Source organism: Bradyrhizobium sp. HKCCYLRH3097, from assembly GCF_051167875.1.
In the GTDB taxonomy this organism is placed as follows: domain Bacteria; phylum Pseudomonadota; class Alphaproteobacteria; order Rhizobiales; family Xanthobacteraceae; genus Bradyrhizobium.
Genome location: NZ_JBNPTX010000001.1, coordinates 1,135,811 through 1,251,153, shown reverse-complemented (window position 1 = coordinate 1,251,153; position 115,343 = coordinate 1,135,811). Strand labels below are relative to the sequence as shown.

At 66.3% G+C, this 115,343-nt stretch carries 97 protein-coding genes, 1 other RNA gene and 1 pseudogene (1 of these 99 cut by a window edge); 51 read left to right on the top strand and 48 right to left on the bottom strand.

The window, feature by feature from the left end; translation table 11 throughout:
* Positions 1-9: 9 nt before the first annotated feature.
* From ACQR0U_RS05605 to ACQR0U_RS05595, 3 genes are all read right to left on the bottom strand, one after another.
* Complete coding sequence (locus ACQR0U_RS05605; RefSeq protein WP_434842693.1) at positions 10-1,155, bottom strand: M48 family metallopeptidase; 1,146 nt, start codon at positions 1,153-1,155, stop codon at positions 10-12.
* Positions 1,130-2,263, bottom strand: coding sequence for a DUF898 family protein (locus ACQR0U_RS05600; protein ID WP_315714374.1), 1,134 nt, complete (start codon positions 2,261-2,263; stop codon positions 1,130-1,132). Before ACQR0U_RS05600 ends, ACQR0U_RS05605 begins: the two co-directional genes overlap by 26 nt.
* A gap of 207 nt (positions 2,264-2,470) precedes the next feature.
* Complete coding sequence (locus ACQR0U_RS05595; protein WP_315713993.1) at positions 2,471-3,643, bottom strand: isovaleryl-CoA dehydrogenase; 1,173 nt, start codon at positions 3,641-3,643, stop codon at positions 2,471-2,473.
* Positions 3,644-3,860: 217 nt separating this feature from the next.
* Between ACQR0U_RS05595 and ACQR0U_RS05590 the strand changes: the two genes are divergently transcribed.
* The 10 genes from ACQR0U_RS05590 (at position 3,861) to ACQR0U_RS05545 (ending at position 15,203) form a co-directional block, all read left to right on the top strand.
* The gene (locus ACQR0U_RS05590; RefSeq protein WP_315767816.1) at positions 3,861-5,156 is read left to right on the top strand and encodes a cytochrome P450; all 1,296 of its coding nucleotides are present in this window, start codon (positions 3,861-3,863) and stop codon (positions 5,154-5,156) included.
* Positions 5,157-5,339: 183 nt separating this feature from the next.
* Entirely contained in the window at positions 5,340-6,611 is a 1,272-nt protein-coding gene (locus tag ACQR0U_RS05585) for a cytochrome P450 (RefSeq protein ID WP_315713991.1), read from the top strand.
* Between the two features lie 276 nt (positions 6,612-6,887).
* Entirely contained in the window at positions 6,888-7,427 is a 540-nt protein-coding gene (locus tag ACQR0U_RS05580; RefSeq protein ID WP_315752662.1) for a thiamine pyrophosphate-binding protein, read from the top strand.
* Positions 7,427-8,008: a thiamine pyrophosphate-dependent enzyme gene (locus tag ACQR0U_RS05575; RefSeq protein WP_315713989.1), complete on the top strand. Its 582-nt coding sequence runs from the start codon at positions 7,427-7,429 to the stop codon at positions 8,006-8,008. The genes ACQR0U_RS05580 and ACQR0U_RS05575 overlap by 1 nt, the downstream gene beginning before the upstream one ends.
* Before the next feature lie 162 nt (positions 8,009-8,170).
* Positions 8,171-9,337, top strand: a complete 1,167-nt coding sequence (locus ACQR0U_RS05570; protein WP_315713988.1) for an acyl-CoA dehydrogenase family protein — start codon at positions 8,171-8,173, stop codon at positions 9,335-9,337.
* 9 nt (positions 9,338-9,346) lie between these two features.
* Entirely contained in the window at positions 9,347-10,459 is a 1,113-nt protein-coding gene (locus tag ACQR0U_RS05565) for a CaiB/BaiF CoA transferase family protein (protein WP_315713987.1), read from the top strand.
* A 2-nt stretch (positions 10,460-10,461) separates the two neighbouring features.
* Entirely contained in the window at positions 10,462-11,310 is an 849-nt protein-coding gene (locus tag ACQR0U_RS05560) for an FAS1-like dehydratase domain-containing protein (protein ID WP_315713986.1), read from the top strand.
* A gap of 174 nt (positions 11,311-11,484) precedes the next feature.
* A complete protein-coding gene (gene mdlC, locus ACQR0U_RS05555) occupies positions 11,485-13,107 on the top strand; it encodes a benzoylformate decarboxylase (protein WP_434842692.1) in 1,623 nt (540 codons plus the stop codon).
* Positions 13,108-13,150: 43 nt separating this feature from the next.
* Positions 13,151-13,426 (top strand): hypothetical protein, encoded by a 276-nt coding sequence (locus tag ACQR0U_RS05550; protein ID WP_315713984.1) that lies wholly within the window; start codon positions 13,151-13,153, stop codon positions 13,424-13,426.
* A gap of 4 nt (positions 13,427-13,430) precedes the next feature.
* A complete protein-coding gene (locus ACQR0U_RS05545; protein WP_434842691.1) occupies positions 13,431-15,203 on the top strand; it encodes a hypothetical protein in 1,773 nt (590 codons plus the stop codon).
* Between the two features lie 396 nt (positions 15,204-15,599).
* Here the strand turns inward: ACQR0U_RS05545 and ACQR0U_RS05540 are convergent, their stop codons facing one another.
* Positions 15,600-17,297, bottom strand: coding sequence for an outer membrane beta-barrel protein (locus tag ACQR0U_RS05540; protein WP_434842690.1), 1,698 nt, complete (start codon positions 17,295-17,297; stop codon positions 15,600-15,602).
* 510 nt (positions 17,298-17,807) lie between these two features.
* Here ACQR0U_RS05540 and ACQR0U_RS05535 point away from each other — a divergent pair.
* Positions 17,808-18,119 carry a MarR family winged helix-turn-helix transcriptional regulator gene (locus ACQR0U_RS05535; protein ID WP_409977923.1) on the top strand — a complete coding sequence of 104 codons (312 nt, stop codon included), beginning with the start codon at positions 17,808-17,810 and terminating at the stop codon, positions 18,117-18,119.
* 765 nt (positions 18,120-18,884) lie between these two features.
* Here ACQR0U_RS05535 and ACQR0U_RS05530 read toward each other — a convergent pair.
* Entirely contained in the window at positions 18,885-19,679 is a 795-nt protein-coding gene (locus ACQR0U_RS05530) for an SDR family oxidoreductase (protein WP_315752654.1), read from the bottom strand.
* A gap of 24 nt (positions 19,680-19,703) precedes the next feature.
* On the bottom strand, positions 19,704-20,399 hold the full coding sequence (trhA, locus tag ACQR0U_RS05525; protein WP_315826059.1) for a PAQR family membrane homeostasis protein TrhA: 696 nt from the start codon (positions 20,397-20,399) through the stop codon (positions 19,704-19,706).
* A gap of 191 nt (positions 20,400-20,590) precedes the next feature.
* On the opposite strand from trhA, the gene ACQR0U_RS05520 reads away from it, so the two are divergent.
* Positions 20,591-22,054 carry a YcjX family protein gene (locus ACQR0U_RS05520; protein ID WP_315826058.1) on the top strand — a complete coding sequence of 488 codons (1,464 nt, stop codon included), beginning with the start codon at positions 20,591-20,593 and terminating at the stop codon, positions 22,052-22,054.
* The gene (locus tag ACQR0U_RS05515; RefSeq protein ID WP_315752651.1) at positions 22,051-23,076 is read left to right on the top strand and encodes a YcjF family protein; all 1,026 of its coding nucleotides are present in this window, start codon (positions 22,051-22,053) and stop codon (positions 23,074-23,076) included. The genes ACQR0U_RS05520 and ACQR0U_RS05515 overlap by 4 nt, the downstream gene beginning before the upstream one ends.
* A 6-nt stretch (positions 23,077-23,082) precedes the next feature.
* Here ACQR0U_RS05515 and ACQR0U_RS05510 read toward each other — a convergent pair whose 3' ends face one another.
* Positions 23,083-24,588, bottom strand: a complete 1,506-nt coding sequence (locus ACQR0U_RS05510) for a glycosyltransferase family 39 protein (RefSeq protein WP_316201392.1) — start codon at positions 24,586-24,588, stop codon at positions 23,083-23,085.
* 224 nt (positions 24,589-24,812) lie between these two features.
* On the opposite strand from ACQR0U_RS05510, the gene ACQR0U_RS05505 reads away from it, so the two are divergent.
* The 3 genes from ACQR0U_RS05505 to ACQR0U_RS05495 all read left to right on the top strand — a co-directional run bounded on the left by ACQR0U_RS05505 (position 24,813) and on the right by ACQR0U_RS05495 (position 28,454).
* Positions 24,813-26,540: an adenylate/guanylate cyclase domain-containing protein gene (locus ACQR0U_RS05505; RefSeq protein WP_434842689.1), complete on the top strand. Its 1,728-nt coding sequence runs from the start codon at positions 24,813-24,815 to the stop codon at positions 26,538-26,540.
* Between the two features lie 252 nt (positions 26,541-26,792).
* Positions 26,793-26,993 (top strand): cold-shock protein, encoded by a 201-nt coding sequence (locus tag ACQR0U_RS05500; protein WP_315713975.1) that lies wholly within the window; start codon positions 26,793-26,795, stop codon positions 26,991-26,993.
* A 252-nt stretch (positions 26,994-27,245) separates the two neighbouring features.
* Complete coding sequence (locus ACQR0U_RS05495; protein ID WP_315713974.1) at positions 27,246-28,454, top strand: CaiB/BaiF CoA transferase family protein; 1,209 nt, start codon at positions 27,246-27,248, stop codon at positions 28,452-28,454.
* A gap of 1 nt (position 28,455) precedes the next feature.
* Here ACQR0U_RS05495 and ACQR0U_RS05490 read toward each other — a convergent pair whose 3' ends face one another.
* Positions 28,456-30,030 carry a hypothetical protein gene (locus ACQR0U_RS05490; protein ID WP_434842688.1) on the bottom strand — a complete coding sequence of 525 codons (1,575 nt, stop codon included), beginning with the start codon at positions 30,028-30,030 and terminating at the stop codon, positions 28,456-28,458.
* A 128-nt stretch (positions 30,031-30,158) separates the two neighbouring features.
* Positions 30,159-30,338: pseudogene (locus tag ACQR0U_RS05485) on the bottom strand (hypothetical protein); the annotation flags it as partial.
* A gap of 2,767 nt (positions 30,339-33,105) precedes the next feature.
* Between ACQR0U_RS05485 and ACQR0U_RS05480 the strand changes: the two are divergent.
* Positions 33,106-33,966 (top strand): hypothetical protein, encoded by an 861-nt coding sequence (locus ACQR0U_RS05480; protein ID WP_315826053.1) that lies wholly within the window; start codon positions 33,106-33,108, stop codon positions 33,964-33,966.
* A gap of 117 nt (positions 33,967-34,083) precedes the next feature.
* Here the strand turns inward: ACQR0U_RS05480 and ACQR0U_RS05475 are convergent, their stop codons facing one another.
* Positions 34,084-34,728 (bottom strand): glutathione S-transferase family protein, encoded by a 645-nt coding sequence (locus ACQR0U_RS05475; protein WP_434842687.1) that lies wholly within the window; start codon positions 34,726-34,728, stop codon positions 34,084-34,086.
* An 86-nt stretch (positions 34,729-34,814) separates the two neighbouring features.
* Between ACQR0U_RS05475 and ACQR0U_RS05470 the strand changes: the two genes are divergently transcribed.
* Entirely contained in the window at positions 34,815-35,783 is a 969-nt protein-coding gene (locus ACQR0U_RS05470) for a helix-turn-helix transcriptional regulator (protein WP_434842686.1), read from the top strand.
* Positions 35,784-35,903: 120 nt separating this feature from the next.
* Here ACQR0U_RS05470 and ACQR0U_RS05465 read toward each other — a convergent pair whose 3' ends face one another.
* From ACQR0U_RS05465 to ACQR0U_RS05440, 6 genes are all read right to left on the bottom strand, one after another.
* Positions 35,904-36,401 (bottom strand): TPM domain-containing protein, encoded by a 498-nt coding sequence (locus ACQR0U_RS05465; RefSeq protein WP_315713968.1) that lies wholly within the window; start codon positions 36,399-36,401, stop codon positions 35,904-35,906.
* A 17-nt stretch (positions 36,402-36,418) separates the two neighbouring features.
* On the bottom strand, positions 36,419-37,321 hold the full coding sequence (locus tag ACQR0U_RS05460) for a TPM domain-containing protein (protein WP_315713967.1): 903 nt from the start codon (positions 37,319-37,321) through the stop codon (positions 36,419-36,421).
* A 15-nt stretch (positions 37,322-37,336) separates the two neighbouring features.
* Complete coding sequence (locus ACQR0U_RS05455; protein ID WP_315713966.1) at positions 37,337-37,948, bottom strand: LemA family protein; 612 nt, start codon at positions 37,946-37,948, stop codon at positions 37,337-37,339.
* A gap of 289 nt (positions 37,949-38,237) precedes the next feature.
* Positions 38,238-39,254, bottom strand: a complete 1,017-nt coding sequence (locus ACQR0U_RS05450) for an ABC transporter substrate-binding protein (RefSeq protein ID WP_315713965.1) — start codon at positions 39,252-39,254, stop codon at positions 38,238-38,240.
* A gap of 40 nt (positions 39,255-39,294) precedes the next feature.
* Positions 39,295-40,161, bottom strand: coding sequence for an ABC transporter permease (locus ACQR0U_RS05445; protein WP_315713964.1), 867 nt, complete (start codon positions 40,159-40,161; stop codon positions 39,295-39,297).
* Positions 40,162-40,177: 16 nt separating this feature from the next.
* Entirely contained in the window at positions 40,178-40,957 is a 780-nt protein-coding gene (locus ACQR0U_RS05440; protein ID WP_315713963.1) for an ABC transporter ATP-binding protein, read from the bottom strand.
* A gap of 119 nt (positions 40,958-41,076) precedes the next feature.
* Between ACQR0U_RS05440 and ACQR0U_RS05435 the strand changes: the two genes are divergently transcribed.
* The 3 genes from ACQR0U_RS05435 to ACQR0U_RS05425 all read left to right on the top strand — a co-directional run bounded on the left by ACQR0U_RS05435 (position 41,077) and on the right by ACQR0U_RS05425 (position 46,816).
* Positions 41,077-41,742, top strand: a complete 666-nt coding sequence (locus ACQR0U_RS05435; RefSeq protein ID WP_315713962.1) for a response regulator transcription factor — start codon at positions 41,077-41,079, stop codon at positions 41,740-41,742.
* Positions 41,717-43,141: a sensor histidine kinase gene (locus ACQR0U_RS05430; protein ID WP_316165733.1), complete on the top strand. Its 1,425-nt coding sequence runs from the start codon at positions 41,717-41,719 to the stop codon at positions 43,139-43,141. The genes ACQR0U_RS05435 and ACQR0U_RS05430 overlap by 26 nt, the downstream gene beginning before the upstream one ends.
* Before the next feature lie 1,239 nt (positions 43,142-44,380).
* Positions 44,381-46,816: a hypothetical protein gene (locus tag ACQR0U_RS05425; RefSeq protein WP_316165734.1), complete on the top strand. Its 2,436-nt coding sequence runs from the start codon at positions 44,381-44,383 to the stop codon at positions 46,814-46,816.
* 422 nt (positions 46,817-47,238) lie between these two features.
* Here the strand turns inward: ACQR0U_RS05425 and ACQR0U_RS05420 are convergent, their stop codons facing one another.
* The 4 genes from ACQR0U_RS05420 to ACQR0U_RS05405 form a co-directional block, all read right to left on the bottom strand.
* Positions 47,239-48,267 (bottom strand): linear amide C-N hydrolase, encoded by a 1,029-nt coding sequence (locus tag ACQR0U_RS05420; RefSeq protein ID WP_316175438.1) that lies wholly within the window; start codon positions 48,265-48,267, stop codon positions 47,239-47,241.
* Positions 48,268-48,686: 419 nt separating this feature from the next.
* Positions 48,687-51,026 carry a xanthine dehydrogenase family protein molybdopterin-binding subunit gene (locus tag ACQR0U_RS05415; RefSeq protein WP_434842685.1) on the bottom strand — a complete coding sequence of 780 codons (2,340 nt, stop codon included), beginning with the start codon at positions 51,024-51,026 and terminating at the stop codon, positions 48,687-48,689.
* Positions 51,027-51,305: 279 nt separating this feature from the next.
* Positions 51,306-52,181: a dihydrodipicolinate synthase family protein gene (locus tag ACQR0U_RS05410; RefSeq protein WP_315713956.1), complete on the bottom strand. Its 876-nt coding sequence runs from the start codon at positions 52,179-52,181 to the stop codon at positions 51,306-51,308.
* 194 nt (positions 52,182-52,375) lie between these two features.
* Complete coding sequence (locus ACQR0U_RS05405; RefSeq protein ID WP_316165740.1) at positions 52,376-52,543, bottom strand: hypothetical protein; 168 nt, start codon at positions 52,541-52,543, stop codon at positions 52,376-52,378.
* Positions 52,544-52,672: 129 nt separating this feature from the next.
* Between ACQR0U_RS05405 and ACQR0U_RS05400 the strand changes: the two genes are divergently transcribed.
* Together ACQR0U_RS05400 and ACQR0U_RS05395 are read left to right on the top strand one after the other, a co-directional pair.
* The gene (locus tag ACQR0U_RS05400; RefSeq protein ID WP_434842684.1) at positions 52,673-53,743 is read left to right on the top strand and encodes a DnaJ domain-containing protein; all 1,071 of its coding nucleotides are present in this window, start codon (positions 52,673-52,675) and stop codon (positions 53,741-53,743) included.
* 93 nt (positions 53,744-53,836) lie between these two features.
* Complete coding sequence (locus ACQR0U_RS05395) at positions 53,837-54,973, top strand: GGDEF domain-containing protein (protein ID WP_315713953.1); 1,137 nt, start codon at positions 53,837-53,839, stop codon at positions 54,971-54,973.
* Between the two features lie 16 nt (positions 54,974-54,989).
* Here ACQR0U_RS05395 and ACQR0U_RS05390 read toward each other — a convergent pair whose 3' ends face one another.
* Positions 54,990-55,919: a CobW family GTP-binding protein gene (locus tag ACQR0U_RS05390; protein ID WP_315752636.1), complete on the bottom strand. Its 930-nt coding sequence runs from the start codon at positions 55,917-55,919 to the stop codon at positions 54,990-54,992.
* Positions 55,916-57,409, bottom strand: a complete 1,494-nt coding sequence (locus ACQR0U_RS05385) for an amidohydrolase family protein (protein ID WP_315826045.1) — start codon at positions 57,407-57,409, stop codon at positions 55,916-55,918. The genes ACQR0U_RS05390 and ACQR0U_RS05385 overlap by 4 nt, the downstream gene beginning before the upstream one ends.
* 216 nt (positions 57,410-57,625) lie before the next feature.
* Here ACQR0U_RS05385 and ggt point away from each other — a divergent pair, with 216 nt between their 5' ends.
* On the top strand, positions 57,626-59,299 hold the full coding sequence (gene ggt, locus ACQR0U_RS05380) for a gamma-glutamyltransferase (protein ID WP_316169455.1): 1,674 nt from the start codon (positions 57,626-57,628) through the stop codon (positions 59,297-59,299).
* A 3-nt stretch (positions 59,300-59,302) separates the two neighbouring features.
* Here ggt and ACQR0U_RS05375 read toward each other — a convergent pair whose 3' ends face one another.
* The 4 genes from ACQR0U_RS05375 to ACQR0U_RS05360 form a co-directional block, all read right to left on the bottom strand.
* A complete protein-coding gene (locus ACQR0U_RS05375) occupies positions 59,303-60,853 on the bottom strand; it encodes a GMC family oxidoreductase (protein WP_434842683.1) in 1,551 nt (516 codons plus the stop codon).
* Between the two features lie 86 nt (positions 60,854-60,939).
* Positions 60,940-62,274: an acyclic terpene utilization AtuA family protein gene (locus ACQR0U_RS05370; protein ID WP_316185849.1), complete on the bottom strand. Its 1,335-nt coding sequence runs from the start codon at positions 62,272-62,274 to the stop codon at positions 60,940-60,942.
* 113 nt (positions 62,275-62,387) lie between these two features.
* Complete coding sequence (locus tag ACQR0U_RS05365) at positions 62,388-63,512, bottom strand: diguanylate cyclase domain-containing protein (protein ID WP_434842682.1); 1,125 nt, start codon at positions 63,510-63,512, stop codon at positions 62,388-62,390.
* Between the two features lie 186 nt (positions 63,513-63,698).
* Positions 63,699-64,532, bottom strand: a complete 834-nt coding sequence (locus ACQR0U_RS05360) for a glucose 1-dehydrogenase (RefSeq protein ID WP_315713946.1) — start codon at positions 64,530-64,532, stop codon at positions 63,699-63,701.
* 128 nt (positions 64,533-64,660) lie between these two features.
* Between ACQR0U_RS05360 and xylB the strand changes: the two genes are divergently transcribed.
* The 5 genes from xylB to ACQR0U_RS05335 all read left to right on the top strand — a co-directional run bounded on the left by xylB (position 64,661) and on the right by ACQR0U_RS05335 (position 70,633).
* Positions 64,661-66,106 (top strand): xylulokinase, encoded by a 1,446-nt coding sequence (gene xylB, locus ACQR0U_RS05355; protein WP_315752631.1) that lies wholly within the window; start codon positions 64,661-64,663, stop codon positions 66,104-66,106.
* Positions 66,107-66,254: 148 nt separating this feature from the next.
* A complete protein-coding gene (locus ACQR0U_RS05350) occupies positions 66,255-67,778 on the top strand; it encodes a sugar ABC transporter ATP-binding protein (protein WP_315713944.1) in 1,524 nt (507 codons plus the stop codon).
* A complete protein-coding gene (locus ACQR0U_RS05345) occupies positions 67,771-68,811 on the top strand; it encodes an ABC transporter permease subunit (protein WP_315713943.1) in 1,041 nt (346 codons plus the stop codon). Before ACQR0U_RS05350 ends, ACQR0U_RS05345 begins: the two co-directional genes overlap by 8 nt.
* A 100-nt stretch (positions 68,812-68,911) precedes the next feature.
* Positions 68,912-69,859: an ABC transporter substrate-binding protein gene (locus ACQR0U_RS05340; protein WP_315713942.1), complete on the top strand. Its 948-nt coding sequence runs from the start codon at positions 68,912-68,914 to the stop codon at positions 69,857-69,859.
* Between the two features lie 435 nt (positions 69,860-70,294).
* Entirely contained in the window at positions 70,295-70,633 is a 339-nt protein-coding gene (locus tag ACQR0U_RS05335; RefSeq protein WP_315713941.1) for a Rieske 2Fe-2S domain-containing protein, read from the top strand.
* Positions 70,634-70,701: 68 nt separating this feature from the next.
* Here the strand turns inward: ACQR0U_RS05335 and ACQR0U_RS05330 are convergent, their stop codons facing one another.
* From ACQR0U_RS05330 to ACQR0U_RS05315, 4 genes are all read right to left on the bottom strand, one after another.
* On the bottom strand, positions 70,702-72,012 hold the full coding sequence (locus ACQR0U_RS05330; protein ID WP_434862678.1) for a methyl-accepting chemotaxis protein: 1,311 nt from the start codon (positions 72,010-72,012) through the stop codon (positions 70,702-70,704).
* On the bottom strand, positions 71,990-72,511 hold the full coding sequence (locus tag ACQR0U_RS05325; RefSeq protein WP_434862677.1) for a PAS domain-containing protein: 522 nt from the start codon (positions 72,509-72,511) through the stop codon (positions 71,990-71,992). Before ACQR0U_RS05325 ends, ACQR0U_RS05330 begins: the two co-directional genes overlap by 23 nt.
* A gap of 444 nt (positions 72,512-72,955) precedes the next feature.
* Positions 72,956-74,473, bottom strand: coding sequence for an aldehyde dehydrogenase (gene adh / locus ACQR0U_RS05320; protein WP_315713938.1), 1,518 nt, complete (start codon positions 74,471-74,473; stop codon positions 72,956-72,958).
* A 147-nt stretch (positions 74,474-74,620) separates the two neighbouring features.
* Positions 74,621-75,622 carry a helix-turn-helix domain-containing protein gene (locus ACQR0U_RS05315; RefSeq protein ID WP_315713937.1) on the bottom strand — a complete coding sequence of 334 codons (1,002 nt, stop codon included), beginning with the start codon at positions 75,620-75,622 and terminating at the stop codon, positions 74,621-74,623.
* Between the two features lie 328 nt (positions 75,623-75,950).
* On the opposite strand from ACQR0U_RS05315, the gene ACQR0U_RS05310 reads away from it, so the two are divergent.
* Positions 75,951-78,140, top strand: coding sequence for a methyl-accepting chemotaxis protein (locus ACQR0U_RS05310; RefSeq protein ID WP_316201426.1), 2,190 nt, complete (start codon positions 75,951-75,953; stop codon positions 78,138-78,140).
* Positions 78,141-78,224: 84 nt separating this feature from the next.
* On the opposite strand, the gene ACQR0U_RS05305 is transcribed toward ACQR0U_RS05310, so the two are convergent.
* The gene (locus ACQR0U_RS05305) at positions 78,225-79,706 is read right to left on the bottom strand and encodes an outer membrane protein (protein ID WP_434862676.1); all 1,482 of its coding nucleotides are present in this window, start codon (positions 79,704-79,706) and stop codon (positions 78,225-78,227) included.
* A gap of 885 nt (positions 79,707-80,591) precedes the next feature.
* Between ACQR0U_RS05305 and ACQR0U_RS05300 the strand changes: the two genes are divergently transcribed.
* The gene (locus tag ACQR0U_RS05300; protein ID WP_315713934.1) at positions 80,592-80,735 is read left to right on the top strand and encodes a hypothetical protein; all 144 of its coding nucleotides are present in this window, start codon (positions 80,592-80,594) and stop codon (positions 80,733-80,735) included.
* An 80-nt stretch (positions 80,736-80,815) separates the two neighbouring features.
* Here ACQR0U_RS05300 and ACQR0U_RS05295 read toward each other — a convergent pair whose 3' ends face one another.
* Positions 80,816-81,796 carry a catalase family peroxidase gene (locus ACQR0U_RS05295; protein WP_434841707.1) on the bottom strand — a complete coding sequence of 327 codons (981 nt, stop codon included), beginning with the start codon at positions 81,794-81,796 and terminating at the stop codon, positions 80,816-80,818.
* Positions 81,797-82,080: 284 nt separating this feature from the next.
* Here ACQR0U_RS05295 and ACQR0U_RS05290 point away from each other — a divergent pair, with 284 nt between their 5' ends.
* The 4 genes from ACQR0U_RS05290 to ACQR0U_RS05275 all read left to right on the top strand — a co-directional run bounded on the left by ACQR0U_RS05290 (position 82,081) and on the right by ACQR0U_RS05275 (position 85,744).
* A complete protein-coding gene (locus ACQR0U_RS05290; RefSeq protein ID WP_434841708.1) occupies positions 82,081-82,608 on the top strand; it encodes a ParB N-terminal domain-containing protein in 528 nt (175 codons plus the stop codon).
* Positions 82,609-82,742: 134 nt separating this feature from the next.
* Complete coding sequence (locus tag ACQR0U_RS05285) at positions 82,743-82,991, top strand: DUF4396 domain-containing protein (RefSeq protein ID WP_410052249.1); 249 nt, start codon at positions 82,743-82,745, stop codon at positions 82,989-82,991.
* A 258-nt stretch (positions 82,992-83,249) separates the two neighbouring features.
* Positions 83,250-83,612 (top strand): hypothetical protein, encoded by a 363-nt coding sequence (locus ACQR0U_RS05280; protein ID WP_315752625.1) that lies wholly within the window; start codon positions 83,250-83,252, stop codon positions 83,610-83,612.
* A 257-nt stretch (positions 83,613-83,869) separates the two neighbouring features.
* Positions 83,870-85,744: a pyrroloquinoline quinone-dependent dehydrogenase gene (locus ACQR0U_RS05275; RefSeq protein WP_315713929.1), complete on the top strand. Its 1,875-nt coding sequence runs from the start codon at positions 83,870-83,872 to the stop codon at positions 85,742-85,744.
* A gap of 182 nt (positions 85,745-85,926) precedes the next feature.
* Here ACQR0U_RS05275 and ybgC read toward each other — a convergent pair whose 3' ends face one another.
* The 8 genes from ybgC to ACQR0U_RS05235 form a co-directional block, all read right to left on the bottom strand.
* Positions 85,927-86,376, bottom strand: a complete 450-nt coding sequence (gene ybgC, locus ACQR0U_RS05270) for a tol-pal system-associated acyl-CoA thioesterase (protein WP_315713928.1) — start codon at positions 86,374-86,376, stop codon at positions 85,927-85,929.
* Between the two features lie 80 nt (positions 86,377-86,456).
* Positions 86,457-87,377, bottom strand: a complete 921-nt coding sequence (locus ACQR0U_RS05265) for a metallophosphoesterase (protein WP_315713927.1) — start codon at positions 87,375-87,377, stop codon at positions 86,457-86,459.
* An 84-nt stretch (positions 87,378-87,461) separates the two neighbouring features.
* On the bottom strand, positions 87,462-88,511 hold the full coding sequence (gene ruvB, locus ACQR0U_RS05260) for a Holliday junction branch migration DNA helicase RuvB (protein WP_434872099.1): 1,050 nt from the start codon (positions 88,509-88,511) through the stop codon (positions 87,462-87,464).
* Positions 88,511-88,960 (bottom strand): hypothetical protein, encoded by a 450-nt coding sequence (locus ACQR0U_RS05255; RefSeq protein WP_315752621.1) that lies wholly within the window; start codon positions 88,958-88,960, stop codon positions 88,511-88,513. Before ACQR0U_RS05255 ends, ruvB begins: the two co-directional genes overlap by 1 nt.
* Positions 88,961-89,051: 91 nt before the next feature.
* On the bottom strand, positions 89,052-89,471 hold the full coding sequence (locus ACQR0U_RS05250; protein ID WP_315713925.1) for a cytidine deaminase: 420 nt from the start codon (positions 89,469-89,471) through the stop codon (positions 89,052-89,054).
* 46 nt (positions 89,472-89,517) lie between these two features.
* Entirely contained in the window at positions 89,518-90,135 is a 618-nt protein-coding gene (gene ruvA / locus ACQR0U_RS05245) for a Holliday junction branch migration protein RuvA (RefSeq protein ID WP_434872095.1), read from the bottom strand.
* A complete protein-coding gene (ruvC, locus tag ACQR0U_RS05240) occupies positions 90,132-90,659 on the bottom strand; it encodes a crossover junction endodeoxyribonuclease RuvC (protein WP_434872094.1) in 528 nt (175 codons plus the stop codon). The genes ruvA and ruvC overlap by 4 nt, the downstream gene beginning before the upstream one ends.
* A 73-nt stretch (positions 90,660-90,732) precedes the next feature.
* Positions 90,733-91,479 (bottom strand): YebC/PmpR family DNA-binding transcriptional regulator, encoded by a 747-nt coding sequence (locus ACQR0U_RS05235; protein WP_434872093.1) that lies wholly within the window; start codon positions 91,477-91,479, stop codon positions 90,733-90,735.
* Between the two features lie 222 nt (positions 91,480-91,701).
* On the opposite strand from ACQR0U_RS05235, the gene ACQR0U_RS05230 reads away from it, so the two are divergent.
* Positions 91,702-93,450: a methyl-accepting chemotaxis protein gene (locus ACQR0U_RS05230; RefSeq protein WP_434872092.1), complete on the top strand. Its 1,749-nt coding sequence runs from the start codon at positions 91,702-91,704 to the stop codon at positions 93,448-93,450.
* Positions 93,451-93,495: 45 nt separating this feature from the next.
* The gene (locus ACQR0U_RS05225; protein WP_315713921.1) at positions 93,496-94,926 is read left to right on the top strand and encodes a methyl-accepting chemotaxis protein; all 1,431 of its coding nucleotides are present in this window, start codon (positions 93,496-93,498) and stop codon (positions 94,924-94,926) included.
* 9 nt (positions 94,927-94,935) lie between these two features.
* Here the strand turns inward: ACQR0U_RS05225 and ACQR0U_RS05220 are convergent, their stop codons facing one another.
* The 4 genes from ACQR0U_RS05220 to ACQR0U_RS05205 form a co-directional block, all read right to left on the bottom strand.
* Positions 94,936-95,760: a TIGR00282 family metallophosphoesterase gene (locus ACQR0U_RS05220; RefSeq protein ID WP_315713920.1), complete on the bottom strand. Its 825-nt coding sequence runs from the start codon at positions 95,758-95,760 to the stop codon at positions 94,936-94,938.
* A 1-nt stretch (position 95,761) separates the two neighbouring features.
* A complete protein-coding gene (locus ACQR0U_RS05215) occupies positions 95,762-96,343 on the bottom strand; it encodes a 5-formyltetrahydrofolate cyclo-ligase (RefSeq protein ID WP_315714372.1) in 582 nt (193 codons plus the stop codon).
* A 109-nt stretch (positions 96,344-96,452) separates the two neighbouring features.
* Positions 96,453-96,614, bottom strand: a non-coding RNA gene (ssrS, locus tag ACQR0U_RS05210) — 6S RNA.
* Positions 96,615-97,017: 403 nt separating this feature from the next.
* Positions 97,018-98,394: an IS30 family transposase gene (locus tag ACQR0U_RS05205; protein WP_315715219.1), complete on the bottom strand. Its 1,377-nt coding sequence runs from the start codon at positions 98,392-98,394 to the stop codon at positions 97,018-97,020.
* A gap of 709 nt (positions 98,395-99,103) precedes the next feature.
* On the opposite strand from ACQR0U_RS05205, the gene ACQR0U_RS05200 reads away from it, so the two are divergent.
* Positions 99,104-99,559, top strand: coding sequence for a DsrE family protein (locus ACQR0U_RS05200; protein WP_315713919.1), 456 nt, complete (start codon positions 99,104-99,106; stop codon positions 99,557-99,559).
* 116 nt (positions 99,560-99,675) lie between these two features.
* Complete coding sequence (locus ACQR0U_RS05195) at positions 99,676-100,923, top strand: TAXI family TRAP transporter solute-binding subunit (protein WP_315713918.1); 1,248 nt, start codon at positions 99,676-99,678, stop codon at positions 100,921-100,923.
* 318 nt (positions 100,924-101,241) lie between these two features.
* Here ACQR0U_RS05195 and ACQR0U_RS05190 read toward each other — a convergent pair whose 3' ends face one another.
* Positions 101,242-101,883 carry a glutathione S-transferase family protein gene (locus ACQR0U_RS05190; protein ID WP_316169466.1) on the bottom strand — a complete coding sequence of 214 codons (642 nt, stop codon included), beginning with the start codon at positions 101,881-101,883 and terminating at the stop codon, positions 101,242-101,244.
* Between the two features lie 3 nt (positions 101,884-101,886).
* Entirely contained in the window at positions 101,887-103,155 is a 1,269-nt protein-coding gene (locus ACQR0U_RS05185; protein ID WP_434842676.1) for a serine hydrolase domain-containing protein, read from the bottom strand.
* Between the two features lie 210 nt (positions 103,156-103,365).
* Here ACQR0U_RS05185 and ACQR0U_RS05180 point away from each other — a divergent pair, with 210 nt between their 5' ends.
* Both ACQR0U_RS05180 and ACQR0U_RS05175 read left to right on the top strand, forming a co-directional pair.
* Positions 103,366-103,569 (top strand): hypothetical protein, encoded by a 204-nt coding sequence (locus ACQR0U_RS05180; protein ID WP_315713915.1) that lies wholly within the window; start codon positions 103,366-103,368, stop codon positions 103,567-103,569.
* A 161-nt stretch (positions 103,570-103,730) separates the two neighbouring features.
* The gene (locus ACQR0U_RS05175) at positions 103,731-104,117 is read left to right on the top strand and encodes an ester cyclase (RefSeq protein ID WP_315713914.1); all 387 of its coding nucleotides are present in this window, start codon (positions 103,731-103,733) and stop codon (positions 104,115-104,117) included.
* Between the two features lie 138 nt (positions 104,118-104,255).
* On the opposite strand, the gene ACQR0U_RS05170 is transcribed toward ACQR0U_RS05175, so the two are convergent.
* Both ACQR0U_RS05170 and ACQR0U_RS05165 read right to left on the bottom strand, forming a co-directional pair.
* Positions 104,256-104,639 carry a cell division protein ZapA gene (locus tag ACQR0U_RS05170; protein WP_284423241.1) on the bottom strand — a complete coding sequence of 128 codons (384 nt, stop codon included), beginning with the start codon at positions 104,637-104,639 and terminating at the stop codon, positions 104,256-104,258.
* Positions 104,636-104,986 carry a DUF4164 domain-containing protein gene (locus tag ACQR0U_RS05165; protein WP_315713913.1) on the bottom strand — a complete coding sequence of 117 codons (351 nt, stop codon included), beginning with the start codon at positions 104,984-104,986 and terminating at the stop codon, positions 104,636-104,638. The genes ACQR0U_RS05170 and ACQR0U_RS05165 overlap by 4 nt, the downstream gene beginning before the upstream one ends.
* Before the next feature lie 268 nt (positions 104,987-105,254).
* Here ACQR0U_RS05165 and tkt point away from each other — a divergent pair, with 268 nt between their 5' ends.
* The 10 genes from tkt to ACQR0U_RS05115 form a co-directional block, all read left to right on the top strand.
* Entirely contained in the window at positions 105,255-107,240 is a 1,986-nt protein-coding gene (tkt, locus tag ACQR0U_RS05160) for a transketolase (RefSeq protein WP_316201445.1), read from the top strand.
* 213 nt (positions 107,241-107,453) lie between these two features.
* Entirely contained in the window at positions 107,454-108,461 is a 1,008-nt protein-coding gene (gene gap, locus ACQR0U_RS05155) for a type I glyceraldehyde-3-phosphate dehydrogenase (protein WP_316201447.1), read from the top strand.
* 104 nt (positions 108,462-108,565) lie between these two features.
* The gene (locus tag ACQR0U_RS05150) at positions 108,566-108,709 is read left to right on the top strand and encodes a hypothetical protein (protein ID WP_315713910.1); all 144 of its coding nucleotides are present in this window, start codon (positions 108,566-108,568) and stop codon (positions 108,707-108,709) included.
* 26 nt (positions 108,710-108,735) lie between these two features.
* Positions 108,736-109,926, top strand: a complete 1,191-nt coding sequence (locus ACQR0U_RS05145; RefSeq protein ID WP_315752611.1) for a phosphoglycerate kinase — start codon at positions 108,736-108,738, stop codon at positions 109,924-109,926.
* Positions 109,927-109,972: 46 nt separating this feature from the next.
* A complete protein-coding gene (locus ACQR0U_RS05140) occupies positions 109,973-110,224 on the top strand; it encodes a hypothetical protein (protein ID WP_315752610.1) in 252 nt (83 codons plus the stop codon).
* A 196-nt stretch (positions 110,225-110,420) separates the two neighbouring features.
* Positions 110,421-111,488, top strand: a complete 1,068-nt coding sequence (gene fba / locus ACQR0U_RS05135; RefSeq protein ID WP_434872091.1) for a class II fructose-bisphosphate aldolase — start codon at positions 110,421-110,423, stop codon at positions 111,486-111,488.
* 374 nt (positions 111,489-111,862) lie between these two features.
* On the top strand, positions 111,863-112,885 hold the full coding sequence (locus ACQR0U_RS05130) for a class I fructose-bisphosphate aldolase (RefSeq protein WP_315826025.1): 1,023 nt from the start codon (positions 111,863-111,865) through the stop codon (positions 112,883-112,885).
* Entirely contained in the window at positions 112,885-113,562 is a 678-nt protein-coding gene (locus tag ACQR0U_RS05125; protein ID WP_434842670.1) for a thiamine phosphate synthase, read from the top strand. The genes ACQR0U_RS05130 and ACQR0U_RS05125 overlap by 1 nt, the downstream gene beginning before the upstream one ends.
* Positions 113,563-113,572: 10 nt before the next feature.
* Positions 113,573-114,655: a tetratricopeptide repeat protein gene (locus ACQR0U_RS05120; RefSeq protein ID WP_316165772.1), complete on the top strand. Its 1,083-nt coding sequence runs from the start codon at positions 113,573-113,575 to the stop codon at positions 114,653-114,655.
* Positions 114,656-114,784: 129 nt separating this feature from the next.
* Positions 114,785-115,343: the 5' portion of an inositol monophosphatase family protein gene (locus ACQR0U_RS05115; RefSeq protein ID WP_315713903.1), read on the top strand. 233 nt of this gene lie beyond the right edge of the window; only the first 559 of its 792 coding nucleotides appear in the window; its start codon is at positions 114,785-114,787; the stop codon falls past the right edge of the window.

Here is a 115,343-nt window from a genome sequence, read left to right as displayed (position 1 = left end):
TCCCAATGCCTAGCGACAAATCCCCTTCAGCGCCTTCCACTCCTCCGCACTGAGCAGCGGCGGGCCGCTCGGCGGCCGGTCCTCGGCGCGCATGCGGGCGAGACGGTCCTCGCTGAGCGGATGGCTGGCCCACAGCGACGGGCGCTTGCCGTCCTCCTTGCCGGTGATGCGGAACAGCAATTCGCCCATCGGGCGCGTCGGCCGTCCGAGCTTCTGCATCACCTCGATGGCGAAGCCGTCCGCGGCCGCCTCCGCCTCGCGCGAATAGGACGCGTTGATCATGGCCCGCGAGGCGAAGATCGCCGCACCCGCGCCGGTGACGTCGCCGAACAGCAGGCCGATCAGGAACGAGCTGCCGCCATTGTGGATCAGCTGCCTCAGGTTGTCGCGGTGCTTGAGGTGGCCGAGCTCATGCGCCAGCACGCCGGCGACCTCGTCGGGGTCATTGGCCTTGTCGAGCAGCCCCCTGAACAGGAAGAATCGCCCGCCCGGCAGCGCGAAGGCGTTGGGGATCGGCGTGTCCAGCACCTGCGACGCGATGCTGTCGTCGAGGCCGGCGGGGCGGCGCAGCGCCGTCACCAGCTTGGCGAACGCGGCCTGCCCCGCCGCCTCGCTGCAGAGCTTGTCGCCGAACACGGTCTGGATCTGCACCACGGCGGCCTCGCCGAGATGCCGCTCCATGGTCGGCGGCACCAGGGGCGTCAGCCGGTCGGAGGCGAACGGAATCACCACCAGCACGACGGCGACGATCGAGGCGGCGGCGGCCAGCGACCAGCCGACGATGCGCGTGATGGCGCCGCGGGTCATCCTGTTCTGGTCGATGTGGCTGCAGCGCGCGATCAGCTCGGCCGACAGCGCTGCGTCGCGGATCTCCAGCCGCGCCAGCGGCGACGCCGACAGGCAGCTCACGCGCAGCGTGCCGCTCGGCCCATCGACGCGGCGGATGTCGGCATAGGGCCAGGAGACGAAATTGTCGGCGCTGCGCATCACGAGCTGATTGGCGAAGCCGATCGTGACCACCTGCCGCCGGTTGGACAGGCCGTCGAAATAGACCGCAGGGCCGCCGAGCGGAGCGGCAGGCTCGACCGGCGAGGCGGCGGCCGGCGCAGCAGCGCCCGCGGGCCCGGGATCAGAATCCGGCGACGTCGAGTCCATCGGCAAACCCTTCGCCGAGCGCGCTGGCCAGATCGCCCTTGGCGGCGACATTGGCCATGGCCTCGATGCCATGCACTTGAACCGACTGCAGCACGGTCGCCCACATGTCGCGCACCAGATAGAGCCGCATCACGACGTTGAGCGCCAGGATCCAGGCGACGTAGCCCAATCCGACCAGCACCAGCATCGGTATGTTGTCAGACAGCGCCTGCACCTGAGGCAGGCCGTCGCTTCCCGGCCCCAGCAGTTTGATCATCAGCGCGGCGACGCCACTGAAATAGGCGCCGGAGGCGACCGACAGCAGAAACCACCAGCCGATCACCTTCCAATACAGACCATAGAACGCGTTGCCGGGCAGGTCCGATTCCAGACGCACGCCGCCGAAGCGGATGCCCGACAGCCACCAGCGCCACTCGATCGCTTTGAACTGCGCATAGACGAACGGAAACAACGGAAACAGAAGCAGCGCAAACGGCGCGATGACCCACAGATACCAGGCGCGCTTGAAGAACTCCCAGCCGCGTCCCTCGAAGTCGCCGCTGAGATCGCCATAGTGCGAATGCCGCATCTTGTAGCGCTCGAGCGCGGCGGCGCGCCACGGCCAGGCCAGCCCCAGCGTGACCACCGTCAACAAGGTCCACAGCATGGCGCGCCCGGCATAGGCCCAGCCCGAGCCGGTCATCCAGAATCGGATGCCGCGCCAGACCGTGCGCGTCAGGCGGTAGCGGCGCGCGCGGAAGATCGCGAACTGGCCGAAGGCGTAGAAGGCGATCACCAGCGGCACGCTGGCGAAGGCCTTGAAGCGCTCGGCCTCGACGCCGACGAGGAAGTAGGCAAGGTAGATCGGGACCAGGATCGCCATCGCGAACAGGAAGCCAATCAGGAGCTCCTTGCCGCGGCCGGTATATTCGGCGGCATCACCGTCGACGGCCGTGTTGACCCAGAGATGACGGCGGATGTCGGTCGCGAGCCAGAACCGGTAGAAGCCCAGCGTGATCAGTTCGATGGCCGCCCCGCGGCTGACCAGCCGGAAGAACTCGCCACGCGCACCTGAGAAGGTGGCGGTGAGAGGCGGAAGCGGCGGCGGCTGCTCCGGAACGTAGCTCATCTGGTTCACGGCTCAAGCCTCCGACACCCGCAAAAGATCTACAATATACCTCGATGGTTCGTCGCCGGGACGACTTCGAGGTTCGACGTATTTTCTACGCAAGTCGGCCGGAAAAAAACACCGGCCTCGACGAGGATGACTAAAATATCTGCATCCGGCCGGTTGGCGAACGCATGTCCCGCATACGCCAACCGCTTGGTCTGCGCCTCAAGACGTCTTCTCGAACAATTCCCGCCCGATCAGCATGCGGCGGATCTCGCTGGTGCCGGCGCCGATCTCGTAGAGCTTGGCGTCGCGCAGCAGCCGCCCGGTCGCATAGTCGTTGATATAGCCGTTGCCGCCGAGCAGCTGGATCGCATCGAGCGCACATTGCGTCGCCTTTTCGGCGGCGAACAGAATCGCGCCGGCGGCGTCCTCACGCGTCGTCTCGCCCCGATCGCAGGCCTTGGCCACGGCATAGACATAGGCGCGCGCGGCATTCATCGTCGTGTACATGTCGGCAACCTTGCCCTGCACGAGCTGGAAGGTGCCGATCGGCTGGCCGAACTGCTTGCGCTCGTGCACGTAGGGTAGCACCGCGTCCATGCAGGCCTGCATGATGCCGAGCGGACCTGCCGCGAGCACCGCGCGCTCGTAATCGAGGCCACTCATCAGCACGTTGACGCCGCGGCCGACCTGCCCCAGCACGTTCTCCTCCGGGACCTCGCAATCCTCGAACACCAGCTCACAGGTGTCGGAGCCGCGCATGCCGAGCTTGTCGAGCTTCTGCGCGGTCGAGAAGCCCTTCATGCCCTTCTCGATGATGAACGCGGTGATGCCGCGCGGGCCTCCTTGCGGATCGGTCTTGGCATAGACCACCAGCGTCTCGGCGATCGGACCATTGGTGATCCACATCTTGTTGCCGTTGAGGACGAAGCGGTCTCCCTTCTTGTCGGCGCGGGTCTTCATCGACACCACGTCGGAGCCGGCCTGCGGCTCGGACATCGCCAGCGAGCCGACATGCTCGCCCGAGATCAGCTTCGGCAGATATTTGCGCTTCTGCGCCTCGTTGCCGTTGCGGCGGATCTGGTTGACGCAGAGGTTGGAGTGGGCGCCGTAGGACAGGCCCACCGAGGCCGAGGCGCGCGAGATCTCTTCCATGGCGATGCAGTGCTCGAGATAGCCGAGGCCGGCACCGCCATACTCTTCCTCCACCGTGATGCCGTGCAGACCGAGCTCGCCGATCCTGGGCCAGAGATCGCGCGGAAACTGGTTGGAGCGGTCGATCTCGGCAGCGCGCGGCGCGATCTGCTCTTGCGAAAAGCTCGCCACCGTCTCGCGAATCGCGTCTGCGGTCTCGCCGAGATCGAAATTGAACATGCGCTGCGCGTTGGCGATCATGGGGCGGCCTCCTGCTAGTCTTCTGCTTTGCAACAATCGCCCAAAGCCATATTCCGTGACGTGGCGCTTGTCACGCCCGACGTCCGGACAAATACCAGCGTTGCGACGCAAGACCGGCCCGGCGGCCCCACTCCGCGCTTGCCCCGCGCTCCCGGGCAGGATGTAATCGCACCCAACATCGCCGGACAGCTCAAATCCGGCCATCAGGGAGACGTCCATGCACGGGACCACCACGACGGCCGAGGCACAGCGACACGCCGCAGCAGGCGAGCGCGTCGACGACACGGCCGCCAGCCGCGCCGCATCGTTGCCGCTCGCCGAATTCGACCCCGGTCATCCGGAGTTGTTCCGTACCGACACGCACTGGCCCTATTTCGACCGGCTGCGTCGCGAGGATCCGGTGCACTACTGCAAGGAGTCGATGTTCGGTCCCTACTGGTCGATCACCCGATACGACGACATCATGGAGATCGAGACAAACCACGCGGTGTTCTCCTCGGCGTCCGCGCTCGGCGGCATCACCATTCGCGACGTCGATCCTGACCTGCGCCGCGAGAGCTTCATCGCGATGGATCCGCCGCGCCATGCCGCGCAGCGCAAGACCGTGGCACCGATGTTCACGCCGACACATCTCGACGAGCTCGCGATCAACATCCGCAAGCGCTCCGCCGAATGCCTGGACAATCTGCCTGTCGGCGAGGTGTTCGACTGGGTCGATCGCGTCTCGATCGAGCTGACCACGCAGATGCTGGCGGTGCTGTTCGACTTCCCCTGGGAAGACCGCCGCAAGCTGACGCGCTGGTCGGATATCGCGACCACGATCCCCGGCCCCGATGGGCTTGTCGCGACCGAGGACGAACGGCAGGCCGAACTGATGGACTGTGCGCGCTATTTCGCCCGGCTCTGGCAGGAGCGCGTCAACCAGCCGCCGAAGAGCGACCTGCTGTCGATGATGGCCCACAGCGAGGCGACCCGGAACATGGACCCGAAGAACTTCCTCGGCAATCTCGTGCTCCTGATCGTCGGCGGCAACGACACCACGCGCAATACCATGTCCGGCAGCATCTATGCGCTCAGTCAGAACCCTGATCAGTACCGCAAGCTCAAGGACAACCCCGCGCTGATCGACAGCTTCGTCCCCGAGGTCATCCGCTGGCAGACCCCGCTCGCCCACATGCGCCGTACCGCGCTGGAAGACATCGAGTTCCGCGGCAAGCAGATCAAGAAAGGCGACAAGGTCGTGATGTGGTACGTCTCGGGCAACCGCGACGAGGCCGCCATCGAGCGTCCCTACGACTTCATCATCGACCGTGTCAGGCCGCGCCAGCATCTGTCATTTGGCTTCGGCATCCACCGCTGTGTCGGCTTGCGATTGGCCGAACTGCAACTCAAGATCATCTGGGAGGAGATCCTGAAACGATTCGATCATATCGACGTGATGGACGAGCCGAAGCGGGTCTATTCGAGCTTCGTGAAGGGATATGAGACGTTGCCGGTACGGATTGCAGTGTGAACTGATCGCGGTGCAGATCAACTTTGCCGTCATGCCCCGCGCAGGCGGGGCATCCCGTATTCCGGAGAACGATATTGCAATATGATTGACGTCTCGACGTACTGGATCGTCCGCCTTTGCGGAGGATGACGTGAGTACGATCGGTACGGCAGCAAGAAACAGCAGCAAGAAAAGGACCACCCCATGACCGTCCAGGCCGCGCTTCGCTCCGATAAGGCCGATCTGCTGCGCGACGCGCGCCTCGAGGCCTACTCGACGCCGATCGAGGACTTCCATCCCGGCGCGCCCCGGCTGTTCCAGAACGACACGATCTGGCCGTGGTTCGAGCGGCTGCGCAAGGAGGCGCCCGTGCACTACTGCACCAAGGCGCCGATCGAGCCCTATTGGTCGGTGACGCGCTATCACGACATCATGCATGTCGATACCAACCACGCGGTCTTCTCGTCGGACGTCAGCAATGGCGGAATCATGATCCGCGACGTGCCGCCGGGCTATGAGTGGCCGAGCTTCATCGCGATGGACGAGCCCCGCCATGGCGAGCAGCGCAAGACCGTGCAGCCGATGTTCACGCCGGACCATCTCGACGAGATGGCGGTGCTGATCCGGCAGCGCTCGGCCAAGGTGCTGGATTCGCTGCCGCGCAACGAGACCTTCAACTGGGTCGAGAAGGTCTCGATCGAGCTGACGACACAGATGCTGGCGACCCTGTTCGACTTCCCGTTCGAGGAGCGCCGCAAGCTGACGCGCTGGTCGGATGTCTCCACCGCCCTGCCCAAGAGCGGCATCGTTTCGTCGGAGGAGGAGCGCCGCCGCGAGCTCGGCGAATGCGCCGAGACCTTCGGCCGGATGTGGAAGGCGCGTCAGGCCGAGCCCGGCCGCGACCTGATCTCGATGATGGCGCACAGCGAGGCGACGCGGCACATGACGCCGGACAATCTGATGGGCAACCTGATCCTGCTCATCGTCGGCGGCAACGACACCACCCGCAATACGATGACGGCATCGGTGCTGGCGTTGAACGAGAACCCGGCCGAGTATCAGAAGCTGCGCGACAATCCGGCGCTGATCGAGACCATGGTGCCCGAGGTGATCCGCTGGCAGACGCCGCTCGCCCACATGCGCCGCACCGCGCTGGTCGATACCGAGCTCGGCGGGAAGACGATCAAGAAGGGGGACCGCGTCGTGATGTGGTACGTCTCGGGCAACCGCGACGGGGAGGTGATCGAGAACCCCGACGCCTTCATCATCGACCGCAAGCGGCCGCGCATTCATCTCTCATTCGGCTTCGGCATCCACCGCTGCGTCGGCATGCGACTCGCCGAGTTGCAGCTGCGCATCGTCTGGCAAGAGATCCTCAAGCGCTTCGACCGCATCGAGGTCGTGGGCGAGCCGAAGCGGGTCTATTCCAGCTTCGTCCGCGGCTATGAATCGCTGCCGGTGCGGATCCCGGGGTGAGTTCCTGTTGCTCCCGCCACTCCACATGACGATCGCGTGGTCGGCCGCATGGGGCCTCATGGTTCGAGACGCGCCGCGAGCGGCGCTCCTCACCATGAGGGTGAGGAGCCGCGCACCGGCGTCTCGAACCATGAGGCCTCCCCAGCCGGACCACGAGGCCCTAGGCTGCCTATGAGAATCCGGCATGGCGGGTTGAACGAGATTCAATGGGCTTCGACGGTCGTTTCTGGCTAAATCATCCGCTGCACCATCGGTGCTCATGAACCTCAGGACGCCATGGCCGCTTCCGACACGCCCACCACCGACTGGCCGCTCGCCATCTACGAGGCGCTGAAGGCGGCCGACGTCCGTCAGCTGTGCTACGTCCCCGACGCCGGCCATTCCCGCCTGATCGGCCTCGCCCATGACGATCCCGCGATCGCCACCACGGTCCTGACCACCGAAGAGGAAGGTGTCGCGCTCTCCGCCGGCGCCTGGCTCGGCGGGCAGCGCGCAGTGCTGCTGATGCAGTCGAGCGGCGTCGGCAATTGCGTCAACATGCTGTCGTTGCTTCAGAGCTGCCGCTTCCCGTTCCTCGCCTTCGTGACGATGCGCGGCGAGTGGGCCGAGTTCAATCCGTGGCAGGTGCCGATGGGCAAGGCGACGCAGGCGGCCTTCGAGATCATGGGCGTCACGGTGTTCCGGCTGGAACGTCCCGAAGACGCCGGCGAGATGGCGGCCGCTGCAGCGAGGCTCGCGTTCGACAGCGATCAGCCGATCGCGGTGCTGATCTCCCAGCGCATGATCGGCGCCAAGAAGTGGACGGAGGCGAAGTGATGGGAGCACCGCTCGACCGCCGCACCGCCGTCAAGGCGCTGCTGCAGAACCGTGGCGACCTGCTGGTCGTCAGCGGCCTCGGCTCATCGTCCTACGACGTGTTCGCCGCGGGCGATCACGACGCCAACTTCTATCTCTGGGGCGCGATGGGCGGCGCGGCCATGATCGGCCTGGGTCTCGCACTGGCGCAGCCATCGCGCCCGGTCGTCGTCATCACCGGCGACGGCGAACAACTGATGGGGCTCGGCAGCCTCGCGACTGCAGCCGCGAAGAAGCCCAAGAATCTCTCGATCGTCGTGCTCGACAACGCCCATTTCGGCGAGACCGGGATGCAGATGAGCCATTCCGGGCTCGGCGCAAATCTCGAGCTGATCGCGACCGGAGCCGGCTTTCCCTCCGTCAGCACGCTCGAGGACAGCGCGGCGCTCGACGCCTTCCGGCCAAAGCTGCACGCGTTCTCCGGGCCGCACTTCGCCCGCGTCGCGATCTCGACCGATCACGTTGACCGCGCGCTGCCCGCACGCGACGGTGTCTTCCTCAAAAACCGTTTCCGCGGTCATCTCGGATTTCCCGTCAGCTAGAACGTCGCCGCAGGCGGCCTGCTCTGTCGCTCCGGCAAGGCTGCTCGGCTGCAACGCTGGCATTCCAAGCTTGCCAAGCGTGACCCGCTTGGTCATAGGCTATCAGGAAACAAGTCCAGGGAGAGAGCCCAGGCCGCGTCACGGCGGCCGGCGGAGCAACACATGACAGACCAGCATCAGCACGACGATTACGCCGATATCCGCGACGCGGTGGCCAAGCTGTGCGCGCAGTTCCCTGGTGAATATTGGCGCAAGCTCGATCGCGAGATGGCCTATCCCTCGGCCTTCGTCGATGCGCTGACCGAGGCGGGCTATCTCTCCGTGCTGATTCCCGAGGAATATGGCGGCGCGGGATTGAAGCTGTCGGCCGCTGCGGCGATCCTCGAGGAGATCCAGCGTGCCGGCTGCAATGGCGGCGGCTGTCACGCCCAGATGTACACGATGGGCACGGTGCTGCGCCACGGCTCCGCCGAGCAGAAGGCGAAGTGGCTGCCTAAGGTCGCCAGCGGCGAGTTGCGGCTGCAGGCTTTCGGCGTCACCGAACCCACTTCGGGCACCGACACGACGTCGCTGAAGACGGTCGCGAAGCGCGACGGCGACAGCTATGTCGTCAACGGCCAGAAGATCTGGACCAGCCGCGCGGAGCATTCCGACCTGATGATCCTGCTCGCGCGCACCACGCCGAAAGAGCAGGCGCAGAAGCGCACCGATGGTCTCTCCGTCTTCATCGTCGACATGCGCGAGGCCAAGAAGGCCGGCCTCACCATTCGTCCCATCCGGACGATGATGAACCACGCCACGACGGAAGTGTTCTTCACCGACATGCGGGTGCCGGCGGAGAACCTGATCGGCGAGGAAGGCAAGGGCTTCCGCTATATCCTCTCCGGCATGAACGCCGAGCGCATCCTGATCGCGGCCGAATGCGTCGGCGACGCCAAATGGTTCATCGCGAAAGCCACCGCCTATGCCAAGGAGCGCGTCGTGTTCGGCCGCCCGATCGGCCAGAACCAAGGCATCCAGTTCCCGATCGCCAAGGCCTATGCGTCGATGCGGGCCGCGGAGCTGATGGTCAAGGAGGCCACGCGCAAATACGAGGCCGGGCTCGACTGCGGCGCCGAGGCCAATATGGCCAAGATGCTCGCGGCCGATGCGTCGTTCGAGGCGGCCAATGCCTGCATCCAGACCCATGGCGGCTTCGGCTTCGCCGAGGAATACGACGTGGAGCGCAAATTCCGCGAGACGCGGCTGTATCAGGTGGCGCCGATCTCGACCAACCTCATTCTCTCCTACGTCGCCGAGCACGTGCTCGGCATGCCGCGCTCGTATTGAGGTCGGGCCATGCTGCCGCTTGAAGGGATCATTGTCGTCGCCGTCGAGCAGGCGGTGGCCGCGCCGTTCTGCTCGTCGCGTCTCGCCGATGCCGGCGCTCACGTGATCAAGATCGAGCGGCCCGAGGGCGATTTCGCCCGCGGCTACGACGCCGCCGCCAAGGGTCAGAGCAGCTATTTCGTGTGGCTCAACCGCGGCAAGGATTCCGTCGTCGTCGACCTTTCAAGACCGGAAGGTCGCGCCGAGCTGGAGAAGCTGATCGCCGGCGCCGACGTGCTGCTGCAGAACCTGAAGCCCGGCTCGATGGACAGAATGGGCTTTGCCCGCGAGCGGCTGCGCAAGGACTATCCGAAGCTGATCTGCTGCACCATCACCGGCTATGGCGACTCCGGTCCCTACGCCGATCGCAAGGCTTATGACCTGTTGATCCAGGCCGAGAGCGGGCTGGCCTCGATCACCGGCGGGCCGGACGGCCCCTCCCGCGTCGGCATGTCGATCGTCGACGTCGCGACCGGCGCGACGGCGCATGCCGCGATCCTGGAGGCGCTGATCAGGCGCGGCCGCACTGGCGAAGGCGCCGACATCAGGATCTCGATGTTCGACGTGATGGCCGACTGGCTCACCGTGCCGCTGCTCAACGCGGAAGCCGGCAATGCGCCGAAGCGCATCGGCCTCGCCCACCCCTCGATCGCGCCCTATGGCGTGTTCACCTCGAAGGACGGCAAGGACATCCTGATCTCGATCCAGAGCGAGCGCGAGTGGAAGACGCTGTGCGCCAAGGTGCTGGACCAGCCCACATTGCCGGACGATCCGCGCTTCGCCAACATGGTCGAGCGCGTGCGCAACCGTGCGCTGACCGACGGCATCGTCGCGGAGCGCTTCGCGGCGCTGTCGCGCGATGAGCTGCTGGGCAAGCTCGCGAGCGCCGACATCGCCTTTGCCGAGGTCAACAGCATGGCCGACCTCGCGGTTCATCCGCATCTGCGGCGGATCGAGGTGAACACGCCGAACGGCGTCGTCAGCTATCCCGCGCCGGCGGCGATCGTGGTCGGCGACGACAGGTGTTACGGCGCCGTGCCCGCGATCGGCGAGGCGGCCTCGCCGCATCAGCGAAAGGGATGATCATGACGGACACGCTCGATCTCGATCACCTCCGGCAATGGGTCGGCCGCAGCGCCGAGGCCACCGACCTCGTCACCCCGCAGCTCACCAAGGGGCTGCGCGCGACGCTGTTCCAGGAGATCGGCGAACCGACAACCGGCGACATCGCGCCCTACACCGTGCACTGGTGTTTGGGCCAGCCGGTGTTTCCACACGATCAGCTCGGCCCCGACGGCCATCCGACCCGCGGCGGCTTCCTGCCGCCGGTACCCTTGCCGCGCCGCATGTGGGCGGGCGGCGAGGTGCAGTTCATCGATCCCTTGCGCGTCGGCGATGTCGCGACGCGCGTGTCGACCATCACCGACGTCGCGCTGAAGAGCGGCTCGACCGGCCAGCTCTGCTTCGTGTCGGTGGAACATGTCGTATCGACGTCGCGCGGGGTCGCGATCCGCGAGCGCCAGGACATCGTCTATCGCGACATGGGTGGCGCCCAGGCTGCGCCGGCGAAGGCGCCGCCGCCTCCGCCGGTCGCGCAGCACAGCGAGACGCGCGTCTCCGATGCCGTGCTGTTGTTTCGCTATTCCGCCCTGACCTTCAACGGCCATCGCATCCATTACGACCGCGACTACGTCACCAGGGTCGAAGGCTATCCGGGCCTGATCTTCCACGGACCTTTGCAGGCCGCGCTGCTGGTCGAGTTCGCCGCCAGACTTAAGGGCAAACCGCCGGCCAAGTTCGCCTATCGCGGCGTGCAGCCCTTGTTCGAGGGCAGCGCGTTCTCGGTGAATGCGAATGACAAGGATGGCGGCCTGGAGCTGTGGACCGCCAACGCCGAGCGACAGCCGACGATGAAGGGCACCGCGAGTTGGTGACGTAGACTCTGTCGTTCCGGGGCGGTGCGTCGCGACAGAATGGCGAAGCCATTTTGGCGCAGAGCACCGAACCCGGAACCTCGAGGTGAGGGAGAAGAACCGCTCGAGATTCCGGGTTCGATGCTTCGCATCGCCCCGGAATGACGACCCACAAAAGCACCCGAGGGAACGCCTTTGGCCAAAACAACGAAAACAACAACCAAACCCGTCACCGTCAAGCAGGCCACCTTCGAGCTGCTGCGCGCCTTCGGCATCAAAAAGGTGTTCGGCAATCCCGGCTCGACCGAGCTGCCGTTCCTCAGCGACTGGCCCGAGGACATCGACTACGTGCTCGGCCTGCAGGAGGCTTCCGTCGTCGGCATGGCCGACGGCTATGCCCAGGCGACGCGCAATGCCGGCTTCGTCAACCTGCATTCGGCGGCCGGCGTCGGCAACGCGCTCGGCAACATCTACACCGCGCACCGCAACCAGACGCCGCTGGTCATCACCGCCGGCCAGCAGGCGCGCTCGATCCTGCCGCTGCAGGCCTTTCTCTATGCCGAACGCCCGTCCGAATTCCCGCGCCCTTACGTCAAATACAGCGTCGAGCCGGCGCGGCCCGAGGACGTGCCGGGCGCGATCGCCCGCGCCTACTACAGCGCGATGCAGCCGCCTTGCGGGCCGACCTTCGTCTCGATCCCGATCGACGACTGGATGCATCCGGCGCAGCCGATCACCGCGCGCAAGGTGAGCCGCGAGCTCGGCCCCGATCGCGCCGCCATGGACGAACTGGTGAGCGCACTTGCCGCCGCGAAGAATCCCGCGCTCGTGGTCGGCCCCGGCATCGACCGCGCCGGCTGCGTCGAACTGATGGTCGAGGTCGCCGAGAAGGCCAAGGCCGCGGTCTGGGTCAGCCCGTTCTCGGCGCGCTGCTCGTTTCCCGAGCGCCATCCGCAATTCCAGGGCTTTCTGCACGCCTCGCCCGGACAATTGTCCGACGCCCTGAAACCGCACGACCTCGTCGTCGTGATCGGCGCGCCGGTGTTCACCTTCCATGTCGAGGGCCACGCCGCGATCTTCGACGGCGCCACCACGCTTTATCAGATCACCGACGACGCCGAAGGCGCCGCGGTGCCGCCGGTCGGCACCAGCATCATCGCCACGATGCGGCCGGCGCTGTCGCTGCTGCTGGAGCTGCTGCCGGAGACCAGGCGCGCGGCGCCGAAGGGCCGCGTGCTACCCGATGCACCGAAGCCATCCGATCCGATTCCGGTCGACTATCTCCTGCACACGCTGGCGCAGGCGCTGCCGGCGGGCAGCGCCGTGGTCGAGGAGATCCCCTCGCACCGGCCGGTGATGCACAAGTACATGCCAATGCCCGGCGCGGAGTCGTTCTACACGATGGCGAGCGGCGGGCTCGGCTACAGCCTGCCGGCGGCGGTCGGCATGGCGCTGGGCCGTCGCACCGGCCGCACGGTGTGCCTGATCGGCGACGGCTCGGCGATGTATTCGCTGCAGGCGCTGTGGACCGCCACGCAGCGCAGGCTGCCGCTGACGGTCGTCGTCATCAACAATTCCGGCTATGGCGCGATGCGCTCGTTCAGCCAGGTCATGCAGGTGCGCAACGTGCCCGGGCTCGAGCTGCCCGGCCTCGATTTCGTCAAGCTCGCGGACGGCATGGGCTGCGACGCAGTGCGCGTGAACCATGCCGCCGATCTCGCCGGTGCGCTGACGCGAGCCCTCGCCCATGCCGGCACGAGCCTCGTCGAGGTGATGGTCGACGCCGCTGTCCCGCTGCTCTACGCCCAGAAGGGCTGAGCCGCCGTTCGCACAGCGGACGACTTTCACGGCATATGCGACAATGCGTCGCATCTTCAATGGCGGCGGCATGGCTCGCCGCGAAATGCTCATCGGCCCGCCGCAACCGTGCAACCGGCGTTCCGACTGCAACCGTTTGTTTCAAAAGCTTTCTGTTCCCCTGCGCCATCTCGTCGCGGCCGGCTTGCCGCAAACATCGCGAAATCCTGCCGTCAGCTTGCAGGCAGACGCCTTGCTGCTTGCAAGGTCCGACCATTCTGCAAGCCAAAATCATTTTCAAAAGGTTCCATCATCCAATCCAGCGTACCAAGGGAGTTGAGCTGATGGCGGATAAGAAGAATCTTCAAACCGCGGCGTCGAGGACCGATCTCTATCGCCATGTCAGCGTGCTGGCCCTAATGTCCGCTCTGGCGGTGACGGCGCTGCCGCATCAGGCGGCCAATGCGCAGGCCATGACCACCGCCCTTGCCACTTCGGCCACCACCAACGCCGCCGCGAAGGCGGCGCAGGAGGCGGCGGCGAAGGCCGCGGCCCAGGCAGCCGCCAAGGCGGCCCAGGATGCCGCTGCCAAGGCTGCAGCCGCTGCCGCCGCCAAGGCCGCGCAGGACGCCGCCGCCAAGGCTGCGGCAAACGCTGCCGCCAAGGCTGCAGCGAATGCTGCCGCGAAGGCGGCGACCGACGCGGCAGCGAAGGCCGCAGCCAGCGCCGCTGCGAAGGCCGCGGCCGGCGCCGCCGCCAAGGCTGCGAACACCGCTGCGACCACGGCCGCCACCACCGCCGCGGCGACCGCGGCGAGCACCGCCGCCAAGACGGCGGCCGTAACGACCGGCACGGCTGCGGCCAAGCCCGTCGCTGCCGTCGCCACGACCGCCGCCAAGCCCGCCGCTGCCGCCACCGCCGCAACGACGACGACCGGTATGGCCAAGACCGCAGCCGCGACCAGCACCACGACGAGCGCGGCGAAGCCGGCCGCCGCGGCAGCGACCACCACCGTCGCGGTCGCCAAGGCCACCGCGACACCCGCAGCCGCAGCGACGCCGGCCAAGGCGGCTGCCGCGGCGTCGAGCAGCACCGATGCCGTCGCCAAGGCCAACGCAGCGGCCGCGGCCGCCGCGCAGACCGCCGCCGCCGCCGAGGCGCAGGTCGCTGCCGACCGCAAGGCTATCGACGTCGCCCGTCAGGCCGAGCAGAACGCACGCGGCGCCGCGATCGAGGCCCAGGAGCAGGCCGAGAAGAACCCGACCGCCGCCAACCAGGCCGCGGCGACCGCGAACGCTGCGAAGCTGACGGCAGCCTCGGCCGCGCTGCAGGCCGCGTTCCAGAAGCTCGACAAGGACATCGACGTCTCCAACGAGGCCAAGGAAGCCGCCAACGCCGCCAAGGACACCGCGCGCGAGACGGCCGAGGCCGCCGGCAAGGCGGCCCAGCAGGCCGGCCAGGCGGCCGGCAACGCCAACAATGGCGGCAATGCCAACAATGGCGGAGCGGCGGCCGGCAACGGCAACAACAACAATAACAACAACCAGCAGAACCAGGCGGCCCAGGAAGCCGCCGAGCAGGCCGCGCTGCAGGCGGCGTTGAAGACCGGCGAGCAGGCACGCGCGGTCGCCCAGCAGAAGACCCAGGCCGCGCAGGCGGCTGCGACCCAGAACCAGAAGACGGTCGAGGCCGCGCTGAACCAGAAGATCGGCACGATCGATGCGACGGTGGAAGCGGCCGAGCAGAAGGTGAACGCCGACCGGCAGGCGCTGGAGCAGGCGCGTCAGGCCGCGCAGCAGGCCAAGCAGGACGCACAGGAGGCCGCCGAGGTCCTCGAACGCGCCAACAATGCGGCCAACCAGGCCGCACTGGCGGCGGCCCAGGCCAAGGCGCAGACCACCGCCAACGCCTTCAACCAGGTCAATGCGACGCTGAATGCCGACAATCAGGCCCTGACCCAGGCCCGCGAGACCGGCGAGCAGCAGGAGCAGGCGCTGCGGGCCGCGGCTCAGCAGCAGATCCAGGCCGGCTACACCGCCGCCCAGCAGGCCACCCAGGCTGCCTGGGCCGAGGCGCAGCAGATCGGCAACGCTGCGCTGGCCGCGCTCGAACAGTGAGACCGCTGCGCTCCGCGCCGCCTGTCGGCTTACGCCGGGCGGCGCGGACACGGATAACGATAACAAGACCATCACCAGCCGCATGCCGAACCAATCCGGGACGACCCACGCGTCGGCGACCTGACCTCATCCCGCCGCGTGAGACGCCCGGGTCCCCCCCACCCGACCGGCATGCATTGCCTTCAAGCCCCGTCCCCTGCGGGGCTTTTCTTTTGCGCGCGACAGACCAGCCGGTTCTGGTCGATGCAGACCAGCCGCGTCGTTCGCAATCCGGTCAGACATCCGTCGCGGCGTCTGGGTCCCCGTCGGCGTCGCACCCGCGCTGTCGCGCGGCTTGCCCGGGACGACGGCGGAGATGCAGGGCGGCGAAGGTGCGCCACCGGACCCGGCCGCTGCTCAATATTGGAATCGCACGCCGACGACGCCGACCACCGTCATGAAGTTGTTGAGCGCGATGTTGGAGCGGGTCCATTCGGTGCGGACCTCGCTCTTGAGCTGAACGTTGCGGTTCATCTTGTAGGTGCCGCCGGCGGCGACGAACATGCGCTGGTCGACGCGGCCGATGCCGACGAACTGATCCTGGCCGTAGCCGCCGCGCAGCGTGGCGATCAGCCACGGCTCGAACTGATGGTCCATCTGCAGGATCACGTCGCGCGACAGGATGCCCGAGACGTTCATCGCCGGCGTCTCCGAGGCCTGCGAGCGCGCCACCAGCACGAAGGTCGTGGCGTCGGTCGCGGCCCAAGCGAGCGTCGCATCCGCGATCACGCCGTTGATGTTCGGCATCAGCGGCGAGTCCATGCGGCGCGAGAGATAGCCGACCGAGGCCTCGCCGGTCAGCGATCCCATGTTGACGACGGCGCCGCCGCGCGCGGTGATGCCGCTGGAATCGCGGCGCTGGCCGTTGAAGTCGACCTGCAGATCGTGGTTGCGCCGATCGAAGCTCATGTCGACGAACGGCGAGATGTTCGGCGTGAGCACATAGGTGACGCGGACCTGCGCGCCCGGCTGGGTGTAGTTGCGATCCTGCGTCCGCAACGGCACGTTGGCCAAGATCAGCGCGTCGTTGAACATGACGCGGTCGGCCGATCCCTTGAATGCGATCTCGGCGGGACCGATCTTCTGCAGCACGCCGGCGCTGCCGCCGAACGTCGTGGCGCGCGGCAGCTTGAGCGCGCCCGGAAGCGCCAATGCATCGTTGACGAAACGCGCCTCGCCGGTGATCGCGGTGCCCTCGGTGACGTCGTAGCGCCCTTGCGCCCGCGCCTCGAACGTCGGATGGCTGAGCGAGCGGACGTTGCTGTCCTCGGTGTAGGCGCCGCGGAAATCGGCGTTGAGCTGATGCCGCTCCCATTGCGAGCGGACCGCGACCTCCGTCGCCACGATGGCGACCGGTGAGCCCTGCCCGCCGTTGCGCCGCGTGGGATTGGTGTCATAGCCGGCCTGGATCTCGACGGCCGGTTTCACCAGGAACGACCCGACCGTCACGCCCGTCGGATCATAGGGCTTCGCGTCGGCGGTCACCGGCTGCGGCTTCACCGTATTCAGGTTGCGATCGGGAAGAACGTCGCGGTTGCGCAGCACGGCCGCGGGCTGAACGGCTGCCACGGTCTCGTCTGGCTTGGCCGGCGGCGCCTCGGCGGCTGCTGCGGGCTTTGCCGCGATCTGCCGTGCGGCCGGTTGCGGCGCGGCGCGTTGAGCGTCTCCCGCCGGCTCGGCCGTGGCCATGCGCGCGCCACGGGCGGGCTGAAACGCGGAGAATCCGAAGCTGCCGACCGGCGCGCCGGGCCTGCCCGGCGCGGCCAGCGACGGCGCACCGGCCTCGCGCACCGGACGCAGCAATGCGCTCACGCCACGCGGGTCCTGGCGCATCATCAGCGTCCGGCTGTCGTTGGTGATCCGCGGAACGTTGTAGTAGATGCTGCGCGCCGTCACGTGACGAAAGAACAGCCGGTCGGCGCGTCCCGGGACGACGTCCGTCGGCTTGGCCTTGATGGTCTGCTGCGCGGACGCGCCGTCCACCACTACCATCACGGTCAGCAGCAGCACCTCGACGAGCGCGAGCGTGACCCCGCGGTGGGATCGCGTCACCATGAGCCGCTTGGTCCGCACCGCGAACGCGCCGGTCTTGCGTGGTGAATGAGCCTGCAAAGCAAATGCCGGGGTATGCCAATATCACGCGACGAGGTCGGGTCAGGGCGCCGTCGCGATGAATACGCAGCGCATGCACGCGACGAAGCCCCTTGCCTTGGAGATAGCCGGCAAACGTCGGCGGAAGTTTTGCCGAGCTGGGAACATTTCAGGCGAGATTGAGAGCTGTTCGCAACGAGCCGCCGCGGAGCGGCGCCGAAGCATCTTCGCGTTCGTAGAAAGCACTAATTAGTTGAAACGGTGACGATCGCTGCGCGGCTTCGCGGAAGCTGGCGAAATTCCGACTTCAGCATGAAGCTGTTTCGACCACGATCGCTCGCGTCCGAGACCGCTCGGCGATCGCGGGCCTTGCGCCATCGGCGACAGCCGACGCCTTTCAGATTCAGACCGCGAGGAAGCCGCCGTCGGCCGCCAGGACGTGGCCGACGACGTAGCACGACGCGTCTCACCGCGATGCAGCTCGGCGCGGTCCTGCACCTGGAAAAATCCGGCGTCAGCCGCATGGTCCGCAAGCTGATCGACAGCGGCGAGTTGCAGGAGACAATCGATTCCGGCGACGCCCGCATCAAGCCGCTCTGCCTCACCGCGAAGGGACGGAAGAGGGTGGCCACGCTGCACGCCTTCGGCCGCCAGCAGGTCCGCGGCGCCCTGTCGGCCCTGTCGAAGACCGAGCGGCGCACGGTGCGCGAGGGCCTGTTGCTGTACGCCCGCGCGCTCGAAGCCTGGCGCGCGGCAGAGCAGGACATGCAACCGTCGGAGCCATGAGGGCGCCCGACGGGCAGATTGCGCATACACACCATGACGAAACTGCCCGTCGTGTTGAAATGCCGCAGCATGCGGCCTTGCGCCGTCGGGCAAATCAGGACGATCTTTCCGCGCATCCCGCCTCACCACGGAGGGGCGTTGCGCGCGATCGTCACGACACGCGAGGCGGGATGCGATGGCCGTGGCCATGCCGCAGCGTAGCTTGCTACGCGGACGAACGGCGTGGCCGCGGACGTGAAGTCGCAGCGTCCTGACACCCCGATGCTGGTGTTACGTTCGCGATGGCGCTGATGCACCGCGCGGACAATGGTGGCCAACAGCCCGGCGCACCAGGGAGACTGCGTATAAGCGTGAAGACCATCGCGCAGGGAATGCCGGTGATCGGCTGCACCTGTGGTACCTGCCGCCTGCATTTTTTGCTGCAGGCGGGCCATGGGTGAGGCCTTCACCCGGCATTCCCTGCGCCCTTCGAATCTTGAAGGGACAAGTCAACTGTACAGCTCGGGCATGATGTGCCGCGAGAAGGCGCAATGATGTCTATCGATGTCGGATCAAGTCCGCTGCCCATGATGTCCGCACGATCTCTCCTTAGCGTCATTCCGGCGAACGCCGGATCCATACGCCGCGGTCGAAAACCTCGGGCGAGATGGTCGACGCGCGTGGCTCGAACTGCACCCTGGGACTATGGGTCTCCGTGGTCGCGGGGACGACCGCGGAGGGCGTTGAGGCCGGGCGCCGTCACGTCGACCGACGATGGTCGCAGACCTACTTCCCGAACTCCTCGCGCATCTTTGCCTGGATCTTCGCCATGCCGCCGAGCCAGCGGTCGTAATTCTCGGTCTTCTTGCGCATGTAGCCGAGGACCTGCGGATGCGGCAGGATCAGGAAGCTCTCCTCGGCAAGGCCTTTCAGCACGTCCTGCGCGACCTGCTCCGGTGTCAGATCGCCGTCGCCGGATTGCGGGCCCTTCGGAATCGATCGCAGCATGTCGGTGTCGACGCCCTGCGGACACAGGATCGAGACCTTGATGTTGTCGGCCTTGTGCGAGATCGCGAGATTCTCCGCAAATCCCACCGCGGCATGCTTGGTGGTGGAGTAAGGCGCGCTGCCGACCTGCGACAGCAGGCCGGCCGCCGAGATCGTGTTGAGGAAATAGCCGCCGCCGCGCGCCTTGTAGCGCGGGATCAGATGCCGCGCCGCGTAGACATGCGCCATCACGTGAATGGCCCAACTGCGCGCCCACGGCTCGTCGGAGGTGCCGCCGACATTGACCGACAGCGGGTCAAAGCCGCCGCCGATGCCGGCATTGGAGCAGAACAGCGCAATGGGCCCGAACTGCCGCTCGGTTTCCTCGATCACGTGCCGGATGTCGGCTTCCTGGGAGACGTCGCATCTGAAGGCGGCGCCGCCGATGCCATCAGCGACGGCCTTGGCGCCGGCTTCGTCGAGATCGGCTACGATCACCTTGGCCGCACCGGCGGCCGCGAAGGCCTCGCACAGCGCCTTGCCGATGCCGCGGGCTCCGCCGGTGACCACAACAATCTTGCCGGTCACCTGCATGCAAAGCCCTCCTCGTGGAATTTTCTAGGTCAAGACCAGGTCGAGCACTGCGGTATAATGAAAGCCGGCGCCCAGCAACACGAAACCATGCCAGATCGCGTTCTGGAAGCGCAAGCGCCGCCACGAGTGGAAGATGACGCCGAGGCTGTAGAGGATGCCGCCTGTGAGCACGCAGGCCAGGACCGAGGGCGGCATCACCGAGATCACCCGGTCGTACATCATGACGCCGCTCCAGCCGAGCGCGAGATACAGCCCGATCGAGAGCGCGTCGAAGCGGCCCGGCCAGCGCAGCTTCAGCACGATGCCGAAGATGGCGACGCCCCAGACCCCGAGCAGCAGCGCGGCCGAGAACACCGTATCCTTCAGGGCGGCGATGAACGGCGTATAGGTGGCTGCGATCAGCACGTAGATGGCGGAGTGGTCGAAGCGGCGCAGCACCCATTTGGTCGGCGACACCGGCCACAGATTATAGGTTGCCGACAGCGTCAGCATCGAGAGCAGTCCCGCGACGTAGATCGACACCACCACGATGTCGACGGCGCTGGCATAGATCGAGGTCAGCACGACGAGCACGGTTGCGGCGACCAGGCCGGCGGCGATGCCGACGACGTGGACGACGCCGTCCGCGATCATCTCGACCTTGTCGTAGTTCCAACGCATCGCGCCGGTGGCGGCATGGACGGAGGTCGAGGCGAACTGCTTCAGTTGAAATACGGTCATGTCAGAACCTGGTGCCGGTTTTCCGGGACAATTGTGCCGGAAGGATTATGGTTTCCAGTGGTCAACGTTCCGTTCAAAGTCTGGTTCTATCCGGAAACGGGCCGGAATTGTGAGCTTGAATCCGGCGTTTTGCATCGCCACCTGTCAAAAATCGCTCACGCCCTTTTCAACTGGCGAATTCCCCTCCTCCCATGGTGACCTTTTCCGAACTCGTCGAGGAAGCGCGGCTGTCGGCCCGTGCCCTGCTCGATTATGGCGAGAGCTTCCTCAACCCGACCGTCCGCCTTGGCGTCACCGGGCTGTCGCGGGCCGGTAAGACCGTGTTCATCACGGCGCTGATCCACGACCTCGTTCGCGGCGGGCGCATGCCGGTGTTCGAGGCCTTGGCATCGGGCCGCATCGCCCGCGCATATCTGACGCCGCAACCCGACGACGGCGTGCCGCGCTTTGCCTATGAGAGCCATATGCGGGCGCTGGTCACCGAGCGACGCTGGCCGAGCTCGACCGTCGACATCAGCGAGCTCAGACTGGTGATCGAATTCCAGCGCGCCAATGGCGCCGAGCGGACGCTCACGCTCGACATCGTCGACTATCCCGGCGAATGGCTGCTCGACCTGCCGCTGCTGAACAAGAGCTATGAGCAGTGGGCGCGGGAAAGCCTCGCGCTGTCGCGCAGCGAGCCGCGCGCGCATGTCGCCAAGGACTGGCACGCGCATCTGGCGACGCTCGCCCCCGAAGGCCGCGAGGACGAGTCGGCGACACTTGAGGCCGCACGGCTGTTCACCGACTACTTGCGTGCCTGCCGCGACGAGCGCTTCGCCATGAGCCTGCTGCCGCCCGGCCGCTTCCTGATGCCGGGGAATCTCGCGGGCTCGCCGGCGCTGACCTTCGCGCCGCTCGATGTCCCGGCCGACGGCCAGGCGCCGGCCGGCTCGCTATGGGCGATGATGGCGCGCCGCTACGAGTCCTACAAGGACATCGTTGTCAGGCCGTTCTTTCGCGACCATTTCGCCCGGCTCGATCGCCAGATCGTGCTGGTCGACGCGCTGGCGGCGTTCAATGCGGGCCCCGAGGCGCTGCACGATCTCGAGGCCGCGCTGACCGGCATTCTCGATTGCTTCCGCGTCGGACGCGGAAACATGCTGACGGCGCTGTTTCGGCCGCGCATCGACCGCATCCTGTTCGCGGCGACCAAGGCCGACCATCTGCATCACACCAGCCACGACCGGCTCGAAGCTGTGCTGCGGCGCGCGGTCAACCGCGCGGTGGCCCGAGCCGAGAGCACGGGCGCCGCAATCGACGTGGTGGCGCTGGCCGCCGTCAGGGCGACGCGCGAGGCGCTGGTCGCCCGCGGCCGCGACAAGCTGCCGTCGCTGCTTGGCACGCCGGCGGCCGGCGAAAGCGCCAATGGCGAGATCTTCGACGGCGACACCGAGGTGGCAACCTTTCCGGGCGAGCTGCCGGCCGATGCGGAGGAGCTGTTCAAGGGCGGCGCCTATCGCGGCCTGTCGAGCGCCGCCGCCGACGGCACCGACTTCCGCTTTCTTCGCTTCCGTCCGCCTTTGCTGGCCCCCGATCCTGGCGGCGAGCCCGCTTTGCCCCATATCCGCATGGACCGCGCCCTTCAGTTCCTGATCGGAGACCGGCTGCAATGAGCGAACGCGCCAAGCATCGTCGTCCCCAGACCTTCCGGCTCGATGATCCCGACGTCGTCGTGGTCGATGCCGAAGAGGCCGCCCGGCCGGGCCGCGGCACCATCCAGGTCACGCCAGAGGCTGATCCGGCGCAATTGCCGGTGCCGGTCGAGACCGTCCTGCCGGCGCGGCGCAGCTTCGGCTGGGGCGCACTTTTCTGGGGCTCGGTCGCAGGCCTCGTCCTGCTCGGCCTCGGCCTCGGCGTCGTCAGACTGATCGAGGATCTGTTCGCACGCAGCGAGGCCCTCGGCTATGTCGGCGCGGGGTTCGCGGCCGCAGCCGCGATCGCATTGGCGGCCGTCATTGCCCGAGAGACTTACGGGCTGGTGCGTCTCGCCACCATCGAGAAGCTGCACCAGCGCGCGGCCGCGGTGCTGCTGTCCGACGATCGCGCCGAGAGCCGCGAAGTGGTCGCCGAGCTGTTGCGGATCGCACATGCCAATCCCCGCCTGGCGCGTCCGCGTGCCGCGCTCGCCGGCCACGCCGACGACATCATCGACGGCGGCGACATGATCAAGCTTGCCGAGCGCGAGCTGATGGCGCCGCTCGACAGCGAGGCGCGGCGTCTGGTGTCGGTTGCGGCGCAACGGGTTTCCGTGGTCACGGCCGTGAGCCCGCGCGCGCTGATCGACGTGCTGTTCGTCTTCGTGGCAAGCTTGCGGATGATCCGGCAGCTCGCGCGGCTCTATGGCGGCCGTCCCGGCGCGCTTGGCATGATCAGCCTGTTGCGCCACGTCGTCGCGCATCTCGCCATCACCGGCGGCATGGCCGCGAGCGACAGCCTGATCCAGCAGGTGCTGGGCCATGGCATCGCGGCAAAACTGTCGCAGCGGCTCGGCGAAGGCGTGCTCAACGGACTGCTCACGGCGCGGCTCGGCCTCGCGGCCATCGACGTGACGCGGCCGATGCCGTTCGCCGCGCTGCCGCGGCCGGCGCTGGCGGATCTCGCCAAGGATCTGCTGCGCAAGCAGGACGACCAGTAATGAGGCTCAGGCCCGCGGCGTGGAATCGAGGGCGCCGGCGAGCCAGCGCCATTGGTACAATGGCGAGTCCGGTGGCGGCGCCAGTTCGGGAGTCCAGCCCGTCAGCCTGCCGAACGCGTAACTGTCCATGACGCGGCCGCGCCAGCTCCGCTCGACGTGTCCGAGCGGCTCGCGGTGCGCGGTCGTGTCCGCCAGCAGCGGGCCGGTATTGTCCGGCTCGCGCACGACATAGAGGCCGGCATGTCCTGCGATCAGGTCCATGCCAGGATCACGGAAGCCGATGAAGCGGGCCCGCTCGTTGATCTGGAGCACCGGCACGCGGCCGCGAAAGAACCACCGCATCATCGCATAGGTGCGATAGTCGGAGGTCGCGATCCAGGTCGCGCCGGTCTTTTGCAGCTCCTGCTCGACCCGCGCCGCCACCTGCTGATAGCCCGCCTCGGCGCCGATCGGATCGGCCCGCCCGAGAAAATTCCACGGCGCAACGACGTAGTAGAGAAAGATCAGGACCACCATGGCAATGCCGCTGACGACGGCGATCCGCGCCCAGCGCACGGTCGATCGGACGAACCAGGCGGACGCGCCGTCCTGCGGCAGCTTGACGATGTTGATCGCGACCGCCGCAAACCCGATCGGCCACATGAACATCGGCCAGGTGTCGCCGATCCGCAAGGTGAACGATTTCCAGAGGAAGTAGAGAAACGGCACCAGCACCGCCGTCGACAGCAGGATGGCGACCGGCTCACGCGTGCGGTAGCCGCGCCAGGCCGTGAAACTCAGCGCCGACAATGTGACCGGCAGCACGACGAAGCCGACCTGTCCGAACTGCAATCCGAGATAATCGCCAAGCGTCCGCAACGAAAACTCATGCGGCGCGGTGGCGCGAACGAACTGGAAGCGGAACGAGGCCCAGTCGTGCTGTACGTTCCAGATCAGCACCGGCGAGAACACCGCCAGCGCAATCAGTGCTCCGCACCATGGATAGGGACTGAGAAGCCAGCGGCTGCGCCAGGCCGGAACGAGCAGGAACGCCGCCACGCCCGGCAGCAGCATGACCACCGTGAATTTGGACAACAGCGCCAGTCCGCCGAACAGTCCGGCGGCGAGCCACCAGCGTTCATCGCCGCTCTCAGCGAGACGCACCAGCGCCCAGATCACCGCGAGTGCAAACGGGATCGCCGCGACGTCCGGCGCCACCTTGGCCATCAGCAGGCCATAGTAGAGCGCGGCCTCGGGCAGCAGCACCGCGAGGATCACGGCCCGCATATCGTGAGTGGTACGGCGAACGATGTCGGCGAGCAGGAGCTGCGTCACCCCCATCGCGAGGATGCCGGCAAAGCGAACGCCGAGATTGGTATCGCCGAACAGGGCAGTGCCCAGCCGGATGAACCAGGCGATCATGGGCGGATGATCGAGGAAGCAGAGCTGCAGCTCCTTCGACCAGGTCCAGTAATAGGCCTCGTCGGTGCGCAGATCGAGCGTCCCGGCATAGACGATGCGGATGATCGTCATGCTTGCGATCACGGCCGCAGCCATCAGCCACGCAGCGCGCGTGGATCGAGACTTTGGGCTGTCGATGCCTGGGGAAATGGCCGTCACGCGGTGCTTTTCCCCGACTCCACCGGGCGAGTCAACGTTCCCGCGCAGCTCGCGCCGCCGGATGACCGCCGCCACCAGCCCTCTAGGACAACAGGGAATAAATCTCTAGCATTGCGGCTCCAGATCATACGGGCCACATGACCATTTCGATTTACCATCGTTTGCGGTCGACCTGTCGCGGCATCGGTGTGCGGCAGGTGCGGCTGATCTGCGGCTTCATACTCTTCAGCTACCTGCTCAGTCATTTTCTCAACCATGCGCTCGGCAACATCTCGCTGCAGGCGCTCGCCGAGGGCGTGTCCTATCATGTGGCGTTCTGGCAGTTTCTTCCGATCGCCGTGCTGTTCTATGCGGCCGCTCTTACCCATGGCGGGCTCGGCGTGTGGGCGCTTTATCAGCGCCGGCAATTCAGCCGCCACACGATGGAGCCGCTGCAACTGCTGCTCGGCCTAAGCATTCCGGCGCTGATCTTCAGCCACATCGCCGGCGTCCGCTTCGGACAGACCCTGTACGGACAGGAGAAGCTGTACCCGCAGGTCCTGTACTCGTATTGGACCGGCCCGTCCTGGCGGATCTGGTTGATGTCGGCAGCCCTGCTGACGTCATGGACGCATGGCTGCATCGGGCTGCACTTCTGGCTGCGGCTCAAGCCGTTCTACAAGCGCGCGGCGCCGTGGCTGCTCGCCTGCGCCGTGCTGCTCCCGGCGCTAGCGCTGCTCGGCTTCTATCGTGGGGGCCGAGACGTCATCGCCGCCAACGCAACACCGCAGTGGCGCGCCGAAAATCTTTCGTTGAGGCAGACCGGCACGCCATCTGAACAGGCGGTGCTGGAGACCATCATGAACGGCTTCCTGATCGGCTATGGCGGCCTGATCGGCTTGGCGCTCGCCGCGCGCGGCGTGCGAGCAGTCCATGAGCGACGTGGCGGCATGGTCACGCTGTCCTACAACAATGGCCGCTCCATCCGGGTGCCAAAGGGTTTGTCCGTGCTTGAGGCCAGTCTGCGCAACAACGTACCGCATGCCAGCATGTGTGGCGGCCGCGCGCGCTGCTCGACCTGCCGCATCAGGGTGATCGGAGATCCCGGCGCGCTGCCGCCGCCCTCGCCTCGCGAGGCCTTCGTGCTCGCGCAGATCGGCGCGGCGGACCCGTCGGTCAGGCTGGCCTGCCAGTTGCGCCCCACCGGCGATCTTTCATTCTTCCAACTGTTCATGCCGAACCCGACACCCGGCGAGCGCGGCAGCTCGCGCGCCGGAATCGGGCAGGAGCGCTACCTCGTCAGCCTGTTCGTCGACATGCGTGGATCGACCGGCCTCGCTGAGAAACGGCTGCCGTTCGACGTGGTGTTCATCGTCAACCGCTTCCTCAGCGCCGTCTCCCAGGCCGTGCTGGCGAATGGCGGGCAGCCCAATCAGTTCGTCGGTGACGGTATGCTCGCGCTGTTCGGACTAGCCACCGATTCACATGTCGCCTGCGGCCAGGCGATCCAGGCGGCGCGTGACATCGCGGCCAACATCGCCGAGCTGAACGCGTTCCTCAGCCATGATCTGCATGACCCGATCCGCTTCGGCATCGGCATTCACGGCGGCGAGGTGATCGTGGGCGAGATCGGCTATCGGGACCACATGGTGTTCACCGCGCTGGGCGACGCCGTCAACGTCGCGTCACGACTGCAGGACATGACGAAGACCCTCGGCTGCCAGGTCATCATCTCGGACGAGGTCTACGCGCGGGCGCGACTCGGCTCCGACGTGCTGCCGCAGCGCGAGGTCGAGATTCGCGGCCGCGCCGAGCCGATGCGCGTCAGGACGGCCATGGACGCCGCTGAACTCGCGATGCTCTCGGACGAGGGGACGGCTGCGTGACAAGTTGCGTTGAACCTGTTTGCAGCCTGCGCTGTCATACCGAGAACGGTTGCAGCGGGTCCGCGGTGACTGGCGGAACGGTGGCACTGCGGTCAAAAGCCGCAAAGTCGCCACGATATCGATCATTTCGGGCCAGAACCGCCCGCTGTTTGCGCTATCACGCCTGTCACAACCGCAGTAGTCTCGAATTCCGGGCCTGACGGTTTGCGGGGACCGCGGCTCGTACTCGGATTGGTCCCGCGGAGGCGACGTATGGCTAAAGGTACGGTCAAGTGGTTCAACCCGACCAAGGGCTATGGCTTCATCCAGCCCGCGGCCGGGGGCAAGGACATTTTCGTTCACATCTCCGCAGTGCAGAAGGCCGGGCTGGCGACCCTCAACGAGGGCCAGACCATCGAGTACGACGAGATTGCCAACCGCGGCAGGAGTTCGGCCGAGAACCTGAAAGTGTAGCGGATCAATTGGCGCGCCATTCCGCCTCGCGGCTATTCGGCGCGATCGTTTCCCTCACCAAGCCAGCATGATTGTCGACACGTCGAAATAGACAGGAGCGGTGCCCGCTCCTGATCACATCTTTGCGTTTGTTTGTAGTTTCAGCTCCCTCCCCGCCATTGCCTCGCCCGCCCGACCCGGGTCAAATGCGCCTCGAACCGCGCCGGCAACGTAATTCCAGCGCGCGGAAACAAGCGACGGGAGCGACGCAACATGGACGACAAGGGCATTTTCCATGGCCTGAAGGTGCTGGACTGCGCGAGCTTCATCGCGGCCCCCGCAGCCGCCACCGTTCTTTCCGACTTCGGCGCTGACGTCATCAAGATCGAGCCGCCCGGCGCCGGCGATCCCTACCGCAACCTGCCGAACCTGCCGGGCTATCCGCGCAGCGAGCATAACTACGCGTGGTATCTCGAAGCCCGCAACAAGCGCAGCCTCGCACTCGACCTGTCGAAGCCGGAAGCGCAGACCGTGCTGCAACGGCTGGTAAGTGAAGCCGATGTCTTCATCACCAATTTCCCGCCGTCGGTCCGCGCCAAGCTCGGCCTCACCCACGAAAAGCTGGCGCCGCTCAATCCGCGGCTGATCTATGCGTCGTTTACCGGGTATGGCGAGAAAGGCGAGGAAGCCGACAAACCCGGCTTCGACAGCAATGCCTATTGGGCGCGCTCTGGACTGATGGACCTGGTCCGTGCCGACGAGAGCACGACACCCGCCCGCTCCGTGGCCGGCATGGGCGACCACCCCTGCGCAATGGCGTTCTATGGCGCGATCGTCACGGCGCTTTACCAGCGCGAGAAGACCGGCAAGGGCTGCCATGTGGCCTCCAACCTGATGGCCAACGGGGTCTGGGCCGCCTCCGTGCTTGCTCAGGCCAAGCTTTGCGGCGCGACCTTCGTCGAGCGGCGGCCGCGCGAACGCGCGCTGAACGCAGTCGCCAATCACTACAAATGCCAGGACGGCCGCTGGATCATGCTCTCGCTCCTCAATGAGGAGAAGCAGTGGCCGATCCTCGCCCGCTGCCTTGGCCGAGAGGAGCTGATCGACGATCCGCGCTTCGTCACCAAGGCCGATCGCCACGCCCGCTCGGTCGAACTGATCCACGAGTTCGACGCGGTGTTCGCGACCAGGCCGCTGGCCGAATGGCGCCGGATCCTCGACGGCAGCGGGCTCGTGTTCGGGGTGGTCGGGATTCTCGACGACATTCCAAACGACAGGCAGATGATCGAGAACGAGGTGCTGGTGCCGTTCGAGAACGACACCATGCTGACGGTCAACAGCCCGATCTTCATCGACGGCCAGCGCAAGGTCACCCCGCGCAAGCCGCCCGGCATAGGCCAGCACAGCGACGAGATCCTGCGCAGCGCCGGCTTCGACGACGAGGCCATCCGCGACCTGCGCGCGCGCGGTGCGGTGGCCTGAGCTAGCGCGTCGCGATGAAGCACATGCCGAACCGCGTCGCCGGGCCGGTCTGACAGGACAGGTTCGCGGCGCAGGTCCAGGTCGAGAAGCTCTTGTCGTTGTCCGCGGCCGCGGCGTGGCTCGCGTAGCAATGCCCGCCCCAGCCGTCATTGTAGACCGTGCCGGCGAGCTCATCGCTGCCGCGCAATTGCGGGCGGCTGGCGAAGCCGCGCGAGAAATCCGGAGTCCGCCCCTCGGCAAAGGCGGTGAGGATGTCGCGCCGGCGGACCTGGTCGCCGAAGAAGTGCGGCGAGCCCGGCACCACGACGGTGTTGGACGGCTTCTCCGCCATCCAGTCGACGCCGGGAAAGTGAAAGCCGCCGATGCCGCGGGTCTGATGGCAGCCGCCGCAGCTCGAATCGTTGAGGCGTCGCTCGAAGCCCGCGACCGACCGGATGTTCTGCAGCACGATGCCCTGCGCGGCCGCCTTCTCCAGCGCACCGACCACGTCGGCCTCGGTGAACACCGCGCCCTGCCCGGCCGCGCTCCCCTGCACCAGCCCGTAGGCCGGCAGCAGATCGGAATTGACGAATCCGACCGGGGTCGGCGCCACCGCAACCTTGGCCAGGAACTGCTCGGGGATCACCGCGGTGCCGCGGTCGAGCTCACCGAGATGGACGGGGTCGAGCAGCCAGGCCTTGAACTCGCGCGCCAGCGCGGCATCCGCCAGCAGCCGGTCGCGATCGACCTGATCCTCCAGCACCGCCTCCTCGAACGTCCCGCTCGCGGCCTGATAGTCGAACACCTTCATCATGTAGTCGGTGCGGAAATCGCGGATCGCCGATTTCGGCGCATGCGCGATCTGCAGGTTGGTCTCGATGCGATGGATGTTCTCCGACCTGATCAGCGCCAGCGGGCCGTCCGGCGCCGTCAGCTTCGCGGCAAGCTCAGGCCCGGTCAGTTGCAGATCGGACGTCGCCAGCCACCGCTTGGCGATCTCGGCACAACTCGGCGAATTGCTCTTGGCCTCCGCATCGCTGCGCGCCTTGAGCACGATGTTGAGCGTCATCGGCAGCCGCGGCGAGGCGACCTCGCCATCTTTGGCCTCGGGCGGCGTGGTCCGCGTCAGGCGGTACAGCAGCCGCACCTCGCCGCAATGATCGGGATCGACGAAGGCGCGATCCATGCGATTGACGACGCCGGCCAGCACGAAGCGGGCATCGGGCGAATCGAGCACGGTGCGGTCGAACAGCTGGAACGCGTAGGACGTACCGACGCCGATGCTCTCGTTCGGCAACGTCGTCTTGTGCTTGTCGACGTAGCGGTCGAACTCCGTGTCGAGCGCCTTGCGTACGGGCATCATCGACGGCAGCGCAAACAACGCCGCGTCGGTCAGCGGCGCATCACTGGCGTGCGCAAGCATCTTCCCGAGGCCGAACGCGCCGTTGTCGAGCTCACGCAGCGCGAACGGCTCGAGGATGGCGGCGCCGCGCTCGACCGGCGGGCTCTCGTCCGCATGAGCGAGCGGGCCGCAGCACAGCATGACAAGGCCGAATACCGACAGTCGCAAGACGCGCCTCCTCACTTCCACGAACATGCAATTGAGGGCCTGCTAGTCCTCGAAGATAGCCGAAAGGCGGGCGGCTTCGGACAATTGTGCGACGAGGCGCCTCACGTCGCGGTGAGGCGCCTCGTCCAGATTCGTCTCCAAAAACAGATGGTCCGTCAGCGTGCGACGACAAGCCCCTTGGTGGTGACGACCACCCAGCGACCGTCCTGCTTGCGAATCGCGTCGACCTTGCCGAGGCCCGGCACGGGATCGCCGGCATAGACCTCGTAGAGGCCACCGCGGCCCTCGATCAGCGCGCCGCCACGACCGACGTCGCGCAGCACCCAGCCCTCGACGACCTTGGGCTTGGTGGCCTCCGTGCGGTTCGGCTCGGGGCGAGCGGTCTCCGCCCTGGCCGGCTCGGCCCGGCTCGCCTCGGTACGGACTGCCTCCGTCCTGGCTGCCTCAGTGGTCCTGGCCGCGTCGGCCCGGCTCGCCACGCCCGCGGGCGGCGCCGCCGCATTGATCGCACCCACCGCCTGCGGCGCGGACGCGGCGCTGTCACGCGCGGGGGCCTGCGCGGTCGCGGACGCCTGCGCGGCGCGCAGCCGGTCCACGGCCTCGCTCAGACGCTGCAACTCGCTCGGCTTGGCCGACGATTTCGTCGACAGGTCACCCAGGATCTTCTCGAGCCGGTCGAGACGCTCCGCGGACTTGTTGAGCTCGACGAGGCTCGTCTGATTGGTCTGGTCGAGGCTCGCCTTCAGCGCGGCGACATCATTGTCGATTCGCGCCACGGTCGCGCCAAGCGTGGAATCCGCAGCCTCGCCGGCCGTCGCATCGGCCGCGTCGCCGCCGCCGGAGCGCGTGACGAATTTGGCCGTGACCAGACCACCGGCAACGCCGCCGACGACCATCGACAGCAGCAGGATCGCAGCCATGGCCGGTAGGCCGAGCCTGCCGTTCACGGCATGCGGCGGCGGGGTCTGGCCCGGCTGCGGAGGTGGCAGCGTCGCTCCCGCAGCGGCCGTGCTGGCCGCCGTTGTGGCAGCGGCCGCCGGCTTGGACGCCGCATTGAACTTGAAGGGCTCGGTCTTGAACTTCGCTTTGGCCCAGGCCGCGGCCTTATCGACCGCGGCAAAAGCACCCGCCCTGGTCGCCGGTCCGGCATCCGCCTGGACTGGCGTGACCGGGCGCGTCGCGGACGCCCCGGGTTTGGCCGCGGATGCCTGCTTGGCAACGGGCTCCGACTTGGCATCCGGTTTGGCATCCGACTTGGCAACAGTCTCCGGCTTGGCAGCCGGCTCAGGCCGAACGACGGCTTCTGTCTTGGTGGCAGCCACCGACTTGATCGGCGCGTCCGGCTTGATGGCCGTCTCCGGCTTCGGCGCGGCCGCTGCCATCGGGCCGACTTTCGGCGCATTGGCCGCGAGCATCGACAGCTTTGGTGTCTCGACCTTGAGGAGCTCACCGGCCGCAGCCGTCTTGATCGGGTCCGACTTGACCGGCTCCGTCCTGATCAGATCCAGGATCGTCGAGGGAGGTTTCGCAGCACTCGAGGCCACTGCAGCTTCGACTTTGCCCGGCGCCGCAACGTTGCCCCCCACCGCCTGGGGCTTGGTCAGCTCCGGCTTGACCTTGTCGGATTTGCCCTTGTCGGACTTGACCAGGTCGAGCCGCGCGGGCTCGGGTTTGGCTCGCTCCGGCTTCACCGCTTCGATCTTGGAGGGCTCGATTTTTTTCTGCTCGGCCGTGAGGGTTTCGACCTTGACCTGCTCGGGCTTGACCGGCTCGACCTTGGTCGTCCCGATCTCGGTGTCGGCCATCACCTCGGTCTTGATCTCGGACTGGCTGGCCTCCGGCTGTGGCCCGGGCGCGGTCACCGCTTCCACGATCTTCGCCTTCGGGTCGATGCCCGGACGGTCAGCCGCCGGCGCTTCGTGATCCGGCGCGATCATGGGCGGGGCGACGGTCGCGATCGCAGGCACGGCCAGGTCGACTGCATCGGGGACTGCGGATGTCTTCGGCATCGGGTCGACACTCGCACTGGCCGCGCCAGTCGTACCGGCCACGCCAAGGCTGGCCCGCTCGGGCTTTTGGTCGCTCACGTTCAGAGTCTCCGCATGACGTTGAGCACTTGGTAACCTTAGTTAGCGTTCGATTGATTGCCAAAATCTTACTTTTGCAGGGCTTACCTGAGTTTTAGGGATTCATACCGGGCGGATTTGCGCCGACAAAGTGGAGCAGATGTGGCGAGCGGTGCCCGAATATTCAGCTCTGGGGGCCCCATCCGGCGGCAGCAGGCACGATCGGCACGCGGCACAGCGTGGTCGACGCAGAGTCAAACGCGGAGTCAAACAGAGCCGCTCTCGCGGCGCGATTGCACCCGAGCTTTGACCATCATTCCCTCCGGATCGGTCGGAGGGTGCAGGGAAGGCCGGGTGCCGACTGGCACCCGTGGCCCCCGTGCGGAAAGATTGCACGGGGCAGGAACCACAGGTTCAGCCGGAACGACCCGGCCCTCCCTGCGCGATGGCGTTACGGCTGCTTCGTAGTCTCCCCGGTGCGCCGGGCTTTCTGGTCACCGTCATCCGCACGAGGCGAAGCCTGCATGCGAACTTGGCATCGGCGTCGGGATGCCAGGACCCTACGACTTGACCGTCCGTACCTCGCTTGCTCGCCGGCCCGCTCGCGCAGAGCCCCAAGCCTGATACGGCCACCGCTCCCCGCTGCTACGCCTCGTGACGATCGGCCGAGCCGTCCCTCCTCATCGCGAACGGGATGGCCGGGATCATCGTCGTGATTTGCCCGACGCTGCAAGGCGGCGCACATGCGACAAACTGGCTCGACGGGCAGTTGGCGCATGGACGGATTGCCGGAATTGCCCGTCGGGTGGGTGGGCGATGGGCGACTGCAGGCTCGCGAATGTTGTAGTCCTGCAATGCAATCGACAGATGGAAGGCGTGCACCGTCAGCGAAATCACCTCCGGCCGAAGCGGCAACCACCGATTGCATAATGTCCCGTACAGCCCGCCGTTTTCGATGAACGCTCTGGTTGCTTTCGTAGACTAATACTCTGCGTTCGGGCTATTTTTCATTTCCAGCATTTCAAGGGGAGCGCTCATGCGAAAGCTCATTTCTTCGATCGGATTTTTGTGCGCCGCGTTTTTGATCCTTGCCTCGCCAGAGGCTCACGCGCAGGCGACGCGGACCTGGGTGTCCGGCGTCGGCGACGACGTCAACCCGTGCAGCCGCACGGCGCCCTGCAAGACCTTCGCCGGAGCGATCTCGAAGACCGCCGCGGGCGGTGAGATCGACGTGCTCGATCCCGGCGGCTACGGCGCCGTCACGATCACCAAATCGATCACGATCGACGGCGGGGGGACGATGGCCTCGATCCTGGCATCGGCGACCAACGGCATCAACGTGAATGCCGGCGCCAACGACGTCATCATCCTGCGCAATTTGAGCATCAACGGCGCCGGCACGACCCTCGGCCTCAATGGCGTCAATTTCCTGGCCGGCCGAAAGCTCGTCGTCGAGAACTGTACCTTCGAGAACTTCTCGCAAAGCGCGATCTCGGTCGCGCCGACCGGTGCGGCCCAGGTGGTGATCGCGGACTCCTCGCTCAAGGCGTCCGCGTTCGGCGTCACGGTCTCGACCGCGAATTCGAGCAGCGCGATCAGCGTGCTCGTCTCTAACACCAAGGCCATCGAAAATGGCAATGCCGGGATATCCGCCACGGTCCCGGCCGGAAAGCCGGGGATGGGCGTGTTTCTCGACCGGCTGACCTCCGAGTTCAACAACACCGGCGTTCTGGCGAGCGGCAGCGGCGCCATCGTGACGTTGGGAAATTCCGTCATCCAGGGCAATTCCAACGGCGTCGTCCAGACCGGCGGCGGCTCCGTCTCGTCCTTCAAGAACAACGCAATCAGCAACAACGGCGTCGACGGCACGCCGCTCACGGGGATCAGCCTGAACTAGCGACGCCGCCGCGGGAAGCCCGGCATTTGGCGAGCTGCGCCTGCCGGACAACGTGCAATCACATCAGTGAGGTCCCGTTGCCGGCGGGACCTCGCTCGATTGCGTCGATGCTGGCGCTCAAACGCCGGGGGCGGCCGCGTGCTGGGCCGCCATCTCGGCATCCGCGGCGGTGACGCGCTGGAACGCCGGACGCTGGGTGATGCGCTCGGCGTAACGCGCGAACACGTCCTTGCGCGGCACGACGCCGAACATCATGGTCCAGTTGAAGGCGACGCCCCACAACACGTCGGCGGCGGTCATGCGCTCGCCGAGGAGATACGGCCCCTTGGCGAGCTGCTGCTCCAGCGCGCCCAGCATCGTATCGTAGTCGGCATAGGGTGACTGCGTGATCGGAGCCGGTTCGCGCTTCATGAAATGGTCGATCACGGCGGGCTCGAACGACGCACCGTAATAGGCGATCCAGCGCAGATAGGGCCCGCGCAGGGCATCGTCGAGCGCCGGCGTCAGCCCCGCTTGCGGAAACAGATCGGCGAGATAGATGAAGATCGCGACCTGCTCGGTCACGATCTGGCCGCGATGCCCGATCGTCGGCACCTTGCCGAGCGGATTGACGGCCAGGAACTCCGGCTTGCGCTGCTCGCCCGCTTTCATGTTGAGGACATGCAGATCGTAGGGCGCGCCCAGCTCCTCGAGCAGGACGCGGGTGCCGGCGGCGCGGGTCTGCGGCGAGTAATACAGCGTGATCTTGTCGTCGGCGGTCATGATGGTGTCCTCCCATTGCCGGCTGCGGTGCTGGCTTGTCGCACACCATACCTGACAAGGTGTGTCAGGTATGTTTAAAGAAGGGCATGCGCGCGAGCCGGCTGCTCTCCATCCTCACCACCTTGCAGGCCAAGGGACAGGTCACGGCGCCCGAACTCGCAGGCGCCTGCGAGGTCTCGGTGCGCACGATCTATCGCGACATCGACGCGCTCGCCGCGGCGGGCATCCCGGTCTATGCCGAGCGCGGCGCCGAAGGCGGGTTCCGTCTGCTCGACGGCTATCGCGTGCGGCTGAACGGACTGTCCCCAGCCGAGACCGACGCACTGTTCATGGCGGGCCTGCCGGGCCCCGCCGCCGCGCTCGGGCTCGATGGCGCGATGAGCGCGGCGCAGACCAAGCTGGTGGCGGCACTGCCGCAAAGCCTGCGCGCCAATGCCGGCCGCATGCAGGCGCGCTTCCATCTCGACGCGCCTGGCTGGTTCGGCGAGTCCGAGGAGCCGACGCATCTGCGCGCCATTGCCGACGCCCTGCTCCGCGACGTCATGGTCGACGTCCGCTATCAGACCTGGCGTGCCGAGAAGCGCCGCCGCGTCGCGCCGCTCGGCCTCGTGCTGAAGGGCGGCAATTGGTATCTCGCCGGGCAGGTCGAGCGCAGCGTGCGCACCTATCGCGTCGCGCGCATTCTCGACTGTGCCGTGACCGACGAGTGCTTCGCGCGACCTGCAGACTTTGACCTCGCCGCCTATTGGCGCGCCGCGACGGAGCGGCTGGAGGCGGAGCTGCATCCGAAGCAGGCGACGGTGCGCCTGTCAGCGCTCGGTGTGAAGCTGCTGGAGGTGTGGAGCCAGCCTTACGTGCGCGCCCGCACGCGCCTCGCCGACGACGCCGATGCCGATGGCTGGCGCATCGTGACGATCCCGATCGGAACGACGCTGTGGCATGCCGCCGGCGAGCTGCTGCGCTTCGGGCCCGAGGCCGAGGTGCTCGACCCGCCCGAGCTGCGTGCGAAAATGGCCGAGCTGGCGCGGGCGATGGCGGAACGCTACGGCGCATGAGCTGCGACGGCGTGAGTTGCGGACGTATTTTCCATCCGCATCATTGGCGAGAGGGGTGCGCGCTCACGTCCAGCCGGGATGAGCGCGACCGGCAAGTGAGCGCGACCCGTATGATCGGAGCTAAAGCACCACTGGTGTGTCGGGCAGCTCGTTGGGATCGCCGGCATGCGGCGGGTAGTGCCTGGCGAGCTCGCGTGACACCGCGGCAATGCCATCGACCACGCCCCGCTCAAAGCGGCCTGCGCGAAACTCCGCTTCCATCGCGCGGCAGATCGTCTCCCAGCCTTCGGCGCCGACATGTCGATGAATGCCGCGATCGGCGATGATCTCGACGTCGCGATCGGCCAAGAGCAGGTAGATCAGGACGCCATTGTTGTGCGCGGTGTCCCAGATCCGCAGGTTGGAAAAGATGTCCAGCGCGCGCTCGCGCGGCGGCTGGTCGCGCCACAACGGCCGGCCGTCGAGCGCGCCCTCGACGACGAAGCGAAGCTGGCCGGCATGGGTGCGCTCGCCGTCCTTGATCGCCTGCTCGATGCGTGCCAGCACAGCCGGCGTGAAGATGCGCTTCAGCTGCCAGTGATGATGCAGGAGATGCCGGCCGATCCGCCTGATGCTCATGGTCGCGCGCCTCGTCCTCACCAGTTGCCCGAGGCGCCGCCGCCACCAAAACTGCCGCCGCCGCCCGAGAAGCTGCCGCTGTCGCTCGAGCTGCCGCTGCTCCAGCCGCCGGATGACGAGCCGCTCGACCAGCCGCTGCCGCGGCGCCCGCCCGACGTCGGCATCGACGAGGACAAGCCGCCGGCGATGAAGGCAATGACGATGCCGGCCACGCTGGACAGCAGCGCAAGCGTGATCGATCCCACGAGCACCCAGGTCAGAATCCCCAGCGCGCCGCCGGTCGCAAGCGAACCCAGCAGCCGCCCGAACAAGGCCCGCAGCACGCCACCAATAAAGATCGCACCGAAGAAGGCGACAGGTGCGAACGAGGAGATGGTGTCGATATCAAGATCCGTGCCGTGCGAGGCCTGCGGCTGCGGCACCGGCAGACTCTCGCCATTGATCACGCCGATGATGCGGTCGACGCCGGCGTCGATGCCGCCGGCGAAATCGCCGCTGCGAAATCTTGGCGTGATGACCTCGTCGATGATGCGCCGCGCGGTGACGTCGGTGAGGCTGCCTTCGAGGCCGTAGCCGACCTCGATGCGCAGCTTGCGGTCGTTCTTGGCGATCACCAGCAGCGCGCCGTCGTCGACCTTCTTGCGCCCGATCTTCCAGGCCTCGGCGACGCGGAGCGAAAACTGCTCGATGGTCTCCGGCTGCGTCGTCGGCACGATCAGCACCGCGACCTGGCTCCCCTTGCGGGTTTCCAGGTCCTTCAGCTTCTGCGTGAGGCCTGCGATGTCCGAGGAGGACAGCGTGCCGGTCTGGTCGACGACGCGGCCGGTGAGCTGCGGCACCGCGACGTCCGCCAGCACGATCGTCGCGAGGCAGACCAACAGCGTCGCAAGCAGCGCCTTGAGGACCGGCAGCGCGCGCACGATTCCCTGCTCCGGCTATTTCGACGGCGCAGGCGACGGCGCGTTGAAATCGACCTTCGGCGCGACCGATATCTCGCGCTCGTTCTCGACGGTGAAGTTGGCCTTTTCCTTGTAGCCGAAGACCATCGCGGTCAGGTTGTTCGGGAAGGTGCGGATGCCGACGTTGTACTCCTGCACCGCCTTGATGTAGCGGTTGCGCGCCACCGTGATGCGGTTCTCGGTGCCTTCGAGCTGGGACATCAGGTCGCGGAACAGCGCGTCCGATTTGAGCTGGGGGTAATTCTCGGTGACGACCAGCAGCCGCGACAATGCTCCGGTCAGTTCGCTCTGCGCCGCCTGGAACTTCTGCAGCGCCGCGGGATCGTTGACGACGTCGGGCGTGGCCTGCACGCTGCCGACCTTGGCGCGGGCGTTGGTGACGCCGAGCAGCACGTCCTTCTCCTGCTGGGCAAAGCCCTTCACGCTGTTGACCAGGTTGGGCACGAGGTCGGCGCGGCGTTGATACTGGTTGACGACCTCGGACCAAGCCGCCTTGACCTGCTCGTCATTGGTCTGGATGGCGTTGTAGCCGCAATTGGTCAGGCTCAGCGTCATCAGTGCCGCCAGCACGGTCAGCAATCTCCGCATCGCGCGTCCCCCTCTTCATCCGGTTGTACCGCCTTCACACAGCACAGCTTTGGCGACGGCGCAATGACGGCAGCCGGCCGCCGGACATGGGTCGCGGCGGCCGGTGCGTCGGTTCAGGGAGGTTCCGGGTCTGCCGCGGATGCGGGTCATTCGCGCGGAATGACCCGCGGAGAGAGGCAATGTCGTCTTTGCAGCGGGACTCGCGGCTGGATGATGGGCCTGCGCCAACCACACACCCCGTCATTCCGGGGCATCCGCGCGCCCCGGACGACACCATAGGCGCTTACGCTCAACTGCCCTTGCGGTCGCGTAGCTGGGTCACGAACATGTCCTGCCAGCTCGCCGGTTTGACCTTGATCGAGCCGACGCCGTGCATGAACTCGGCGATCTTCAGCACGCCCTCCGGCGTCGACGAGAACCAGGTGTCCTTGTCCTGCAGCATCTCCAGCACGTCCTCCTTGGTGGTCTTCACCTTGGCGGTGCGGGCATAGATCTCGGCCGCGGCAGCCTTGTCGTTGGCGATCAGCGTGCAGGCCTCGTCGAGCGCGTCGAGGAACGCCTGCACGACCTTGGGATTGGCGTCGACGAAGCGCTTGGGCGCGAACACCACGTCCATCGTCATCCGTCCGAGCACGTCGGCGGAATTGGCAACGCGGCGGATCTTCGAATCCTTCAGCTCGATGTAGGAGAACGGCGGCGAGGTGAAATGCGCCGTGATCTCGGTCTTGCCCGAGGTGAGCGCCGCCAGCGCCTCCGGATGCGGCAGGCCGACGGTCATCGGATCGAGCTTGGCGTAATTCTCCTTGCCGAACTCCTGCGCCGCCATCATCTGCAGCATGACCGCCGAAAGCGAGGTCTTGATGCCCGGCAGGGCGATCTTGTCGCTCGGCTTGAAATCCTTCAGCGACTTGATCTCAGGATTGTTGGTGTTCATCCACAGCGAGGTCGAGCTGAGGCCGCTGACGCCGACCACCTCAACCGCCGGAATGCCCTTGGCCTTGGCCCACAGCGTGATGAAGCCGGGCGCGCCGGTGCCGGCGATGTCGAGCGAGCCGGCCATCATCGCGTCGTTGATGATGTTGCCGCCGTCGAGCATCTGCCAGTTCACCTTGAACGGACCGAGCCCGGCCTTCTCCGCCTGCTTCTCCATCAGCTTCTGATCCTCCATCACGATCAGCGGCAGATAGAGGATGCCGTAGCCCTTGGAGAGCCTGATCTCCTTGACCTCGGCCTGCGAAGCGCCGGTGGCGCCGAGCAGCGCGGTGAGGCCGAGCGCGGCGGCCGTGAATGATTTGCTCCAGGACATGGTCGTCTCCTTCCCTGTTGTTGTGCTTATAACTCGAAGTTCAGTGCTGCATGCCCCAGCGCCGCACCGTCTTGCGCTCGATGGTCGCGAACACGACGTTCTCGACGACGAGGCCGATGAAGATCACGGTGAACAGGCCGGCGAAGACGTTGGCCGTCTCCAACTGGTTGCGGTTCTCGAAGATGAACCAGCCGAGGCCGCCGGAGCCCGAGGATACGCCGAATACCAGCTCGGCCGCGATCAGGGTGCGCCAGGCGAAGGCCCAGCCCACCTTCAGGCCGGTGAGGATGGCCGGAAATGCAGCCGGGATCAGGATGAAGCGCACCAGCTTCAACCCGCGCAGGCCGTAGTTCAGGCCGACCATGCGCAAGGTGTTCGACACCGAGCGGAAGCCGGAATGGGTGTTGAGCGCGATCGCCCACAACACCGAATGCACCAGCACGAAGATGATGCTGCCCTTGCCGAGGCCGAACCAGATCAGCGCCAGCGGCAGCAACGCGATCGCCGGCAGCGGATTGAACATCGAGGTCAGCGCCTCCAGCATGTCGGCGCCGATCCGCGAGCCGATCGCGATCGTGGTCAGCACGGCCGCCAGCGCGATGCCGATGCCGTAGCCGATCAGCAGCGTCTCCAGCGACACGAGGGTGCGCGCAGGGATGATGCCGTTGCCGATGTTCTCGAAGAAGGCTGAGAGCGTGTCGGTGAAGGTCGGAAACAACAGGGGATTGCCGAGCCACAGGCCATAGGCCTGCCACAGCGCGGCGAGCGCCACCAGGATGATGGCCTTGCGGACCGCACCGATATGGTAGATGCGTTCCAGCCAGGACAGGCTCGCCTCGACCTTGACGTCGCCGAGGGGCGTGTCTGCATTGACGATTTCGGGGCGCAGCGCCAGCGTCTCGCTCATGGATGCTCTCCTCGTCTCAGTGTTGGCCGAACAGCATGTCGTTGATGCGCCCTTCGAGGGCGACCTGTTCGGGCGAGCCCATCGTGCCCGGCGGCACGCTGTTGAGCTCGGCGCGGACGCGGCCGGGATGCGGCGACAGCAGCAGGATGCGGGAGCCGATCTTGATCGCCTCCTCGATCGAATGCGTCACGAACAGCACGGTGAAGCGGGTGTCCTGCCAGAGCTGCAGCAGCTCGTCCTGCATCTTGCGCCGGGTCAGCGCGTCCAAGGCGGCGAACGGCTCGTCCATCAAGAGCACGTCGGGCTCCATCGCCATGCCCCTGGCGATCGCGACCCGCTGCTTCATGCCGCCGGAGAGCATATGCGGATAGGAGTCGATGAACTTGGTGAGGCCGACCTTGTCGATATAGGACTTGGCGCGCTCGTTGGCTTCCGCGGTGCCGAGCCGGCCGCTGGCGGTCAGCGCGAACACGACGTTCTCGCGCACCGTCTTCCACGGCAGCAGCTGGTCGAACTCCTGGAATACCATCATGCGGTCCGGGCCGGGCTCGCTGACATCGTGGCCCTTGAGGCGGATGCGGCCCTCGGTCGGCTTCAGATAGCCGCCGATCGCCTTGAGAAGCGTGGATTTGCCGCAGCCGGAGGGGCCGAGCAGCACGAAACGGTCGGAATCGAAGACCTTGAAGTCGACGCGGTAGGTCGCCGTGACCAAGGTGTCCGGCGTCTTGTACTGGAGCGTCACGCCCTCGACCGAGAGCAGCGGCTCGAACTGAGATGGCGATTGATGGACGGTCATCGTCCTCCCCTCCTTTATATTGCAATGCGAAATTTCGCTCGGTGCACTTCGGCGCCCTTATTCGAAGTGATAGAGGAGGAGACTGACGCGAACCTGACTCCGAGGCGGACAACAAGACCTTGCGCATCCTGCTGGTGGAAGACACGCCCGAGATCGGCGCCGCCGTGACCAGCCGGTTCGAACGGATCGGCTATGCCGTCGACTGGGAAAAGGACGGCCGCACCGCGAGCGAGCTGATCGAGGTGCAGACCTATGACCTTATCGTGCTCGACGTGATGCTGCCGAACATGGACGGCTTTGCCGTGCTCAAGCACCTGCGCAAGCGCGGCCTGCGCACGCCGGTGCTGGTGCTGACCGCGCGCTCGGCGGTCGACGACCGGATCGGCGCGCTCGACCTCGGCGCCGACGACTACCTGATCAAGCCGTTCGACTATCGCGAGCTGGAGGCGCGGGCGCGGGCGCTGCTGCGCCGGGCCGCCGGCCAGTCCGACAATCTGCTGACCCTGGGGCCGCTGGTGATCGACCGCGCCGGGCGCACCGCCAGCGTCGCCGGCCAACCGCTGGACCTGACGCGGCGCGAGCTGACCGTGCTGGAAATCCTCGCCGCACGCCCTGGGCGTTACGTCGCCAAGGAGGAGCTGGTCGAGCAGCTCTTCAGCTTCGACCAGGATCCGAGCCCCAACGCCGTCGAGCAGTTCGTCGCGCGTCTCAGGCGCAAGCTGGCGGCGACATCCGTCGAGATCAAGACCGAGCGCGGCCTTGGCTATCAGCTCCACGCTTCGTGACCTCAGGACCTCGCTGCGCGCGCGGCTGCTGATCGCGATCGGCGCGATCCTGGCCGTCGGCGCCATCGTGCTGAGCCTCGCCGCCTGGCAATATGCCGCCACCGCCGCGCGCGACGCCTATGACAAGCTGCTCGCCGGCGGCGCCGTGCAGATCGCCGAGAACATCTACATGCAGGGTGGCGTCGTGACGCTGGATCCGCCGGCGGCAGCGTTTGCGACATTGTCGGCCTATGACCTCGTGTTCTATCGCGTCACCGATCCGCGCGGCGTCGTCGTCGCCGGCTATGACGATCTCGCCGTCACCGCGCCCGCCAGGGCGCTGCGTGAGGGCGTCGTCCTGCGAGACGGCATCTATCGCGACCAGGCGGTGCGCATCGCGGCCGTGGCGCGCAAGCTCGACGGCGCGCCCGGCGACGGCTGGAGCGAGATCGTGCTGGCGCAGACCTTGCGCGCCCGCGACGCGCTGACCTGGGATCTCGCCTCCAAGGCGATCGGCCTGATCGCTGCGATGAGCCTGCTGGCGCTGGTGGCGACTGCGCTGTGCCTGCGGCTGGTGTTCGCGCCGCTGACGCGGATCGAGGCCGAGATCGTCAAGCGACGGCCGGACGATCTCAGCCCGATCGCGATCACGCCGCCGCGCGAGGTGCGCGCGCTGGTCGGCGCGATCGACGGCTTCATGCAGCGCCTCGCCGAGCGCATCGCGCTGATGCAGCGCTTCATCGCCGACGCCACCCACCAGCTGCGCACGCCGCTGGCGGCGATCGATGCCGAGGTCGAGCTGCTGAGCGATCAGACCAAGGACCCGAAGGCGCTCGACAGGCTGCGCGGTCGCATCGCGGATCTCGCCCGCCTCACCAGCCAACTGCTCGATCACGCCATGATCCAGCACCGCGCCCAAGCACCGCGCTTCGCCGCGGTCGATATCAACGCGCTGGCGAAATCGGTGCTGTCGCAGAGCGTGCCGCTCTCTCTCGATCGCGAAGTCTCCGTCAGCTTCGTGCCATCGGAGGACGAGGTGATGCTCGCCGCCGACGCCATCAGCCTGCGCGAGGCGCTCGCCAATCTCATTCACAACGCGCTGGCGCATGGCGCGCGGACCCGGCTGATGGTGACGGTGGGAAGAACCGCGACGCATGTTGCGATCATGGTCTGGGACGACGGACCTGGGATCGCAGCCGACGCGCAGCAACGCCTGCTGACCCCGTTCCAGAAGGGCGACGGCTCCCACGGCTCAGGCCTCGGCCTCGCCATTGCGAGCGAGGTCGCGCAGGCCCATGGCGGCCGGCTGCGGTTCAGCGGAGTGGCAGGCGACTTCAGTGTGCGACTGGAGCTGCCGGTCGATCGGTCGACAGCAGTCGATCCACGTCCAGATTCACAGCTCAAACAGCAGCAGACATGACGTCGTCGTCCCGCGGCGGATCACGCCCGGGTCTTGCGATCGACATGCCCTTTCGAAGATCGAGAGGGCGCAGGGAAGGCCGGGAGCTCGCCGCCCCCATGGCCCCCGTGCGAACAAAATGCACGGGGCAGGAACCACAGGTTCGGCCGAGACATCCCGGCCTTCCCTGCGCGACGGTTTTAACGCATATATCGTGCTCTTCTCGGTGCACCGGGCTTTTTGGCCACCGTCGTCGCTCGGATCATCACCCAAGCAACTTAGCATCAGCGTCGGGATGCCAGAACCACACGACTTCACGTCCGCCCTCGCCGCGTTCGTCTCACGCCGCAAAAACGTCCATCGCATCCCCGCCTCGCGTGTCGTGACGATCGCGCGCAACGCCCCATCTCGTTGAGGCGGGATGGACGCATCATCCATGATTTCTGATAAAAAGAAAGAGGAAAATTTCGGGACTAGGGCCTCACCAGCCCTTGCGCGTTGAAACGGCTGGCGAAATGAATTTTTCCGCGCACATGATTTTCGTCCCCTACGGCACTCCCGTACGATCGGGCCGGCACAATTGGTCGCTTGATTTGCCCGACTCAGCCGGCGAGCAGCCAAGGCGCGGCATCGTTGCCTCGCGGCCTGAACATGGCGGCAGTCGCGCACATGGAAGCTCGGTGGCAGGGGGGACATACGCAACGTCCGGGTCGATGCTCGGCCACCGAGCAAGGTGTTTTTGGAGCGCGCTGAAACCTTGCCGGGGGCAACTCGTCGTGGAGCCATTGGCGCTCGGGAAACCTCCGTTTTCAGCCCGTTGCGGACGTGGGCTACGGGTCAAGGGTGGCTGTGGCCGGCAAGCTGGTGGCGCAGCCGGTGTACCCCCAGCTTCGGAAATGACACCTCCGTTCCGGGACTTACGTTCGTGCAAGAGCTGCCGACGATCGGGTTGGAGCCTTCCGCGCTCGCTTCAGGTCCGCGCGGCTATCGTCGCAAATGTGGCATTCCGCCCCGCCGCCTTGTCCGCATATGGCGCATTGGACATAGCTCTGCCAACATCCGCTTTGACCGCTGATGCGGGAGAGCTTTGACGACGCGTGGCGAATTGCGCGGTCTGGCCACCAAGTCAGATTCCGCGTTCCGCGCAACACCTGAATATTCCGATCAGCACCTTCAGCACGCAACCATTGATTGACAGCGACAATTTACCTCTATCTCATAACCTGTTGGCACCAAACGGGCCGACCCGGGGGCATTGTCGTGCGACGCTGGCGTCTTCTCTTCGTGCTCATGTTGCTGGTCGCGCTTTTCGGTGCGCGCGCCCAACAGCCCATGCCGCAGGCTTCCCTCGACGAGTCGTGCTCCGTAGCGGTCGATCCACGCTGGACCAAACAGGAGCAGTTCGTCTGGGAGCACGTCTGCGCCGGGAAGGATACGGATTTCAACGAAGGGTCAGACTACGGCGGGGACCTCGATCCCAGGAAGCCGGAAGGCTGGCCACAGAATCGCGTGCTGCGACCGGTCTTTCTCGCGACGATCCTGCTCAAGGACCCATACCGCCGTGCCTTGACGCGCCGCGGCGTTGTCATTCGCGGCGCATGGTTCACAGAGGCTGTCGACCTCGCAGGCGCGGAACTCCAGCATTCGCTCGAGCTGACGCGGAGCCGTCTTGAAAAGGGCGCCAGCCTCCAACAAGCAAGATCAAAATATCAAATCAACTTCTCCGGTTCGAAATTTGCAGGCACTCTCGACATGAGCGGGACCGATATCGACGCCGGTCTGTACATGTACGGTAAGGCTGAGTTCGCCGACTTGGACCTTGGCGGTGCACATGTCGGCCGAGTGCTAGTGCTGGTCGGTTCTAAAGTGACCGGCAAACTCAACATGCTGGGCCTTCGAGTCGAGCACGCTCTGCTCGGCTACGCCGAGTTCGCCGAGGTGTACCTTACCGGCGCCCACGTGGGCGGGTTACTAACGCTGGTCGGCTCCAAAGTGACCGGCGAACTCAGCATGAACGGCCTTCGAGTCGACAAATCCCTGCTTATGCACAGCAAGGCCGAGTTCGCTGAGGTGGACCTTACCGGCGCCCATGTGGGCGAACAGTTGGACTTGAGCGGCTCCAAAGTGATTGGCACACTCAATATGAGCGGACTTCAAGTTGACCAGTTTCTGCTCATGCGCGATGGGGCCGAGTTTGCCGAGGTGAATCTGGGCTTCGCGCACGTCGGCAGGCTAGAGCTTAGCGGGTCGAAAGTAGCCGGCAAACTCAACATGAACAGCATTCAAGTCGCGCAATTTCTGCTCATGTACAATAAGGCTGAGTTCGATGAGGTTGAGCTTATCGGGGCCCATGTGGGCGGACAGCTGAACTTGAGTAGCTCCAAAGTGATTGGCAAACTTAGTATGAGCGGACTTCAAGTTGACCAATTTCTGCTCATGCGCGATGCGGCCGAGTTCGCCGAGGTAGACCTTGGCTTTGCGCACGTCGGCAGGTTAGAGCTTAGCGGTTCGAAAGTAGCCGGCAGGCTCAATATGAACGGACTACAAGTCGGCAACGATCTATTCATGGGTGATAAGGCCGAGTTTGCCGACGTAGACCTTGCCGGCGCCCGCGTGGGTGCGCATCTAAACCTGAGCGGTTCGAAGGTGGCCGGAAGGCTCAATATGAGCGAACTACAAGTCGGCCAAGATCTACGCATGGATGACAAGGCCGAGTTCACCCAGGTAGACCTTAGCGGCGCCCACGTGGGCGGACAGCTAGGGCTGGTTGGTTCCAAAGTAGTTGGTAAACTCAATATGAACGGACTTCGAGTTGACCGGTTTCTGCTCATGGCGGCCGAGTTTGCCGAGGTGGATCTTGGCTTTGCGCATGTCGGCGGGTTAGTCCTCGGCCGCTCGAAAGTAGCGGGCGAACTCGACTGTGCCGGCATGGAGGTTGGGCAGCATATCCTCTTGGGTGGCGGCACGAGATTTGATGGCCCGATCAACTGTGGCGCTGCCAGGATCAAAGGCAATCTTTACCTGACCGATGGAGAATTTCACCAGAATGTGAATTTGACTGGGGCTGAGATCGGCGGCGAGTTGGCGTTTGGCTCGGCGCGATGGTCGGATGGTGTGACTCTCGGGCTGCGCAACGTCAAGATCGGTCTCATTCCCGCTTTGGCGGATGCCTGGGCCCCGAAGCTCGATGTTGATGGCTTGACTTATCGGAACGCAGGCAGGGCCGACGAATTCGAGAACTGGTTTCGCAAGCTTCTTCGCTACGCGCCACAACCATACGATCAGCTCGCATCCGTTGTTCAGAGCCAGGGGAACAGGGCGCTTGCGACCAGAATCCGATATTCAGGTCGCGAAAGCGAGCGCGCCAAAGCCGTGGGGCGCGAGTGGGCTTGGCTGACCGCCCTCAAATTGGTGGTCGGCTACGGCTATTACCCTCTACGAGCAGCCTTCTGGGCGATCGGTCTGGTGATAGCGGGGGCCACCGTCTTGCGGGTTTCCAGAGAGGGGCCGCGCAACGGAATGCCGTTCGGCCTAGCCTACAGCTTCGACATATTGCTGCCGATCATCCAGTTGCGCAAAAAGCACTACGATTACGATCTGCAAGGCTGGGCCCGCTACTATTTCTATGGGCACAAGATCATGGGCTATGTGCTGGCATCGTTCCTGATCGCCGGGCTTTCGGGCCTCGCTAAATGACGTTCGCCGGGCTCACGGCGAAGCGTCGTGGGCCGCAATCTCGATTTTGGACGACGTTCAGCACGAATGCTTTGCCTGCTACCGGTTTTGAAGACACCGAGCCAACTTTGATGATGAACGCAGGCTATCAGTTCGGCCGAAGGTCTGCTTCGGGTCAGGGGCAGCCGTGGTCGGCAGGCTGATGGCACAGCCGGTCTACCCCCAATTACGATTTGATCGGACCGCCCGGTCATGTCCGGAATTCGCCCGAGGCAGACATCGACCCGTCAGCTCGATCCGTCCTTTACAAACGGCGCGGCGCTTCCAGGCCGGTGCGGTGGCAGGGCTGCACGGTGAGCGGCCGCCAATCATGTCGCGTGGCGTGCAGGCGCCACACCGCAGATATAAAGATGACGTTGTATCTGTCCTCAGGGTTCCGCCCGTCAGGAGCCGCCTTTCTTGAATTCCAGCGGCGCGGCCGGCTTGAACTGGCTGCTCACCTCGCCGACCAGATCCCTGTCCGCCCCGGACAGGTCGAGCTTGCGGATCGGAGCGCCGACGGAAAGGTCCAACAGCGACAAGTTGACCCAGACGATGTTCGGGCTGAGGGTCGATTCGAAGAAATAGAGCCGGTCGGTCGAGTCGGCGACGGCACGCCAGATCGTGTGCGACGCCTCCGGCCGCTTCGGGTCTGGCCGCACGAAAGGCTGCGCCACGTTGCGCATGACCGACAACATGCGGGCCACGGTCTGGCGGGTGTCCGACGGCTTGGTCTGGTTCTGGATGTAATAGGCGGCGCGGACGAAGCGGTCGGCCGCTTCGCTCGTCCCCGGCAGCGCTTCGGTGCCGCCAAAGACGTGGTATTTCTTCAGATTGGCGAGCTGCTCGGGGAAGGGCGGCGAGTTCGTCATGACCAGATAGCGGCGGTCGTGATGAACGCGCACCTTGCCACCATCGACGATTTCGATGATCGCCGAATCGCCCGTCGCGTCCGAAAGCGACAAATGCACGGTCGCCGTCGCGTATCCGGGCATGCCGGCGGCGATGAGTTGATAGCGACCGGTTTCGATGTCGGCCACCGCCTCGGCAACGGTGGCAAAGTTGTCGAGGTTGTATTGCGCCCATAGCGACAGCGCGAGGCCGGGGCGCTTGAGATCGCGCTTTCCGTAATCGCTCTCGGAGAGCCACAGCAGGTTGGCGACAAGACCTTTTTCATTCATGCCGTCGGCGATCGCCAGATTATAAACCGCCCCGCCGACGCTGCCGTATTTCGACGTCCAGCTCAGTTCGTTGTCGTCGCCGCTCTCGCCTTTGCGCGCAAGGCCGCGCGGAAAGGCCCAGAGATCGGTGCGCATGTCTTCGGGCCAATCCATGTTGCGCCCGGTGACAACGGCCTGACCATTATCGGCCCAGAGGACGCGCGAACACGCGTCCGCCAGAGATGATCCAAACGCGACGATTGCCAAAGCCATCGCCCCGCTCATCACGCCCGCACACCGCCGCATGGTCACGCTCCTCGTTGTGTTCAATACAATCTAGAGGCGAGTGCGAGTCGGCGACCTTGATCTGGGTCAATCATCGTCGGTCGCGGCGCCGCGACGATTCGCATGAGATCGTTGTCTTGCCGGGCTCGGCGGGGCGATCCGACAGCATCGTCCCCTCAGGTGCGCAATTGCACCGAAAATCTCGAGATTCTGGATTCAGCCCTGACGGGCTGCCCCGGAATGGCGGGCTATGACGCAGCAAGATCAGTCGCCGCTGCGCATGCAGGGGGCGCGACCAGATGCGGGCGTGACCCTCGCCGCTCTCGTCACTGAACAGCTCGGCGTAGCTCGCGCGTTGAGCGACGCAACAGGAGCACGTCCGGCGCGGGAGCGTCCCGCGCGCTCGCTCAGGCCGACGCTTTGGCCTTTGCCGCCTTCGCCTCGGAGATCGCCGCCCACACCTTCTCCGGCGTCAGCGGCGTCTGCAGGTTGGTGATCCCCAGCTCGAACAGCGCATCCATCACGCCGTTGGTGACGCAGGGCGGGCCGCCGATGGCGCCGGATTCGCCGCAGCCCTTGGCCCCCAGCGGGTTGGTCTTGCACGGCGCGGAATCGTCGAGCGTGACCACGATCGGCGGCACGTCGTCGGCGCGCGGGATGCAATAGTCCTGATAGGTGGCGGTCAGGAGCTGGCCGTCGGCATCGTAGGCGACGTTCTCGTACAGCGCCTGGCCGATGCCCTGCGCGACGCCGCCATGGATCTGGCCGGCGACCAGCATCGGATTGACGGCGACGCCGACGTCGTCGACCGTGGTGTAGCGCACCACGCGGCTGATGCCGGTCTCCGGATCGATCTCGACCTCGCAGACATGCGTGCCGTTCGGCCAGCTCGGACCGTCGACCTCGCCCTCGCTGTCGACCGACAGCTTGGCGCCCTGCTCCTTCCCGGCGATGTCGAACAGGCTGATGCGGCGGTCGGTGCCGACGACGGTGAGGAAGCCGTCGCGATACTCGATGTCCTCGACCGCGGTCTCCAGCAGGTTGGACGCCTTCTCGCGCGCCTTGGTGATGAGGTCGTTCGACGACACCGCCACCGCCGTGCCGCCGACGAACAGCGAGCGCGAGCCGACGCTGCCGAAGCCGGTGGCGAGATCGGTGTCGCCCTGCACGACGTCGATCTTGTCCAGGGGAATGCCGAGCGTGTCGGAGATCATCTGCGTATAGGTGGTCTGCAGGCCCTGCCCCATCGCCATGGTGCCGGAATGCAGGATGACGCGGCCCTCGGAGGTCGCGTGCAGCGATACCTTCTCGGTGTGGGCGCGGCCGCCGGTCCATTCGATGTAGCTGGTCAGGCCGCGGCCGTAGAGCATGCCGCGCTTCTTCGCCTCGCGCTTACGCGCGTTGAAGCCGTCCCAATCGGCAAGCTTGGACGCGCGCTCCAGCATGTGGGCAAAGGCGCCGGAATCATACACCTGGCCGACGGCGTTGGTGTAGGGGAGCTGCGCCGGCTTGATGTAGTTGGTCTTGCGGATGGCGCGCGGATCGATCCCGATCTGGCGCGCGGCCGCATCGAACAGCCGCTCGACGATGAACACCGCCTCGGGGCGTCCGGCACCGCGATAGGCGCCGACCGGCGCCGTATGCGTCATCACGGTCTTCACCTCGAAATGCACCAGCGGCAGATCATAGACGCCGGTCTGCACGAATGGCCCGAGCACCAGCGGGATGATGTTGGCCGCGCCCGACGAATAGGCGCCGGTGGCGCCGATCGAGCGCACGCGATAGGCCAGCACCCTGCCCTTGGCATCGAGCGCGAACTCGGCGGTCGAGGTGAGGTCGCGGCCATGGGTGCCGCCGACGAACTCGTCGGTGCGCTCGGCGCGCCAGCGGATCTTCTTGTTAAGCTTGGTCGCGGCATAGGCGACGATGCCGTCCTCCGGATAGAGGTTGGTCTTCTGGCCGAAGCCGCCGCCGATGTCGCCGACCAGCACGCGCACACTTTCCTTGGGCCGCTTCAGCACGGCTTCCGCCAGCACGTCGCGGGTCGAGGCCGGGGTCTGCGATTGCACATGGAGCAGCAGCCGGCCGGTCTTCTTCTCGATCTCGGCAATGGTCGAGCGCGGCTCCATCGCCGAGGGCACCAGGCGCTGGCTGGTGATGTCGAGCGAGACCTTGTGCGCAGCGCCGGCGAACGCCGCCTCGACCTTGGCGGCATCGCCATAGCTCATCGCGGCGACGATGTTGTCCGGCGCCTCGGCCCAGACCACGGGCGCGCCTGGCGCGAGCGCCTTCACCGGATCGGTCACCGCCGGCAGCACCTCGTAATCGACGACGATCGCTTCCGCGGCCTCCTGCGCGACCGTGCGCGAGGTCGCGACCACGGCGGCGACCGCCTCGCCGGTGAAGCGGACGATCTCATGGGCAAGCAGGCGGCGCGGCGGCACCGTCATCGGCTTGCCGTCAGGACGCTTGAAGATTGCCAGGGTCGGAATGGTGCCGACATCGTCAGCGACGAGGTCCGCGCCGGTGTAAATCGCCTGCACGCCCGCGATCTCGCGGGCAGCGGCGGTGTCGATCGACAGGATCCTGGCATGCGCATGCGGGGAGCGCAGCACGTAGAGCCACAGCGCGCCGTCCTCTGCCTTGTCGTCGATGAACTGCCCCTTCCCGGTCAGCAGCCGCTGATCCTCCAGGCGCTTGAGGGGCTGCCCCGCACCAAACCGCATATTGTTGGGAAGAATGTTCATTCGTCAGTCCTTGGTCAGTTCAATGAATTTGGCAGGGTCTTAGCGGATCGGCGTTGCGGTGGCCAACACGTGTTTAAGCTGGTGCGTCATGACGAACCGTCATTCCGGGGGCGCGCGCAGCGCGAGCCCGGATTCCATAACCACGACCGGTAGTTTGGAGGCTCGATGTCTCCATGTCTGCCCACCCGAGAGGCCGCGGAGTATGGATTCCGGGCTCAGCCCTTTGGGCTGCCCCGGAATGACGATGAGGAGAGAGCGCGGGCCAAAGCCGGGGCTAGCTCACCCCAGGCTGCGCAGTACCTCTTCGACGACCTTGCGCTGCTCGGGCGAGAGCGGGGCCTGCGGCGGCACGGGATCGCCGACGTCGTAGCCCTGGATCGACAGGCCGGCCTTGATGCAGGCCGCGAGGTTGAAGCGGGCGAAGGCCTCGTTGACGCGCCACAGCTTCTTCTGCAGCAGCATCGCATCGTCCCAGCAGGACGCCTTGCAGAGATTGTAGAGCGCGACGCTCTGGCGCGGGATGATGCAGGCCGGCCCGGCCATCCAGCCCTTGCCGCCGATCAGCATCACCGCGGCCGGAATGTGTGAGGACGCCGCGAACACCTTGATGGCGTCGCCGCAGCGATTGATGATCGACAACAGCCGGCCGGTGTTGGTCGAAGCGTCCTTGATGTAGTTGATGCGCGGATGCTCGGCGAGGCGCGCGATGACGTCGAGCGACAGGTCGGAACGCTGGAACTGCGGATTGGTGTAGATGACGACGGGAACGTCGACGGCATCGGCAATCGCCCGGAAATACGCCTCGATACCGGTGTCGTTGACCGGGAAGTAGGCTTCGAGCACCGCCAGGATGCCGGTTGCGCCGCGCTTCTGGTAAGCCTTGGCCTGCGCCACCGCGTCAGCGGTCGCAGTCGAGGCCACGCCTGCGATCACGGGAACGCGGCCCTGGGCGGCATCGATGGTTGTCTCCACGACGGTCATGCGCTGGGCACGATCGAGATAGGCGAACTCGCCGGTGGAGCCGAGCGGCGTCAGGCCGTGCACACCGGCAAGGATCAGATCGTCGCAAAGACGCCCCAGCACCTCCGTACGGATCGTTCCATCCGCGCCGATCGGCGAGGCCAGGTAGGGAAAGACACCGTGAAATTCAGTCATGCGGCCGGTATAGCGGCCGGGCCGCTGGTTCCGCAAGGCGGCCGCCGAAGCGAGAGGCGCCCTTCTCAGGCCCGGCCTGTTGCCCGCAGCGACATCTGCCTCAGGGACCTGACACCAGCGGACAGGAGCCGGTGTGTAGCAGCGCCACACTGCCGCGATGGAATGCGGGGTGTTGCCGCAAACCGAGCTGCCAATCAGCTCACGTTAAATCCGGCTTCAAACTTTCTCTTCACCATAGGTGCATGTCCCGCGGCGGAGGCGGTCAGAGGGCAGCGATTCAATCTGGGATTGCGCGCACCGTGGCGAAGAAGGACGAGCGCGATGACCTCAAACACGGCAAAAATGGCTACGAACTTCGCCATTTTCAGTCATTTTTCCGCCGGATTGACCAACCATCATGCGAAGCGGAAAGAGTTAGTACGAGTGCTCCAGCGTAAATTCGCCGTAGGAATTTCGATCGGAGACGAGGGAAGCCTGCAGCGAGAACGACGATGAAGACGCTTTACGATTTACTCGGAGCTCTTCCGGACGATGACGCTGACGATATCCGGGCGGCCTTCCGCAAAGCGGTCAAAGAGAGCCACCCCGACGTCAATCCCGGCGATCCGGATGCCGCGCTGCGGTTTCGACAGATCATCCGCGCCAACGACATTCTCGGCGACAAGGAGCAGCGCACGGCCTATGACCGGCTGCTCGGCGCCGCGCAGGACGAGCATCAGCAGGATTCCAAGCTGGCCGTCGTCGCCAAGGTCCACAAGGTTGCGTCCGGCGTGATGGCGCTGGCCGGTGCGTCCGTCGTGGCGCTAACCGGCTACCTGCTGTTCACCCACATGTCGTCGGCTTCCGTCGCGCCGCTCAAGCCGATCGTGGTTGCGACCAACAAGGTCAAGCCGAACGAGGTTCCCGCCAAACCGATCGATAGCGCCACTGAGGCGGCGACGGCCGGCGATGCGGCCGCGAATTCCGGCGGCGAGACGGCTGCCAGCGCAACGGTCGGCAGCGCATCGGGCAGCAATGCCTCGGTATCCGCCGATCCGCTTCCGCTACGCGTCAGCAAGATCGACACGGTCTATTCTGCCGAGCAGGAGCGTGCGCCCTGCGCGGCAGGCGCGACCGCGCCATGCACGGCGGATGCAATGCTCGCCGGGGGTACGGCTTCGAACGAGGCCCAGGCCCATCACGATCGCGGCATGGCCGCGTTCCAGAAGGGCGACTTCGCGGCGGCGCTGGCCGATCTCGACGCGGCGATCCAGCTCGATCCCCGCTACCATGAGGCCTATATCGACCGCGGCATCGTGTTCTATCGCATGCGCAAGTTCGACCGCGCCTTTGCCGACGTTGCGGCCGCAAAGCGCATCGAGAAGACGAACCGCGCCGTACTCGACGCGATGGCGAAGCGTCAGCCGCTGCGGCCGCTGAAGCTCGAGCCGCCAAAGTCCGACATCAAGGCGGAGACGCCGAAGGCAGAGGCGCCGAAAGTGGCGGCGGCGGCGCCGATGCCCTCGCGGATGTCGACGGCGACGCCGGTCTATCCAACCACCGACCCCAGCCGCGCCCCCTGAGCGATTGACGAAGATTTAAGGTAACTCCGAACCTTCGTCGCGCGAATCGTTCGCGCCCATCAACTGTTAGGAAAGGTGTCCCATGGTGTTCCCATGGGACATGGGCTGCTTTCCAGATTCATCCATCCGAACCCGGCGATCCGGCGCGAGCTCGTCGATCTGCTGTACACGTCTCTGCCGCAGGTCATGTCGATCAACGCGGCCGCCATCACCGGCTCGGTCACGCTTGCGGTCCTGCACGGCGATCCCGGCTACATCGCGATCACGTTCGCGATCATCGTCAACGCCATCGGTCGCGTGGTCAGCCTGCTGCGCTACAAACAATATGCGGGACGCCTGTCCGATCGCGACGTGATCCTCTGGGAGAAAGTCTACGCCGCGGGCGCCGCCGCCTTCGGCCTTGCGCTTGGCGCTCTCACCTTCCGCGCGTTCCAGCTCAACGATGCTCCGGGCGCATGGATCGCCTTCGGCCTGTCGATGTCCTATTGCGTCGGCATGGTGTCGCGCGCGGCGATCCGCCCGTGGGTCGTGCTGACGACAACCGCCGTGCTGCTCGCCCCGACGCTCATCGCCGGATTGATGCGCCCGGAGCTGCCCTATCAGCTCGGGGCCGTCCTGCTGGTGCTGTTCTGGTTCTCGATCCGCGAAGCCTCGCGCCATCTCAGCACCGCGTTCATCGAGCGGCTCGAGGCCAAGCACGCGCTGGCCCGCCAGGCCAACCATGATTTCCTGACCGACCTGCCCAACCGGGCGGCCTTCCTGGCTGCGCTCGAACGCACGACCCGGACTGTCGCGATCATTGCCATCGATCTCGACGGCTTCAAGCCCGTCAACGACCGCCATGGCCACCACGCCGGCGACGACCTGCTGCGTCAGGTCGCAGCCCGGCTGTCGAGCTGTGTCGGCCAGGGCGGTCTCGCCGCGCGCTTCGGCGGCGATGAGTTCATGCTGCTGAAGCCGGTGACGGGCGGCGCGGACGGACGCGACGAGGCGCTGGCGCTGGCGCGCGAAGCAATCCGCTCGCTGTCGATGCCATTCCTGCTGTCCGACATCCCCGTGGTGATCGGCGCCAGCGCCGGCCTGCTGGTGAACGACCGGCCGCTCACGGACGAGTCCATGGACGAGGTGCTGCGCCAGGTCGACAGCGCGCTCTATGCCGCCAAGCGCGCCGGGGGCGGCTGCTGTACCTGGGCCGAGGCCGCGGACGGCGCATTGCGGCAGGCGGGCTGACGCGCGGCCTTCGATCTCAGGCGACGATCACCTCGTGCAGCAGCGCGTCGATCTCGCCGGCGTCGAGCTCACCTTCGCGTCCGATCAGCACGAGCTGGGCCGTGAGGCCATCGGCGGGCGACACCGGCGACGGCGCCAAGGTGCCGCGCGTCGCCACCGACTGAAACAGGATCGGCTGTCCCGGATGGTCGGTGAACAGCAGGATGCCCTTGATGCGCAGGGTGCGCGGCGCGAGCTTTCCGATCACCTGCTGGAAGCGGGCCAGCGACAGCTGAGCACGGGAGGTCCAGGTGAGGGTTGCGAAAGGTTGCGACATCGTCGGCACCTGCTTGGGCAGCTCTCGCGGCGCGCGAATGTCGCGGCTGAACAGCAGGTCCGGCGCGACGACGCCATGCGCGATCTCGAAGATCGCCGATTGCGGCTTGGTGCCGCCGACGACGGCGCGGGCCGCATCGAGCGCGGCGCGGTCGAGCAGATCGGCCTTGGTCAGCAGCACGAAATCCGCGGCCCGCAACTGCGAGCGCCACAGCACATCCTGTTCGATCTCGGGGTCATCGCGCAGCCGCTGCGGGTCGACCAAGGTGACGACCGTCTCGAGCGGCGCCACCTTGAAGATCACGGGATCCATCAGGCTGCGAATGATTTCGGCGGGATCGGAAATGCCCGATGTCTCGATCGCAATCGCGTCGGGTGCCGGATCGCGCTTGATGACGGAGGACAGCGTGCGCAGCAGGTCGCCCTGCAGCGAGCAGCAAATGCAGCCGTTCTTGAGGCTGATCACCTCCTCGGTGACGGTGCCGAGCAATTGCGCGTCGATATCGACCGCGCCGAAGTCGTTGACAACAGCGGCGATGCGCCGTCCGTCCGGATTGGCGAGCAGATGATTGAGCAGGGTCGTCTTGCCGGCACCGAGCGATCCGGCGACCAGCAGGACCGGGACGATCATGACAGGACCGGACGGCGTACCGCCTGCCCCGGCCGGACGTCGCGAACGAGCTCGCCATCGGTGATGACGGCGCGGCCATTGACGAGCAGATGCCGTACGCCCTCGGACGGCCGGTTCATGTTGAGGAAGTCGGCGCGGTCGCGCAGGCTGGCGAGATCGAGCACGGCGATGTCGGCGTCGCAGCCGGCCTGCAGCCGTCCCTTCTTGCGCATCGCGGGCGTCGACGGTTCCAGAATCCGGGCCGGGATCAGCGTGCACTTGGCGAGGCCCTCCATCAGCGGCACCGCCTTGCGGTCCAGCACCCATTCGCGCAGGAATTTCGTGAACGTCGCCGATGAGCGCGGATGCGACACCGCGTCATCCGGCAGCGGCCAGGCGTCGCCGGTGTAGTCCGTGCCGTTGGACAGGATCCACGGCATCGCATCGGAGGCGATGGCGCCGCCCGGAAACAGCACGGAGACGTCGAGCAGGTCGCGGTGGCGCTGGTTGACGGCGACATCGAGGAAATGGATCAGCACCAATGCGCCGGGATCGTCCTGCTGCCGCGCCAGCAATTCGTCACGGCTGCCGAGCCGATGGCGCTCGGCGACCATCTCGATTGCGTCATAGCCGGTGCCCATGCGCTGGCAGAACGCGGGATCGGCGAAGAAGCCGGCGCCGACCACGGTCGAGCCGGTGCCGTAGGGATAGGCTTCGGTCGTGACCTTCAGGCCTTGCTTCTGCGCGGTCTGCACCAGCTCGGCGCAGCGCTCGACATCCTGCAGGCTGGTGCTGTTGAAATGGCAGATGTGCATGTGGGCGCCGGTCGAGCCGGCCAGCCCGATCAGCCGCGTGTAGGCATCGACTGAGCTGCGCGGATCGACGTTCGACATATAGGCGATGTGCGTGTAGGTCGGCACGTCGTGCTTGGCCGCCAGGCTGCACAGCTCCGACAGCTCCTTCATGCCGGTGCCGGGCGCGTAGGCGTTCGGGAAGGCAATGCCGAGACCGCCCTGCTCCAGACCCTGCCGCGTGCGCTCGACGATCTCGGCGGTCTCGGCAGCCGTGGCGACCTCCTCGACCCAACGCTTGTCGCGCATCGCCTCGCCCATGCCGGCGATGTTGGACGCGGTCTGCTGCGTCGTCATCGTCGCGATCCGCGCGAACACCCAGCCCGACGCTGCGCCGTAGTTCAGAAGGCGGCCGATCGCCGCCTGCTCGTCATACCAGCGCGCCACCGGCATCACGCCGATCTCGAGCTCGAGCGTGGTGGTGACGCCGTCGAAGGCCTGCATGCGGTCGGCCGGCAGCGACTGGCCATGCGCGTGCAGATCGATGAAGCCGGGCACGACGGCGAGGCCGGCCGCATCGACCACCTGATCGGCGGCCCCGCCGACATCGCCCACGGCAGCGATCGCGCCATCCTTGATGGCGACATCGGCCGTGGCGTCGAGCTTCGTTTCCGGGTCGAGCACGCGACCGCCGCGAATGATCAGATCGTAGTGAGGCATGAAATCAGCTGGGCTCGCGAGGTGGAACTGCGCCCAGGCCTAACACAGATGCGCGGCGATGAGAACGCGGCGGGAGAGATCGATGCTCTCCGAGCCATGCGTGGCGCACTTATCAGTTCGTCGAGCTGGGGCGCCGCTCTTCCCCTTGCGCAAGGGATCGGGCAGGATTGCGAAAGACGACCTCTCGGCATCCGCCGTTCGACAGAGGAGACCCGAATGGCTTCGCACATACGGCGCATCGCCGACTTCACCTGCGAGAAGCAGCCGGCGACGGGCTCGCGCGGCATGGTGGTGACCAATCATCCGCTCGCCTCCAGCGCCGGTGCCGAGATGCTGATGCGTGACGGCAACGCGATCGATGCCGCGGTCGCCGCGCTGTTCGCGCTGACGGTGGTCGAGCCGATGATGGTCGGCATTCTCGGCGGCGGGCTGTCGCACATCCGCCTTGCGGATGGACGGCACATCGTGCTCGACGGATTGAGCACCGCGCCGCGGCGCGCCACGCCAGGAATGTATGATCCGGTCTCCGACGAGATCACGCTGGCGCGCGAGACCCGCGGCCGCCGCAACGTCGCAGGCGCGCTCGCGGTCGCCGTGCCCGGCGCGCTGAAGGGATGGTGCGAGGCCCTGTCGCGCTTCGGCCGGCTGCCGCTGGCCGAAGTGATGGCGCCGGCGATCCGGCTCGCTGAGCACGGCTTCATCGCCAGTCCCTATCTCAACGATTGCGTGCGGCTGGTCGCGGACGACCTCGCGCGCGACCCGCATCTGTCGACGCTGTTCCTGCCGGGCGGCGAGCCCGTCAGGCCAGGCACGCGCGTGATCCAGACCGACTATGCGGCATCGCTGCGGCTGATCGCGGAGCAAGGACCGGACGCTCTCTATGGCGGGCCGCTCGGGATCGCGCTGGCCGACTACACGGCCGACAATGGCGGGCTGATCGATGCGAGCGACCTCGCCGCCTACAAGGTGATCGAACGCGCGCCGATCCGCGGCCACTATCGCGGCCATGAGATCATCGGCCCGCCGCCGCCCTCCTCCAGCGGCGTGCACATCGTGCAGATGCTGAACATCCTCGAGGGTTTCGACGTCGGCGGGCTCGGCTTCGGTTCGGCCGATGGCGTGCACGTGCTTGCCGAAGCCTTGAAGATCGCCTTTGCCGACCGGGCGGTCGCCACCGCCGATCCCGCTTTCGTCGACGTGCCGGTCGAGCGGCTGACGTCGAAGGCCTATGCCGCGCAGCGGCGGGCGCAGATCGACATGAGCCGGGCCCGGAGCTTCGGCCCGGGCCTTGCGCCGACGGAGTCCGCCAACACCACCCATGTCACGGTCGCCGATGCCGAGGGCAACGTCGTCGCGGCGACCCAGACCATCAACGGCCTGTTCGGCGCCTGCGTACAGATCCCGGGCACCGGCATGACCGCCAACAACTACATGTACAATTTCGATCCGCATCCGGGCCGCGCGCTGTCGATCCAGCCGGGCAAGCGCGTCTTCACCTCGATGGCGCCGATGATGGCGCTGCGCGACGGCCGCTTGCGCTATGCGCTCGGCCTGCCCGGCGGCCTGCGCATCTTTCCCTCGGCCTTCCAGGCGCTGGTCAACCTGATCGACCACGGCATGTCGCTGCAGGAGGCGGTCGAGGCGCCGCGGCTCTGGACGCAGGGCGGCGTGCTCGAGCTCGAGCCGGCGTTTCCCGACCATGTGGCGCGGGAGCTCGCCGCACGCGGGCACGAGATCAAACGCGAGCCGGTCGTGGCCGGCGGCATGAACGCGATCGCGTTCGGCGACGACGGCACGCTGACGGGAGCCGCGTGCTGGCGCGCCGACGGCACCCCGATCGCGATCTCCGGCGGGCGCGCCCGCGCCGGGCTTCGCTTCGCCATCGCGTGAGCTCTACAGGCGCTCTCGCATCATCCGCGCGATCGCCTCGCCGATCACGACGGTGGTGAAATGCGTGTTGGCGCGGCAATCGGACGGCATGATCGAGGCATCGGCGACGCGCAGGCCGGCAATGCCCTTCACGCGGCCGTCCGGATCGACCACGCCGTCGCCATCGTCGAATCCGCTCATGCGGCAGCTCCCCGCCGCATGCTGGATGTCGCCGGTGACCTGCCGCAGCAGCGCATCGAGCTCGGCCTCGGGCAGCGCAGCCGCCTGCGGCAGCGTGAACTCCGTATCGCCGAGGCGAATCCAGTCGGCGATGTCGCGCAGCGCCGGCTGCACCGTGATCACGGCCAGCCGCTTCACCGCGTCCCGCATTCGCGCCACGTCGCGCGGATCGGCCAGCATGTTCTCTTCGACGATCGGATCCACGCTCGGATCGGTCGAGGCGAGCTTGAGCGTACCGCGCGAGAAGGCGTTGAACAGTCCGGCGCCGATCGCGCCGGGCACGCCGATGCCCCGATGGTTGAACGCGATCAGGATCATGTCGCGCTTGCCGCCGCCGGCGAGGCCCGACGAGTAGGTGACGCAGCAATTGGTATGGCGCGTGTCGCGGTCGGTCGGCCGCAGCGCCTCGCGGAGCTGGATCGTGGTGCGGAACAGCGGATGATCGAAGAAGTGCCGGCCGACCGGAAGATCACGCACGACCGCAACTCCCATCGCCAGCAGATCGGTCGCAGGGCCGATACCCGAGCGCAGCAGGATCGCGGGGCTGTGGATCGCGCCGGCACACAGCACGACCTCGCGCGCCGCGACGTTTTTCACGCCTTCACCTTCGATGTGGACGCGCACGCCGGTCGCCCTGCCGTCGCTGATCAGCAGCCGATCGACCAGCGCCCGCCCCCGGATCTCCAGGTTCGAACGGCCGCGGGCGGGCTCGAGATAGCCCTCATTGGTGGAGATACGGCGGCCGTTGCGGCTGTTGATCGGATAGCAGGCGACGCCCTCGCCATCGGGCCCATTGAGATCGTCGCACCAGCGATAGCCGCTCGCCAGCGCGGCATCGCGCAAGCCACGGTCGATCGGGCCCCATGTGTCAGGCGGTGCGCGAGTGACCGGAAGCGGGCCGCCGCGACCGTGTGCCTCGCGATCACCGAATGCGAGATCGTCCTCGATCACCGCGAACAGCGGCATGATGTCCTTGGCCGACCATCCCGTGCAGCCATTGGCCGCCCATTCATCGAATGCATCGGCCACGCCGCGGATCGCGATCTGGCCGTTCATCATCGAGCTGCCGCCCAGCCCCTTTCCGCGCCAGTAGAAACGCATGTCCTGCCCGGCGACGCGGCGGGACATCAACTGCGGCCACTGCCATTTCTCCTGGAAGGCGCGATCGTGGATGATCGGAATCGGGTTCGGCGTCACGATCTCCCACGGCGCGTCGTCCGCGCGCCAGTCCGCGCCGGCTTCGAGCAGCAGGACCCGCGTCCGGGGGTCTTCGGACAGGCGTGCAGCGACGACCGCTCCCGCGGAGCCGCCGCCGACCACAATGACGTCATACATGGACTGAATTCTCGCTTGTTCTCAGGCACCGCAACCATGACGGCCAGCTTGCGCTGCCGAGAGCGATCCGTGAAGCCCTCGAAAACTCAGGCTGTCAGCATGCCGACGCAGAGCTGCGGCGCATCCTCGGCAACGAGACAGGAGGCGACGGCGATCACCTCGCGCGCCGATTTCCAGGCGCCGCCGCCACCTGCCGGGCCATTGGTGTAGAGCGTCTCGACCTCGTTGCCGATGCGGATCGCCTCCGCCATCGTCTCGGTCCGCCCGGCGACACGAACGCGCACCTCGTAGGGCTCGGCGCCCTGTGCGCGATCGTCGCCATGCAGCGCATTCAACCCGATCAGGTCGCAGCGCAGCTCGTTCACCGCCACGCCGGTGAGCGCGAGGCGCTCCCTGACGACATCGAGCGCAAGGTGGCCGCGCGTGACCGCGCCAGGGCCGGCATAGGAGATCTGCCCCTCGCCGATATAGGAATCGAGATAGCCGACCGAGGTCTTCAGCAGTCCCGTCTTCGGCCGGCCGCGACCGCCGACCACCCTGACCCGGTCCGGACCAAGCTCCTCGACGGTCACCTGCGAGAAATCCGCCACGACGTCGGGTTGGAAATATTGCTCGGGATCGTGGATCTCATAGAGCAGTTGCTCCTTCACGGTCGCCGGCGTGACGCAGCCGCCGGAGCCCGCGACCTTGGTCACGATCAGTTCGCCATCCTCGCGCACCTCGCCGATCGGAAAGCCGAGCCGGGCGAGATCGGGAACATCCTTCGCTCCGGGATCGGCGAAATAGCCGCCGGTGATCTGTCCGGCGCATTCGAGCAGATGACCGACGACGGTGCCCTGCCCGAGCCGGTCCCAATCATCCAGGGCCCAGCCGAACTCGTGGATCAGAGGTCCGAGAAACAGCGCCGGGTCGGCGGCGCGCCCGGTGATCACGACATCCGCGCCGGCCGCGAGCGCCTCCGCGATCGCGCCCGCCCCGACATAGGCGTTGGCCGAGACGACCCGATTGCCGAGGGCCCGGATCGTGTCGCCGGTGTCGAGCACGACATCCGCTGTCTTCAACGGCTCCAGAACATCGTCGCCGGTCACGGCCGCGATCTTCAGCCCCGTCAATCCAAGCCGGCGCGCGATGGTGCGGGTGGCTTCGGCCGCGGCGACCGGATTGGCCGCCCCCATGTTGGTGACGATACGGACGTTGTTGGCGCGGCAGATCGGCAGCACGGCTTGCATGCGTGCCGCCAGCAGCGGATCATAGCCGGCGGCCGGATCCTTCATGCGCGCCTGCTGCGCCAGCGCGATCGTGCGCTCCGCCAGGCACTCGAACACGAGATAGTCCAGGCCGCCCTTCGCCGCGAGCTCCACCGCAGGCTCGATCCGGTCACCGGAATAGCCCGCTCCGGCGCCGATCCTGATGCTCCGCATCGGCCGCTCCTTCTGACATCGTGCGCCGTTCGTCGGCTTCTGCCGGCCACATTAGCGGCCGCGGTCCGAGCTTGCCAGCGTCCGCGTGGAACGGTCAGGCTGCGATCGTGCTGCTAGTCCGCGAGGGCCAGCGTCGGCGCCTCGCTGCTCGCCGTGCATGCGACGGCAACGGCCATGTGGTCGTCGGCCCAGCACCAACGCTGGCCGCCGGCACGCTTGGCCGCATAGAGCGCGCGATCGGCCTGGTCGAGCAGCGCCTCGGTGTCCGCCTGCCGGTCCTCGGTGACCAGGATGCCGGCGCTGGCGCCGATCTGAACGCGCGTTCCAGCCAGCGTGAAGGGTTGCGACAGCGCCGTCACCGCCGCTTGCGCGAACGCGAGAGCGGCGTCACGTCCCACTGCGGGCAGCAGCAGCATGAATTCGTCGCCGCCGAACCGCGCCGCCAGGCCCGTTTCGCCGAGGCAATCCTGCAGACGTGCGCCGACCTGGCACAGCAGCTCGTCACCGGCCTGATGGCCGAACCGGTCGTTGACGAGCTTGAAGCCATCGAGATCGACCGCGATGATGGCGACGGGGCGATCGCACCGGCCGAGCGCGGCGATGAACGCGGCGCGGTTCGGCAGGCCGGTGAGGAAATCGCGCAGCGCCTGCCGCGCCAAGGCCTGCTGCGCCGTGATCCGCTCGGTGAAGGCGGCCGTGAGTCGATACGACGTGCCGCGCAGCGTGATCCAGAACAGCACCACCATGCCGGCGCCCATCCGGTACACCGGTTCGAGCTGCATCAGACAGGCCACCACGGTCGGAATCAGCAGCACCGCCGAGGAGGTCATGACGATCCATGGGCTGACCCGCGACACGATGCCGACGCAGAAGGCCATCGACAGGCCGAAGCACATCCAGATGCCCGGCCCGTCGCCGATCTGAAACGCGCGTGCCGACAACGCACCGACGGCCAGACCGAAGGCGGCGGCGCCGAGGCCGTAGAGGCGTTCCCAGCGAATGATCGCATCGTGATCGAGCCGATCGAAGCGCGCGGCGAACATCCGTAGCTTGAGAACACGAAGGGCGCCGATCACCAGCAGCACCACCGTGATCGCGGCGTAGCCCGGATCGCGCGCAACCCAGGCCATCACGCTGCCGATCACGACGGCGGCGGCCGAGATCGTCCCGACCAGCGGCATCGAGCTGTACAGCAGATGCGCGAGATCGCGACGAATGTCCGGGTCCAATCGATGCATCGCAATTCCAGTTCGCCAAGCGCGCGCACTCTCGTACCCACGCCTTAACGAAATCTCGCTGCACCCGCGAAGGGCTGCCATGCGCCGCGGATGCTTAAGAGATCCTCACCGCGACGATGACAATGCAAGTGGATACAATGCGAATGATGGTACGCGCACGCGCGCATGAGCGATGCAGGGGCGGGATCAGCTCGCCCAATTGTCTCGGAATTCGCCGAACAGCGTGATGCCGCCGCATGCATAGATCGTCTGTCCGGTGATGTAGCTCGCTTCGGACGAGGCGAGAAAGGCGAACACGCCGGCGATCTCTTCCGGGCTCGCCACCCGCCCCATCGGAATGTGGGACTCGACCGCCGCGCGCTTGGCCGGGTCCCCGGTCCAGGCCGCGTTGATCGGCGTGTCGACGGCGCCCGGCCCGACCGAATTGACGCGGATGCCGCGCCCGGCGAATTCGAGCGCCAGGGTCCGCGTGAGGCCCGCCATCGCGCTCTTGCTGATCGAATAAGCGAGATAGCCGGGCTTCGGAATGATCTGGTGCACGCTTGAGGTGTTGATGATGTTGCCGCCGCCGCGCGTGACGAAATGCGCCAGCGCGTGACGCGCGCAGAGCACGGCACCGTTGAGGTTGACCTCGAGGATCTTGCGATACGTGTCGACGTCGAGCGCCTCGCTGGGCGATTCCCGCTGAAAGCCGGCATTGTTGACCAGGCAGTCGAGCCGGGGCCAGCGCTTCAGCACCGTCTCGAACATCTCGGCGATCTCGGCCTCGACGCCGATGTCGGCCTTCACGGCAACGTGATCGCGCGAGCCGTGACCATGCGCGGCAGAGGCGGCCTGCACCAGCGCCAGGGTTTCGTCGCCGGACGGCGACGGGCCGCCGAAATTGATCGCGACATGCGCACCCTCCTCGGCAAACCGCACCGCGATCGCGCGGCCGATGCCTTGCGTTGCGCCCGTCACCAGCGCGTAGTGTCCGACGAGACGCGACGCCCGTTCGGCTGGTTGGTCAGATGGCTCCATGTCTCGACTCCGTGAAAATGATCTCGCCTCAGCACGCTGCGATGACTCGCGTTCGGATGACAAGGCTATCAGGAGTCTGGTATCGCTCCACTCCGTATCCGTCGTTGCGCACGCAGGCGTGAGACGTCATGTATCTCGGCATCGATCTTGGAACATCCGCGGTCAAGACGATCATCGTCGATGACACGCAGCGCGTCGTTGCGAGCCGCAGCCACGCCTTGACGATGGACGTGCCGCGACCGGGCCGGGCCGAGCAGGACCCCGCCGCATGGATCGGCGCGGTGTTCGCCACGCTCGATGCGCTGAAGGCGGATCATCCCGGCGCGTTGGCGGCGGTGGACGCCATCGGCCTGTCGGGCCAGATGCATGGCCCGGTGCTGCTCGATGCCGCGATGAATCCGTTGCGGCCCTGCATTCTCTGGAACGACGGCCGGTCGGAGCGCGAATGCGCTGCGCTGGAGCAGCGCTGGTCCGCCTTGCGCACGATCACCGGCAACAAGGCGATGCCCGGCTTCGCCGCGCCGAAGCTGATGTGGATCGCGGCGCACGAGCCCGAGATCTTCGCGGCCACGCGGCTGGTTCTGCTGCCGAAGGCCTATGTCCGGCTGGTGCTGACGGGCGATGCGATCGAGGACATGTCCGATGCGTCCGGCTCGCTCTGGCTCGATGTCACCAGGCGCGACTGGTGCGACGAGGGCCTCGCCGCCACCGGCCTCACCCGTGCGCAGATGCCGCGCCTCGTCGAAGGCTGCGCGCCGGCAGGCCGGCTGCGCAGTAACCTCGCGGAACGCTGGGGCATGACGAAGCGCCCAACCATCGCGGGAGGCGCCGGCGACAACCCGGCCGGCGCCATCGGCATCGGCGCGATCCGGCCGGGCGCCACGTTCATCACGCTCGGCACGTCCGGCGCCGTGATCTCGCCGGTCGACGCCGTCACGGCCAATCCCGAGCGCGTCGTTCACACCTTCTGTCATGCCATCCCGGCGATGTGGCTGCAGGCTGGCGCGATGCTGTCGGCGGCCTCATGCCTCGCCTGGGTCGCGCGGCTGCTCGGCGCGAGCGAGACCGAGCTGCTCGCCCCGCTGGGCGCGGGGCCCGCCGCGCCGTCGCCGGTCAGCTTCCTGCCCTATCTCGCGGGCGAGCGCACGCCGCATGACGATCCCCATGTCCGCGGCCTGCTCGACGGCCTGAGCCACGCCACCGACCGCAACGCCATCGTCCAGGCAGTGCTCGAGGGCGTTGCCTTCGCACTGGCCGACTGCCGCGACGCGCTGACGGAAACCGGGCTCGTCATTGCCGAAGCGGATGCGATCGGCGGCGGATCGCGCTCGGACCTTTGGCTGGCGATCCTGGCGAATGTGCTCGGCATTCCCGTTCATCGGCTGGCCGAGGGCGAGACCGGCGCCGCCTTCGGCGCGGCGCGGCTGGCACGTCTTGCCGTCACCGGTGAGGACATCGGCGCGGTCTGCACGCCGCCGGCGCGCGTGCGGACCTTCGCTCCGGACGTCGCGCTGTCGGCAGCCTATGCCGAGCGGCGGCCGCGCTGGCGACAGCTCTATCGTCGGCCGAGCTAACCGGATCTCCGAAAGGCATTCGTCGCGGCGACGTGTTGCGGCGGCGTCTCTTTCATATTGTATTCGGCAACAGCCTCTAGTTTAATGGCTTCCCGCGCCAGCGATCAACGAGCCGCGGACGACGAGACGACGTGCATTGGGAGGCACGATGAGCGGTCCGATCCTCGAGATGCGCGGGGTGTCGAAGTCATTCTTCACCATCAAGGCCCTGCACAAGGTCGACCTCACCGTCTACGCCGGCGAAGTCCATGCGCTGATGGGCGAGAACGGTGCCGGCAAATCCACGCTGATGAAGATTCTCTCCGGCGCCTATCGCCCGGATCCCGGCGGTGAGATCCGCATCGAGGGCCGGCCGGTGCGCATCGAAGGGCCGATGGGCGGCCGCAACGCCGGCATTTCGATCATCTACCAAGAGTTGTCGCTGGCGCCGAACCTGACGGTCGCCGAAAACATCTATCTCGGCCGCGAGCTGTCGCAGAGCGGCCTGCTCGCGCGCAGCACGATGCGCGAGGGCGTCGGACCGATCCTGGACCGGCTCGGCGCCGATTTCACGGCCTCCACCTTGGTGGCCGAGTTGTCGATGGGCCAGCGCCAGCTGGTGGAGATTGCCCGCGCGCTGCATGCACGATCCAAGATCCTGATCATGGACGAGCCGACCACCTCGCTGTCGGCCGGCGAGAGCGAGAAGCTGTTCGCGCTGATCCGCCAGCTCCGCGCCGAAGGGCTCGCCATCATCTACATCTCGCATCGCATGGACGAGGTCTATGCGCTCGGCGACCGCGTCACCGTGCTGCGCGACGGCCGGCTGGTCGGCTCGCTCGACAAGCCGGAGATCCGCGCCGACAGCATCGTCCGCATGATGGTCGGTCGCGACGTGTCGTCGTTCTACAAGAAGGACCACGACCCGCACGCCAAGCGTGATCGCGCGGTGCTCAGCGCCGTCGACCTCGGCGACGGCCATCGCGTCAAGAATTGCTCGTTGACCGTTCATGCCGGCGAGGTGGTCGGCCTCGCCGGGCTGATCGGCGCCGGACGCACCGAGCTCGCGCATCTCATCATCGGAGCCGCGCCGAAGACGACCGGACACATCGAGCTCGACGGTGAGAAAGTCAGCATCGACACGCCGCGCGATGCGCTCGATGCCGGCATCGCCTATCTGACCGAGGACAGGAAGGCGCTCGGGCTGTTCCTCGACATGTCCTGCGCCGACAACATCAACCTCGCCGTGATCGGACGGGACGCGAAGCCCGGCGGCATTCTCGACCGCGACAAGGCGCGCGCACGCGCCGACGAGGCGTTCAGCGCGCTCGGCATCCGCGCTCCCAATCCTGGCGTCACCGTCGGCGGCCTGTCGGGCGGCAATCAGCAGAAGGTGCTGCTGTCCCGCCTGCTTGCGACCGCGCCGAAGGTCCTGATCCTGGACGAGCCGACCCGCGGCGTCGATGTCGGCGCCAAGTCCGAGATCTATTCGATCATCGACAATCTCGCCAAGTCCGGCACCGCGATCCTGGTGATCTCGTCCGATCTGCCGGAGATTCTCGGCATCTGCGACCGCGTGCTGGTGATGCGCGAAGGGCATCTGGCCGGCGAGTTGCAGCAGAGCGCGACATCCCCCATCACCCAGGAAGACATCATGGCGCTGGCCACCGGGACGGAGCACGTCGATGCCTGACAACAGTTCGTCGCAAGCCAAGACCGCGCCTTCATCCGGCCTGCCGTCCGCATCGGACAACAAGCAGCAGCGGCTACGGCTGATGATCCGCGCCGCCGGCATGCTGCCGGTGCTGCTGATCCTCTGCGTCGGCTTCCACATGCTGTCCGACGGACGCTTCTTCTCAGGACAGAATCTCGGCATCGTGCTGCAGCAGGCCGCCGTGAATACCGTGCTCGCCGCCGGCATGACCTTCGTCATCCTGACCGGCGGCATCGATTTGTCGGTCGGCTCGATCCTCGCCGCGGCTGCCATGGCCGGCCTGACACTGTCGAAGATGCCCGATCTCGGCGCACTGTGGCTGCCGGCCGCGGTGCTGACGGGCCTTGCCTTCGGCGTCGTCAATGGCGCGTTGATCGCGCTATTGCGGCTGCCGCCGTTCATCGTGACACTCGGGTCGCTCACGGCGGTGCGCGGTCTCGCCCGCCTGATGGGTGGCGACACCACCGTGTTCAACCCATCGATTCCCTACGCCTTCATCGGCAACGCCTCGCTGACGATCATTCCCGGCGTCGTCTCGATCCCCTGGCTGTCGGTGATCGCGCTGCTGGTGATCCTGGGCTCCTGGCTGATCCTGCGCCGGACCGTGCTCGGCGTGCACATCTATGCCGTCGGCGGCAATGAGAGCGCCGCGCGACTCGCCGGCATCAAGGTCTGGGCGGTGCTGATCTTCGTCTACGGCATGTCCGGCCTGCTCGCCGGCCTCGGCGGCGGCATGCAGGCGGCGCGGCTCTATGCGGCGAACGGTCTGCAGCTCGGCCAGTCCTACGAGCTCGACGCGATCACCGCCGTCATTCTCGGCGGCACGTCGTTCGTCGGCGGCATCGGCTCGATCTGGGGCACGCTGGTCGGCGCGCTCATCATCGCGGTGTTGTCGAACGGGCTCATCTTGGTCGGCGTGTCCGACATCTGGCAATACGTCATCAAGGGCCTCGTGATCATCGGCGCCGTCGCGCTCGACCGCTACCGGCTGCAGGGCTCGGCCCGCACCTGAGACAACATGGCGGGCGCCACCGGGGCCCGCCACAACGCATTCTTCCACGGCCACTGGTCCGCCGTGCGTAGACGAACAGGAAGGACCAGGGAGGAAACACATGGTCAAGTCGATGTTATCAGCCGGTGCCGCGCTGGCGCTCGTGATGAGCTCCGCGCCGTCATCGGCCAAGGAGCTGAAATCGATCGGCGTGTCGCTGGGCTCACTCGGCAACCCGTTCTTCGTCGCGTTGTCGAAGGGCGCCGAGTTCGAGGCCAAGAAGACCAATCCCAACGTCAAGATCACCGCGGTCGGCTTCGAATATGATCTCGGCAAGCAGGTCACCCAGATCGACAATTTCATCGCCGCCGGCGTCGACATGATCCTGCTCAACCCGGGAGATCCCAAGGCGATCGGCCCGGCGATCAAGAAGGCGCAGGCGGCCGGCATCCTCGTCGTTGCGGTCGACACCGCCGCCGAGGGCGCCGATGCCACCGTGACGACCAACAACGTGCAGGCCGGCGAGATCTCGTGCCAGTACATCGTCGACAAACTCGGCGGCAAGGGTGACGTGATCATCGAGAACGGGCCGCAGGTGTCGGCGGTGATCGACCGCGTCAACGGCTGCAAGAGCGTGTTCGCCAAGGCCCCCGGCATCAAGGTTCTCTCCAGCGACCAGGACGGCAAGGGCTCGCGAGAGGGCGGCCTCACGGTGACGCAGGGCTATCTCACCCGCTTCCCGAAGATCGACGCCATCTTTGCCATCAACGATCCGCAGGCGATCGGCACCGATCTCGCTGCGCGTCAGCAGCAGCGCACCGGCATCATCATCACCGCGGTCGACGGCGCCCCCGACATCGAGGCGGCGCTGAAGGATCCGGCCTCGCAGCAGATCCAAGCCTCGGCCTCGCAGGATCCGTTCTTCATGGCCCGCCGCGCCGTGCAGATCGGCGTCGGCCTGCTCAATGGCCAGAAGCCGGCCTCGACGGTCGAGCTGCTGCCCTCCAAGCTGATCACGCGCGACAATGTCGGCGAGTACAAGGGTTGGACCTCGGAGCGGAAGGAATAGAGTTCGATCGTCGACCCGCATCTGATTGAAAGCATCGAGAAGCGCCGCCCTCTCTGGGGCGGCGTTGTGCTTGGAACCACATTCTGTCTCGTCGGCGTGCCCTCAACGACCGATCGCCGCGGACTCGCGCGTCGATGGCAGATGTGGCAATCAACGTTCTCGACGGCGGAATTCAACCTGCGCTGGTGGCATTGGAGCTGGCGGTTCCTCCCGGGGATGGCTGCCAAGCTCGACGATCTCGGCCGCGGCCTGGTGCGGGCGCAGGGCCTGTTCCATTCCACAGCAGGAATTCCTCGCCGCGCTCGGCCGCGCATAGGACCGCGCTCAATCAGCGCCCTGTCGCGTTTGCGACAAGACTCCCCTGTTTGTCCCCGCTTTCCGCTGGTCCGGAACTTGCGTGGGCCTGCCTGACGGCATCAATCAGCAGGCGATCCGATGGCTTTCACCGCAGTCTGTCCGACAAGCGCCATGACCGAAGGCGGCATGGGCCTGTACCAGGTCGGCAAGAAGAGCGTGCTGCTGCTCTGGCCCCGTGGCGGCGAGCTGAAGGCCTATCGCGGCCGCTGCCCGCATGCCGACGTGCCGCTGGCGGAAGCGACCTTCGACGGCCGGACGATCACCTGCCCGCACCATCAATGGGGCTTCGACGCCACCCATGGCAAGTGCGTCACCCATCTCGTCCGCAATGCGCTGCACGCCTACCCGCTGCAGGTCGAGGGCGATGAGATCCAGGTGGATGTCGGGCCGGTGAAGCCGGCGCGCGCCGCGAGCTGATCGGGCCCAGGCCGGCCGCGGGGCGCTCGACGGTCGCGCGGCAGACACCTGCCCGCACGCCGCCGCAGCTATCCCGTTGCCATCAGCCGCTTCATGAACTGGTCGACCTCGCGACGCAGCGTCTCGACCTCACCATGGACCCGCTCGGAGGCATTGTTGACCCGCGCCGCGATCCGGCCGGTGTCGGCGGCAGCGCTGCTGATCGCGCCGACATTGGACGCGACCCGTGCCGTGCCGGACGAGGCTTCCTGAACGTTGTGCGCGATGTCTCGCGTCGCCGCCGCCTGCTGGTCGACCGCGGCCGAAATGGCGGAAGCGATCTCGTCGATCTCGGCGATCGTTCGCGCGATCGCCTCGACCGACGCGACCGACGTGGAGGTCGAGTGCTGCATCTCGTTGACCTTGGCGCTGATCTCTTCGGTCGCCTTGGCGGTCTGATCGGCAAGACTCTTGACCTCGGCCGCAACGACGGAAAAACCACGCCCGGCGTCGCCGGCCCGCGCCGCTTCGATCGACGCATTCAGCGCCAGGAGATTGGTCTGTTCCGCGATCTCGCTGATCAGCTTGACCACGTCGCCGATCCGGACCGCGGCATCGGCAAGTTCGCGGATCTCCCCGCCGGCACGATTGGCCTCGCTGACCGCACGCCCGGCGCTTTCGGTGGAGCGTGAAACCTGCCGGCCAATTTCGGCGATCGAGGACGCGAGCTGATCGGCCGCGCCCGCCGCCGTCTGAACATTGGACGACGCGCGCCCCGAGGCGGCGATCACATCCTCGGTCTGGCGGCTGGTTTCCGTCGCGGCCGTCGCGACGTGGCCGGCATCGGACTCGAGATCCTCCGCTGCACCGACGAGGCTGACGACGATCTGGTCGAGTTGGGTGCCGAACTGCCGTGCCAGACCCGCAATGTCGACCACCCGGCGGCCGAGGCTGTCGGTGCCCTGGTTGATGATCGCCGCGGACCGGCGGAATGCGCCAGGCAGGCCTCGCGCCATGATCTTGCGGAAATGCTTGCCGCGGCTGGCATAGTCCATAGAGGCCGACGCTTCGCGCACGAAGGCGTCGGTGATGTCGAGCATGTCGTTGATCGATTTCTGCAACAAGCCGATGTCGCCGTGCTGGCGCCGGCTCAGCACCCGCGGCTCGAGGTTGCCTTTGGCCGCGCTGTGACACACCATGGCCGCCTCCGCGACCACGGCAGCCGCCAACCGCAGCTGCCACAGGGCAAGGCCGAGCAGCAGCGCGACCGCGATGAGCAGCGCTCCGCCTGCCGCGGGCGAGGTCGTGCCGGCGACGACGAGCCAGGCCAGCGCGCCGAGTGTCAGCAGCGCCGCCGCCGCGATCGCGATCTGCGCCTTAGAGAGAGAGCACGAACTCATCATATTCAACGCCTTGTTGTTTGATCGCCGCGACCATCATGTCAAAGCTTGCGCGCAGGCCATCCTTGGCATTGGCGTGGCGCGCCTCTTCGTCGCACAGCGCCTTGTAAATGGACTTGAGCCGCTCGATCGGCGCTCGCTCGGGTCTGCGGCGGTTGGAATGGTAGCCGATGATATTGCCCTGGTCGTCCAGCGTCGGCGTCACATGGGCGAGCACCCAATAATGGCTGCCGTCCTTGGCCAGGTTGACGACATAGGCGAAGATCTCGCGCTTGGCCTCCAGCGTGTCCCACAGCAGCTTGAAGACGCAACGCGGCATCTCGGGATGGCGGATCAGGCTGTGAGGCGCTCCCAGGAGCTCGTCATAGCTATACCTGGCCATGCGAACGAAGACGTCGTTGGCGTAGGTGATGCGTCCCTTGCGGTCGGTCTTCGAGACGATCAGGTCTTCTTCGCCGAGCATGTGCTCGATTCCCGTCGGCTTCACAACGTGGGCCATGGCTGGTCCTCCTTGCGGTCATCACGATGCGGGGCGGACAGACGGGATGTCCCGGCCTTCACGGACGGTCCGGTCGAGGCGCTGGCGGAACCGGCGTCGTCCGGCATGCGGCCGGGTGTCGCCGAGACCCCCATCGACCGGCTTTCGTCGGCTCAGGAAAAAGGCTGTCCGCCTCACCGGCCTCAATCTGACGTTAACTGTCAAACATCGCGTTAACCGGGAGGTCCGCCAAACTACAGAGACCGCCCGCGGCAGGGACGGGACGCGCCGGCTCGATGGTCGGCGTTGGGTCTGGACCGCTGGCCGGAGGATCGCATCGGCCGTCGCCTTGTCGGAAGATGTGGCACAAGGACCAGGAGGTGCGTACGTGACGCCACGCAACCTCGTGAGACGCGCACGGGCCGGTCGGGGCGCTCATGCCCGACCGGCCCGGCGCCCCCTGCCTCAGAAGAAGCCGAGCTTCTTCGGGCTGTAGCTGACCAGCATGTTCTTGGTCTGCTGGTAGTGGTCGAGCATCACCTTGTGGGTCTCGCGTCCGACGCCCGACTGCTTGTAACCGCCGAACGCCGCATGCGCCGGATAGGCGTGATAGCAGTTGGTCCAGACGCGCCCCGCCTGGATGTTGCGGCCGAAGCGGTAGCAGGTGTTGGCGTCGCGGCTCCACACGCCGGCGCCAAGACCGTAGAGCGTGTCGTTGGCGATCGCCAGCGCCTCGTCCTCGGTCTTGAAGGTGGTGACCGAGACGACCGGCCCGAAGATCTCCTCCTGGAACACGCGCATCTTGTTGTGTCCCTTGAACACCGTCGGCTTGACGTAATAGCCGCCGGCGAGATCGCCGCCGAGCATGTTGCGCTCGCCACCGATCAGGAGCTGCGCACCCTCGTTCTTGCCGATGTCGATGTAGGACAGGATCTTGGTGAGCTGCTCCGAGGAGGCCTGCGCGCCGATCATGGTGGCGGGATCGAGCGGGCTGCCCTGCACGATCGCTCCGACGCGCTTGAGCGCACGCTCCATGAAGCGTTCATAGATCGATTCATGGATCAGCGCGCGGCTCGGGCAGGTGCAGACCTCGCCCTGGTTGAGCGCGAACATCACGAAGCCCTCGATCGCCTTGTCGAGGAAGTCGTCGTCCTCGGCGCAGACGTCCTTGAAGAAGATGTTGGGCGACTTGCCGCCGAGCTCGAGGGTCACCGGGATCAGGTTCTGCGACGCGTATTGCATGATCAGCCGCCCCGTCGAGGTCTCGCCGGTGAAGGCGATCTTGGCGATGCGGTTCGACGATGCCAGCGGCTTGCCTGCTTCGAGGCCGAACCCGTTGACGACGTTGAGCACGCCCGGCGGCAGCAGGTCGCCGACGATCTCCATCAGCACGAGGATCGAGGCCGGTGTCTGCTCGGCCGGCTTGAGCACGACGCAGTTGCCGGCGGCGAGCGCGGGCGCGAGCTTCCAGGCCGCCATCAGGATCGGGAAATTCCACGGAATGATCTGGCCGACGACGCCGAGCGGCTCGTGGAAGTGATAGGCGATGGTATCGTGGTCGATCTCGGCGATCGAGCCTTCCTGCGCGCGGATCACGCCGGCGAAATAGCGGAAGTGATCGATGGCGAGCGGGATATCGGCGGCGGTCGTCTCGCGGATCGGCTTGCCATTGTCCCAGGTCTCGGCGAGCGCGAGCTTGTCGAGATTGGCCTCCATGCGGTCGGCGATCCGGTTGAGGACCATCGCGCGCTCGGTGACGCTGGCGCGGGCCCAGCCGTCCTTGGCGGCATGCGCGGCGTCGAGCGCGGCCTCGATGTCAGAGGCATCGGAGCGCGCGATCTGGCACACCGGCTGGCCGGTGATCGGCGAGATGTTGTCGAAATATTTGCCGGCGTTGGGGGCCTTCCAGGCGCCGCCGATGAAATTGTCGTAACGCGCAGCGAACGGCGGCTTGAACGCCGCATTGACGTCAACCTTGGTCATCTGTCTCTCCCATTCACGCCGATGCACACGGCGTTGGAGACAGGCTCGATCAAACCGACGCAACAGACCAGAGGCCGGAGCGAGCGCGTCCGAGGAAGTGTCGCAGTTCTGCGACATCTTGGCTGCGATTCGACAGCCGCGGCGCGTTCACCGCTCGAGCCCGAGCCGCTTCATCTTCCGGTGCAGGGTGGCGCGCGACATGTCGAGCTCCTTCGCCGCCTTCGAGACGTTGCCGCCGGCGCGCGCCAGCGCGCGCTTCAGAACAGCACGCTCGGCGGCGTCGATGTCGTCGCCCTCGGTGGTTGCGTCCTTGATCAGGTCGCCGGCTGGCACCGGGCGCGCCAGCGCGGACGAAGAAAGGTTGAGCGCACGGCGCGCCGCCCGTGTGGCACCGATGACGAGGTCGTTGCGATCGACTGCCAGCAGCGAGTTGATCTCGCGCTCGCTGTCCGGCGTGAGCACGATGCGGGCGTGCGGAAAGGCCTGGCGGAAATTCTCCGCCTCGATCAGGCGCGCGGCATCCGCGACGGTGGTCGCGATCAGCCGGCTGAAGCCTTCGGTGAGATCGGCACGACAGGAGGAGACGTCGAGCGCGGCCTTGAGCTGACCGTGCTCGTCGAAAATCGGCGCGGTGGTGCAGAACAGGCGCGCGTTGCGCGACAGGTAGTGCTGATCGCGGTCGATGGTCAGCGGCCGCTTCTCGACCAGGCAGGTGCCGATGGCGTTGGTGCCCTCGTGCCGCTCGCTCCACACCGCGCCGGTCCACAAGCCCCAGGATTCGAAAGTGGCGTCGTCCCCGCGGGCGCCGCGGCGCTCGAGCACGGTGCCGTCGGCATCGGCGAGCAGCACCGAGCAGCCGACGCCCCCAACCGCCAGGAACAGCCGGTCGAGGCTCGCCTGCGCGATCGCGAGCAGCCGCCCGAGCCGCGCGCGCGCGTCCGCGATTTCGGCGGCAGTCAGGCGAGCCGGCAGCTTCGGCGTGGCGGGATCGAGCGCATGGAGATGGCCGGAGCGGCGCCATGATGCCGCGAGCGCCGAGACCGCCGGCGCGCCTCTGTCGGCTCTGCTGTCAGCGTCAGCCTTCGCATCCCCCTTGGCCAAGGCCTCCAGGACGCGATCCGAATGGGCATTCCCGGGCGAACGCCCCATGTCCCTCCTCCCGGCTCTGCCCGCGTTGGCGCAGCTTACTGCTAGACTAGCGCAACTACAGCACCGCGGTTTGACCGGCGTCAAGGAACGCCGACCAGGCTGCAATCCTTCGCTCGCCGCCGGGGCCGCGACCGATGCCTCACTTTCCCCGGACGACTACGGGGGTGTCGCAACACTGCGACACTCCCTCGCCCGAACTGGTCCGTGCGCCCTGAAATGGAGCCGGTGCCTTAAAGCGCATTAATCCTCAGTCCGGATGGTTCCCGCACGCGCTTCGCACCGACGAACGTCATTGCCCGGTGTCGCGAGGCAACCATGAGAGGGAAACATGCGCCTATCCTTTGCGGCAATACGCTCCATCCAGACCAAGATCGCCTTGATCGCCGGCTTCTGCCTGGCGCTCACCTGCGTCATCCTGATCGGCTACGGTCTGTTCTCGACGCAGAGCATGAACCAGTACGTCAACCACGAGGTGATGCAGCTGGTCGATCGCCAGACCAAGGAGAGCCTGATGAACCGGGCCTCCACCGAGGCCAACGTCATCAAGGCCGAGCTGGAGGTCGGGTTCGACGCCGCGCGCACGCTGGCGCAGTCCTTTGCGGTGTTGGCTGACGCCAAGAACGGGACCGCCACGAGCGCCCGCCGCGCGCAGCTCAACGCCGTGCTGCGGCACGTGCTGGAGCTCAATCCCGCCTTCAACGGCACCTATTCGGCCTGGGAGCCCGACGGGCTGGACGGCAACGATGCGGCCTTCAAGGCCAACAAGGAAATGGGCTCCGACCACACCGGCCGCTTCCTCCCCTATTGGACGCGAAGCGCCGGCGGCGCAATCGCCGTGCAGCCGCTGGTCGAATACGACAGCAGCGAGCGCCATCAGAATGGCCTCGTGAAGGGCGCCTGGTACATCAACCCGAGCACCACCGGGAGGGAGAACATCCTAGGACCGCTGCCCTACATCGTCCAGGGCAAGCCGGTGTTCCTGGCCACGATGTCCGTTCCCGTCATGATTGACGGCAAATTCCGCGGTCTCGCCGGCGCCGACTACAATCTCGACTTCGTGCAGAAGCTGGCGGTCAAGATCAACACCTCGCTGTTCGACGGCAAGGGCAAGGTCGTGATCCTCAACGACACCGGCCTCGTCGTCGCCGACAGCGCCGACCAGAACGTCATCGGCAAATCCGCCGCCGAGGCCGACTCGCGCTGGGCCGACAGCGCCGCCATCGTTCGAACCGGCAAGGGCACCGTTCTCGACGAGCCCAACAATCCCAACGTCGACATCTACGCCCCGATCACATTCGGTCTCACCGACACGCCCTGGTCGGTCGTGATCTCCGTCCCGCGCGACGTCGTTCTCGCCTCCGCACGGCAGCTCGACGCCTCGCTCAGCGGCCGCTCGACCAACAACACGCTGTGGCAGCTCGGGGTCGGAACGGTGATCACGGCGCTTGCGATCTTCCTCATCTGGGTGGCGGCACGGGGCATTGCCCGTCCGATCCAGGATTGCGCCGTGTTTGCCAATGGCATCGCCAAAGGCGACTTCAACCAGACCCTCACCATCGAGCAGGCGGACGAGGTCGGAGCCCTCGCCACCTCCCTGAAAGCCATGCAGGGCGACCTGAAGCAGAGCATCGCGCAGCGCGCCGAGGACCAGGCCGCCGCCGACGCCCAGCGTCGCCACGCGATGAGCCAGATGGCGGATCAGTTCGAGGCGTCCGTCGGCGGCATCGTCGAAACCGTGTCGGCTGCCTCGAGCACGCTGGAGACGTCGGCCGGCTCGTTGAGCGCCACCGCGGAGCGGGCGCAGACGCTGGCTACGACGGTCGCCGCGGCATCGGAGCAGGCGTCCACCAACGTGCAGTCGGTGGCGTCCGCGACCGAGGAGATGGCCTCCTCGGTGACCGAGATCAGCCGCCAGGTGCAGCAGTCCGCGCGCATGGCCAACGAGGCCGTCACGCAGGCACGCTCCACCACGGGGCGGGTCGGCGAGCTGTCGAAGGCGGCCGCGCGGATCGGCGACGTCGTCGAGCTCATCAACAGCATCGCCGGCCAGACCAACCTGCTCGCCCTCAACGCCACCATCGAGGCGGCACGGGCGGGCGACGCCGGACGCGGCTTTGCCGTGGTCGCCACCGAGGTCAAGGCGCTTGCCGAGCAGACCGCGAAGGCGACCGGCGACATCGGCCAGCAGATCGCGGGCATCCAGACCGCCACCCAGGAGTCCGTCGGCGCGATCCGCGAGATCAGCGAGACCATCGAACGTCTGTCGGAGATCTCGGCCACCATCGCCGCCGCAGTCGAGCAACAGGGCGCGGCGACGCAGGAGATCTCGCGCAACGTCCAGCAGGCGGCCCAGGGCACGCAGCAGGTCTCCTCGAACATCACGGATGTGCAGCGCGGCGCAAGCAGCACCGGGACCGCGTCCTCCGAGGTGCTGTCGGCCGCGAAGCTGCTGTCGCGTGACAGTGGCCGCCTGAGGGACGAGGTCGGCAAGTTCCTGAGCTCGGTCCGCGCGAGCTGAGCGCCGGCCGACCAAAACCGAAAAGGCCGCCTGGATGAGCCAGGCGGCCTCGTCGTGTTGGATGCAATGCGTCTGCTGCTGATCTCAGCGGCCGCCGCGCGACAGCATCTCGAAGCGGTAGTTGACACCGACCATCGCCGTGTGGAGCTGGGTCTTCTGGCTGACGACGTTCGGCCCTCCGGTGATCGCGGCGGCGCCCGGCAGCGTGCCGGTCACGGTGCCGAAATCGGCGTAATCATATTCCGCGAAGGCCGACCAGTTGCGGGCGAACATCCACTCGACGCCGGCGCCGACCGTCCATCCGCTGCGGTTGAACGCCACGCTCGCCGACTGCCCGGTGGCGGTGTTGACGACCGAAACGTTGGTCCGTGTCCACGCCGCACCACCGCGCACGTAGGCCAGGATCTCAGGTGTCACGAGATAGCCGGCACGCACCGTGGCCGTGTAGAGGTTGCTCGTCCGCGTGTTCATCGTCAGCGCCGGCCCGAGCGGGCTCGACGCGTTGATGATGCCGATATCGGCCATGGCCTGGATGCCGACCACGAAGCGGTCCATCTGATAATCGCAGCCGAGCTGCAGGCCGCCGATGACGTCGCTGCCATTGCTCGAGATGGCGGTCGGAATCTGCACGGCAGCGACGGGCAGCGGCGCCACGTTGCCGCCGCCTGCCACCGGCGGCTGGTTCTGCGGCGGCGGGTTGCCATTGTTGCCCTGCGGCGGCGGGTTCGGCTGGCCGCCGCCATTGTTCGGCGGCGGATTCTTCGGCGGCCAGGGCTTGTCCGGATGATACGGCCATCCGCCATGATGGTCGTTGCCGCCCTGCTGCTGCCAATGATCCTTGTCGGGCTGCTTGTCGCCATAGCCGCCCTTGCCGTCATCATTGTCGCGCGGCTTGCCGCCCCAGCCATAGCCGCCATGCTTGTCGTCGTCGCGTTGATCCGGCTTCAGCCAGGCGTAGCTGTCACGCTCGCTCTTCAGCGGCTGCTTCGACCAGCCGAAACCGAGTGGCTTGTCGTATCCGTCGTCCTTCTTCCCACCCCATCCGGAAGCCGGCTTGTCGTGATCGTCCTGCCGATCACGGTGCAGCCAAGCCGATCTGTCGGAGTAGCCGCTCGAATGCAGCTGCGACCAGCCGCTCGACTTGTCATGGTCGTCGTCGTGATGCTTGTCGAACCAGCCGCCACCATATTTGACGTCGTTGTAGTTGTTGTCCTTGTTCTTGGATGGCGCCGACGGCCAGGACGACTTGTTGTCGCCGCCTTTCGATCCAACCTTTGGCCAGTCGTGATCCTTGTCGCCATACGGCTTGCCGGGCTGCCACCAGCCCTTGTCGCCGCGCTCACAGATCGGGGGCTTTTGCGGCGGCTTATGCGGCGGCTTCCACCCGCCGTTATTCCCGCCGGGGTTGTTCGGCGGCGGCGGGTTCGGCGCAGGGTTTGCAACCACAGGCGGCTTGACCACAGGCGGGTTGTTCGCATTGCCGACCGGTTGCTGCACGGGCTGAACGGGCGCGGCGGCGGCATTGGCGACCTGGCTCCACGTCTGCTGCTGGCGTGACCAGGCCATCCCGGCATTCGCGCCGGCATGGCAGCCACTCCACCTGTAGGCGAAGACGTCAGGCGGCGGGAGCGGGGGAGGCAGGGCGAGATCAGTCGCCCAGACCGATGTCGTACTTCCTGCGAAAGTAGATAGGCAAAGGCATACGCCAAATACGCGACGCATCGAACTCACAACTCCTGAACACGTGCCGCAACAAACGGCGGCCGCATCAGGAGGGTGAGATTGTGTCGCGAACTGAATTGAAAAATGTCATTCGGAAGGAATGCAGATCGGGCCCCCGACGCGATCGAGATTCGGCTTTGACTGTTGCACGCAAGATGCAGGATTCTGGCAAAAAGAAGCAGCGCGCGACACGATTGCGACAAATGGCGCGATGCGCGATGCCGTCGCGGCTCATGAGTTCATTCGTAGACGAACGTGCGCACCGAACTCACTGGATGCGCAGCGCGCGGCCCCGCGCTCGACGGCATGCTTCCTAATCGCGCGCACCTCGCGATCGTCGTCCTTCACATCTACTACACGTCTCGATTGCATCACATCGAGCAGGGCGGCATATCGGCTGCACGGTCGCCATCGTCTTCGACGCGCCGACGCTCGGCGGTCCATGCGTGTCGACAACCCCTGCTCTTGGTTTCGCCGTTATCGCGCAGCCTGTGCGACGTCATCGATCGGGAGAGAAAGCGGCGGACGCCGCCGTAATCGCACCGAATGAGGCGTGGCTCCGTCAACGTTGCGGCAACTCATCGGGGGCGCGTGCCGCGAAGCATCCATAATTGCGGCCGGTTGTGTCGTGCTCACTCGCCGGGCTCGAAGGCCCCGCAGAGGGTGTCGATCCGATCCTGCACTCCGCAGAGATGCACCCATTTCCGCTCGTTCTGGATTGCGATGAGGATGGAACGAAGCAAGGGCACGGCCGATCGCGACCGGAAATACGGATTTGAGCTCGCCGCCAAATCGTCCGGTCATCAGCACAAGCGCCGCCTGCGCCGCCCGCGCATCATGGCTGGGCTCGCCTCGGCCATGACGACAGACTGAGGCCCGTCGGGCGGATCAGCGCAGCGTGATCCGCCGCACCGCGCGGTGCGCACGGCACATAGCGTGTCATGCCACCATCATCACGGATTGCGCCGGGAGAACGAGATGGCATAGGCGCCGTTGCGGATGTCGATCATCGGATCGTCGGAGGCCTCGATGCCGTCGGTGAGCTGGCCCGGCAGGAACAGCAGCTTCTTCTGCGCGGCGTCACTGTCTTCGACCGCCTTGTCGATCGTCAGCACGCCGAGCTCGACCAGCTTGCGATCGTCAGGCCACGGCTTTGCCGGATCCTTGGTGTCGTCGCCGGCCGCGGCGAGCTGCGCCTTGAAGCGGAACGTCACCGGCCCCTGCTTCAGCCGCGCCGGCAGCTCGGCCATCAGGAAGTCCGGCGCGCGTTTCGCCGCGTCCTCCTGGTCGATATGCACGACCTTCTCCGGCAGCATCTGCCAGCGCACCGCCTGCTTCTCGCCGGCCTTGTTGACGAGGACGAAGGCGTTGACGCCGAAATAGGCCTCGTCGGCAAGACTGTCCGGCGTCGCGATGGTGCCGAGCGCCGCCGGCACCGAGGGATGGCTGGCGACGAACTGCTCGAGCCTGGTCGGCTTGGCCGCGTTCGGTCCAGAGTCCGCGATCGCCAGGAACAGATCGCGCAGCTCCGCACCGGTCGAGACGGGGAAGAATTTCAGCGAGTTGATCACGAGGTCCATGTCGCTGCCGTCGGCGAGATGAAACTTCACCGCCATGCCGTGCGGATTGGCGTCGCCGGATCCGTCCGGCAGGTTCGGCACGCCGGTGGAGTCCGAGAACCGCACCGTCACCGGAATCTCGCCGCCGCTGAACAGCGACGCCTTGCTCAAGGTCGCCGCCTCGGTCGACGGCTTGAACTTGCCCTCGACCACGACGCCCTTGGCGTGATTGGCGCGAAAGCCGGCGTGCACGCCGAACACCTTGTTCATCGCATTGACGAGTTGCTCCTCGACCGGCGGTTCCTGCGCGAGGGCAGCGGCGGGCAACGCGAGAGCAATCCCGGCCAGCGCGGCAACGAGTGTGCGTATCGTCATGAGCGGCGTCCTCCTGTATGAGCGATGCAGGATAGCAGCATGAATTGACGCGTGAGCGATTTTCGAGCGCGGCCGATTGGGCGCCCATCACAGCGGCATGATCCACCTTGCGGTCTGACAGGAGCCATCACGCCCCATCACCGCTCCTTGCGGCGAGATGGCGAATGTCTCTATTGTAGCCGCACGTGCCCGGTCTGCCTCCCTCCGCCCTGCGGTGCGGATCCGGGGATCGTGCCCCCTCCGACCCTGACGCCGGACGGCGCGCCCACGACGGAGTTTCGACTGTGTCCGCACCGGAAAGCTTCCCCATCGACAAGATCCACATCCCCGACAAGAAGCGCAAGGCGCTGAAGCAGGACGCGGTCGACGCGCTGGCCGAAAGCATTTTGGAGGTCGGCCAGCGCGAGCCGATCCTCGTCCGCCGCGACAAGGACCATTTTGTCCTGGTCGAAGGTCTGCACCGCCTCGAAGCCTGCAAGGCCCTCGGCGAAGGCGCCATCATGGGTCTGCTGATCTCCGCCGAGGAAGCCCGCCAGCGCGAGCTGCCACCGCCGCCCGTCGATCCGGAGCGCGAGAAGATGGAGCGGCTGCGCAAGCTGCGGCTGGAGAAGGAGGAAGCGGAGAAGCTCACAACGGCGCCGAGGGGCGTCTCTGGCGCCCATGCCGCGACGCGCCCGCGCGCGCCGACGGAGACGACGAACCGGAGCAACAGGCCTGCCACCGCGAAACCATCGCGCCCCGGACAAGGATCGTCGCCCCGGACCTTGTCGGATTGGATCAAGCAACAAGAGCGAAGCGGCGGGCGATACTGACGGTTTCAACGCGCGAGTTCCTCCCCGGCCACGGTCTGATTGAGCGGCAGTCCGTCTGGCGGGTCAGCGCAGCGTGATCTGCCCGGCGGCCTCTCCGATGCGCCTTGCGCAGCGGGTATTTCACGATTGCGCCGATGCGAGGTCTGTCGCTCGGCCAGGGGCTTATCGCGGCCGCCAAGGCCGATACGATTTCGATCGCGTCTTGGCAGGTCGGAATGCACGGCGTCACACTTGCCATTTCCACGGCCTCCGACACGTGCTCGGCACGCGACTGGAGGTCTACGGCTCGTGAAGGTCAGCAGCCCGGAGTTCCGTGCTCCTGGGTTCCTTCCCACCCGGCGAACTGGTGGCTTCTGACTCGGGGCTCGAAGGAGAAGAAGTAGCGACCTCCGCGGCCGATCGAGGCCCGTTTGGTATTGAGCTGCGGATTGTCTCACGCCCCCCGCTATACCGACAGTGCCAGAGATAGTCCGCCATGCGCCGAGGAATTGGGTTGGCAAACCGGATGGGGGCCCTTCTCGGCCCCGAACGGGTACGGATGCGGCGCGTGGAACCCCTGCTTCGACGAGACATTCTTTTCTCGTCCGTTGAATCACCGCCGCTGCCCCGCGCTCGTCGGCCATGAATCTTGGAGCGTTGACTTGACCTCATTTGAGCAGAGGCCGCTCGGCCCGATCATCATCCTCGTGGCAGCCGCCGCCGGCACGCTGCTCGGCCTCTACGACTACCTAGCTCCTTTGACCGGGGTCACTGGCGCCCCGGGCGCGTTGCTCGTCATCGGATCCAGTCTGGCACTCGTCGTCGACGCCTTCGTCCTGTGGTTTGGTCGAAGCGGGTGGCTCTTCTGGGTGTTCTGGTCCCTCGGGCTGCTCGGCGCGCTCGGCACAATAACCGCCGCCTGCTTTCTGCATGCGTGGTGGCTGGCGGCGGCCACGGTCGTCGCACTCGTCGGATTGATTGTGACGCTTGCCGCCCCACCCCAGCCAAGAAGAGCCGTGGCATGAGAATCCGTTCATTCTGCCGTAGCGCCCCATTTGCGGCGCTCACGCTGGCGGTCATGGTCGCGCTGCCGCCGGCGATTGCACAGAACGACACTGCTCATCCGGCTGCCACCCTCGGAAGCATTCCAGGCCCAGAGCAGCATGGGCCTTCGAGCACTGGCTCGGAGCAGCCCCACAGCAATGCCGGTCGCGCATCGTCAGCACCGGGCAACGAGCAATCGGGAGCTGCCGACGCAGGCGCTCAGCTGCCGTCCGGCAGCTTGCCCACGCCGAAGCCGATCCCGCTCGTCCCGACCCATGCCGTCTGGAATACGTTTCACGGTCAGCTCAATGCCCAGAAGTACTCTCCCCTGACCCAGATCACAGCCGACAATGTCCGATCGCTGGTAAAGGTGTGGGAGTATCACACCGGCGACGTTTCGGATGGGTCGGGCAAGCTGCCGACCAGCGTCTGGTCCGCCACGCCGATCTTTGCCAATGACACGCTCTACATCGGCACGCCGTTCTATCGCGTTGTTGCGCTGGAGCCCGCGACCGGAAAGGTCAAATGGACCTTCGACTCCAAATCGACGCTCAAGGCCTTGACCCAGCCGGCGCTGAAGAACCGCGGGGTCGCCTATTGGGAGGCAGCGAATCCCGTCGCGGGCCAGCCGTGCCAGAAGATCGTCTATCTCGGCACCATGGACGCGCAGCTCTTTGCCATGGACGCGGATACTGGCAAGCTCTGTCGTGATTTCGCGAACGGCGGCGTCCTCAACGTCGATCAGTGGAACGACGTGAACAACAAATATCCGCTTTCGTTGCTTCAGCCGCCGACGGTCGCGGGCAATCACGTGATCCTGGGCTGGGCCGGCAAGGACTGGGCCTATGCTGAAGCACCGCCCGGCACCGTATTCTCGCTCGATCCGCAAACGGGCAAGCGACAATGGTCCTTCGCTACGCTGCCGCCGAAGATCGCGTCCCGCACCGGCACCGCCAATGTGTGGACGGGCATGTCGGTCGACGAGGGACTTGGATTGGTCTATCTCCCGGTCTCCAGCCCCTCCCCGAACTACTGGGGCGGCAACCGCACCGAGCCGATCCCGTTGGCCACATCGACAACGGCCCTCAACCTCGAAACCGGCGAGGTCGTTTGGTCTCGCCAGTGGGTGCACCATGACATCTGGGACTACGACATCAACTCCGCGCCGACGTTGATGGACATCACCGTCGATGGGAAGCAGATCCCAGCGCTGATGCAGGCAACCAAGATGGGGTTCCTCTTCGTCGTCGACCGACGCACTGGCAAGGACGTCTGGCCGATCGAGGAGCGCAAGGTGCCTGGTGGCGACGGCTCGATCCAGGGCGAAATCTACGCGCCGACGCAGCCGTTTCCGATCAGGCCGGCGCCGCTGCTCGACCAGTCGAAGAAGCCTCCCATCTGGTGGGTCGCCGACGCCCTCGGGCTCGGCCAATGCTCGAGGCTCTGGAAGAGCCTCAATTACGCCGGCATGTACTCGCCGCCGACCCACAAGGACAGCGGCGTGCTCGCCTATCCCGACTCGGCCGGCGGCGTGCAATGGGGCGGCGTAGCCTTCGATCCGCGCGGCAAGACCGCGATCGTCAACTTCTCGCACGTGGTGCAATCCATCAAGCTCTACCCCCGGAAGGAATATGAGCAGCGCGCAGCCGGCTCGGGCAACGAGCAAGGCTTCTATCCTCAAGAGGGTGCGCCATACGGCATGTCACTCGACAACGCGCTGAACTGGCTCGGCATGCCCTGCTGGAAGCCGCCATTCGGCGAGATCGCCGCCATCGACATGACCACCGGTGACATCAAATGGCGCCGTCCCATCGGCGCCTCCCAGAAGTGGGGCTTCTACATGCCGGAGTCGATGGGATCGGTGACGATCGGCGGCCCGGCGGTTACGGCCGGAGGCGTGATCTTCATCGGAGCCTCGATGGACGCCAAGGTGCGGGCCTACGCGCTGGCCGACGGCAAGGAGCTCTGGTCCGACATCGTCCAGGCCCCCGCGGTCGCCAATCCCGCCGTCTATGAGTACAAGGGCCGCGAATACGTCGCCTTCATCGCGGGCGGCAACACGATCCTCAAGGACCAGGTCGGCGATCAGGTCGCCGTCTACGCTCTACCGTAGCGGCGGTGCTCGCCAGCTGGCTTGCGCTGAACCGGAGCGGAATGGCTTCCGTGCCTACGCCGCGGCGATACAGCTGCCGTCGCATTCGCTGCGCAAATGGCGCGGCCGACTGGACCGCGGCGAGGTCGCGATCGCCGGCGGGCGCATCCTCATCCCTCCGCCCGCCCACCGTTAGGACGTCTTTAGGCGAGGTCCGCCTTCATCAGGTCGCGCAGCGCTTTCGGTATGGGCTGGGCCCTGCCGCCGCTGATGAACGCAACTCTCACGTCGGCCTTGACGAGCACCTCCTCGCCGCGCCTGACCTCCTGCGCCAGCGTGATCGACGCGCCCTTCACCGCCACGGGCCAGGTGACGACGTCGAGCACGTCGTCCATACGGGCCGGCCGCAGGAAGTCGAGCGTCATCGAGCGCACCACGAAGGCGAAGCCCGGGGCCTCGCTTGCCGCCTCCGCGAACAGCGCGTGCTGCTCGGCGCCCATCAGCCGCAGATGATTGGTGCGGCCGCGCTCCATGAAGCGGAGGTAGTTGGCGTGATAGACGATTCCGGAGAAATCCGTGTCCTCGTAGTAGACCCGCACCTGCATGTGGTGGCGGCCGTCGCGGATCGCGCCGTCGAGATGTCGTTGGGTCAAGGGAAGCCCTCGATAGCCGGAAATGGCGATCGTTTCGCCCAGTTCAACGGCCAACGCAAGAGCAGGCCAGCACGAGCCGGCTAGGACGTCACCTCGACGGGTTCCCTGCCGACGTTGACCAGCACGATCTCCGGCGGCATGCCGATCCGGACTGGCATGATGCTGCAGCCGAGGCCGCCGGAGACGATCACGTCGCATTGGGTGCGGATGTGGCCATAGGCCAGATTGACGCCATTGCGCGCGGGAACGGCCGGCGACCAGCCGAGCACGCGGATCTGGCCGCCATGCGTATGCCCCGACAACTGCAGCGCCACGCGCGGCGGCACCCGGAGCGCGACGTCAGGCTCGTGCGCCAGCAGAATTACCGGGGCGCTGTCCGTCACCTTGCGCAGCGTCGCTGCGAGATCATCGATGCCGATCCGCGGCATCGGCCGGAAGCGCCGCGCTGGCATGTAGGCCAACTGATCGCCGAGGCCGGCAAGCCAGAAGGCATGGCCATTCTTGGTGAGACGCACGACGTCGTTCTCGTAGACGGGAATACCGGCGGCCTCGAGCGCCTTCTGGGCATACGGCGCGCCGCGGCCGTCGCGCTGCACGGTTCGATCATCCCAATAATCATGATTGCCCAGGATGGCGTGCACGCCCAACGGCGCCTTCAGGCCGCCGAGCACCGGCGCCCAGGCATCGGCGTCGATGCGTCCGATGTGATGACGATGACCGGCGACGTAGTCGCCGAGCAGAACGATCAGATCCGGCTGCAGCGCGTTGGTTCGCTGCACGATCCCATCGATATGAGCGAGCGACATCCAGGGATCGCAGGCATGGATGTCGGCGATGGCCGCGATCTTCAGTCTTAGCCCAGCCGGCCAGTTGCGTGGATGGATGTGATAGTCGGTGACGCCCAGGCGGAGCGGCTCGACGCCGACGCCGTAGGTCGCGGTCGAAAAACCGGTGGCGGCAAGACCGCCTGAGAATGACAGAAAGCGACGGCGTGACAGCATCGATAAACTCCTCGCAGCGGCTCCCTTCTCCCTGATCATTGCAACCGATTTCGGGTGCGTCTGTGCAGATTGTCAGCAGTTTCGTTAATCATCGTCCTCGCTGCCGAACAGACCGAACTGGCCGGGATCGCGGTTCGAGGGCTCTGCCATGCCGAGATGCCTGAACGCGTGCGACGTCAGCAGCCGGCCGCGCGGCGTACGCTGCAGATAGCCGCATTGGATCAGATACGGCTCGATGATGTCCTCGATCGCATCGCGCGGCTCCGACAACGCTGCCGCCATGGTCTCGACGCCGACCGGCCCGCCGCCGTAGTTCAGCGCGATGGTCGAGAGATAGCGCCGGTCCATCGCGTCGAGCCCGGCGGCATCCACTTCGAGCGCGCTCAGCGCGTGATCGGCGATGGCGCGATCGATCGCACTGGCGTTGGCGGCCGACGCGAAGTCGCGCACGCGGCGCAGCAGCCGGCCGGCGATCCGTGGCGTGCCACGGGCGCGCCGCGCGATCTCGTTGGCGCCGTCGGCGGTCATGCCGACCCCGAGCACGCGGGCACCGCGCGTGACGATGCCTTCGAGCTCCTCCACCGTGTAGAAGTTCAGTCGGATCGGAATGCCGAACCGGTCACGCAACGGATTGGTCAGCAGTCCTGCGCGCGTCGTCGCGCCGACCAGCGTGAACTTCGACAGGTCGATCTTGACCGAGCGGGCCGCGGGGCCTTCGCCGATGACGAGATCGAGCTGGAAATCCTCCATCGCCGGATAAAGGACCTCCTCGACCGCCGGGCTGAGACGATGGATCTCGTCGATGAACAGCACGTCGCGCTCTTCGAGATTGGTCAGCAGCGCGGCGAGATCGCCGGCCTTGGCGATGACCGGGCCCGAGGTGGCGCGGAAGCCGACGCCGAGCTCACGCGCCACGATCTGCGCCAGCGTCGTCTTGCCAAGTCCGGGCGGACCGACGAACAGCACATGGTCGAGCGCCTCGCCGCGCTTGCGCGCCGCCTCGATGAAGATCGAGAGGTTGGCGCGCGCCTGCTGCTGCCCGACGAACTCCGACAGCTGCTGCGGACGCAGCGCAGTGTCGCCGACATCGTCGGAGCGCCGCTCCGGACTGACCATGCGCGCCGGCGGCTTCATCATCGTTCACCCGCCGGCAACTGCTGATGATCTAGTGGAAACGACATCTTTGAAACATACCATGCGCAAATTAGCTCGGCAGGAGTAACGACCATCGTCCAGTAGAGCAGCTTCTGGACGTCGCTCGGCACGAGCCGGTCACAACAGTCCACGATATCCCTGTAGGTGATGGTCAGGGCAGCCACAGGAATCACGAAAAACAAAGCGAACGGCCACGAAATCCGCTTCGAGAATGAAACCTGAAGAGCCGCCGCTGTGGCAACGAACAGTTGCGCGGGTAGTATCCAGGCAAGACTGAGCGCGAACGCAGCAAATAGGTCAACGACCGCACCCTCTCGAGGGCGTTCGACCTGCAAGAGCAGCGGTCCGGTCAGCCATATCACGGGAGCTGAAATCAGCGTACCTCCGAGCAAGAAGATTGCGAATACGCGCGGCGTCCTAAAATTCATCCGGATTGCTCCGAAGTCAGGACCGCAGTGGGCGCAGACTGCCAACGGACGGTGTCCGCCCGCTGCCCGGTCAATCTGCGCGCCGGCGGCTTCATTCGTTGCCGCGCCTGTATTTGTTTGGCAGCAGTTCGCCGATGGTCACCGCCGCAGGCCCCTTGCCGTTCGACGGCACGATGACGCGCGCCTTGGCATCATAGTCGTGGATCAGCTCGCGGCAGGTGCCGCAGGGCGAGACCACGGCGACCTCGCCGGGCTCGCCGGGCTTGGGATGGCGCACCGCAACGATGGTCTCGATGCCGTGGTCGCCAAACTCGGTGATGGCGCGGCCGATCGCGATGGCCTCGGCGCAGACAGCGTTGCGGCCGAGATAGGCATCGATGTTGACGCCGGTGATGATGCGGCCGTCGCGCGTGCGCATGGCGGCGCCGACCTCCTGCCAATCGTTGCGATAGCGGCTCTTGACCGCTGATGCGGCCGCCTCGATCAGCTCCTTGTCCTTCTTGCTCACCATGGGGGAAACGGATGTCCTTCTGCTCGCCCGGCCGGGCGACGACTGCCTATTTCGCCAGCTCCTTGAGGCCGAGGCGAATGAGTTGCGCGGTCTCGGCCTTGTCGCCGGCCGCGCGTGACGCGGCGGCAATGGCGGCAGCCGCCTGCGGCTGGCCATAGCCGAGATTGATGAGCGCGGAGATCGCGTCCGCGATCGGCTGCGGCGCGCGGGATTCTTCGATGGCGCCGGACAGCCTGACGACACCGGGATCGACATCGGCGAACGCCGGTGCCTTGTCCTTGAGCTCGGTGACGATGCGCTCGGCGACCTTGGGACCGACGCCCGGCGTTCGCGCTACCGCGGCCTTGTCGCGCAGCGCGATCGCATTGGCGAGGTCTGCCGGCGGCAGAGTGCCTAGGACCGCGAGGGCGACCTTGGCGCCGACGCCCTGCACCGTCTGCAACAGGCGAAACCATTCCCGTTCGACATCCGAGCAAAAACCGAACAGCTTGATCTGGTCCTCGCGCACATAGGTCTCGATCGACAATGTGGCGGCTTCACCGGGCGACGGCAAGGCCTGCAGCGTCCGCGCCGAGCAGTGCACCTGATAGCCGACGCCGCCGACGTCGAGGATGACGAAATCCTCCGCGTAGGAATCGATCAGCCCCTTCAGCTTGCCGATCATAGCCCGGTCACCTTCATGCGCAGCGCCTGGCCCTGGCGGTGATGGGCGTGGGTGATGGCGATGGCGAGCGCGTCCGCCGCGTCGGCCGACGGCGGCTCGGCCTTCGGCAGCAGGATCTTCAGCATCACCGCGATCTGGCCCTTGTCGGCATGACCGGCGCCGACCACGGTCTTCTTGACCTGGTTGGGGGCGTATTCGGCGACCGAAATTCCGAACATCGCCGGCGCCAGCATGGCGATGCCGCGGGCCTGGCCGAGCTTCAGGGTGGCGACGCCGTCCTTGTTGACGAATGTCTGCTCGACCGCAGCTTCCATCGGCGCGAACCGGCCGAGCACCGCCGAGAGCCCCTCATGGATCGCCAGCAGCCGGCTCGCCAGCGGCAGATCATCGGGCGGCTCGACCGAGCCGCAACCGACATAGATCAGCCGGTTGCCCTCGCTCTCGATCACGCCCCAACCGGTGCGGCGGAGGCCGGGATCGATCCCGATGATGCGGACGGCTGCGCGAATCGGCTGGGCTTTCATGGATTAGAGATAGCCTCGCGCCGCACCGATGGAAACATAAACGGAACGCACGAACGACGTGGTTGAGCGTCCGTCAACCGCCCATCTTCGCCATCAGGGCGTCCGAGATCTCGAAATTGGCGTAGACGTTCTGAACGTCGTCGTGTTCGTTCAGGAGTTCCATCAGCTTCAGCAGCTTCTCGCCGGTCTCGTCGTCGACCGCGACCGTGTTCTGCGGCTTCCAGGTCAGCGCCGCCTTGCGCGGCTCGCCGAACTTGGCTTCGAGGTTCTTGGCGACTTCATGGAAACTGTCCGGCGAGGCATAGACCTCGTGGCCGCCCTCGCCCGAGATCACGTCGTCGGCGCCGGCCTCGATCGCGGCGTCCAACACGGCATCGTCAGAGGCGACGCTGCGGTCGAATTCAATGATTCCGACGCGATCGAACATGAACGAGACCGAGCCGGTCTCGCCGAGGTTGCCGCCTGATTTGGTGAAGAAGGAGCGGATGTCGGACGCGGCGCGGTTGCGGTTGTCGGTCAGCGCCTCGACGATGACGGCGACGCCGCCCGGGCCGTAGCCCTCGTAGCGGATCTCGGCATAGTTGTCGCCCTCGCCGCCGAGCGCCTTCTTGATGGCCCGCTCGATGTTGTCCTTGGGCATGTTCTCGGCCCGGGCGGCGACCACGGCGGCGCGCAGCCGCGGGTTCATCGCCGGATCGGGCGTGCCGAGCTTGGCGGCGACGGTAATTTCGCGCGCCAGCTTGCCGAACAGCTTGGACTTCATCGCATCCTGCCGGCCCTTGCGATGCATGATGTTCTTGAATTGGGAATGGCCGGCCATGCGAGGTCTCTTGCAATCGTAGGGGATCAGGTGGGGAAGCGCGGCCTTATAGGCCGGGAATCGTCAAAATCAAAGATTTGAGGTGGTTTCAGGGTGGCTGCCCCCTCCTCGGAGAGCCAGTTGGCTGCCCCGCACCATAAGCCAAATGTTAACCATGGCTTCACAGTCAAGTGCAACGATGCCGCCCCTCTGCACCTTTTCACCCGCACCGGGGCCTACCCCATGGCGTTTGGTTTCTTTGCAAGACGAGCCTCTGCGCCCGAGCCGGTGGCCGAACCGAAGCCGGTGGCCGCGCCGGAGCCGCTGGCGTCGTCGGATGCCGATTCGGCCAAGGCCATCCTCGACCTGCTGGAGCTGGAACTCGGCGGCATGGTTCGCCAGCTGGAGCGCGCCGCCGATGCGGTCGCCAGCGGCGCCGAGGCGACGGCGGGGACGCTGACGGACATTCGCCAGCGCGCCGATGCGCTGAGCGGACGCAGCAGCACCGCGCAAGGAACGGCGGCGACGTTCGCCCACGCCGCAGAGAAGGTGACCCAGTCCGCCCACGGTATCCGTGCCCAGGTCCAGGACGCCGGCCAGCTCGCCGACCAGGCCAGCGCCGCCGCCTCGGAAGCCCGGGCCAACGTCGACCGCCTGCGCGAATCCTCGGCGGCGATCGGCAACGTCGTCAACCTGATCTCCCAGATCGCGCGCCAGACCACCTTGCTCGCGCTCAACTCGACCATCGAGGCCGCCCGCGCCGGCGAGGCCGGCCGCGGCTTCGCGGTGGTGGCCACCGAGGTCAAGGCGCTTGCCGTCCAGACCCAGAACGCGACCGAGGAGATCACCCGCAAGATCGAGGCACTGCAGAAGGACGCCGCCGGCTCGGCCGACGCCGTCCACCGCATCGCCCAGGCGATCGAGGCGATCCGCCCCGTCTTCACCAACGTCAACGGCGCCGTCGCCGAGCAGAACCAGACCACCGGCGAGATGTCGAACAATGCGGCCCAGGCCTCGCAGTTCATATCCTCGGTGGTCGACAGCGCCGCCGACATCAGCAGCGCCACCCAGCAGGCCGAGAGCTATGGCGAGCGCGTCACGAACGCCGGCCGCGCCGTGACGATGTACGCCCAGAAGCTGAAGGCGCGCTGCGCCGTGCTGCTGCGGCAGGGCGATCGGCCCGTGCGCAGCGGCAGCGAGCGTCTGCCCTGTCACCTCAAGATCGAGATCAAGTCGGGCGCACGCACGATCGGTGCGCCGGTCTATGAGATTTCCAACGACGGCCTTCTGATCACCGGTCCGGATGCGAGCCGCCTGCCCGTGAACGAGCGTCTCGACGCCGTGCTGGAGGACGTCGGCCCGTGCCGCCTGCGCGTCACCGAGCAGGTCAAAGCCGGCGCCCAGGCGCGGTTCGATGCGCCCAGTGCCGAGCTGCGCGAGAAGATCGAGGACAAGCTCTGGTCGCTGCACGAGGAGAACAACGAGTTCGTCACCCGCGCCATGGAAGCCGGCACCGAGCTGAACCGGATGTTCGAGAGCGCCGTTGCGCGCGGCGAGATCACGCTCGAGGACATGTTCGATACCAACTATGTCGAGATCCCCGGCACCAATCCGCAGCAGCACCGCAGCCGGATCCTCGACTGGGCCGAGCGCGTGCTGCCGTCTTTCCAGGAGGCCTTCCTTGCCAAGGACCAGCGCATGGCGTTCTGCGTGGCGATCGACCGCAACGGCTATCTGCCGGTGCACAACCGGATCTATTCGCATCCGCAGCGGCCGGGCGATACGGCCTTCAACACCGCCAACAGCCGCAACCGCCGCATCTTCAACGATCCGGCCGGGCTCGCGGCAGGCCGCAACCAGCGGCCCTATCTGATCCAGAGCTACGCGCGCGACATGGGCAACGGCAACACCGTCATGATGCGCGAAATCGACGTGCCGATCCGGGTTCGCGGCCGGCACTGGGGCGGCTTCCGCACCGCCTACAAATTGTGAGCCAAGCCGTGATTTTCTGATCCTTTCAAGCCCGGGAGTCTGGACATGTCGGTCGCGCAACGCGCCATTCTGGAAAGTCACGACGCGCGCACCGGCGCCGAACGGCTGATGGACGAGATCGCCGACCGCATCGGCGGTCTCGGCGTCGAGCTCGCCGATGTCGCCGGCAACGTCCAGGAGGTCGCCAACCGCGTCAGCTACCAGTCGCAGCGGTTCGGGCATCTCCAGGCCACCGCCAAGACCATGGTCGCGGCCAATCACGACATCGCCACCGCCTCGCAGGCGGTGCAATCGGCCACGACCGCCGCGGTCGGCGACATCGCCCAGTCGCGCAACGTGGTCGACACCGCGGTGCGGCACATCGCCGAATTGGTCGAGTCCGTCGAGCGCATCGAGCAGCGGCTCGGCTCGGTCGGCGATGCGCTGTCGCAGGTCGCCAAGGTCTCGGTCGCGATCGAGGCGATCGCCAAGCAGACCAACCTGCTGGCGCTGAACGCAACCATCGAGGCGGCCCGTGCCGGCAGCGCCGGCCGGGGCTTCGCTGTCGTCGCAAGCGAGGTGAAGTCGCTCGCCGAGGCGACGCGGCAGGCCACCCAGGAGATCGGCGATACCCTGCGCGGGCTCGACTCGCAGGTGAAGAGCCTGCTCGGCGAGAGCGGCCAGGCCTCCTCCCGCGCCAAGACCGCGGGTGAAGGCGCCCAGCAGATCGGCGGCATCATCGTCCGCGTCCAGGACGGCTTCACCAGCGTCGGCCAGGAGATCGACGGCGTGGCGAAGGCCGCGACCTCCAACCTCGCGCATTGCGACGCCGTGATCAGCGAGCTCAACGAGCTCGCCAAGGGCGTCGACCAGTCCTCGGTCGAGCTCAAACAGGCCGACAGCCGGATCGCCAAGCTGCTCGATCATTCCGAGGCGCTGATCGGGCTGATCGCCGAGAGCGGCGTACAGACCGCGGACGCGCCGCTGATCAAGACCGTCGTCGACACCGCCCGGCAGATCTCGGCGACCTTCGAAACGGCGATCGACCGCGGCGAGATCACGCTCGCCGACCTGATGGACGAGAGCTATCGCGAGATCCCCGGCACCAATCCCAAGCAGTACATGACGCGCTACGTCGAATTCACCGACCGCGTCCTGCCGGCGATCCAGGACCCGATCCAGGGCAGCGATCCGCGCATCGTGTTCTGCGTCGCCTGGGCGCGCGGCGGCTACCTGCCGACGCACAATCCGAACTACCGCAAGCCGCAGGGGCCCGATCCGGTCTGGAACAACGCCAACTGCCGCAACCGCCGGCTGTTCGAGGACCGCGCGGTGAAGAAGGTCGCCGCCGCCAGCAACAAGCCGTTTCTGCTGCAGACCTACCGCCGCGACATGGGCGGCGGGCAGTTCGTGCTGATGAAGGACCTCTCGGCGCCGATCTTCATCAAGGGCCGGCATTGGGGCGCGTTCCGAATGGGTTTTCGGCTCAAGGCCTGACCCAGGCTCTCATCCTCCCCAGAACGAAGGCTTCGCCGGCGACAGTCGGCCGCCGATGCGCACCGGCGCGATCTTGATCGCAAGCCCGGTGCCGTTGTCGGTCTCGACCGCCACGCCGCTCAACGTCGCCTCGCCGGAGGCCGGCTCGAAGCGCGCCGACGGGATGCCAGACTGGAAGCGGCGCAGCGGCTCGTCCTTCTGCATGCCGATGATGGAGTCGTAATCGCCGGTCATGCCGGCATCGGTCATGTAGGCGGTGCCGCCGGGCAGGATCTGGTGATCGGCCGTTGGCACATGCGTATGGGTGCCGACGACGAGGCTGGCGCGGCCGTCGCAGAAATAGCCCAGGCCCTGCTTCTCGCTGGAGGCCTCGCAATGCACGTCGACCACGATCGCATCCGCCGCCTCGCGCAGCGGGCAGGCGCCGAGCTCGCGGCCGACAGCCGCGAACGGGTCGTCGAACGGCGTCATGAACACGCGCCCGAGCACGTTGACCACCAGCGCGCGGGCGCCGTTCTTGGCGTCGACCAGCGCCGCGCCACGGCCGGGCGTGCCCGCCGGATAATTCGCAGGGCGCACCAGGCGCGGTGCGCGCTCGATGAACACCAGCGCCTCGCGCTGGTCCCAGGAGTGGTTGCCGAGCGTGACCGCGTCGGCGCCGGCATCGACCAGCTCCTGATAGATCGCCTCGGTGATGCCGAACCCGCCGGCCGCGTTCTCGCCATTGACGATGACGAGATCGAGCGCCCAATCGCGGATCAGGCCTGGCAGGTGGTCCGAGACGGCGCTGCGGCCGGCCCGGCCGACGACGTCGCCGACGAAGAGAATTCGCAACTCAATTGCTCCGGAAATCCAAGGTCTCGCGCTCGGTTAGCACATAATCCAGCGCCGCGTCGTGGGCCAAGGCCGGGATCGCCTCGGTTTCCTGCACGGCAAAGCCGAGGCCGACGCCGATGAGGTGATGCGATTTACGCAAGTGCGAGAAGGTGTAGTCGTAGTAGCCGCCGCCGTAACCGATGCGATGGCCGGTACGGTCGAAGGCGGCGAGCGGGACCAGCATCACGTCCGGCACCAGTTCGGCCGCAACGGGCGACGGCTCGGGGATACCGAGCGAGCCCAATGTCAGCCGATCACCCGGCGACCACGCCCGGAAGGAGAGCGAATGGCCGCGCGCCAGGATGACCGGCAGTGCCAGCCGCGCACCCTTCGCCGCCAGCACGCGCATCAGCGGCACCGGATCGAGCTCGTTGCGAATCGGCGCATAGCCCGAGACCACCTGGCCCGGCTCCAGCGCGAAGGGGAGCCCGCGCGCCGCGATGGCCTGCGCGGCGGCGCTGCGCGCCTCGTCGCTCAGCGCGTCGCGCGCGGCGAGGGCCGCAGCTCGCAGCTGCTGCTTGGTGTGCTGGACGGCCTTCATCGGCATGCGGCGGGATCTCCGTCAAGAGCTCGCGGACGCGGGCACTCCAACGTTCTCAGAAACGCAGCAGGTCGGCAATCAAGGGGACAGACCAGAGGAGAGAGACAAGCGCGAAGCCGCAATCGCCGTTGAAACGCTCGATCCCGGAGTTCCCTACGAAAGTAGGTGGGCACCATATGTCCAGGTCCACGGACCTGGCCAGGGACAGTTCCCTAAAGGATCGATAAGGCCCCGGGGATATGTTGGTTCCGGACGCGCGTCGCAGCCTCGCTGACGCAATGTAACCATGGCGGGGTGATTTTGCCAGCGGTGGAAGCGGATTGACGCGCGCTGCCGTTGTCCAACCTCGGCGTCGTCGCCCGGCTTGACCGGGCGCCCCCGTACGCCGAGGCAGCAGTGGTTGAGCCGACAGGCCGCGGCGTACCGGATCGCCCGCTTTTCGCGGGCGATGACAGTTGTCGGGTGGTAGGAGCCGGGCCGAACACGGCAGAGCAGATCAGAATAGGCATGGCATCGCGTCCTCGTGGCGCTCGGCGTCCGAGTTGTTCATTTGGCTCGCCCTCTCGACACAGAGGGCACAGGGAAGGCCGGGCGTCGGCTGACGCCCGTGGCCCGCCTGCGTAAAAAATGCAGGCGGCAGGTACCACAGGTGCAGCCGGAAACACCCGGCGGGCTCAAGCGGTGGTCGCAACACCAAGTGTTTTCATTCGTGACAGCAGCTCGTCAAGCGCTTCTGCTGGAGTTTTCCATCCTAGCGTCTTTCTCGGTCGGGAATTGAGCGCTGCGGCCACGGCGGCGATCTCGTCAGCATCGTAGACGCTCAGATCGGTACCTTTCGGGAAGTACTGCCGCAGCAGGCCATTCGTGTTCTCGTTCGTGCCACGTTGCCAGGGGCTTCTTGGATCGCAGAAGTAGATCTGAAGGTCTGTATCGATCTTGAGGTCACTGTGTTGAGCCATTTCGGTCCCCTGATCCCAGGTTAGCGAGCGGCGGAGTTCTTTGGGCAAGGTGACGATGGTGCGCGTGATCGCATCGCGTACCGCTTCAGCTCCGTGTCCGGAGAGCGCAGGCCCATCCTTCGTACGTGGGCCATCGTCAAACCCCGGCAGCCGTGGAAGGTGCAGGAGCATTGTAAACCGCGTGCTGCGTTCGACCAGCGTGCCGATTGCCGAGCTGGCGGAGCCGACGATCAGATCTCCTTCCCAATGTCCCGGCACAGCTCGATCCGCGACTTCGGCCGGACGCTCACTGATCATGATCTCTGGCGATATGAAGCCTTTGCTGCGCTTCCGCGTACGCGCTCGGGGCACGCGCAGCGCACGTCCCGTTCGCAAACAGGACGACAACTCGCGTTTCAGCGCTCCTCGGCCCTGAACAAAAAGCGCCTGGTAAATGGCTTCGTGGCTGATGCGCATCGCCTCGTCATCCGGGAAGTCGATCGGTAAGCGCCGGGCAATCTGCTCGGGACTCCACGCTTTCGTCCACCCCTGATCCTGGCTAGAGCCCGCACGACCGGCCTTCCGCCGAACGCCGCCTGGAGGTGCGACAAACCCTGCAAGCCGCTCTTCAACATAAGCGCGCAAGGCGGCGTTGCTTGCAAGCTTGCTCGGCTTAGGACGCCGGGCCGATCGATCTGCATGCCACTGGGCGGCCGTCGCCCGATAGGCCATCTTGCCGCCGTGCGTGGCCGCATTGCGATCGAGTTCACGGGAGATGGTCGAGGGAGATCGATTGAGACGCCGCGCTATCTCTCGTACAGAATGGCGCTGCGCATTCAGCAGCGCAATCTCTTCGCGCTCAGAAAAAGAGAGGTGCCGTCCGGAGAGCGGCTTCGCTGAAGGTCGGAACATTGCCGGTGCCACGCCGCCCGCTTTTCGAAATAATCGGGGGCCGACAGCATCCGATAATCCAGCAGCCAGCGCAGCATTCTCGCTGTTCAACCCAGCGGCAATCCCACGCCAAAATTTCTGCTGTTCCGCACGCCCCGCAACTGGTGGGCGCCCCAATGATCCCAGCTTGCCCCGCGTTGACCGTTTCTTTCGAATGCCCATCGCAACCTCCTCATCGAGTGTTGCGACGACCAATTGAATCCACCCCCGGCCTTCCCTGCGCGACGGTTTGAACGGCTGCTTCGCGATCTCCCTGGTGCGCCGGGCTTGTTGGCCACCATGCGCGACAACGCGCTTGCGCGCGTTGCGCGGGACACCAGCATCGGGGTGTCAGGACCACGCGACTTGACCGTACGTGCATCGCCGTTCGTCCGCGCGATCAACTCACGCTGCGGCAATCCACGCCCATCGCATCCCACTGCCAACGCCTCGTGACGGTCGCGACACGCCCCTCATGCGGCAGCAGGACGAGCGGAAGCATCCGCCTGATTTGCCCGACACGGCAAGCCATGCGGCCTGCGACATCGTAACGCGACGGGCAGTTTACGCATGATCGACATGCGCGGTTTGCCCGTCGTGCAGTTTACGACGTGCATCTGCTCCCGTGCCGCCAGCTCAACATTCCGCCGTCGTCCCGGCCTCGCGCGCCCTTGCGCCGAGGCAATTCAGGATCTCTCCGCAGATGCAGCCTGGATTGCTTCGCCTCGCCACTGCGCTCGCAATGACGCCGTGGTGATGACGGCGCTCCCGCGGCAGCGCCGCGTCGGCAGCGCATAGTCTTGCCACGATTCAGGCTCATCGACTTGGAGCTGAGGTTGTGGCAGATCATGCCTACATCCCAATGCCCTGTATCGTACATTGGAGTCCTGGCATGCGCTTCGATCTCAAAACCGTCACGGCCGCCTGCGCGCTGCTGATCGCGTCGGCTGCTGCGAGCCTCGCCGCCGACGTCAAGATTCATCGCGTCTCGATCCAGGTCGATCAGAACGATCCGGCAATCATGAATCTGGCGCTGAACAACGCCACCAACATCATGGAGACGTTCAAGGAGAAGGGCGAGGAGGTCGAGATCGAACTCGTCACCTATGGACCTGGGCTGAACATGCTGCGCGAGGATACCTCGCCGGTGAAGGACCGGCTCAAGCAGATCGCCGAGCTCAGCTTTCCCGCCAAGATCAAGTTCTCCGCCTGCAACATCACCAAGCGCGGCATGGAGAAACGCGAAGGACATCCGATTGCGATCGTTGCCGAAGCGAGCCTGGTGCCATCGGGCGCGGTGAGGCTGATGGAACTGCAGGAGAGCGGCTGGAGCTATCTGAAACCTTAGGTAGTTTCTGCCCCAAAACTGCCAGCTTTAGGGCTCATTGAGATACGACCTTGGATTGAGCTGTGTCATCAGTCTGCTCGGGGGATGGCGAGCAGACGCGATCGGGGACTAGTCACATGCACAGAGTACTCGCCCGGCCGGCGCTGCTGGCGCTGGCAACGCTTTCGGCTGCCTTGCTCACCCCCGTCGGCGCGGTGCTTGCGCAAGGGCAGTCCGCCGCTCCGCTCTCGATCAAGCCTGCGCGCGCGTCGGAACGGCGGGCCGTCGAGCCTCGGGTCTCCGAGACCCGCGCCCCCGAGCCACGGAGCGCCTCGGACGAAGCCGCCATCAAGACGCGCATGAACCAATGGACCGTCGGCCTGGCCGCGGGCCTGCCCGACGGCGGCTTCGTGCGCTTCGCCAGCGAGATGGCGCGGACCATGGACGACGGCGACAACATGCGCCTGATCCCGATGGTGACGCGCGGCACCACCTCGAACATCGCCGACCTGCTCTATCTGCGCGGTGTCGACGTCGCGATCACCTATGCCGATGCATTCGACTTCTATGCCAGGCAGGCCGGCCTTTCCAATATCAACGACCGCATCCGCTACGTGCTGCGCTTCTTCATCTCCGACGTGCACATCTATGCTCGCGAGGAGTTCAAGTCGCTGCAGGACCTGAAGGGCCAGAAGGTCGCGGTGGGCACGGCGGGCGTGGCCGCCGCCCACACCGGCCCACTGATCTTCCGGCGCCTCGGCATCGACATCGAGCCGGTCGCGGTCGGTGGCCCCGTCGCACTGGAGAAGCTGCACAAGGGCGAGATCGCCGCGATGGTGTATGTCGCCTCCAAGCCCGGCGAACTGTTCAGCGGCAAGAAGGCGGATCCTGGATTCCACTTCGTGCCGGTGCCGTACACGCAGCAATTCTCGGACTTCTACTATCCGACCAGCATCAAGGCCGACACCTATCCGGGGCTGGTCGCACCCGACACCGCCGTGGAAACCATCGCCGTGCCGTCGGTGCTGGCCGTCTACAACTGGAAGCCGGGCAGCGACCGCGCCGACCGCGTCAACCGCTTCGTCGACACGCTGTTCACCAACCTCGCGCGGCTGCAGCAGCCGCCGTTCCATCCGGGCTGGAAGGATCTCAATCTCGAGGCCCAGGTGCCGGGCTGGCAGCGCTATCCGTATGTCGACGCCGTGCTGGAGCGGATGAAGAAGGAGGCCAATGTCGGCCTGCCGCCCGCCGCGGCCGGCAGTCTCTCGCAGCAGGAGCGCTTCGATGCCTTTCTCGAATCGCAGGCCAAGGCGCCGACCTCGAAGGCGGAGAAGGAGGAGCTGTATCGCTCCTTCCTGGACTGGAGCCGCAAACGGCAGAAGTGAGCAGGCGATGGGCTGATGACAGCGGGCGAGGTGGTGGGCTGTCGACCATAAGTTCATTTGCATTCTCGCCCTAACGCTGGCGTATTGCGAGACGCTGAAAAATAGTGGGACGAGACATGGCGGCTCGGACAATCTGCTCCCTCTCCCCGTTCTCACGGGGAGAGGGTTGGGGTGAGGGGCCGACGCACGGGGAGTGCACGTGGTGAGACCTGTCCCCCCTCACCCGGATTGCATCTCACGATGCAATCCGAGCTCTCCCCGCAAGCGGGGCGAGGTACACCGAGCAAGCCGCCAAAGCGATCTTCCGACCCGCGACGATCAGCTCAACAACAACACCATGCCGGGATCGCCCTTGGCCATCGCGCGCTGATAGGCCGGGCGCGCGGCGATGCGGGCGAGATAGGCGCGGATGTTGGGGAAGGGTCCGAGATCGTAGGGCAGGAAGTAGCGCATCGTGGTGAGCGAGAACACCGTCATGATGTCGGCGGTGGTGAGCGCGTTTCCCGCGAGATAATCCGCCTCGCCGCAACGCGCCTCGACCAGCGCGAAGGCACGGTCGAGCCTCGCCCTGATGGCGCCGAGAACCGGATTGTCGTCGGGCAGATGCAGCCGGTTGAGGATCATCAGTCGGCCCATCGCCGCCTGCAACGTACCGTTGGCGAAATGAAGCCAGTAGAGGAACGGCGCGAAGCTGGGATCATCAGGCCCAGGCCGCAAGCGGTCTTGGCCGTAGGTCGCGGTGACGTAGTCGACGATCGCGCCGGATTCGGCGAGCACGAGATCGCCATCGGTGATCACGGGCGCCGCGCCGATCGGATGCAGCGCCTTGTACTCGGGCGGCGCCAGCATCGTCCGGGCGTCGCGCGTGTAGCATTTCAGTTCGTACGGAATTTCCAGCTCCTCGCAGAGCCAGACGATACGTTCGGACTGCGACTTGCCGAGGTGATGAACCGTGAGCATGCGCTATTTCACCATCGCGCCATAGACGATGTCCTGCACCTGCTCGCGATAATATTTGCGCAAGTCCCCGGGCGCCGCCGTGCTGACCACGACGACGAGACGCTCCCTGGGATCGCAGAAGAACTGCGTGCCATAGGCGCCGTTCCAGCTGAACTCACCGGGATTGCCGGGCACCGCCGACAGGCCCTCGCTGACGCGCACGGCGACGCCGAGCCCGAAGCTGAAGCCGGCGCGATGCGGCTCCACATTGGCGACGGTGTTCTTGATCTCGGGCCCGAGATGGTTGGAGGTCATGTGGTGCACCGTCTTCGGACTCAGGATGCGCGCGCCGTCGAGCTCGCCGCCATTGAGCAGCATCTGGCCGAAGCGGACGTAGTCGCCGATGGTGGCGAACGAGCAGACGCCGCCGCAGTCCGACTTGGTCGGCGTGTCCAGCAGCTTGATCGCCTGCGGCTTGCCGGTCAGCGGATTGTTCGGAAACGGATGCGCCAGCCGCGGGCGCTGTGCGTCGGTCGGCGCGAACGTCGCATCGGCCATGCCGAGCGGCTTCCAGAGATTGGCCGACAGATATTCCCCGAGCCGCTGCTCGCTGACCTTCTCGATCACGGCGCCGAGCACGTCGATGGAGAAGCCGTATTCGAACTGCGTGCCGGGCTGATGCGCCAGCGGCAGCTTGGTGATGCGCTCGATGAACGCCTGGGTGTCGCCTTCGATCGCAGGCGCGGTGCCGTCGGGATAGAGCCGCGCCACCGCGCTCGAGCTGTCCGGCCGGCCGCCATACATCAGGCCCGAGGTGTGGCGGTAGAGATCATGGATCAGGATGGGGCGGGCCTGCGGCACCAGCAGCAGCGCTCCGTTCTCCTGGGTGACGCCGACCTTCATGTCGGCGAATGCCGGATAGTAGTCGGCGAGCCTGGCCTGCAGCGGCAGCCGCCCCTGCTCCATCAGCATCAGCCCGCCGACCGCAGTCATCGGCTTGGTCATCGAGGCCAGGGCGAAGATCGCGTCGAGCGGCATCGGCGTGCCCTTGACCGGATCGAGCTGGCCGTAGGCCTTGTAATGCACGAGCTTGCCGTCACGCGCGATCGCCACGACGGCGCCGGGCACGCGCTTGGCGGCGATCTCGCGAGCGAAGAAATCATCCATGCGTGCGAGACCCGCCGGCGAGAAGCCGACCTCGTCGGGCTTGGCTTCCGGCAGCGGCGCGGCCGCGAGCTGCGTGATGATCATGGTGAAGGCTGTGGCTACGGCCGCCTTGAGCAGCGTCTTCATGGGCACTCCCTGATGCGCGGGCGATCCCGTTTGTCGCCACGGGATTCAATGGCTCCGCCTGGACAATGAGTAGAGGACACAGGGAGGAACGACAAGCGGTCGCAACACGATCGCATCGCGATGACGTGATCGGCTTCGCTGCCGCACAACGGCGTATCCGCGCGACCAATCGGAGGGGACGGGTGAGACCGCTGACACGCGAGATCACGCATGCTGAGGACAATCGGACTCATCCTTCACACGCTCTGGGCCATTTGTACGCTTGCGACCGGAGCCTTCGTCGGCGCAGCCGTCGGCTTTCACTATCATGGCTGGATCGGCGCCATTGTCCTCGGCGTCATCGGCCTGGGCGTCGGTAGCCTGGCGGCGGCCTACCCGCTGGAGACGATCGCGACGCTGTTGGAGGGTCTTTGACGCGAGGGCCATGTAGCCCGCATGAGCGAAGCGACGCCCGGGAAAGCGCGGGCACCGAGATGGTCTCGGATATCGCTGACCTTCATTGAGGCTACGGGCTGGGAACCGCCATGCCGGCCCCGTGTTGTTCGATGCAACGCGTTCGTCCAAACAGCCGCGCCATGACCGGACCCGAGCTCGCCAATCACTATCGCGGCTATATCGTGTGCCTGAATGCGCAGGCTTGGCCGCAGCTCGGCGATTTCGTGCACGAGCACGTCGTTCACAACGGCCGGCAGCTCGGACTCTCCGGCTATCGCGACATGCTGATCGGAAACTTCGCCGACATTCCCGATCTCCGTTTCAACATCGGCCTGCTGCTATCAGACCCGCCCCGCGTCGCGAGCCGGCTGTACTTCGACTGCACGCCATCCGGCGAATTTCTCGGGCTCGCCATCGACGGCCAGCGCGTCGCCTTCACCGAGAACGTGTTCTACGAATTCCGCGAGCGCAAGATCGTGGAGGTGTGGTCGGTCATCGACAAGGCCGCAATCGAGGCGCAGCTGTGAATGCGAACGCGTGGCGGCACCAGCCGCCCCAATGGGCTCAAGGCCGGGACGACACCTTGGATGAGGCGGCAGGTCAGACAATCGCTGATGGAGAGACCCACAACACGATGATACGTTGTCGCGAGGGCTTGAATCGTCTCACCCGATCGCCACACCACCGCCGATGGTGCGGTTCAGCACCTGTGTGGTGCGCTCGATGCGCTCGGCGGCGGCGTTCAGCGCCTTCGCCACCGCGACCTGCGTGGCACGGGCGCGGTCGCTGGCCTGGTTGCGGACGTTGCGCAGGCCTTCGAGCTCCTGCTCCAGCACCTGGACGCGCTGATTGGCATCGATCAGCTCATCGCACACGGTGAGCGCCGCCATCACGGTGAGTCGGGCGTCGCCGATCTCGCCGAACTTGCCGCGCAGATTGGTGATGCGCGTCTCGAGACTCTCCGCGAGCTTCAGCAGCCGCAGCTCCTGGCCCTCCTCGCAGGCCATGCGATATTGACGGCCGTTGATGGTGACGTTGATGTGGCTCATTCCTCGTCCTCATCATCATGCGCGGCGTCCTGCCCGTCGCCGCCAGCGAGCACCGCGCGGATGGTGCCGATCGCGGTGTCCAGGCGTTCGGCGATCTCGCGGTTGGTGCGCTCGAGCCGGCGCGTCTTCATCAGGGAGCCGTCGAGCTCGTCGGCGAGACGCGAGCGGTCGGCGCCGAGCGCCTGGATGCGCGTCGCCAGCTCGTCCTCGTCACGATCCGCCTCGCGCCGCCGCTCGACCGCGCTCTCCAGCGCGTCGAGGGCCGTCATCAGTCGCCGCGTCGCCGCCTCGAGATCGGCGGCGCCGGGTTCCACCTGGCCGGTAAGATTGGCAGGGTGATCGTTCATGGCACGGATGCGAGGCCCTCGGAGCAAGCGGGATGCGACAAAAGCGCTGTCCGGCAAGCGGTTACGGGCAAAATCTTACGTGGTGGGCGAGCCAAGCGCAACGCTCGGCCGAAACTATGCACTACTAAGCAACTTTTGGGAGGTTCCCGGCGTTGCAGAACCTTTGATTCCCGGAACCGAGGTGCTAATCAGCCCGCAAAATCCCGGCCCGCCAGCAATACCGGCGGCGCTCCTGTCATCAGCATTTCACGTTTGGACGGATTCCAGCATGACGCAGGTCGATCACTCCCGCATGGCCAACGCCATCCGCGGGCTCGCAATGGACGCCGTCGAGAAGGCCAAATCGGGCCATCCCGGCCTGCCGATGGGCGCGGCGGACGTCGCCACAGTGCTGTTCACCCGCGTGCTGAAATACGATGCCGCAGCGCCCGCCTGGCCGGACCGCGACCGCTTCGTGCTGTCGGCCGGCCACGGCTCGATGCTGCTCTATGCGCTGCTGTATCTGACCGGCAACGAGGAGATGACGCTCGACCAGATCAAGCGCTTCCGCCAGGTCGGTTCGCTCACCCCCGGCCATCCGGAGAATTTCCGCACCAAGGGCATCGAGACCACCACCGGCCCGCTCGGCCAGGGCATCTCCACCGCGGTCGGCATGGCGCTGGCCGAGAAGATGCTGCAGGCGGAATACGGCAAGAAGATCGTCGACCACCACACCTATGTGCTGGCCTCGGACGGCGACCTGATGGAGGGCATCTCCCAGGAAGCGATCGCGATGGCCGGGCACTGGAAGCTCAACAAGCTGATCGTGCTGTGGGACGACAACGGGATCTCGATCGACGGCCCGCTGTCGATCGCCGACTCGGTCGACCAGGTGAAGCGCTTCAAGGCGTGCGGCTGGGCCGCCGAGCTGATCGACGGCCATGATCCCGAGGCGATTGCGGCCGCGATCGCGCGGGCGCAGAAGTCGTCGAAGCCGTCGCTGATCGCCTGCAAGACCACCATCGGCTACGGCGCGCCGACCAAGGCCGGCACCTCCAAGGTGCATGGCGAGGCGCTCGGCGCGGAGGAATTGAAGGGCGCCAAGGAGAAGCTCGGCATTTCGCAGGAGCCGTTCTCCGTGCCCGACGACGTGCTCGCCGCCTGGCGCGAGGCCGGCCGCCGCGGCGCAACCGCACGGGCGGAGTGGGAGACCCGGCTCGGCGAGATGGGCCCGCGCAAGCGCGCCGAGTTCGAACGGCGGCTGCGCCACGAGCGGCCCGCCGCGCTGGCGAAGGCGCTGAAGGACCACAAGAAGGCGCTGCTGGAGACCCCGCTCAACGTCGCCACCCGCAAATCGTCGGAGGCCGCGATCGAGGTGATCGCAGCCGCCATGCCGTTCGAGTTCGTGGCCGGCTCCGCCGACCTCACCGGCTCCAACAACAACAAGGCGAAGTCGGCCGTCTCGTTCTCGGCCAAGACGCCGAAGGGCCGCTTCATCCACTACGGCATCCGTGAGCACGGCATGGCCGCCTGCATGAACGGCATCTTCCTGCATGGCGGCTTCGCGCCGAACGGCGCCACCTTCCTAGTGTTCTCGGACTACGCGCGCGGTGCTATCAGGCTGTCGGCGCTGATGGGCGCGGGCGTCGTCTATGTGCTGACGCATGATTCGATCGGCCTCGGCGAGGACGGCCCGACGCACCAGCCGGTCGAGCATCTGGCGGCGCTGCGCGCGATCCCGAACATGCGCGTGTTCCGGCCGTGCGACGCGGTCGAGACCGCCGAATGCTGGGAGCTGGCGCTGAACCGCACCAACGGCCCGACCGTGCTTGCGCTGACGCGGCAGAACCTGCCGCAGCTGCGCACCAATGCGCCGACGGACAATCCGTGCAGCCGCGGCGGCTACGAGCTCGTCGCCGCGCAAGGCGAGGCCAAGGTGTCGCTGTTCGCGACCGGCTCCGAGGTCGAGATCGCCGTGGCCGCGCAGAAGCAGCTCGCCGAGCGTGGCATCCCAGCCCGCGTCGTCTCGGTGCCGTCGCTGGAGCTGCTGCTCGAGCAGCCGGCCGAGGCCAGGGCCAAGATCATCGGCAACGCTCCGGTCAAGATCGCCATCGAGGCCGCGGTGCGCTGGGGCTGGGATGCGGTGATCGGCCAGGACGGCATCTTCATCGGCATGCATTCGTTCGGCGAGAGCGGCCCGGCCAAGGAGCTCTACAAGCATTTCGGCATCACCGCCGAGGCGGCTGTCGCGGCGGCCGTACAGCGGCTGGCGTAAAGCCCACTCGATCCTGCGCGGCGGTTCACCAAATCAGGAGCGCCGCGCGAACATGATTCGCGACGGTTGAGCGAGCGCAAAAAAAGGACTACGAAAGGGCCATATCGTCCGCTCGCGCCCGGCAGAACCGGGCGTCAACAGGTCCAAACCCTCGTAGAGCCCTTGCCAGGGGCCGGCTGCGAGGGACGAGAAACGTCATTGAAGGAGACGAAAATGGCAGTCCGGGTCGGGATCAACGGGTTTGGCCGCATCGGCCGCAACGTTCTGCGCGCCATCGCGGAATCGGGTCGCAAGGACATCGTGGTGGTCGGCATCAACGATCTCGGCCCGGTCGAGACCAACGCCCACCTGCTGCGCTTCGACAGCGTGCACGGCCGCTTCCCCCATACCGTGACCGTCGACGGCGACACGATCGATATCGGCCACGGCAAGATCAAGGTCACCGCCGAGCGTGATCCGTCGAAGCTGCCCTGGAAGGACCTTGGCGTCGACATCGCGCTGGAATGCACCGGCATCTTCACCTCCAAGGACAAGGCCTCCGCGCATCTGACCGCCGGCGCCAAGCGCGTGCTGGTCTCGGCCCCGGCCGACGGCGCCGACGCCACCATCGTCTACGGCGTCAATCACACGACGCTGACCAAGGATCACCTCGTCGTCTCCAACGGCTCCTGCACCACCAACTGCCTGGCGCCGATCGCCAAGGTGCTGAACGACACGGTCGGCATCGAGACCGGCTTCATGACCACGATCCACGCCTACACCGGCGACCAGCCGACGCTCGACACCATGCACAAGGATCTCTATCGCGGCCGCGCGGCGGCGATGTCGATGATCCCGACCTCGACCGGCGCGGCCAAGGCGATCGGCCTGGTGCTGCCCGAGCTGAAGGGCAAGCTCGACGGCGTCGCGATCCGGGTGCCGACGCCGAACGTCTCGGTGGTGGATCTCAAGATCGTCGCCAAGCGCAACACCGATCCGAAGGAAATCAACGAGGCGATGAAGCGCGCCGCCGAGCAGGAGCTCAAGGGCGTGCTCGGCTACACCACCGCGCCGAACGTCTCGATCGACTTCAACCACGATCCGCACTCCTCGACGTTCCACATGGACCAGACCAAGGTCATGAACGGCAACCTCGTGCGCGTGATGTCCTGGTACGACAACGAGTGGGGCTTCTCCAACCGCATGGCCGACACCGCCGTCGCGATGGGCAAGCTGCTCTAACTCTCGCCCAGTCATTCCGGGGCGCCTTGCAGAGAGGCCCCCGGAATCTCGAGATCCGGGTGCGGTCCTGCGGACCGCCCCGGAACGACGGCTGAGGAAGCGCGATGACCCTTCCCAACTGGCTTGGAATCCCCGGCGCGCTGCTGCTGATCGGCCTGATTGCCTATGGTTTCCGCCAAGGCATGCGGGTGACGACGAAGCAGGAAGGCGATCCGCCGGAAAACACCAACGGCTACAATCAGCCCTGATAGTCCCTCGTTCAACGGTGGCTTCAATGAAACAATTCCGCACCCTCGACGACGTCGACGTCAAAGGCAAACGCGTGCTGCTGCGCGTCGACCTGAACGTGCCCATGGAGAATGGCCACGTCAGCGATGCGACGCGCCTGGAGCGCGTCGCGCCGACCATCAATGAGATCGCGACCAAGGGCGGCAAGGTCATCCTGCTCGCGCATTTCGGCCGGCCGAAGGGGCGCGATGCCAAGGACTCGCTGAAGCCGGTCGCCACTGCGCTCTCGCAGGTGATCAAGCGTCCTGTCGCCTTTGCCGACGATTGCGTCGGCGAGCCGGCGGCGACCGCCATCGCCGCGATGAAGGACGGCGACGTGCTGTGCCTGGAGAACACGCGCTTCCACAAGGAGGAAGAGAAGAACGATCCGGCGTTCGTCGCCGAGCTCGCCAAGCTCGGTGACATCTGGGTCAACGACGCCTTCTCCGCCGCGCACCGCGCCCACGCCTCGACCGAGGGCCTCGGCCACAAGCTGCCGGCCTATGCCGGCCGCACCATGCAGGCCGAGCTCGACGCGCTCGACAAGGCGCTGGGACGGCCGGCCAAGCCGGTCATCGCGATCGTCGGCGGCGCCAAGGTCTCGACCAAGATCGACCTGTTGGAAAACCTCGTCACCAAGGTCGATGCGCTGGTGATCGGCGGCGGCATGGCCAACACCTTCCTGCATGCCCAGGGCGTGCAGATCGGCAAGTCGCTGGCTGAGAAGGATCTCGCCGCCACCGCGCTCAGGATCATGGAGAAGGCCGAGGCCTCGAACTGCGCCATCATCCTGCCGGTGGATGCCACCGTTTCGTATCACTTCGCGGCCAACTCGCCGTCCTTCGCCTATGGCCTCGACGCCATCCCGCCGGACAGCATGATCCTCGACGTCGGCCCGCAATCGACCGCCCGCATCCATGCCGCGATCGACGACGCCGCGACGCTGGTGTGGAACGGTCCGCTCGGCGCCTTCGAGCTGACGCCGTTCGACCGCGGCACGATGGTCGCCGCCAAGCACGCGGCCGAGCGTACCAAGGCCAAGAAGCTGGTCTCGGTGGCCGGCGGTGGCGATACCGTCGCCGCGCTCAACCAGGCCGGAGTTGCCTCGGACTTCACCTATGTCTCGACCGCCGGCGGCGCTTTCCTGGAGTGGATGGAAGGCAAGCCGCTGCCGGGCGTCGAGGTGCTGAAGATCTGATTTCTTGAACGTTGTCGGCCATGGATGTTTCTGTTATGTTCCATCCATGGTCGAGACTCCGACAGACCATTCGATCCTGATCAAGATCCAGGAGAGCATTGCTGCGCTCCGGACAGAGGTCGGACAGTTCAGGCTGGATAATCGAGCCGAGCACGAGCGCATGGAAGCCTTGATCCGCAAGCAGCGTCGGGACTCTGCCGGCATGCTGGTGATGATGCGCGCGGCCGCCAGTGACTTCGACGAGCGTGTCACCGAGGTCGAGGAGCGCATCGCTGCTCTTGAAGCCAGGAAGACCTGATCTCCCATCGTTGAGCTACCGGCAACGCGCCGGCCCTACGCGCTAACCCTAGACATATCCTGACCGCCTCCTCCTCCAGGCTGCGTCGCCACTGCCCTTGGAATCCGCCCACCACCGCGTTATGCACGGTGCAGCAGTTTCGGCGCGTGCGCATCCTGCCGCACGGTCCAATCCTTAATCTCAGGGAGTTCCAGCCATGGCTCGTATCACGTTGCGTCAATTGCTCGACCACGCGGCGGAAAATGACTACGGCGTCCCGGCGTTCAACATCAACAACATGGAGCAGGCGCTGGCGATCATGGAGGCGGCCAATGCGGTCGACGCGCCGGTCATCATCCAGGCCTCGCGCGGCGCCCGCTCCTATGCCAACGACGTCATGCTCAAGCACATGATGGACGCGGTCACCGAGATCTATCCGCACATTCCGGTGTGCGTGCATCTCGATCATGGCAACGGTCCCGACACCTGCATGACCGCGATCCAGTCCGGCTTCACCTCGGTGATGATGGACGGCTCGCTGAAGGCCGACGGCAAGACCCCGGCTGACTGGGACTACAATGTCGGCGTCACCAAGACGGTCGCCACCATGGCGCATCTCGGCGGCATCTCGGTCGAGGGCGAGCTCGGCGTGCTCGGCTCGCTCGAGACCGGCATGGGCGACAAGGAGGACGGCCACGGCGCCGAGGGCAAGCTGTCGCACGACCAGCTGCTGACCAATCCGGACGAGGCCGTGAAGTTCGTGCGTGAGACGCAGGTCGACGCGCTCGCGATCGCGATGGGAACGTCGCACGGTGCTTACAAATTCACGCGCAAGCCGGACGGCGACATCCTCGCCATGAACGTGATCGAGGAGATCCACCGCAAGCTGCCGAACACGCATCTGGTGATGCACGGCTCGTCCTCGGTGCCGCAGGATCTGCAGGAGATCATCAACACCTATGGCGGCAAGATGAAGCCGACCTGGGGCGTGCCGGTCAGCGAGATCCAGCGCGGCATCAAGAACGGCGTCCGCAAGATCAACATCGACACCGACAACCGCATGGCGATGACCGGCCAGATCCGCAAGGTGCTGTCGGAGCACCCGGAGGAATTCGATCCGCGCAAGTACCTGAAGCCGGCGATGGAGGCGATGGCCAAGCTGTGCAAGCAGCGCCTGCAGGAGTTCAACACCGCCGGCCAGGCCTCGAAGATCAAGCGCGTGCTGACGACGGCCGAGATGGCCAAGCGCTACGCCAAGGGCGAGCTCGATCCGAAGGTGGCGTGAGCGTTCGTCGTGTAGTTCGACCTTCGCCCTGAACTCGGTGTGCTCCCCTCCCCCTTGCGGGTAGGGCTATCGCATCTGGCGCTTTACGTCTTGCGCCCGCCTTTTTCCACTTCGTCATGGCCGGGCTTGTCCCGGGCATGACGGAGTAACTCGTTGGCAGCAGTTCGTGCCGCGATTGCCGAATTTCGTCAAATGCGAACGCCCTGCCCGTACGGGGAGGGGAGCCGACTGCCGCTGAGTTGACAAGGTTGCCCCATCAGCAACCTCCCCTTCACCTCTCCGAGAGTCCGCCTCACCTGCGGCCAATGTTTGCTCGGCAACCGCCCGAGAACCGTCTATTTTGATGGGCAGGGCAGGTGCGTCTGGAGCCAAGCATGAACCTCTCCGCACTGAACACCACGGCCCTTGCCATGGTCGCGCCGGGCAAGGGCATTCTCGCCGCCGATGAATCCACCGGGACGATCAAGAAGCGCTTCGATGCCATCAAGGTCGAATCGACCGAACAGAACCGCCGCGACTATCGCGAGATGCTGTTCCGCAGCGCAGGCATGTCGTTCATCTCCGGCGTCATTCTCTATGACGAAACCATCCGGCAGAACGCCGCCGACGGCACCCCGCTGGTGAAGCTGATCGAAGCGGCCGGCGCCATTCCCGGCATCAAGGTCGACGAGGGAACGCAACCGCTGCCCGGCTGCCCCGGCGAGCGGGTCACGGCCGGGCTCGACAGGCTTGCGGATCGGCTGGCGACGTACTACGCGCTGGGTGCGCGCTTCGCCAAATGGCGGGCCGTGATCGATATCGACAAGGACAATATCCCTTCGATGACAGCGATCCATGTCAACGCGCATGCGCTCGGCCGCTATGCCGCCCTGTGCCAGGCCGCGAACATCGTGCCGATCGTCGAACCGGAGGTGCTGATGGACGGCGATCATGACATCGCTCGCTGCTTCGACGTCACGCGCCGCGTCCTGAACGAGGTGTTTCGTGAATTGCGCATCCAGCGCGTCGCGTTGGAAGGCATGATCCTGAAGCCCAACATGGCGGTCCCGGGCAAGCAATCGCCGGACCAGGCCGGGGTGCAGGAGGTCGCCGAAAGGACCGTCCAACTGCTGAAGGAATGCGTGCCTGCGGCGGTGCCCGGCATCGCCTTCCTGTCCGGCGGACAATCCGACGAGAGCGCGACCGCGCATCTCGACGCGATGAACCGGCTCGGTCCGCTGCCCTGGAGGCTGACCTTCTCCTATGGCCGTGCGTTGCAGGCCGCGCCGCAACAGGCATGGGCCGGCAAGGCGGCGAACGTCGCTACCGGCCAGCGGGCCTTCACCCACCGCGCTCGCATGAACGCGCTTGCCAGCCGCGGCCAGTGGACCGCCGCGCTCGAGAAAGAGGCCGCCTAGTGTCCGGCAAGACGACATCCGCGCGGCCCGCGCCGCGCCTGTATCTGGCAACGCCGGTCGTGACCGACGCGGCGGCGCTGGCCGCCGGCCTGCCGGCGATCCTCGCCAGCGCCGATGTGGCAGCGGTGCTGGTGCGGCTGAAGGAGAGCGATCCGCGCAGCATGATCACGACGGTCAAGACGCTGGCGCCGGCGATCCAGGGCGCCGGTGCGGCGCTGCTGATCGACGGCCATCCCGACATCGTGGCCCGCGCCGGCGCCGATGGCGCGCATCTGACCGGCGTCGCCGCGCTGGAAGAGGCGCTGCCCGGCCTGAAGCCGGACCGCATCGCCGGCTGCGGCGGCCTGTCGACACGGCATGATTCGATGCGTACCGGCGAGCTTGGCGCCGACTATGTGCTGTTCGGCGAGCGCGACGCGCAGGGCCGGCGGCCCTCGCCGGATGCCGTCAACGAGCGCCTGGCCTGGTGGGCCGAGCTGTTCGAGCCGCCCTGCGTCGGCTATGCGATCTCGCTCAAGGAGGCCGCGGACTTCGTCGCCGCGGGAGCCGATTTCGTGCTGGTCGACGACCTCGTCTGGAACGACGCCCGCGGTCCGGCCGCCGCTCTTGACGAGATCAGCGCCGCGATCCGGAGCGCGCATACGGCCGTGCCGGCCGACGCGCCGGGACAGAGCTGAACGGCCGCCGATGACGATCCTGCGCCTGACATGTGTTGTTGCTGCGCTCGCCATGGCGACGACGGGCGCGGCCGCGCAGATCTCGTTGACGCCGCCTGCTCAGCAGCCGCCGACGGAAAAGCCCAAGCCGGTCGAAAGGCCGGCGGAGAGGCCCAAGCCGCCGGCACCGTCCGCTGCGAAGAAGCCAGCCCCTGCCCCGTCGGCCAAGCCGGCCGCCCCGGCGCCGGCCGCGACGCCACAGCCCGCCGCCAATGATCCCAATGTCGACGTGGTCTACGGCGCCTATCAGCGCGGCCAGTACAAGACCGCGTTCGATCTGGCGTCGCCGCGCGCCCAGGCCGGCGACCCCAAGGCCATGGCGATGCTCGGCCAGCTCTACGAAAACGCCATGGGCATCCGCCGCGACTACGACAAGGCGGCGATCTGGTACAAACGCGCCGCCGAGGCCGGCGACCGCGAAGCGATGTTCGCGCTGGCGATGATGCGGCTGGCCGGGCGCGGCGGCCCTGTCGACAAGCTCGAGGCGGTCAAGCTGCTGGCCTCCGCCGCCAAGCTCGGCGAGCCCAAGGCGGCCTACAATCTCGCGCTGCTCTATCTCGACGGCCAGACCTTTCCGCAGGACCTCAGACGCTCGGCCGAGCTGCTGCGCCTTGCTGCGGATGCCGGCAACGCCGAGGCGCAATACGCGCTAGCGACCTTCTACAAGGAAGGAACCGGCGTGCCGAAAGACCTCGAGAAGGCCGCCCAATTGCTGAAGGCGGCCGCGGTCGCCGACAATATCGACGCCGAGGTCGAATACGCGATCGCGCTGTTCAACGGCACCGGCGTGCCGAAGGACCAGCCCGCGGCAATCGCGCTGCTGCGCAGGGCCGCGCGGCAGAACAGCCCGGTCGCCCAGAACCGACTGGCATGGGTGCTGCTGTATGGAATCGCCACCCAGATGGACAAGGTCGAGGCCTACAAATGGCACCTGGTGGCCAAGACAGCCGGCAAGGGCGATCCCAAGCTCGACGAGAAATTCGCCGACATGCCCCCCGAAGACCGCGCCAAGGGCGAACAGGCCGCCAAGCGCTGGCTGGGCACCATCAAGTGATCGGCCGCTGATCCGGCCTTGACGCGGCGGCCCCGGCAGGGCACCCACAGCCAGCCATTTCACCCGCCTTCGTCCGCTTCCGGGGAAGGCGCGCACCGCGAGGTGCGGTCAGCCCAGCGCATCGAGCTCATGATCCATTCCGCCCTCATCAATGTCATGGTCAAGGCCGCGCGCCGCGCCGGCCGCAACCTCAAGCGCGATCTCGGCGAGATCGAGCACCTGCAGGTGTCGCTGAAGGGCCCGGCGAACTTCGTCTCCCGCGCCGACAAGAAAGCCGAGGAGATGCTGTACGAGGACCTCTCCAAGGCCCGGCCCGGCTACGGCTTTCTCGGCGAGGAAGGCGGCAAGCGGGAAGGCAGCGACAAGTCGCACACCTGGATCGTCGATCCGCTCGACGGCACCACCAACTTCCTGCACGGCATCCCGCAATTCGCGATCTCGATCGCGCTCCAGCGCGAGGACACCGTGATCGCCGGCGTGATCTACAATCCCGCCAATGACGAGCTCTACATCGCCGAGCGCGGCAAGGGCGCGTTCCTCAACGACCAGCGGCTGCGCGTCGCCGCACGGCGCCAGCTCCATGAATGCGTCATCGCCTGCGGCCTGCCGCATATCGGCCGCGGCGACCACCAGCTGTTCCTGCGCGAGATGACCTCGCTGCAGGTCAAGGTCGCAGGGCTCCGCCGCT

Coding starts and splice junctions, on each gene's coding strand:
- ACQR0U_RS05530 (WP_315752654.1), bottom strand. CDS start 19,679: ATGCAGGTGACCGGCAAGATTGTTGTGGTCACCGGCGGAGCCCGCGGC.
- ACQR0U_RS05165 (WP_315713913.1), bottom strand. CDS start 104,986: ATGAACGATCACCCTGCCAATCTTACCGGCCAGGTGGAACCCGGCGCC.
- ACQR0U_RS05315 (WP_315713937.1), bottom strand. CDS start 75,622: ATGGGGCGTTCGCCCGGGAATGCCCATTCGGATCGCGTCCTGGAGGCC.
- ACQR0U_RS05195 (WP_315713918.1), top strand. CDS start 99,676: ATGCACAGAGTACTCGCCCGGCCGGCGCTGCTGGCGCTGGCAACGCTT.
- ACQR0U_RS05580 (WP_315752662.1), top strand. CDS start 6,888: ATGGCCGCTTCCGACACGCCCACCACCGACTGGCCGCTCGCCATCTAC.
- ACQR0U_RS05420 (WP_316175438.1), bottom strand. CDS start 48,267: ATGGCTTTGGCAATCGTCGCGTTTGGATCATCTCTGGCGGACGCGTGT.
- ACQR0U_RS05360 (WP_315713946.1), bottom strand. CDS start 64,532: ATGGAGCCATCTGACCAACCAGCCGAACGGGCGTCGCGTCTCGTCGGA.
- ruvA (WP_434872095.1), bottom strand. CDS start 90,135: ATGATCGGCAAGCTGAAGGGGCTGATCGATTCCTACGCGGAGGATTTC.
- ACQR0U_RS05265 (WP_315713927.1), bottom strand. CDS start 87,377: ATGCTGTCACGCCGTCGCTTTCTGTCATTCTCAGGCGGTCTTGCCGCC.
- ACQR0U_RS05255 (WP_315752621.1), bottom strand. CDS start 88,960: ATGAATTTTAGGACGCCGCGCGTATTCGCAATCTTCTTGCTCGGAGGT.
- ACQR0U_RS05305 (WP_434862676.1), bottom strand. CDS start 79,706: ATGGCCTGGTCACGCCAGCAGCAGACGTGGAGCCAGGTCGCCAATGCC.
- ACQR0U_RS05465 (WP_315713968.1), bottom strand. CDS start 36,401: ATGAGCATCAGGCGGATCGGCCGGCATCTCCTGCATCATCACTGGCAG.
- ACQR0U_RS05600 (WP_315714374.1), bottom strand. CDS start 2,263: ATGAGCTACGTTCCGGAGCAGCCGCCGCCGCTTCCGCCTCTCACCGCC.
- ACQR0U_RS05395 (WP_315713953.1), top strand. CDS start 53,837: ATGGGACATGGGCTGCTTTCCAGATTCATCCATCCGAACCCGGCGATC.
- ACQR0U_RS05520 (WP_315826058.1), top strand. CDS start 20,591: ATGGTGACCTTTTCCGAACTCGTCGAGGAAGCGCGGCTGTCGGCCCGT.
- ACQR0U_RS05225 (WP_315713921.1), top strand. CDS start 93,496: ATGTCGGTCGCGCAACGCGCCATTCTGGAAAGTCACGACGCGCGCACC.
- ACQR0U_RS05490 (WP_434842688.1), bottom strand. CDS start 30,030: ATGTTCGTGGAAGTGAGGAGGCGCGTCTTGCGACTGTCGGTATTCGGC.
- ACQR0U_RS05345 (WP_315713943.1), top strand. CDS start 67,771: ATGCCTGACAACAGTTCGTCGCAAGCCAAGACCGCGCCTTCATCCGGC.
- ACQR0U_RS05510 (WP_316201392.1), bottom strand. CDS start 24,588: ATGACGATCATCCGCATCGTCTATGCCGGGACGCTCGATCTGCGCACC.
- trhA (WP_315826059.1), bottom strand. CDS start 20,399: ATGACCGTATTTCAACTGAAGCAGTTCGCCTCGACCTCCGTCCATGCC.
- ACQR0U_RS05505 (WP_434842689.1), top strand. CDS start 24,813: ATGACCATTTCGATTTACCATCGTTTGCGGTCGACCTGTCGCGGCATC.
- ACQR0U_RS05370 (WP_316185849.1), bottom strand. CDS start 62,274: ATGCGGAGCATCAGGATCGGCGCCGGAGCGGGCTATTCCGGTGACCGG.
- ACQR0U_RS05450 (WP_315713965.1), bottom strand. CDS start 39,254: ATGTCCTGGAGCAAATCATTCACGGCCGCCGCGCTCGGCCTCACCGCG.
- ACQR0U_RS05190 (WP_316169466.1), bottom strand. CDS start 101,883: ATGCTCACGGTTCATCACCTCGGCAAGTCGCAGTCCGAACGTATCGTC.
- ACQR0U_RS05455 (WP_315713966.1), bottom strand. CDS start 37,948: ATGCGGAGATTGCTGACCGTGCTGGCGGCACTGATGACGCTGAGCCTG.
- ACQR0U_RS05565 (WP_315713987.1), top strand. CDS start 9,347: ATGCTGCCGCTTGAAGGGATCATTGTCGTCGCCGTCGAGCAGGCGGTG.
- ACQR0U_RS05550 (WP_315713984.1), top strand. CDS start 13,151: ATGCGTCGCATCTTCAATGGCGGCGGCATGGCTCGCCGCGAAATGCTC.
- ACQR0U_RS05350 (WP_315713944.1), top strand. CDS start 66,255: ATGAGCGGTCCGATCCTCGAGATGCGCGGGGTGTCGAAGTCATTCTTC.
- ACQR0U_RS05545 (WP_434842691.1), top strand. CDS start 13,431: ATGGCGGATAAGAAGAATCTTCAAACCGCGGCGTCGAGGACCGATCTC.
- ACQR0U_RS05340 (WP_315713942.1), top strand. CDS start 68,912: ATGGTCAAGTCGATGTTATCAGCCGGTGCCGCGCTGGCGCTCGTGATG.
- ACQR0U_RS05415 (WP_434842685.1), bottom strand. CDS start 51,026: ATGAACATTCTTCCCAACAATATGCGGTTTGGTGCGGGGCAGCCCCTC.
- ACQR0U_RS05585 (WP_315713991.1), top strand. CDS start 5,340: ATGACCGTCCAGGCCGCGCTTCGCTCCGATAAGGCCGATCTGCTGCGC.
- ACQR0U_RS05405 (WP_316165740.1), bottom strand. CDS start 52,543: ATGGCGAAGTTCGTAGCCATTTTTGCCGTGTTTGAGGTCATCGCGCTC.
- ACQR0U_RS05200 (WP_315713919.1), top strand. CDS start 99,104: ATGCGCTTCGATCTCAAAACCGTCACGGCCGCCTGCGCGCTGCTGATC.
- ACQR0U_RS05365 (WP_434842682.1), bottom strand. CDS start 63,512: ATGCATCGATTGGACCCGGACATTCGTCGCGATCTCGCGCATCTGCTG.
- ACQR0U_RS05325 (WP_434862677.1), bottom strand. CDS start 72,511: ATGGCCCACGTTGTGAAGCCGACGGGAATCGAGCACATGCTCGGCGAA.
- ACQR0U_RS05145 (WP_315752611.1), top strand. CDS start 108,736: ATGAAACAATTCCGCACCCTCGACGACGTCGACGTCAAAGGCAAACGC.
- ACQR0U_RS05235 (WP_434872093.1), bottom strand. CDS start 91,479: ATGGCCGGCCATTCCCAATTCAAGAACATCATGCATCGCAAGGGCCGG.
- ACQR0U_RS05385 (WP_315826045.1), bottom strand. CDS start 57,409: ATGCCTCACTACGATCTGATCATTCGCGGCGGTCGCGTGCTCGACCCG.
- ACQR0U_RS05440 (WP_315713963.1), bottom strand. CDS start 40,957: ATGACCGTCCATCAATCGCCATCTCAGTTCGAGCCGCTGCTCTCGGTC.
- adh (WP_315713938.1), bottom strand. CDS start 74,473: ATGACCAAGGTTGACGTCAATGCGGCGTTCAAGCCGCCGTTCGCTGCG.
- ACQR0U_RS05250 (WP_315713925.1), bottom strand. CDS start 89,471: ATGGTGAGCAAGAAGGACAAGGAGCTGATCGAGGCGGCCGCATCAGCG.
- ACQR0U_RS05470 (WP_434842686.1), top strand. CDS start 34,815: ATGCGCGCGAGCCGGCTGCTCTCCATCCTCACCACCTTGCAGGCCAAG.
- ACQR0U_RS05515 (WP_315752651.1), top strand. CDS start 22,051: ATGAGCGAACGCGCCAAGCATCGTCGTCCCCAGACCTTCCGGCTCGAT.
- ACQR0U_RS05605 (WP_434842693.1), bottom strand. CDS start 1,155: ATGGACTCGACGTCGCCGGATTCTGATCCCGGGCCCGCGGGCGCTGCT.
- ACQR0U_RS05205 (WP_315715219.1), bottom strand. CDS start 98,394: ATGGGCATTCGAAAGAAACGGTCAACGCGGGGCAAGCTGGGATCATTG.
- ACQR0U_RS05335 (WP_315713941.1), top strand. CDS start 70,295: ATGGCTTTCACCGCAGTCTGTCCGACAAGCGCCATGACCGAAGGCGGC.
- ACQR0U_RS05570 (WP_315713988.1), top strand. CDS start 8,171: ATGACAGACCAGCATCAGCACGACGATTACGCCGATATCCGCGACGCG.
- ACQR0U_RS05445 (WP_315713964.1), bottom strand. CDS start 40,161: ATGAGCGAGACGCTGGCGCTGCGCCCCGAAATCGTCAATGCAGACACG.
- ACQR0U_RS05475 (WP_434842687.1), bottom strand. CDS start 34,728: ATGACCGCCGACGACAAGATCACGCTGTATTACTCGCCGCAGACCCGC.
- gap (WP_316201447.1), top strand. CDS start 107,454: ATGGCAGTCCGGGTCGGGATCAACGGGTTTGGCCGCATCGGCCGCAAC.
- ACQR0U_RS05575 (WP_315713989.1), top strand. CDS start 7,427: ATGGGAGCACCGCTCGACCGCCGCACCGCCGTCAAGGCGCTGCTGCAG.
- ACQR0U_RS05130 (WP_315826025.1), top strand. CDS start 111,863: ATGAACCTCTCCGCACTGAACACCACGGCCCTTGCCATGGTCGCGCCG.
- ACQR0U_RS05295 (WP_434841707.1), bottom strand. CDS start 81,796: ATGACGATACGCACACTCGTTGCCGCGCTGGCCGGGATTGCTCTCGCG.
- ruvB (WP_434872099.1), bottom strand. CDS start 88,511: ATGAAGCCGCCGGCGCGCATGGTCAGTCCGGAGCGGCGCTCCGACGAT.
- ACQR0U_RS05560 (WP_315713986.1), top strand. CDS start 10,462: ATGACGGACACGCTCGATCTCGATCACCTCCGGCAATGGGTCGGCCGC.
- fba (WP_434872091.1), top strand. CDS start 110,421: ATGGCTCGTATCACGTTGCGTCAATTGCTCGACCACGCGGCGGAAAAT.
- ACQR0U_RS05310 (WP_316201426.1), top strand. CDS start 75,951: ATGCGCCTATCCTTTGCGGCAATACGCTCCATCCAGACCAAGATCGCC.
- ACQR0U_RS05480 (WP_315826053.1), top strand. CDS start 33,106: ATGCGAAAGCTCATTTCTTCGATCGGATTTTTGTGCGCCGCGTTTTTG.
- ggt (WP_316169455.1), top strand. CDS start 57,626: ATGGCTTCGCACATACGGCGCATCGCCGACTTCACCTGCGAGAAGCAG.
- ACQR0U_RS05495 (WP_315713974.1), top strand. CDS start 27,246: ATGGACGACAAGGGCATTTTCCATGGCCTGAAGGTGCTGGACTGCGCG.
- tkt (WP_316201445.1), top strand. CDS start 105,255: ATGACGCAGGTCGATCACTCCCGCATGGCCAACGCCATCCGCGGGCTC.
- ACQR0U_RS05150 (WP_315713910.1), top strand. CDS start 108,566: ATGACCCTTCCCAACTGGCTTGGAATCCCCGGCGCGCTGCTGCTGATC.
- ACQR0U_RS05535 (WP_409977923.1), top strand. CDS start 17,808: ATGCAGCTCGGCGCGGTCCTGCACCTGGAAAAATCCGGCGTCAGCCGC.
- ACQR0U_RS05500 (WP_315713975.1), top strand. CDS start 26,793: ATGGCTAAAGGTACGGTCAAGTGGTTCAACCCGACCAAGGGCTATGGC.
- ACQR0U_RS05300 (WP_315713934.1), top strand. CDS start 80,592: ATGGAACGAAGCAAGGGCACGGCCGATCGCGACCGGAAATACGGATTT.
- ACQR0U_RS05390 (WP_315752636.1), bottom strand. CDS start 55,919: ATGATCGTCCCGGTCCTGCTGGTCGCCGGATCGCTCGGTGCCGGCAAG.
- ruvC (WP_434872094.1), bottom strand. CDS start 90,659: ATGAAAGCCCAGCCGATTCGCGCAGCCGTCCGCATCATCGGGATCGAT.
- xylB (WP_315752631.1), top strand. CDS start 64,661: ATGTATCTCGGCATCGATCTTGGAACATCCGCGGTCAAGACGATCATC.
- ACQR0U_RS05330 (WP_434862678.1), bottom strand. CDS start 72,012: ATGAGTTCGTGCTCTCTCTCTAAGGCGCAGATCGCGATCGCGGCGGCG.
- ACQR0U_RS05230 (WP_434872092.1), top strand. CDS start 91,702: ATGGCGTTTGGTTTCTTTGCAAGACGAGCCTCTGCGCCCGAGCCGGTG.
- ACQR0U_RS05120 (WP_316165772.1), top strand. CDS start 113,573: ATGACGATCCTGCGCCTGACATGTGTTGTTGCTGCGCTCGCCATGGCG.
- ACQR0U_RS05170 (WP_284423241.1), bottom strand. CDS start 104,639: ATGAGCCACATCAACGTCACCATCAACGGCCGTCAATATCGCATGGCC.
- ACQR0U_RS05180 (WP_315713915.1), top strand. CDS start 103,366: ATGCTGAGGACAATCGGACTCATCCTTCACACGCTCTGGGCCATTTGT.
- ACQR0U_RS05215 (WP_315714372.1), bottom strand. CDS start 96,343: ATGAAGGCCGTCCAGCACACCAAGCAGCAGCTGCGAGCTGCGGCCCTC.
- ACQR0U_RS05140 (WP_315752610.1), top strand. CDS start 109,973: ATGGTCGAGACTCCGACAGACCATTCGATCCTGATCAAGATCCAGGAG.
- ACQR0U_RS05175 (WP_315713914.1), top strand. CDS start 103,731: ATGACCGGACCCGAGCTCGCCAATCACTATCGCGGCTATATCGTGTGC.
- ACQR0U_RS05285 (WP_410052249.1), top strand. CDS start 82,743: ATGCGAGGTCTGTCGCTCGGCCAGGGGCTTATCGCGGCCGCCAAGGCC.
- ACQR0U_RS05595 (WP_315713993.1), bottom strand. CDS start 3,643: ATGATCGCCAACGCGCAGCGCATGTTCAATTTCGATCTCGGCGAGACC.
- ACQR0U_RS05540 (WP_434842690.1), bottom strand. CDS start 17,297: ATGGTGACGCGATCCCACCGCGGGGTCACGCTCGCGCTCGTCGAGGTG.
- ACQR0U_RS05400 (WP_434842684.1), top strand. CDS start 52,673: ATGAAGACGCTTTACGATTTACTCGGAGCTCTTCCGGACGATGACGCT.
- ACQR0U_RS05590 (WP_315767816.1), top strand. CDS start 3,861: ATGCACGGGACCACCACGACGGCCGAGGCACAGCGACACGCCGCAGCA.
- ACQR0U_RS05375 (WP_434842683.1), bottom strand. CDS start 60,853: ATGTATGACGTCATTGTGGTCGGCGGCGGCTCCGCGGGAGCGGTCGTC.
- ACQR0U_RS05410 (WP_315713956.1), bottom strand. CDS start 52,181: ATGACTGAATTTCACGGTGTCTTTCCCTACCTGGCCTCGCCGATCGGC.
- ACQR0U_RS05185 (WP_434842676.1), bottom strand. CDS start 103,155: ATGAAGACGCTGCTCAAGGCGGCCGTAGCCACAGCCTTCACCATGATC.